General features: G+C 60.5%; 105 protein-coding genes, 1 tRNA gene, 3 pseudogenes and 1 riboswitch (1 of these 110 running past the window's edge). Of the genes and pseudogenes, 55 read left to right on the top strand and 54 right to left on the bottom strand.

Features of this window, described 5'->3' with window-relative positions:
* Positions 1–412, top strand: the 3' portion of a protein-coding gene (locus ACCD02_RS00545) for an MlaD family protein (RefSeq protein WP_413298309.1). The gene continues 527 nt to the left of window position 1, outside the view; only the last 412 of its 939 coding nucleotides appear in the window; the start codon falls outside the window, past its left edge; its stop codon occupies positions 410–412.
* Complete coding sequence (locus ACCD02_RS00540; protein WP_413297991.1) at positions 409–1,053, top strand: ABC-type transport auxiliary lipoprotein family protein; 645 nt, start codon at positions 409–411, stop codon at positions 1,051–1,053. The genes ACCD02_RS00545 and ACCD02_RS00540 overlap by 4 nt, the downstream gene beginning before the upstream one ends.
* A gap of 113 nt (positions 1,054–1,166) precedes the next feature.
* Here the strand turns inward: ACCD02_RS00540 and ACCD02_RS00535 are convergent, their stop codons facing one another.
* From ACCD02_RS00535 to ACCD02_RS00510, 6 genes are all read right to left on the bottom strand, one after another.
* Positions 1,167–2,405, bottom strand: a complete 1,239-nt coding sequence (locus ACCD02_RS00535; protein ID WP_413297989.1) for a nucleoside recognition domain-containing protein — start codon at positions 2,403–2,405, stop codon at positions 1,167–1,169.
* A 222-nt stretch (positions 2,406–2,627) separates the two neighbouring features.
* Positions 2,628–3,959, bottom strand: coding sequence for a glutamate/aspartate:proton symporter GltP (gene gltP, locus ACCD02_RS00530; protein ID WP_413297988.1), 1,332 nt, complete (start codon positions 3,957–3,959; stop codon positions 2,628–2,630).
* A 668-nt stretch (positions 3,960–4,627) separates the two neighbouring features.
* Positions 4,628–5,095, bottom strand: coding sequence for an inhibitor of vertebrate lysozyme family protein (locus ACCD02_RS00525; RefSeq protein WP_413297986.1), 468 nt, complete (start codon positions 5,093–5,095; stop codon positions 4,628–4,630).
* A gap of 2 nt (positions 5,096–5,097) precedes the next feature.
* Positions 5,098–5,262 carry a DUF1328 domain-containing protein gene (locus tag ACCD02_RS00520; RefSeq protein ID WP_025257796.1) on the bottom strand — a complete coding sequence of 55 codons (165 nt, stop codon included), beginning with the start codon at positions 5,260–5,262 and terminating at the stop codon, positions 5,098–5,100.
* Positions 5,263–5,309: 47 nt separating this feature from the next.
* A complete protein-coding gene (locus ACCD02_RS00515) occupies positions 5,310–5,603 on the bottom strand; it encodes a hypothetical protein (RefSeq protein WP_413297985.1) in 294 nt (97 codons plus the stop codon).
* A 220-nt stretch (positions 5,604–5,823) separates the two neighbouring features.
* Positions 5,824–6,672 (bottom strand): BON domain-containing protein, encoded by an 849-nt coding sequence (locus ACCD02_RS00510; RefSeq protein ID WP_413297984.1) that lies wholly within the window; start codon positions 6,670–6,672, stop codon positions 5,824–5,826.
* A 243-nt stretch (positions 6,673–6,915) separates the two neighbouring features.
* Here ACCD02_RS00510 and algB point away from each other — a divergent pair, with 243 nt between their 5' ends.
* The 3 genes and pseudogenes from algB to ACCD02_RS00495 all read left to right on the top strand — a co-directional run.
* On the top strand, positions 6,916–8,262 hold the full coding sequence (algB, locus tag ACCD02_RS00505; protein ID WP_413297982.1) for a sigma-54-dependent response regulator transcription factor AlgB: 1,347 nt from the start codon (positions 6,916–6,918) through the stop codon (positions 8,260–8,262).
* 7 nt (positions 8,263–8,269) lie between these two features.
* Positions 8,270–8,689: pseudogene (locus tag ACCD02_RS00500) on the top strand (KinB sensor domain-containing domain); the annotation flags it as partial.
* A pseudogene (locus tag ACCD02_RS00495) lies at positions 8,663–10,057 on the top strand (sensor histidine kinase); the annotation flags it as partial. The pseudogenes ACCD02_RS00500 and ACCD02_RS00495, both read left to right, overlap by 27 nt.
* Positions 10,058–10,122: 65 nt before the next feature.
* Here ACCD02_RS00495 and ACCD02_RS00490 read toward each other — a convergent pair.
* From ACCD02_RS00490 to ACCD02_RS00465, 6 genes are all read right to left on the bottom strand, one after another.
* Positions 10,123–11,742: an EAL domain-containing protein gene (locus ACCD02_RS00490; RefSeq protein ID WP_413297981.1), complete on the bottom strand. Its 1,620-nt coding sequence runs from the start codon at positions 11,740–11,742 to the stop codon at positions 10,123–10,125.
* 97 nt (positions 11,743–11,839) lie between these two features.
* A complete protein-coding gene (locus ACCD02_RS00485) occupies positions 11,840–12,619 on the bottom strand; it encodes an N-acetylmuramoyl-L-alanine amidase (protein WP_413297979.1) in 780 nt (259 codons plus the stop codon).
* 93 nt (positions 12,620–12,712) lie between these two features.
* On the bottom strand, positions 12,713–14,827 hold the full coding sequence (locus ACCD02_RS00480; RefSeq protein WP_413297978.1) for a GGDEF domain-containing protein: 2,115 nt from the start codon (positions 14,825–14,827) through the stop codon (positions 12,713–12,715).
* Positions 14,824–15,699, bottom strand: a complete 876-nt coding sequence (locus ACCD02_RS00475) for an endonuclease/exonuclease/phosphatase family protein (RefSeq protein WP_413297976.1) — start codon at positions 15,697–15,699, stop codon at positions 14,824–14,826. Before ACCD02_RS00475 ends, ACCD02_RS00480 begins: the two co-directional genes overlap by 4 nt.
* Positions 15,700–15,705: 6 nt before the next feature.
* The gene (locus ACCD02_RS00470; protein ID WP_413297975.1) at positions 15,706–16,350 is read right to left on the bottom strand and encodes a thiol:disulfide interchange protein DsbA/DsbL; all 645 of its coding nucleotides are present in this window, start codon (positions 16,348–16,350) and stop codon (positions 15,706–15,708) included.
* Between the two features lie 198 nt (positions 16,351–16,548).
* On the bottom strand, positions 16,549–17,163 hold the full coding sequence (locus ACCD02_RS00465) for a c-type cytochrome (RefSeq protein ID WP_413297973.1): 615 nt from the start codon (positions 17,161–17,163) through the stop codon (positions 16,549–16,551).
* 356 nt (positions 17,164–17,519) lie between these two features.
* Between ACCD02_RS00465 and yihA the strand changes: the two genes are divergently transcribed.
* On the top strand, positions 17,520–18,155 hold the full coding sequence (gene yihA / locus ACCD02_RS00460) for a ribosome biogenesis GTP-binding protein YihA/YsxC (protein ID WP_413297972.1): 636 nt from the start codon (positions 17,520–17,522) through the stop codon (positions 18,153–18,155).
* Between the two features lie 339 nt (positions 18,156–18,494).
* On the opposite strand, the gene polA is transcribed toward yihA, so the two are convergent.
* Complete coding sequence (gene polA / locus ACCD02_RS00455) at positions 18,495–21,257, bottom strand: DNA polymerase I (protein WP_413297971.1); 2,763 nt, start codon at positions 21,255–21,257, stop codon at positions 18,495–18,497.
* Between the two features lie 74 nt (positions 21,258–21,331).
* On the opposite strand from polA, the gene ACCD02_RS00450 reads away from it, so the two are divergent.
* The gene (locus ACCD02_RS00450) at positions 21,332–21,631 is read left to right on the top strand and encodes a DUF2782 domain-containing protein (protein ID WP_413297970.1); all 300 of its coding nucleotides are present in this window, start codon (positions 21,332–21,334) and stop codon (positions 21,629–21,631) included.
* 36 nt (positions 21,632–21,667) lie between these two features.
* Positions 21,668–22,618: a homoserine kinase gene (locus tag ACCD02_RS00445; RefSeq protein ID WP_413297969.1), complete on the top strand. Its 951-nt coding sequence runs from the start codon at positions 21,668–21,670 to the stop codon at positions 22,616–22,618.
* 101 nt (positions 22,619–22,719) lie between these two features.
* Here the strand turns inward: ACCD02_RS00445 and ACCD02_RS00440 are convergent, their stop codons facing one another.
* On the bottom strand, positions 22,720–23,646 hold the full coding sequence (locus ACCD02_RS00440) for a zinc ABC transporter substrate-binding protein (RefSeq protein WP_413297968.1): 927 nt from the start codon (positions 23,644–23,646) through the stop codon (positions 22,720–22,722).
* Positions 23,647–23,713: 67 nt separating this feature from the next.
* Here ACCD02_RS00440 and ACCD02_RS00435 point away from each other — a divergent pair, with 67 nt between their 5' ends.
* From ACCD02_RS00435 to ACCD02_RS00405, 7 genes are all read left to right on the top strand, one after another.
* Positions 23,714–24,196 carry a Fur family transcriptional regulator gene (locus tag ACCD02_RS00435; protein WP_259101508.1) on the top strand — a complete coding sequence of 161 codons (483 nt, stop codon included), beginning with the start codon at positions 23,714–23,716 and terminating at the stop codon, positions 24,194–24,196.
* Positions 24,196–24,993 carry a zinc ABC transporter ATP-binding protein ZnuC gene (znuC, locus tag ACCD02_RS00430; RefSeq protein ID WP_413297966.1) on the top strand — a complete coding sequence of 266 codons (798 nt, stop codon included), beginning with the start codon at positions 24,196–24,198 and terminating at the stop codon, positions 24,991–24,993. The genes ACCD02_RS00435 and znuC overlap by 1 nt, the downstream gene beginning before the upstream one ends.
* Positions 24,986–25,768, top strand: a complete 783-nt coding sequence (gene znuB / locus ACCD02_RS00425; RefSeq protein WP_413297965.1) for a zinc ABC transporter permease subunit ZnuB — start codon at positions 24,986–24,988, stop codon at positions 25,766–25,768. The genes znuC and znuB overlap by 8 nt, the downstream gene beginning before the upstream one ends.
* A gap of 156 nt (positions 25,769–25,924) precedes the next feature.
* Positions 25,925–26,641 (top strand): PA5502 family lipoprotein, encoded by a 717-nt coding sequence (locus ACCD02_RS00420; RefSeq protein ID WP_413297964.1) that lies wholly within the window; start codon positions 25,925–25,927, stop codon positions 26,639–26,641.
* A gap of 211 nt (positions 26,642–26,852) precedes the next feature.
* Positions 26,853–27,860, top strand: a complete 1,008-nt coding sequence (locus ACCD02_RS00415; protein ID WP_413297963.1) for a methionine ABC transporter ATP-binding protein — start codon at positions 26,853–26,855, stop codon at positions 27,858–27,860.
* Complete coding sequence (locus tag ACCD02_RS00410; protein WP_413297962.1) at positions 27,860–28,534, top strand: methionine ABC transporter permease; 675 nt, start codon at positions 27,860–27,862, stop codon at positions 28,532–28,534. Before ACCD02_RS00415 ends, ACCD02_RS00410 begins: the two co-directional genes overlap by 1 nt.
* A 15-nt stretch (positions 28,535–28,549) precedes the next feature.
* Positions 28,550–29,323 (top strand): MetQ/NlpA family ABC transporter substrate-binding protein, encoded by a 774-nt coding sequence (locus tag ACCD02_RS00405; RefSeq protein ID WP_413297961.1) that lies wholly within the window; start codon positions 28,550–28,552, stop codon positions 29,321–29,323.
* Positions 29,324–29,458: 135 nt separating this feature from the next.
* Here ACCD02_RS00405 and ACCD02_RS00400 read toward each other — a convergent pair whose 3' ends face one another.
* The 5 genes from ACCD02_RS00400 to ACCD02_RS00380 all read right to left on the bottom strand — a co-directional run bounded on the left by ACCD02_RS00400 (position 29,459) and on the right by ACCD02_RS00380 (position 33,771).
* Complete coding sequence (locus ACCD02_RS00400; RefSeq protein ID WP_413297960.1) at positions 29,459–29,974, bottom strand: Dps family protein; 516 nt, start codon at positions 29,972–29,974, stop codon at positions 29,459–29,461.
* Positions 29,975–30,370: 396 nt separating this feature from the next.
* On the bottom strand, positions 30,371–31,588 hold the full coding sequence (locus ACCD02_RS00395) for a methyltransferase (protein ID WP_413297959.1): 1,218 nt from the start codon (positions 31,586–31,588) through the stop codon (positions 30,371–30,373).
* A gap of 210 nt (positions 31,589–31,798) precedes the next feature.
* On the bottom strand, positions 31,799–32,563 hold the full coding sequence (locus tag ACCD02_RS00390; RefSeq protein WP_413297958.1) for a transporter substrate-binding domain-containing protein: 765 nt from the start codon (positions 32,561–32,563) through the stop codon (positions 31,799–31,801).
* 71 nt (positions 32,564–32,634) lie between these two features.
* The gene (locus ACCD02_RS00385; RefSeq protein WP_413297956.1) at positions 32,635–33,171 is read right to left on the bottom strand and encodes a cytochrome b; all 537 of its coding nucleotides are present in this window, start codon (positions 33,169–33,171) and stop codon (positions 32,635–32,637) included.
* Positions 33,172–33,282: 111 nt separating this feature from the next.
* Positions 33,283–33,771, bottom strand: a complete 489-nt coding sequence (locus ACCD02_RS00380; protein WP_413297955.1) for a hypothetical protein — start codon at positions 33,769–33,771, stop codon at positions 33,283–33,285.
* Between the two features lie 519 nt (positions 33,772–34,290).
* Here ACCD02_RS00380 and ACCD02_RS00375 point away from each other — a divergent pair.
* Positions 34,291–34,494 (top strand): DUF6124 family protein, encoded by a 204-nt coding sequence (locus ACCD02_RS00375; protein WP_413297954.1) that lies wholly within the window; start codon positions 34,291–34,293, stop codon positions 34,492–34,494.
* Positions 34,495–34,612: 118 nt separating this feature from the next.
* Positions 34,613–36,037: a diguanylate cyclase gene (locus ACCD02_RS00370; protein WP_413297952.1), complete on the top strand. Its 1,425-nt coding sequence runs from the start codon at positions 34,613–34,615 to the stop codon at positions 36,035–36,037.
* Positions 36,038–36,257: 220 nt separating this feature from the next.
* Here ACCD02_RS00370 and ACCD02_RS00365 read toward each other — a convergent pair whose 3' ends face one another.
* The 6 genes from ACCD02_RS00365 to ACCD02_RS00340 form a co-directional block, all read right to left on the bottom strand.
* Positions 36,258–36,437: a hypothetical protein gene (locus tag ACCD02_RS00365; RefSeq protein WP_413297951.1), complete on the bottom strand. Its 180-nt coding sequence runs from the start codon at positions 36,435–36,437 to the stop codon at positions 36,258–36,260.
* 195 nt (positions 36,438–36,632) lie between these two features.
* Positions 36,633–36,708, bottom strand: a tRNA-Phe gene (locus ACCD02_RS00360).
* Between the two features lie 101 nt (positions 36,709–36,809).
* Entirely contained in the window at positions 36,810–37,082 is a 273-nt protein-coding gene (locus tag ACCD02_RS00355) for an oxidative damage protection protein (protein WP_413297950.1), read from the bottom strand.
* A complete protein-coding gene (gene mutY / locus ACCD02_RS00350; RefSeq protein WP_413297949.1) occupies positions 37,079–38,146 on the bottom strand; it encodes an A/G-specific adenine glycosylase in 1,068 nt (355 codons plus the stop codon). The genes ACCD02_RS00355 and mutY overlap by 4 nt, the downstream gene beginning before the upstream one ends.
* Positions 38,147–38,173: 27 nt before the next feature.
* Complete coding sequence (locus tag ACCD02_RS00345) at positions 38,174–40,384, bottom strand: AsmA family protein (protein WP_413297948.1); 2,211 nt, start codon at positions 40,382–40,384, stop codon at positions 38,174–38,176.
* Between the two features lie 105 nt (positions 40,385–40,489).
* Entirely contained in the window at positions 40,490–40,888 is a 399-nt protein-coding gene (locus ACCD02_RS00340) for an acetyl-CoA sensor PanZ family protein (RefSeq protein ID WP_413297947.1), read from the bottom strand.
* A gap of 223 nt (positions 40,889–41,111) precedes the next feature.
* Here ACCD02_RS00340 and ACCD02_RS00335 point away from each other — a divergent pair, with 223 nt between their 5' ends.
* From ACCD02_RS00335 to ACCD02_RS00305, 7 genes are all read left to right on the top strand, one after another.
* Positions 41,112–42,773 (top strand): OFA family MFS transporter, encoded by a 1,662-nt coding sequence (locus tag ACCD02_RS00335; RefSeq protein WP_413297946.1) that lies wholly within the window; start codon positions 41,112–41,114, stop codon positions 42,771–42,773.
* 266 nt (positions 42,774–43,039) lie between these two features.
* Positions 43,040–43,633 (top strand): imidazoleglycerol-phosphate dehydratase HisB, encoded by a 594-nt coding sequence (gene hisB, locus ACCD02_RS00330; RefSeq protein ID WP_413297945.1) that lies wholly within the window; start codon positions 43,040–43,042, stop codon positions 43,631–43,633.
* Entirely contained in the window at positions 43,633–44,271 is a 639-nt protein-coding gene (hisH, locus tag ACCD02_RS00325) for an imidazole glycerol phosphate synthase subunit HisH (protein ID WP_413297944.1), read from the top strand. Before hisB ends, hisH begins: the two co-directional genes overlap by 1 nt.
* Positions 44,271–44,528, top strand: a complete 258-nt coding sequence (locus ACCD02_RS00320; protein WP_413297943.1) for a DUF2164 domain-containing protein — start codon at positions 44,271–44,273, stop codon at positions 44,526–44,528. The genes hisH and ACCD02_RS00320 overlap by 1 nt, the downstream gene beginning before the upstream one ends.
* 102 nt (positions 44,529–44,630) lie before the next feature.
* On the top strand, positions 44,631–45,368 hold the full coding sequence (gene hisA, locus ACCD02_RS00315; RefSeq protein WP_413297942.1) for a 1-(5-phosphoribosyl)-5-[(5-phosphoribosylamino)methylideneamino]imidazole-4-carboxamide isomerase: 738 nt from the start codon (positions 44,631–44,633) through the stop codon (positions 45,366–45,368).
* A 147-nt stretch (positions 45,369–45,515) separates the two neighbouring features.
* On the top strand, positions 45,516–46,286 hold the full coding sequence (gene hisF / locus ACCD02_RS00310) for an imidazole glycerol phosphate synthase subunit HisF (protein WP_413297941.1): 771 nt from the start codon (positions 45,516–45,518) through the stop codon (positions 46,284–46,286).
* A 75-nt stretch (positions 46,287–46,361) separates the two neighbouring features.
* The gene (locus tag ACCD02_RS00305; RefSeq protein WP_413297940.1) at positions 46,362–47,117 is read left to right on the top strand and encodes a substrate-binding periplasmic protein; all 756 of its coding nucleotides are present in this window, start codon (positions 46,362–46,364) and stop codon (positions 47,115–47,117) included.
* On the opposite strand, the gene ACCD02_RS00300 is transcribed toward ACCD02_RS00305, so the two are convergent.
* From ACCD02_RS00300 to gpmI, 5 genes and pseudogenes are all read right to left on the bottom strand, one after another.
* Positions 47,118–48,662: a trypsin-like serine peptidase gene (locus tag ACCD02_RS00300; RefSeq protein WP_413297939.1), complete on the bottom strand. Its 1,545-nt coding sequence runs from the start codon at positions 48,660–48,662 to the stop codon at positions 47,118–47,120. It abuts the gene before it with no gap.
* A gap of 324 nt (positions 48,663–48,986) precedes the next feature.
* Positions 48,987–49,778, bottom strand: a pseudogene (locus ACCD02_RS00295) (divergent polysaccharide deacetylase family protein); the annotation flags it as partial.
* A 9-nt stretch (positions 49,779–49,787) separates the two neighbouring features.
* Positions 49,788–51,122 (bottom strand): S41 family peptidase, encoded by a 1,335-nt coding sequence (locus ACCD02_RS00290; protein WP_413297938.1) that lies wholly within the window; start codon positions 51,120–51,122, stop codon positions 49,788–49,790.
* 30 nt (positions 51,123–51,152) lie between these two features.
* Complete coding sequence (locus ACCD02_RS00285; RefSeq protein ID WP_413297937.1) at positions 51,153–52,481, bottom strand: murein hydrolase activator EnvC family protein; 1,329 nt, start codon at positions 52,479–52,481, stop codon at positions 51,153–51,155.
* Positions 52,482–52,640: 159 nt separating this feature from the next.
* A complete protein-coding gene (gene gpmI / locus ACCD02_RS00280; RefSeq protein ID WP_413297935.1) occupies positions 52,641–54,176 on the bottom strand; it encodes a 2,3-bisphosphoglycerate-independent phosphoglycerate mutase in 1,536 nt (511 codons plus the stop codon).
* A 146-nt stretch (positions 54,177–54,322) separates the two neighbouring features.
* Between gpmI and ACCD02_RS00275 the strand changes: the two genes are divergently transcribed.
* From ACCD02_RS00275 to secB, 3 genes are read left to right on the top strand one after another with little or no spacing between them, the layout of a single operon-like run.
* Positions 54,323–54,736 carry a rhodanese-like domain-containing protein gene (locus tag ACCD02_RS00275; protein WP_413297934.1) on the top strand — a complete coding sequence of 138 codons (414 nt, stop codon included), beginning with the start codon at positions 54,323–54,325 and terminating at the stop codon, positions 54,734–54,736.
* A 1-nt stretch (position 54,737) separates the two neighbouring features.
* Entirely contained in the window at positions 54,738–54,992 is a 255-nt protein-coding gene (grxC, locus tag ACCD02_RS00270) for a glutaredoxin 3 (RefSeq protein WP_259101558.1), read from the top strand.
* A 43-nt stretch (positions 54,993–55,035) separates the two neighbouring features.
* The gene (secB, locus tag ACCD02_RS00265; protein WP_259101560.1) at positions 55,036–55,518 is read left to right on the top strand and encodes a protein-export chaperone SecB; all 483 of its coding nucleotides are present in this window, start codon (positions 55,036–55,038) and stop codon (positions 55,516–55,518) included.
* A gap of 162 nt (positions 55,519–55,680) precedes the next feature.
* Here secB and ACCD02_RS00260 read toward each other — a convergent pair whose 3' ends face one another.
* Positions 55,681–56,604, bottom strand: coding sequence for a LysR substrate-binding domain-containing protein (locus tag ACCD02_RS00260; RefSeq protein WP_413297933.1), 924 nt, complete (start codon positions 56,602–56,604; stop codon positions 55,681–55,683).
* Between the two features lie 120 nt (positions 56,605–56,724).
* On the opposite strand from ACCD02_RS00260, the gene trhA reads away from it, so the two are divergent.
* Complete coding sequence (trhA, locus tag ACCD02_RS00255; protein ID WP_413297932.1) at positions 56,725–57,339, top strand: PAQR family membrane homeostasis protein TrhA; 615 nt, start codon at positions 56,725–56,727, stop codon at positions 57,337–57,339.
* 120 nt (positions 57,340–57,459) lie between these two features.
* On the opposite strand, the gene ACCD02_RS00250 is transcribed toward trhA, so the two are convergent.
* Together ACCD02_RS00250 and ACCD02_RS00245 are read right to left on the bottom strand one after the other, a co-directional pair.
* Entirely contained in the window at positions 57,460–58,179 is a 720-nt protein-coding gene (locus tag ACCD02_RS00250; RefSeq protein WP_413297930.1) for a 16S rRNA (uracil(1498)-N(3))-methyltransferase, read from the bottom strand.
* A 200-nt stretch (positions 58,180–58,379) separates the two neighbouring features.
* On the bottom strand, positions 58,380–59,786 hold the full coding sequence (locus ACCD02_RS00245) for an adenosylmethionine--8-amino-7-oxononanoate transaminase (protein WP_413297928.1): 1,407 nt from the start codon (positions 59,784–59,786) through the stop codon (positions 58,380–58,382).
* Positions 59,787–60,000: 214 nt separating this feature from the next.
* On the opposite strand from ACCD02_RS00245, the gene ACCD02_RS00240 reads away from it, so the two are divergent.
* The 3 genes from ACCD02_RS00240 (at position 60,001) to ACCD02_RS00230 (ending at position 63,299) form a co-directional block, all read left to right on the top strand.
* Entirely contained in the window at positions 60,001–61,782 is a 1,782-nt protein-coding gene (locus ACCD02_RS00240) for an FAD-dependent oxidoreductase (RefSeq protein WP_413297927.1), read from the top strand.
* Between the two features lie 344 nt (positions 61,783–62,126).
* Entirely contained in the window at positions 62,127–62,675 is a 549-nt protein-coding gene (locus tag ACCD02_RS00235; protein WP_259101569.1) for a cytochrome b, read from the top strand.
* A 27-nt stretch (positions 62,676–62,702) separates the two neighbouring features.
* Entirely contained in the window at positions 62,703–63,299 is a 597-nt protein-coding gene (locus ACCD02_RS00230) for a YceI family protein (protein WP_413297926.1), read from the top strand.
* A 134-nt stretch (positions 63,300–63,433) separates the two neighbouring features.
* Here the strand turns inward: ACCD02_RS00230 and ACCD02_RS00225 are convergent, their stop codons facing one another.
* From ACCD02_RS00225 to ahcY, 4 genes are all read right to left on the bottom strand, one after another.
* Positions 63,434–65,344: a DEAD/DEAH box helicase gene (locus tag ACCD02_RS00225; RefSeq protein ID WP_413297925.1), complete on the bottom strand. Its 1,911-nt coding sequence runs from the start codon at positions 65,342–65,344 to the stop codon at positions 63,434–63,436.
* A 278-nt stretch (positions 65,345–65,622) separates the two neighbouring features.
* On the bottom strand, positions 65,623–66,711 hold the full coding sequence (locus tag ACCD02_RS00220) for a hypothetical protein (protein WP_413297924.1): 1,089 nt from the start codon (positions 66,709–66,711) through the stop codon (positions 65,623–65,625).
* 106 nt (positions 66,712–66,817) lie between these two features.
* Complete coding sequence (gene metF, locus ACCD02_RS00215; RefSeq protein WP_413297922.1) at positions 66,818–67,663, bottom strand: methylenetetrahydrofolate reductase [NAD(P)H]; 846 nt, start codon at positions 67,661–67,663, stop codon at positions 66,818–66,820.
* A gap of 150 nt (positions 67,664–67,813) precedes the next feature.
* The gene (gene ahcY / locus ACCD02_RS00210; protein ID WP_413297921.1) at positions 67,814–69,223 is read right to left on the bottom strand and encodes an adenosylhomocysteinase; all 1,410 of its coding nucleotides are present in this window, start codon (positions 69,221–69,223) and stop codon (positions 67,814–67,816) included.
* Between the two features lie 21 nt (positions 69,224–69,244).
* Positions 69,245–69,360, bottom strand: a riboswitch (S-adenosyl-L-homocysteine riboswitch).
* Between the two features lie 200 nt (positions 69,361–69,560).
* Between ahcY and ACCD02_RS00205 the strand changes: the two genes are divergently transcribed.
* Positions 69,561–69,953, top strand: coding sequence for an acyl-CoA thioesterase (locus ACCD02_RS00205; RefSeq protein WP_413297920.1), 393 nt, complete (start codon positions 69,561–69,563; stop codon positions 69,951–69,953).
* A gap of 55 nt (positions 69,954–70,008) precedes the next feature.
* Here the strand turns inward: ACCD02_RS00205 and ACCD02_RS00200 are convergent, their stop codons facing one another.
* The 8 genes from ACCD02_RS00200 to ACCD02_RS00165 form a co-directional block, all read right to left on the bottom strand.
* Entirely contained in the window at positions 70,009–71,076 is a 1,068-nt protein-coding gene (locus tag ACCD02_RS00200; protein WP_413297918.1) for an alpha/beta fold hydrolase, read from the bottom strand.
* Positions 71,077–71,127: 51 nt separating this feature from the next.
* Positions 71,128–71,916 carry a 2-oxo-tetronate isomerase gene (gene otnI / locus ACCD02_RS00195; RefSeq protein ID WP_413297917.1) on the bottom strand — a complete coding sequence of 263 codons (789 nt, stop codon included), beginning with the start codon at positions 71,914–71,916 and terminating at the stop codon, positions 71,128–71,130.
* Positions 71,917–71,936: 20 nt separating this feature from the next.
* Positions 71,937–73,394, bottom strand: a complete 1,458-nt coding sequence (locus tag ACCD02_RS00190; RefSeq protein ID WP_413297916.1) for an SLC13 family permease — start codon at positions 73,392–73,394, stop codon at positions 71,937–71,939.
* 173 nt (positions 73,395–73,567) lie between these two features.
* Positions 73,568–74,206 carry an aldolase gene (locus ACCD02_RS00185; RefSeq protein WP_413297915.1) on the bottom strand — a complete coding sequence of 213 codons (639 nt, stop codon included), beginning with the start codon at positions 74,204–74,206 and terminating at the stop codon, positions 73,568–73,570.
* A complete protein-coding gene (gene otnK, locus ACCD02_RS00180; RefSeq protein WP_413297913.1) occupies positions 74,203–75,498 on the bottom strand; it encodes a 3-oxo-tetronate kinase in 1,296 nt (431 codons plus the stop codon). Before otnK ends, ACCD02_RS00185 begins: the two co-directional genes overlap by 4 nt.
* A gap of 10 nt (positions 75,499–75,508) precedes the next feature.
* The gene (gene ltnD / locus ACCD02_RS00175) at positions 75,509–76,414 is read right to left on the bottom strand and encodes an L-threonate dehydrogenase (protein WP_413297912.1); all 906 of its coding nucleotides are present in this window, start codon (positions 76,412–76,414) and stop codon (positions 75,509–75,511) included.
* Positions 76,415–76,750: 336 nt separating this feature from the next.
* Positions 76,751–77,554, bottom strand: a complete 804-nt coding sequence (locus ACCD02_RS00170; protein WP_413297911.1) for a DeoR/GlpR family DNA-binding transcription regulator — start codon at positions 77,552–77,554, stop codon at positions 76,751–76,753.
* A 106-nt stretch (positions 77,555–77,660) separates the two neighbouring features.
* Positions 77,661–78,824, bottom strand: a complete 1,164-nt coding sequence (locus tag ACCD02_RS00165; protein ID WP_413297910.1) for an MFS transporter — start codon at positions 78,822–78,824, stop codon at positions 77,661–77,663.
* 276 nt (positions 78,825–79,100) lie between these two features.
* Here ACCD02_RS00165 and ACCD02_RS00160 point away from each other — a divergent pair, with 276 nt between their 5' ends.
* Together ACCD02_RS00160 and ACCD02_RS00155 are read left to right on the top strand one after the other, a co-directional pair.
* Complete coding sequence (locus ACCD02_RS00160) at positions 79,101–79,499, top strand: MAPEG family protein (RefSeq protein ID WP_413297909.1); 399 nt, start codon at positions 79,101–79,103, stop codon at positions 79,497–79,499.
* 81 nt (positions 79,500–79,580) lie between these two features.
* Positions 79,581–80,027 (top strand): c-type cytochrome, encoded by a 447-nt coding sequence (locus ACCD02_RS00155; protein WP_413297908.1) that lies wholly within the window; start codon positions 79,581–79,583, stop codon positions 80,025–80,027.
* Between the two features lie 68 nt (positions 80,028–80,095).
* On the opposite strand, the gene ACCD02_RS00150 is transcribed toward ACCD02_RS00155, so the two are convergent.
* Both ACCD02_RS00150 and ligB read right to left on the bottom strand, forming a co-directional pair.
* Positions 80,096–80,506 carry a DUF1090 domain-containing protein gene (locus ACCD02_RS00150; RefSeq protein ID WP_413297906.1) on the bottom strand — a complete coding sequence of 137 codons (411 nt, stop codon included), beginning with the start codon at positions 80,504–80,506 and terminating at the stop codon, positions 80,096–80,098.
* A gap of 73 nt (positions 80,507–80,579) precedes the next feature.
* Positions 80,580–82,265: an NAD-dependent DNA ligase LigB gene (ligB, locus tag ACCD02_RS00145; protein ID WP_413297905.1), complete on the bottom strand. Its 1,686-nt coding sequence runs from the start codon at positions 82,263–82,265 to the stop codon at positions 80,580–80,582.
* Between the two features lie 185 nt (positions 82,266–82,450).
* Between ligB and ACCD02_RS00140 the strand changes: the two genes are divergently transcribed.
* Entirely contained in the window at positions 82,451–83,071 is a 621-nt protein-coding gene (locus ACCD02_RS00140; protein ID WP_413297904.1) for a LysE family translocator, read from the top strand.
* 254 nt (positions 83,072–83,325) lie between these two features.
* On the opposite strand, the gene metK is transcribed toward ACCD02_RS00140, so the two are convergent.
* Together metK and ACCD02_RS00130 are read right to left on the bottom strand one after the other, a co-directional pair.
* Entirely contained in the window at positions 83,326–84,516 is a 1,191-nt protein-coding gene (metK, locus tag ACCD02_RS00135) for a methionine adenosyltransferase (RefSeq protein ID WP_259101616.1), read from the bottom strand.
* A 2-nt stretch (positions 84,517–84,518) separates the two neighbouring features.
* Positions 84,519–85,532, bottom strand: coding sequence for an ArsR/SmtB family transcription factor (locus ACCD02_RS00130; protein WP_413297903.1), 1,014 nt, complete (start codon positions 85,530–85,532; stop codon positions 84,519–84,521).
* 249 nt (positions 85,533–85,781) lie between these two features.
* Between ACCD02_RS00130 and tkt the strand changes: the two genes are divergently transcribed.
* The 7 genes from tkt (at position 85,782) to fba (ending at position 92,224) form a co-directional block, all read left to right on the top strand.
* Complete coding sequence (gene tkt / locus ACCD02_RS00125) at positions 85,782–87,779, top strand: transketolase (RefSeq protein ID WP_413297902.1); 1,998 nt, start codon at positions 85,782–85,784, stop codon at positions 87,777–87,779.
* Between the two features lie 122 nt (positions 87,780–87,901).
* Positions 87,902–88,951, top strand: coding sequence for an erythrose-4-phosphate dehydrogenase (gene epd / locus ACCD02_RS00120; RefSeq protein WP_413297900.1), 1,050 nt, complete (start codon positions 87,902–87,904; stop codon positions 88,949–88,951).
* 18 nt (positions 88,952–88,969) lie between these two features.
* On the top strand, positions 88,970–90,133 hold the full coding sequence (locus ACCD02_RS00115) for a phosphoglycerate kinase (RefSeq protein WP_413297899.1): 1,164 nt from the start codon (positions 88,970–88,972) through the stop codon (positions 90,131–90,133).
* A 28-nt stretch (positions 90,134–90,161) separates the two neighbouring features.
* On the top strand, positions 90,162–90,392 hold the full coding sequence (locus tag ACCD02_RS00110) for a hypothetical protein (protein ID WP_413297898.1): 231 nt from the start codon (positions 90,162–90,164) through the stop codon (positions 90,390–90,392).
* 89 nt (positions 90,393–90,481) lie between these two features.
* Positions 90,482–90,676 carry a hypothetical protein gene (locus ACCD02_RS00105; RefSeq protein WP_259101629.1) on the top strand — a complete coding sequence of 65 codons (195 nt, stop codon included), beginning with the start codon at positions 90,482–90,484 and terminating at the stop codon, positions 90,674–90,676.
* Between the two features lie 54 nt (positions 90,677–90,730).
* Entirely contained in the window at positions 90,731–91,060 is a 330-nt protein-coding gene (locus ACCD02_RS00100) for an MliC family protein (RefSeq protein WP_413297897.1), read from the top strand.
* 99 nt (positions 91,061–91,159) lie between these two features.
* The gene (gene fba, locus ACCD02_RS00095) at positions 91,160–92,224 is read left to right on the top strand and encodes a class II fructose-bisphosphate aldolase (RefSeq protein ID WP_413297895.1); all 1,065 of its coding nucleotides are present in this window, start codon (positions 91,160–91,162) and stop codon (positions 92,222–92,224) included.
* A gap of 110 nt (positions 92,225–92,334) precedes the next feature.
* Here fba and ACCD02_RS00090 read toward each other — a convergent pair whose 3' ends face one another.
* The 3 genes from ACCD02_RS00090 to ACCD02_RS00080 all read right to left on the bottom strand — a co-directional run bounded on the left by ACCD02_RS00090 (position 92,335) and on the right by ACCD02_RS00080 (position 94,984).
* Positions 92,335–92,814, bottom strand: a complete 480-nt coding sequence (locus ACCD02_RS00090) for a thioesterase family protein (RefSeq protein ID WP_413297894.1) — start codon at positions 92,812–92,814, stop codon at positions 92,335–92,337.
* Between the two features lie 111 nt (positions 92,815–92,925).
* Positions 92,926–93,891, bottom strand: a complete 966-nt coding sequence (locus ACCD02_RS00085; protein ID WP_413297893.1) for an L-carnitine dehydrogenase — start codon at positions 93,889–93,891, stop codon at positions 92,926–92,928.
* 205 nt (positions 93,892–94,096) lie between these two features.
* Entirely contained in the window at positions 94,097–94,984 is an 888-nt protein-coding gene (locus ACCD02_RS00080; protein WP_259101643.1) for a 3-keto-5-aminohexanoate cleavage protein, read from the bottom strand.
* Between the two features lie 195 nt (positions 94,985–95,179).
* Here ACCD02_RS00080 and ACCD02_RS00075 point away from each other — a divergent pair, with 195 nt between their 5' ends.
* The 5 genes from ACCD02_RS00075 (at position 95,180) to ACCD02_RS00055 (ending at position 101,738) form a co-directional block, all read left to right on the top strand.
* Positions 95,180–96,133, top strand: a complete 954-nt coding sequence (locus tag ACCD02_RS00075) for a GlxA family transcriptional regulator (RefSeq protein ID WP_413297891.1) — start codon at positions 95,180–95,182, stop codon at positions 96,131–96,133.
* 261 nt (positions 96,134–96,394) lie between these two features.
* Positions 96,395–97,042 (top strand): response regulator transcription factor, encoded by a 648-nt coding sequence (locus tag ACCD02_RS00070; RefSeq protein ID WP_413298308.1) that lies wholly within the window; start codon positions 96,395–96,397, stop codon positions 97,040–97,042.
* Positions 97,039–98,388 (top strand): histidine kinase sensor domain-containing protein, encoded by a 1,350-nt coding sequence (locus ACCD02_RS00065; RefSeq protein WP_413297889.1) that lies wholly within the window; start codon positions 97,039–97,041, stop codon positions 98,386–98,388. Before ACCD02_RS00070 ends, ACCD02_RS00065 begins: the two co-directional genes overlap by 4 nt.
* A 99-nt stretch (positions 98,389–98,487) precedes the next feature.
* Positions 98,488–100,728 carry a TonB-dependent siderophore receptor gene (locus ACCD02_RS00060; protein WP_413297888.1) on the top strand — a complete coding sequence of 747 codons (2,241 nt, stop codon included), beginning with the start codon at positions 98,488–98,490 and terminating at the stop codon, positions 100,726–100,728.
* 98 nt (positions 100,729–100,826) lie between these two features.
* Positions 100,827–101,738, top strand: coding sequence for an alpha/beta hydrolase (locus ACCD02_RS00055; RefSeq protein ID WP_413297887.1), 912 nt, complete (start codon positions 100,827–100,829; stop codon positions 101,736–101,738).
* A 164-nt stretch (positions 101,739–101,902) separates the two neighbouring features.
* Here the strand turns inward: ACCD02_RS00055 and ACCD02_RS00050 are convergent, their stop codons facing one another.
* Complete coding sequence (locus ACCD02_RS00050) at positions 101,903–102,319, bottom strand: DUF3010 family protein (RefSeq protein WP_413297886.1); 417 nt, start codon at positions 102,317–102,319, stop codon at positions 101,903–101,905.
* A gap of 58 nt (positions 102,320–102,377) precedes the next feature.
* Complete coding sequence (locus ACCD02_RS00045; RefSeq protein ID WP_413297885.1) at positions 102,378–102,779, bottom strand: lysozyme inhibitor LprI family protein; 402 nt, start codon at positions 102,777–102,779, stop codon at positions 102,378–102,380.
* Positions 102,780–103,008: 229 nt separating this feature from the next.
* Here ACCD02_RS00045 and ACCD02_RS00040 point away from each other — a divergent pair, with 229 nt between their 5' ends.
* From ACCD02_RS00040 to ACCD02_RS00005, 8 genes are all read left to right on the top strand, one after another.
* Positions 103,009–103,986 (top strand): dipeptidase, encoded by a 978-nt coding sequence (locus ACCD02_RS00040; protein ID WP_259101650.1) that lies wholly within the window; start codon positions 103,009–103,011, stop codon positions 103,984–103,986.
* A 78-nt stretch (positions 103,987–104,064) separates the two neighbouring features.
* Complete coding sequence (locus tag ACCD02_RS00035) at positions 104,065–104,595, top strand: DUF5943 domain-containing protein (protein WP_413297883.1); 531 nt, start codon at positions 104,065–104,067, stop codon at positions 104,593–104,595.
* A gap of 15 nt (positions 104,596–104,610) precedes the next feature.
* On the top strand, positions 104,611–106,671 hold the full coding sequence (gene dgcA, locus ACCD02_RS00030) for a dimethylglycine demethylation protein DgcA (protein WP_413297882.1): 2,061 nt from the start codon (positions 104,611–104,613) through the stop codon (positions 106,669–106,671).
* A 106-nt stretch (positions 106,672–106,777) separates the two neighbouring features.
* A complete protein-coding gene (gene dgcB, locus ACCD02_RS00025; RefSeq protein WP_413297881.1) occupies positions 106,778–108,724 on the top strand; it encodes a dimethylglycine demethylation protein DgcB in 1,947 nt (648 codons plus the stop codon).
* Positions 108,724–109,944: an electron transfer flavoprotein subunit alpha/FixB family protein gene (locus ACCD02_RS00020; RefSeq protein ID WP_413297880.1), complete on the top strand. Its 1,221-nt coding sequence runs from the start codon at positions 108,724–108,726 to the stop codon at positions 109,942–109,944. Before dgcB ends, ACCD02_RS00020 begins: the two co-directional genes overlap by 1 nt.
* On the top strand, positions 109,934–110,740 hold the full coding sequence (locus tag ACCD02_RS00015) for an electron transfer flavoprotein subunit beta (protein WP_413298307.1): 807 nt from the start codon (positions 109,934–109,936) through the stop codon (positions 110,738–110,740). The genes ACCD02_RS00020 and ACCD02_RS00015 overlap by 11 nt, the downstream gene beginning before the upstream one ends.
* 227 nt (positions 110,741–110,967) lie before the next feature.
* Complete coding sequence (locus ACCD02_RS00010) at positions 110,968–111,534, top strand: N-acetyltransferase family protein (protein ID WP_413297878.1); 567 nt, start codon at positions 110,968–110,970, stop codon at positions 111,532–111,534.
* Positions 111,535–111,615: 81 nt separating this feature from the next.
* The gene (locus ACCD02_RS00005; protein ID WP_413297876.1) at positions 111,616–112,524 is read left to right on the top strand and encodes an RHS repeat-associated core domain-containing protein; all 909 of its coding nucleotides are present in this window, start codon (positions 111,616–111,618) and stop codon (positions 112,522–112,524) included.
* Positions 112,525–113,252: the final 728 nt, after the last annotated feature.

Here is a 113,252-nt window from a genome sequence, read left to right as displayed (position 1 = left end):
CCTCGCCCATCTGGAGCAGGCCACCGGCGCCGTAGCCGAGCAGCGCGACGACATTCGTCAGACCCTCAAGCAGATGGGCCAGCTCAGCAAGCAGGCCAGCGCCACCCTGGAACAGACGGCCGGGCTGATGCGCAGTGCTGGCGGCCTGCTCAACAATGAGGGCAAGCAGGCGTTCAGCAGTGCCGAACAGGCGATGAATTCCCTGGCCCAGAGTACGGCGACCATCAACAGCCTGCTCAAGGACAACCGTCAGTCCCTGGACAGCGGCATGCAAGGCCTGAATGATCTGGGCCCGGCGATCAACGAATTGCGCGAGACCCTGGCCTCGCTGCGGGCGGTGTCCAAACGTCTGGAAGCCAACCCCAGCGGCTATTTGCTCGGGCGTGACAAGAACAAGGAGTTTGAACCATGACAGGCCTGAAAACAGTCGTAGGCCGCTGTTTGATTGCGGGTGCGATGGCGCTGTCCAGCGCCTGTTCGATACTGCCGCCTGCCGAGCCGATGGATGTCTATCAGTTGCGCGGTGGACCGTACTCGCGCTTGACCGGCAACAACGAACTGGTGCGCTGGTCGCTGCGTATCGACCGGCCCAAGGCCAGCGAGGCCCTGGACAGCCCGCGTATCGCCGTCGTGCCCCAGGACAACATGATCAGCAGCTACAAGGGCGCGCGCTGGAGCGATGCCGGGCCGCTGATGCTGCGTAACCAGATTCGCGACCTGTTCGTCACCGACCATCGGATACAGGCTGTCAGCACCGATGACAATAATCTGCAGGCGGATTTTGAGTTGAATGGCGACCTGCTGGCCTTCCAGAGCGAATACCGGGGCTCGGCGATTGAGGTGGTGATTCGCTACGACGCGCGATTGGTCGACGATCGGCAACGCATTGTCGCCAGCCGCCGCTTCGAAGTCCGTCAGCCGGCCAAGGGCAAGGAAGTGCCGGCTGTGGTTACGGCTTTCGACGCTGCGAGCAACGAACTGGCGTGGCAGGTATTGGATTGGACGTTGCAGGAGGGGCGCAAGCATTACGTTGCCCTGCCGAAAACCCCGTGAACGTTGTGGGACCGGCTTTAGCCGGGAAGACGTCGATCCGGCCAATACATTTCTATCGGCTGTCCTGGCCCCTTCCCGGCTAAAGCCGGTCCCACAATTGTGCGCGGCGGGATTTACGCGGTAGCCCCAAAGAACCAATAGCAGACAAAAATCGCCGCAATCACCCCGGCCAGCTCCGCCAGCAAGGCGCAGCCCACCGCATGCCGGGCGCGCTGGATACCGACGGCACCGAAGTAAACCGCCAAGACATAAAACGTGGTTTCGGTACTGCCCTGAATCGTCGCCGCGACCAGCGCCGGGAAGCTGTCCACACCCTGGGTTTTCATGGTTTCGATCAGCATCGCCCGAGCGGCGCTGCCGGAGAACGGTTTGACCAATGCGGTGGGCAGGGCATCGACGAAACGGGTGTCCAGACCCAGCCACTGCACCACGTGACGAATGCCTTCCAGGCCAAAGTCCAATGCTCCCGAGGCGCGTAACACGCCCACCGCGCAGAGCATCGCCACCAGATAGGGCAGCAGGCTCTTGGCGACGTCGAAGCCTTCCTTGGCGCCTTCGACGAACATCTCGTAAACCTTGACCTTGCGCAGCGCGCCGACGATCAGGAACAACAGGATCAGGCCGAACATCATCAGGTTGCCGAGGATCGATGACAGGCTCGCCAGGGCGGTGGCCGACAGGGTCGCCAGCAGCGCCATGAAGCCGCCCAGGACCAATGCGCCGGGTACCAGGTAGGCCAGCACCACCGGATCCCAAAGGCGCAGGCGCTGCATGAAAGCCACCGACAGCAGGCCAACCAGCGTCGAGGCACTGGTCGCCAGCAGGATCGGCAAGAACACCAGGGTCGGGTCCACGGCGCCTTGCTGGGCGCGGTAGATGAAGATCGTTACCGGCAGCAGGGTCAGCGACGAAGCATTGAGGACCAGGAATAGAATCTGCGCGTTACTGGCCGTGGTTTCGCTGGGGTTGAGCTCCTGCAACGAGCGCATGGCCTTGAGGCCGATCGGCGTGGCGGCGTTATCCAGGCCCAGGGCGTTGGCAGCGAAGTTCAGGGTGATCAGGCCAAGGGCAGGGTGCCCGGCTGGCACGCCCGGCATCAGGCGCAGGAACAGCGGCCCGAGGACCTTGGCCAACCAGTCGACGATCCCGGCCCGCTCGGCGATGCGCAGGAACCCCAGCCACAGCGTGAGGGTGCCGAACAGTACGACCATGACTTCGACCGACAGCTTGGCCATGGCAAAGATGCTTTCCACCATCGCGGCGAAGATTCCGGCATTACCGCCCACCAGCCATTGCGCCAGTGCCGACACCGCTGCGACGAGAAAAAAGCTGAGCCATAGGCCATTGAGCATCAGGCGGATCCTTCATTGTTTGGAATGAGGCCCTGTGGGAGCCGGCTTGCTTGCGATGGCGGTATTACAGGCAACATTTTCATTGACTGAGCTGATGCCATCGCCAGCAAGCCGGCTCCTACGGATCTGTGTTGTTGCGACTTGGCGGCGATGATAGCGGTGGCACGTCAGAAACAACAAACCCCGACGATGTCGGGGTTTGGGTGTGCAACGTTTTATGGGTTATTCCGCAGCGGCGCGGCCGGCAGGAACGGCTTCCTTGCTGCGCCAGTGCGGCAGGGAGTTCCAGTAGCGCTGGCCCTTGGCATCGTCGTACATGCCTTCCCAACGTGCGATGACCAGTACGGCCAGGGCGTTGCCGATCACGTTCAGCGCAGTACGTGCCATGTCCATGATGCGGTCCACGCCTGCGATAAAGGCCAGGCCCTCCAGCGGGATGCCGGCGCTACCCAGAGTGGCGAGGAGGACCACGAACGACACGCCCGGTACGCCGGCGATACCCTTGGAGGTCACCATCAGGGTCAACACCAACATGATCTGCGCGCCAACCGACAGGTCGATACCGTACAACTGGGCGATGAAGATGGCCGCGATGCTCTGGTACAGGGTCGAACCGTCGAGGTTGAACGAGTAGCCGGTGGGCACCACGAAGCTGCAGATGGCTTTCGGCGCGCCATAGGCTTCCATCTTCTCGATGACCCGAGGCAGCACGGTTTCAGAACTGGCGGTGGAGTAAGCCAGTACCAGCTCATCCTTGAAGATACGCATCAGCTTGATCACCGAGAAACCGAACAGGCGGGCGATCAGGCCGAGGATCACAAAGGCGAAGAAGGCAATGGCGACGTAAACCAGTATCACCAGCTTCGCCAGTGGCAGCAGCGAGGCGAAACCGAAGTTGGCGACGGTCACGGCGATCAGGGCAAATACGCCGATCGGGGCGTAGTTCATGATCATGTGAGTGACCTTGAACATGGTTTCCGAGACGCCTTGGAACACTTTCACCAGGGGTTCGCGTACTTCGTCCTGCAAGGCCGAGAGACCCATGCCGAACAGCACCGAGAAGAAAATGATCGGCAGCATGTCGCCACGAGCGATGGCGGCGAAGATGTTCGACGGGATCAGGTTGAGAATGGTCGCGATAAAGGCGTGATCATGCTGAACCTCGGCAGTGGTCTTCTGATATTGGGAGATATCCACAGTGCCCAGGGTGCTCATGTCGATGCCGCTGCCCGGATGGAACAGATTGGCCAGTACCAGGCCAACGAGGATGGCGACGGTGGTGACGATCTCGAAATAGATGATGGTTTTAAGGCCGATGCGGCCCAGCTTCTTGGCGTCCCCGACCCCGGCGATACCGACGATCAGCGAGGAAACCACGATCGGGATGACGATCATCTTGATCAGGCGAATGAAAATATCGCCTGCCGGTTGCAGAATATTGCTGATCCACCAGGCCTTGTCGGCGCTGAAGTGATTGAGCAGCGCGCCCAGTGCGACACCCAGTACCAGGCCTATGACGATCTGCCAGGCGAGGCTCAGTTTTGCCTTCTTCATATCGTTACCCTTGTTTTCAAGTGGTCAGGGTGTTCTGAAACCGACATTTCCCGTGCCGTTTTAAAGCATGGTTGTTTAATGCCGGACTGGATCCAGAATTACCCTGAAGATCACTGCAGATGAGCGTCCCAGCTCCGTAGCAGGCGAAAAAAGGCGCAACTATTCCGACGCGGGCGGGGTGCGTCTAATGCCGTAAATGACTACCCTATGCCGAATCGGCATAATGTTGTAGGGCGAGCAATGCTTGGGGCGGAGGCAGGGAGGGGGTGACGAAATGCCGCTATTCGGCTTCAGGCTGGCTAAAACGTCGCCTGTAGCGTGGCAAGGGAAAGGAACAAGAAATGTATTTCAAATAAAGAACGTCATCCCGCCGATGCCGCGCGAGGACAAAGTTTCTCGATAAGTGGCTGATTTTACTTGAGGTCAACCCGTGCAGTAGCTGCTTGATAAGGTCGAGCAGGACCGGCTTGACCGCAAAGAGGTCATTGACGTCCATACGGCTTAAACCGGTCCCACCGCCTCACCTGACCTGGCCCTCATCGGAGGCACTCCCTGTGCCCCTAGGTCACGCCGACCAACATCATCAGCGCATCCCGGCCCCCTGGTCATGCGCGCACCGTCCTCGGGTGGCGCAGCGTTCGGAGAGCACAATGTGCTCTCGTCGTGATTCAGTACCAGTTCGGGTCTTTACGCAGCTCTTCTTGCAACAGAGCCTGCATGCCCTCATTGGGTTTGCCCAGATAACGAATGGTGTCATGGCGAGTCGGCGACTTGTCCGCCGGCAGGCCGGCAGGCACCTCGACCAGCATCGCATAGGCACTCTGCTTGTCGAAACTGAAGGCCACGATCAGACGCTTGTTTCGGCAACTGTCCGCTGTTTCACACAGCGGGCCAACCAGGTATTTCTTGCCCTTTTCAGTTGTGGCCGACATCTGTTCGGTACTGGCACCGGAGAGATTGATCACCCAATCGGGTAGACGTTCCTCACGCCTGACCAGACTCGTCCAGGTGTCACGGTATTCGGGAGCTGCATGCAGCAGCTCATTGACCCGAAATTGCCCGTCATTGCCTGCCATGGCGCTGGCGCTGCCGCCCAGTAGCAGGGCGGCGACCAGTGACTGCCAACGAGTCAACATGTTCAGCCTCGACCGCGACGACCAAAGAAGAACGACACTACGAACATCACCAGGAACACGATGAACAGGATCTTCGCGATACCGGTTGCAGTGCCTGCTATACCACCGAAGCCCAGTACGGCAGCGACAATGGCGATGATCAGAAACGTGATAGCCCAACTCAACATGGTGAATCTCCTTCTTTGCGTTTTAAATCGGGTAAGCAACAGAGGGATCAGAAGATCCAGCTTTGACGTTGCGGCATTTCACCCACTTCTTTGGCTGCCGCCTGGTTTTCCACAGACGTGAAGCTCAGCGCCGCGTCCTTGGTAGCGGGTGCGGTCACTGCGGTGAACGGGGTGTGATGGATCATGGAAATTGGGTTGACCGGAGCGGTCTGGACGACGGATGTCCAATGGACGACCTGCTGAACCACGATCAAGGTGATCAACAGCGCAAGGCTCAGAAACAGGCCTTGTTGCAGGTGCGCTGGGGAAACCTTTGATTTGGCAAAATGCAGGCTGTTCATCAGAAGCTCCTTCCACCTGGGTGGCAATCAATCTTGTTTGGGCCGATACATCCCGGCCTTGCTTGAAGGAGTTATTGCAGCCTGCATGCCAGCTTTTTTTAAATAAAAATATCAATAAAATCAGTATGTTACGATTGTCGTGGGAATCTTCCTGCGAGCATCCTGCACGATTAAACATTTAGCGTCGTGCGTTTTGCATGATCCCTGTCTATGAGCCGTATCAGCCTGTGCTGCGTGCCATCACCTTGAGCGCATCGGCATTCACGCCCTTGACGCCCCGGATGTTGCGGGTGATTTCAACGGCCAGCTCTTTTTCGGCGAAGTTGGCGACCACGCCATTGAGGGTAACCAGGCCGTCCCTGGTCTCCACTTTGATGTTCATGCCGTCCAGATTACGGCTATAAATCAGGCTGGATTTCACCTTGCTGGTGATCCAGACATCGCTGAGCTGCTCGGCGGGGTTGCTGGTCTGGGGATCGGTGCGCGACGCGATGGAGTCGGCGGCACTGATGCTGATCAGGTTATTTACGCTGGTCACGCCATCGGTATTGCTCGCCAGGCTACCGGCCAGGTCCTTGCCCTCGGGGCTGTTCGCGCGGCCCTTGAGGGTAACCACGCCGGCCTCGCTGTCGACGTCGATGTTCAACGCCTCCGTCACGCTGTTCCACAGCAACTTGGATTTCACCGTTGCGGTGAGGGTCGCGTCCTCGAAGCGCTGAGCGATATTGGCCTTGGTGCCCGGCTCGGCGGCAACGTTGGCGTCGATTTCCAGCTGGTTGTCGACCTTCTGAATGCCTTGAATGTCCAGGGCAATGCGTTCGGCCAGTTCGCGGTCCACCTGATTCTCTACCTTGCCCTTGAGCAGCGCAGTACCTTGTTCGACATGCACGTCGATCTTGAAAGGGCTCAGGTGTCGATTGAGGGCGAAGGCAGTCCAGATTGAACCTTCCTGACGAGCTTCTGCCAATTGAGTGGGCAGGTCATTCTGGGCAGCATTGCCCATGAGTGGAGTCAAGCCCAAAGCGATGGTGGTGGCGGTGGCCAGGGCGAGCTTTTTCAGCGGGGGCATGGCACGTCTCCATTGGTGGCGATGCGAGAATTTGTGATGCGTCGTGTACTACGACAAGCCAAAGATACCCGCAAGCCATGTGCCAGCTCCGAAACAGGCTGAATACTGATTAAATTCATGTCGTTAAGAGGATTGTGGGCAGATAGATACCATGCAGCCCGCATAATCAATCAGAATTCGCCATGCAACTTGCACGATTATTCCGTGACTAACCAAGATCATTCACTTAGGAGCGTAGGAAAAATGGAAGAAGCCACTGAGATTCAGGGCCGTATTCTGCTTGTGGATGACGAATCCGCGATCCTGCGAACGTTCCGCTATTGCCTCGAAGACGAAGGCTATACAGTCGCCACCGCGAACAGCGCGGCCCAGGCTGATGCGCTGTTGCAGCGACAGGTGTTCGACCTGTGCTTCCTCGATCTGCGGCTTGGCGAAGACAATGGCCTTGAGGTACTGGCGCAAATGCGTATCCAGGCGCCGTGGATGCGCGTAGTCATCGTCACCGCGCATTCGGCGGTAGATACGGCGGTCGACGCTATCCAGGCCGGTGCTGCCGATTATCTGGTCAAGCCTTGCAGCCCGGACCAGTTGCGTCTGGCCACGGCCAAGCAGCTGGAAGTGCGGCAGCTGTCGGCGCGCCTGGAAGCGTTGGAAGGCGAGGTGCGCAAGCCCAAGGACGGTCTGGATTCCCATAGCCCGTCGATGATGGCTGTACTGGAGACCGCACGGCAGGTGGCCAATACCGACGCCAACATCCTCATCCTCGGCGAGTCCGGCACCGGTAAGGGCGAGCTGGCCCGGGCCATTCACGGCTGGAGCAAGCGGTCCAAGAAGTCCTGCGTGACCATCAACTGCCCGTCCTTGACAGCCGAGCTGATGGAAAGCGAATTATTCGGTCACAGCCGCGGCGCGTTTACCGGTGCCAGCGAGAGCACACTGGGCCGGGTCAATCAGGCCGATGGTGGTACGCTATTTCTCGATGAGATCGGCGATTTCCCCCTGACTCTGCAACCCAAGTTGCTGCGCTTTATTCAGGACAAGGAATACGAACGGGTCGGGGACCCGGTCACCCGCCGCGCCGACGTCCGCATTCTGGCGGCCACCAACCTCAATCTGGAGGACATGGTGCGTAACGGGCGCTTCCGTGAAGACCTGCTTTATCGTTTGAATGTCATCACCTTGCATCTGCCACCTTTGCGCGAGCGCAGCGAAGACATCCTGACCCTGGCCGACCGTTTCCTCGCCCGCTTCGTCAAAGATTACGTGCGCCCGGCCCGCGGTTTCAGTGAAGAGGCTCAAGCGGCGCTGCTCAACTACCGCTGGCCCGGCAATATTCGCGAGCTGCGCAACGTAATCGAGCGCGCCAGCATTATCTGCGGGCAGGAGCGGGTTGAAGTCAGCCATCTGGGGATGGGCGAGCAACCGACCAATAACGCCCCCCGCGTCGGCGCGGCCTTGAGTCTTGACGAGCTGGAAAAAGCCCACATCGGCGCCGTACTCGCCACCAGTGACACCCTGGATCAGGCGGCCAAGACCTTGGGTATCGACGCTTCCACTCTCTATCGCAAACGCAAGCAGTACAACCTGTGATCCGCGCATGAAACTGGCGATGAAGTTACGAACCCGACTATTTCTCAGCATTTCGGCGCTTATTACCGTGGCTTTGCTGGGGTTGCTGCTTGGGTTGGTCAGCGTCGTGCAAATGGCCAAAACCCAGGAAGCGCTGATTCAGCACAGTTTTGAAACCCTCGATATGGGGCTCAAGCTGCGGCAGAACCTGGGTGATCAACTGGTGATCATGCTCAAGGGCAGGCCGGAAGGCGATGCATTGAAGAGCGCCCAGGCGCAATTCAGCGAGTTATTGACCGCCGCGACTGAATACGAGCGCGAGAACCGCCTGCGCACGGGCTTCAGCGACGTTGCCCTGGCTTATAAAAGCTTCATCAATACCTATGATCAGTCTGACGGGGGCTCGCGCAGCCTGCATGACAACCTGGCGTTGAGTTCCAGCTTCAATGCGCTGCGCACTTCATTGCTGAATTCGCACAGACTTGCTTTGGAGAGCATCAGCGACGCCGAGAGTGATTCGCGCCAGCGTGCGCTATGGATAGCCGCGCTATTGGGGCTGGTCGGTATCGCCGTACTGGGTATCGGTTTCATCACGGCTCACGGCATTGCTCGCCGTTTCGGCGCGCCCATTGAGGCTCTGGCCAAGGCGGCAGACAACATTGGGCAGGGCAATTTCGAAGTGACACTGCCGCTCTCGTCGGCGGCCGAAATGAACCAGTTGACCCGCCGCTTCGGCATCATGGCCGAAGCCTTGCGCCAGCATCAGGCCACCAACGTCGACGAGCTGTTGGCTGGTCAGCAACGCTTGCAGGCCGTACTCGACAGTATCGATGACGGGCTGTTGATCATCGATCGCCAGGGGCGTCTGGAGCACCTTAACCCCGTGGCTCAGCGGCAACTGGGCTGGGACGAAAGTCGGCTCGGCCAGGGGCTTGGCGAGGCGCTGGAGCGCCCGGAAATGGACGAGCAACTGTACCTGACCCTGCGCGGCGGTATGCCGGACCAGGCGCCTGAAGACCTGAGTGTCGAAGTGGATGGCGAGTCGCGCCTGCTGACCTACAGCCTGACTCCGGTCAGCCATACCAAGGGCCATATCCTGGGTGCGGTGATGGTTCTGCACGATGTGACCGAACAGCGTGCATTCGAGCGGGTGCGCAGCGAATTTGTCCTGCGCGCCTCCCACGAGTTACGTACGCCAGTGACCGGTATGCACATGGCGTTCGGGCTGCTGCAGGAGCGTTTGCATTTCCCTGCCGAATCCCGGGAAACCGACCTGCTGACCACGGTCAACGAAGAAATGCAGCGCCTGATGCAGTTAATCAACGATTTGCTGAATTTCTCCCGTTACCAGAACGGGCTGCAAAAACTCAGCCTTACCGCTATTTCTGTCGACGATTTGCTCGAGCATGCTCGCGAGCGATATGAAGCCTTGGCCCTGGAACGCGGGATTGTGCTTATGGTGGAAACGCAGGGCACCCTGCCGCACTTGCATGCCGACCGCGCGCAACTGGATAGGGTGCTGGAAAACCTGCTCGACAACGCCCTGCGCCACACCCCGGACAACGGCTTGATCCGCCTGCAGGCCCGGCGTCACGCCGAGCGGCTGATCATCGGTGTTGAAGATAACGGTGAGGGCATTGCCTACGGGCAACAGGGAAGGATCTTCGAGCCATTCGTCCAGGTCGGTCGCAAGAAGGGCGGCGCGGGCCTTGGGCTGGCGCTGTGCAAGGAAATCGTCCAGTTGCATGGCGGACGCATGGGGGTTTATTCACGACCGGGGCAGGGTACGCAGTTTTATATGGCGTTGCCGGTTTAGGAGTACGTCTAAACCTTGTGGGAGCGAATGAATTCGCTCCCACAGAGCTCGCTTTTACCTTTGACTTACGCCACATCATCCGTGCGCCGCCCTCTCTGCCTGCGCCGTCCACCCGTCACCAACTCCCTGAACTGGCTCGCGCTCAGCGGCCGGGCGAACAGCCAGCCCTGGCCATAGCGCACCCCTTCACTCTGGAGCAGCATTGCCTGAGCTTCGAATTCGATGCCTTCGGCGATCACACGCAGTTGCAAGGCGTGGGCCATGCGAATGATATGGGGAGCGACGCCACTGCTGGCTGCGTCGTGGCCGAGGGCGTCGATGAATGCCTTGTCGATTTTCAAGCAATCCACCGGCAGAGTCTGTAGATAAGCGAGGCTGCAATAGCCGGTGCCAAAATCGTCGATCAGCACCTGATGGCCGCGATCACGCAGGGTTTGCAGATGATTGCGGGCTACGACTACGTCGATCAGCCCGCGCTCGGTCACTTCGAAGGCAATCTGCCGTGGCGCGACTTTATGCAGGGCTAACAGGCGCGCGGTGACCCGGCCTATACGCGGTGCCATGACGTCGCAGGCCGCCAGGTTGACCGAGATATATAGCTGCGGATTGGCGCGTAGCAACGGCCCCAGTTGTTCCAGCGTCTGTTGCAGGACAAAATCAGTGATCTGGCGAATCTGCCCGGTGTTTTCTGCTAAAGGGATGAACAGGTCGGGGCTGGTCAGGGTGCCATCCGGGCGCCGCCAGCGCACCAGGGCTTCGGCACCGACACACAGACGGCTGTCGAGGTCGAAGATCGGCTGATACAGCACCTGCAACTCGCCACGGCGCACAGCGCCATGCAGCTCGCCGCCGAGGGAGCGGCGTTGGCGGGCCAGTTGCAGTACCAGTGCGCCGATACACAGTGCGACCAGCAGGCTGACCGGCACCAGTAGCCACCAGGCGGTGGTGATGCTCTGCTGGAGGCTGCTGCGCGGGGTGATAACCACCAATTGGTATTCGGGGCTTTGTGTCGGCATGCGGTAAATCAGCCGCGTGCCGGTACTGATCAGTGTCTGCGGGCTGGTGTTGGACCAATCCCGTGTTGGCGGCCAGGGCTGATCGGCGCCGAGTACCGGTATCGCCTTCAGGCCGTTATTCAGTACCACCAGCAGACTCCCTTCGGCCGGAAGGTCGACTACGTCGGTCAGGTGGCCGCGGGAGGTAGAGACCCGGAAATCCCCGCGACCGAGCACCAGTGCGGCGAGATTGTCATCCGGCTGGGCCGAGGTATTGAGCCAGTAATCATAAGTAGGCCCGCGAATGTCCGGAGCCCTTGACTGCGCCAGCATGCTGGGTCGCGACCAGCTGGAACAGGCCTGGTCGCCGCCCACGTATGCCGCTTCGTAGATGAAGCGATAGCTGAAAATCACCTGGCGCAAGCGCTCGACCAGCGGCGGCGTGCACTGGCGCAGGGGTTGCGCCTCCAGTTGATCCAGCCCGGCACGCAACTGCGCAAACAGTTGTTCAAGGCGGATCAGGAAGCGCTGGCCCTGAGCGTTCATCTGTTCGCTCTCGTTTTGTCTGGCTTGATGCACCGCCAGCCCGGCGCTGCCGCACAATAGCAGTACGGCACTCAGCAGTGCTGCAGACAAGGCCAGTGGCAAGGGGCGGCAGAGCAGTATTCGCAAGCTTGCAGCGTTGTACATTGCGGGCATCTCTGTGGATACCCATCAGGTATAGCAAGCGTCAGAAAAAATGCTCGCCCATGCGGCGAACGGCACTGATCAAGATAAGTACGCGCCGTTATTCGCTTTTATTCAACACCTGCAGAATCGCCGCGCTTTGTACGTCGGCCTCGCCATCAAAGCGCTCGGGGCGGTAGTGCATCTGGAAGGCTGCCAGTACATGGCGGCTTGCAACGTCCCATTCTCCAGTCTGAGGCGTGGCGTAGCCCAGGCGCGCCAATTGCTGCTGGAACCAGGCCGGGCTGGGGATTTCGTCGATCATGATGGCCTGACGTCGGGCAACCTCGGCCTCATCGGGCCAGATGCCGATACCGGCCTGGGCCAGGCGCTTCCAGGGGAACATCGGGCCGGGATCGAGCTTGCGCAGAGGGGCGATATCACTGTGGCCAAGGACGTGGCGTGGGTCGATATGATTGCGCGCGATCACATCTTTTAGCAGCACGATCAACGCCTGTACCTGATCTTCGTTGTAGGGGTACCACACGCGCCCTGTCGGCGAGTCGGTATAGCCAGGGTTGACGATCTCGATGCCGATGGAGCTGGAGTTCAGCCAGGTGCGGCCTTCCCACTCGCTTTCCCCGGCATGCCAGGCGCGGTCGTTTTCATCGACCAGCTTGTAGACGGTCGCCGGAGAATCGCCGATCAGGTAGTGGCTGCTGACCTCGCCATGGGTCAGCAGCTGGAGGGAGCGTTCCAGCGAGGCGGAGGTGTAGTGGACGATAACGTATTGAATACGGCTGTCATGGTTGGTGGGCGTCAGGTGGCTGGTGTCATACCGGTTGTTGGTGACACAAGACGTCAGCAGAACGAAGAAAAACAGAGATAGCAGCAGTTTCATGACGCACCGGGCCTGGCTGGCAGGAAATGCAATAGCATAACGTAATGCTGCGCCCGGGTTGCATATTGACTGCAGCAGTAATGTGTCAGGCTGTTAACCCTGTTCGACGCGGTTGCGGCCGTTTTCCTTGGCGCGATACAGGGCCTGATCTGCGCGCTTGAGCGCCACATCGGTACGCTCGCCCTGGCGCAAGGCGGTTACGCCGATGGACACGGTGATGGTCACTGGCTCGCTCTTGAAGTGGAACGGGCAGGCTTCAACTGCGGCGCGCAGTTTTTCCAGGTGAGCGAGGCCGGTGCCCACGGTCGTGTTGGGCAGCAACATGACAAACTCCTCGCCGCCGAAGCGGGCGATGAAGTCCTCGGAGCGCAAGCGCTGCTTGAGCTGGGTTGCGATAATCTTCAGTACCTTGTCGCCAGCCAGATGACCATAGCCATCGTTGATGCGCTTGAAATTGTCCAGATCGAATATGCAGATCAGCAGGCTGCTTTTGTTCTTCTGCCAACGGTCGGTTTCCTGCTCCAGGCGTTCACCCCAGGCGGCGCGGTTGGGCAGGTTGGTCAGCGGGTCGATCAGCGCTTTCTGCCGCTGTTCTTCAAGGTGGCTGCGGAAGCCCAGGGCCTCCTGTTCCATGGTCGCCACGCGCGCAGACAGGCCTTGCAGTTTGGCCGCCACTTCCTGCTCGCGGGCATCGCGTTGCCGCTGATGGTGATCCATGGTGCCGATGAGGGTTTCCAGGCGGCTTTCCAGGATGTGTTTAAGGGTCGGCAGGTCAGCCGCCCCTTGAACGCTGCTCTGCAAGCCGCCGACCTGCTCGCGCAGCTGGCTGTCGTACTGGCGTGACGTGGCGTGATGATCAGCGTGGTCGTCACTGGCCGCTTGAAGATTGTTCTGGAAAGACTCCAGGCGCTCGTTGAGTTGCTTTAGGTAGACTTCAAACTCATGCTGACCACCGTCGGTTATTGCCAGCATCAACACCGCTAGATCGTCGAGGATCGGCAGCAGTTCATACCAGTTGAGCCCGTGTTCAAGGCGCACGCGCATGGCTTCGGCCTGGGGGCGGTGATGCTCAGGCAGGACCAGGTCGTTGAGCAGGCCCAGCAGGGTTTCTTCGATATGGGCGGCGACCGAGCTGTAGCTGGGCTCGGGAGAGGTTGGCAGGGCAAATTCACCTTCGCCTTCGCCCTCGACATCTTCGCCTTCTTCGCCGCTTTCTTCATTTGCGCCCTCCACCGCTGCTGCCAGCCGATAGTCGAATTCCACCACTGGCGTGGGTGCCAGCATGAACTCCAATGCCGGATCGACAGCAACTGCCACCGGCTGGGGCGCGGATTGAGTGGTGAGCAGTGTAGCTGCGGGTACCGGTGCCGCAGAGGCGGCTACGGGCTCATCCTGAGCTTTGACCGGCACAGGTTCGGTCGCGGCGAGCGGCTCTGGCGTTATGGCTGGAGTCGGTGCGGTGACCACTGGTGGGGCAGACGCCACTGCTTCTGCAATGGTTGCGGCGGGTGTGGCGGGTTTTGCTGTCGCTATCGGCGCTGCGGCCAAAGGAGCGGGCGGTGAGATGATGGCGTCATCTTCGTCGTCATCCTCATCCTCATCCTCACCTTGCTGCGCGGTCTGCGGCGCACTGGTGGCTCCAGGGGCTGGCGCCGCCTGCGTCTCGTCATGAGTGGGTTGCGCGCCTTCCTTGCTGCCAAACAGGCGTTGCAGCAGGCCGGGGCGTTCAGTTTCGTCTTTTTCCAGATAGGTCAGCGCCCGACCTTGCAGGCCACTCAGTTCGCTGAGCAATAGCGGCAGCTCGCGAGCCTGGCCGGCGCGCTCTTCAAGATCCTTGGCAAAGCGCTTGAGCGGTTTGCTGACATCCCGCGGCAGCGGCAGGGTTTGCAGTTGCGTGACCAGTGCGGCCAGGGCGCTGCTGATTTGCCCTACACGAACTTCGCGGCGCTGCTCGGAGTCGAGCACGGCTTTTTCAAGGCGCGGGATAAGGCCCGCAAGGCCGGCGTCCATGTCGTCCTTGCGCACGATTTCGCGCATTTCCTTCATGCACAGGTCGACCGCCTTGTCGGTGCCTTCCGCCGCCAGGCTGCTGCGCACCAGGCCACGACGCAACAGGTCGAGGCGGGCGTTCCAGCGCCGCTCGAGCTTGTCCTGTTGTTCGATGCCCTTGAGGTATTTCTCTTTCCAGCGCTCTGCTTCTTCGCTCATGCAACGGGTCCGACGGGGTTACCTGGCACAGGCAGCGAGTCCTTGCGCAGCGAATCGGGGAGGCGGATCTCCACGGCTACGGGCAGGTGATCGGAGATGGGTTGGGCCAGCACTGCAACCCTTTCGAGGGTCAGTGTAGGGCTGAGCAAAATATGGTCAAGGCAGCGTTGCGGCCGCCAGCTGGGAAACGTCGCTTCGACTTGCGGGGCGAGTAATCCGAGGTCGCGCAATGGCGAGTGTTCCAGAAGATCGACGGCGTGGGTGTTCATGTCGCCCATCAGAACCTGGTGCTTATAATCGCCGATCATGTCGCGAATGTAGGCTAGTTGCATGGTCCGGGTGCGCGCGCCCAGAGCCAGGTGCATCATCACCACGACCAGGGCGTCGGCGCCTTCGCCGAAACGTACGAGAATCGCCCCGCGCCCGGCAGGGCCTGGCAGTGGGTGATCTTCCAGTGCGGTAGGGCACAAGCGGCTGAGTACGCCGTTGCTGTGTTGGGCAAAACGCCCGAGATTGCGGTTGAGCTGCTGATACCAGTAAGGGAATGCGCCGAGGTGAGCCAGGTGCTCGACCTGATTGACGTAGCCCGAGCGCATGCTGCCGCCGTCGACTTCCTGCAGGGCAACCAGATCAAAATCGTTGAGCAGGTTGCCGATCTTCTGCAGGTTGTTGGCGCGCCCGGTGTGCGGCAGCAGGTGCTGCCAGCTGCGCGTCAGGTAATGCTGGTAGCGCTCGGTACTGATACCGACCTGGATATTGAAGCTGAGCAAGCGCAGTCGGCCATCGGCCGGGAGTGCGCTCGCTTGCAGGTGGTGTTCGTTGACCTTGGGGTCAGGTCGACCGACGACACGCTCGCTACGCCAGCGACGCATGGCGGCTTACTGCTTCACAACTGCCGCGCGTTCTTTGGCGATAAGGTCGTCAGCCAGTTTCAAGGTTGCTTCCGGGCCGCCGGCAGAGGAGATGTCGAAGCGGTACTTGCCATTGACGATCATGGTCGGTACGCCAGTAATCTCATACTTCTTGGCCAGTTCCTTGTACTGCGCGATCTTGCCCTTGACGGCGAACGAGTTGAAGGTTTCCAGGAACTTGGCCTTGTCGACGCCTTGGGTGGCCACGAATTCTGCCATGTCATTTGGATCGGTCAGGCGCTTGCCGCCTTTCTGGATCGCGTCGAACACGGCTGCGTGAACCTTTTTCTCTACGCCCATGGTGTCCAGCGTGATGAACAGTTGGCCGTGGGCATCCCATGGGCCGCCGAACATGGCTGGAATGCGGACGAAGTGAACGTCAGCCGGCAGCTTCTCGATCCATGGATTGATAGTCGGCTCGAAGGCATAGCAGTGCGGGCAGCCGTACCAGAACATTTCCACAACTTCGATCTTGCCTGGCTCAGAGACAGGCACAGCGCTCTTCAGCTCCACGTAGGGTTGTTGACCGGCACTGGCTGGCTCAGCCGCCTGTGCGGACATACCGAATGCACTGGCAACCACCAGTGCGGCGCTGAGAATCAGATTACGCATGCTTAACTCCTGAGGCAGTGTGAGTCGTCTTCCAATGACCGTAATAGACCGATCGCGAAGACATCAGTTCGCTAGTGTACCGCTGGCAGACACAAAAAAGGGCAGCCAGGGCCGCCCTTTTTAACACCGTGTAGCTACTCAAATCATGTGAAAAGATTTCTATTTATTTGAGCCGATTTCTTAACGATCCCTTAATAATCAATGCAGGCCCTGGATGTACTGCGACAGGGCTTCGATATCCTTGTTGCTCAGCTTGGCGGCGATGGAGCGCATGACGGTGGTGTCGCCGTCATTGGTACGCTCTCCTTCGCGGAAGGCTGTCAGTTGCTTGGCGATATAAGCCGCGTGCTGGCCACCCAGGTGCGGGAAGCCGGCCGGGGAGTTGCCTGCGCCGTCGGGCGAGTGGCAGCCGATGCACGATGGCATGCCCTGGTCCAGCTTGCCGCCGCGGAACAGCGCTTCACCCTTGGCGACCAGATTCGGATCTGCGGCCCCCACCGAGCCTTTCTGGCTGGAGAAGTACGCGGCGATATCAGCCATGTCCTGATCGCTGAGGTTGGTCAGCAGGCCGGTCATCTCCAATACGGTACGCTTGCCTTCCTTGATGTCATGCAGTTGCTTGAGCAGGTAGCGATCGCCCTGGCCGGCCAGCTTCGGAAAGTTGGGAGCCATGCTGTTACCATCCGGACCGTGACAGGCCCCGCACACGGCGGCCTTGGTTTGTCCGGCTGCAGCGTTGCCGATCAGATCGGCGGCCTGGGTCGCACCGCAGATGCCCAGGCTCAGGAGCAGACTCACGAGTATTTTGTTCATCAGGTAATCCAAATCGGCTTTAAGGTGAAAAGTTAGTAGAGGGATCGGGCTTGCTCACTTTTTTTTGGTGATGGTTCACAAGCCCGCACTACTGCTGTCCCTGCACTGTCCACGCATTGGCATCGCTTTGAATCCCCTGTCGCGAACGGCGCCAAAGTCTTCATGGCTAGCGAAACCCTTATCAGGTTGAAAGCGGATTGCGTTCTAATGCGCAATATTGGTTCTCGCTATAGCGGTTTTACCCGCGAACGGGACAAAACACACACAAAATCTGCGGCATTATATACTTGCGTCGCTTAAACGGAAATGACACCTCTTGCCGCACCCCTGCTGGCGCTGGCCTCACCGGAAATCACATGCAACTCAAGAATCCAATCCTCGGTCTGTGCCAACAGGCAACCTTCATGCTCAGCGCCGCCAAAGTCGATCAGTGTCCTGACGACGAAGGCTTCGAAGTGGCGTTTGCCGGTCGCTCCAACGCTGGTAAGTCTAGTGCACTGAACACCCTGACCCACGCCAGTCTTGCGAGAACTTCCAAGACCCCGGGCCGCACCCAGCTGCTCAACTTCTTCCAGCTCGATGACGAGCGCCGCCTGGTCGACCTGCCGGGTTACGGCTACGCCAAGGTGCCGATTCCGCTCAAGCAGCACTGGCAGCGTCACCTGGAGGCTTATCTGGGGAGTCGTGAGAGCCTCAAGGGGCTGATTCTGATGATGGACATCCGCCATCCGATGACCGACTTCGATCTGTTGATGCTCGACTGGGCCATTGCCAGTCAGATGCCGATGCACATTCTGTTGACCAAGGCCGACAAGCTGACCTACGGCGCAGCCAAGAACACCTTGCTAAAAGTGCAGTCGGAAATTCGCAAGGGTTGGGGCGAAGCGGTGACCATCCAGCTGTTCTCGGCGCCCAAGCGCATGGGGCTGGAAGAGGCTTACGGCGTGCTGGCGAACTGGATGGAACTGGAAGACAAGGCGCCCGCCGAGTAAATCGCGGGCAAAAAAAACCCCGGACTTCATATGGGGAGGGGAAGTTCGGGGTTTAAGTCCGGAACCTTAGGGTGGGTTCCAGATATCTGCCAACACTTAACACAACTAGGAGCATTGAAAGGCTTTTCGGCCAATCGCAGGATCAGACCGGGCTTTTGTCTGCAAAGTTCCGTAGCGTCCGAAATCTCTTTTTGCCCGACCGGTACCTGTTGCTGAATGTGGAACCGGCTTTAGCCGGGAAAACAATGCGGCACAGGATACAAATGTATCGATCATGCCTGCGCCTTCCCGGCTGAAGCCGGTCCCACCTGTCTTGTGTTCTCTAAGCGATGAGGCCGATCAATGCGCCTCATCCCAGTTATCGCCCACACCCACTTCAACCAGCAGCGGCACGTCCAGTTGCGCCGCGCCGCTCATGTGCGGGCGAATCTGTTCGCTGACCTGTTCGATCAGGTCCTCGCGCACTTCCAGTACCAGTTCATCGTGGACCTGCAGGATCACGCGGGCGTCCAGGCCTGAGGTTTCTAGCCAGCCATTCACCGCCACCATGGCCTTCTTGATGATGTCCGCCGCAGTGCCCTGCATCGGCGCGTTGATTGCCGTACGTTCGGCGCCAGCGCGTTGCATCGGCTTGTCGGAGTTGATTTCCGGCAGGTACAGGCGACGACCGAACAGGGTTTCTACATAGCCCTGATTCGCCGCCTTCTCGCGGGTCTGGTCCATGTATTCACGAACGCCCGGGTAGCGGGCGAAATAGCGGTCGATATAGGCCTTGGCCTGTTTGCCATCGACGCCGATCTGCCGCGCCAGGCCCTGGGCGCCCATGCCATAGATCAGGCCGAAGTTGATCGCCTTGGCGCTGCGGCGCTGGTCGTTGGTCACCTGATCCAGCTCCACCGCAAAAACCTCGGCTGCCGTAGCCCTGTGCACATCGAGGCCTTGGCGGAACGCGCTGAGCAGCCCTTCGTCCTTGGCCAGGTGGGCCATGATCCGCAGCTCGATCTGCGAATAGTCGGCCGCCAACAGCTTGTAGCCTGGCTGGGCAATGAATGCCTGACGGATTCGGCGACCTTCAGCGGTGCGCACGGGGATGTTCTGCAGGTTCGGCTCGCTGGACGAGAAACGGCCGGTGGCTGCACCCGCCTGGTTGTAGGACGTATGCACGCGCCCCGTACGAGAGTTGATCTGCCCCGGCAGGGTGTCGGTGTAGGTGCTTTTCAGTTTGCTGATGGTGCGGTACTGCAACAGCACCTTGGGCAGCTCGTGGTCCGCTTCGGCCAGTTTGACCAGTACTTCTTCCGCAGTGGACGGCTTGCCCCCCGGCGTCTTGCCGAGGATCGGCAGGTTCAGTTTTTCGTAGAGAATTTTGCCCAATTGCGTAGGCGAGCCCAGGTTGAACTCTTCACCGGCGATGGCGAAGGCTTCACGCTCCAGCTCAACCATCCTGGTGCCCAGCTCGACACTCTGCAGACCCAGTAACTTGGCGTCGACCATGGCGCCTTCACGCTCGATCTTCGCCAATACCGGCACCAATGGCATTTCAATGTCAGTGAGCACGCTGAGCAGGCGGGGTTCTTTTTCCAGTTTCTCGAACAGAACCTGGTGCAAGCGCAGGGTGATGTCGGCATCTTCGGCGGCGTAGGGGCCGGCCTGCTCCAGGGCTATCTGATCGAAGGTCAGCTGTTTCTTACCTTTGCCGGCGATGTCGGTGAAGCTGGTAGTCTGGTGTCCCAGGTACCTCATCGCCAGGCTGTCCATGTCGTGCTGGGTCGCGACGGAATTCAGCACGTAGGACTCGAGCATGGTGTCGAAGGCCACGCCCTGAACAGCGATGCCGCATTCCGGATCGCCGCCGATAGCGCAGTTGGCAAGGATATTCATGTCGAACTTGGCGTTCTGACCGACCTTGGCCTTGCTCGGGTCTTCCAGCAGTGGCTTGAGTGCGCGCAGCACGTCGTCGCGATTCAACTGCTCGGGCACTCCCATGTAGGAGTGGGTCAGCGGAATGTAGGCCGCTTCGCCTGCCTTGACGGCAAAGGACAGACCCACCAGTTGCGCCTGCTGGGCGTCGAGGCCCGTGGTTTCGGTGTCGAAGGCAATCAGGCTGGCGCCGCGCAGCTTCTCCAGCCATGCGTCGAAGCGGGCCTGATCGAGGATGGTTTCGTAGCTCGACTCGGCAGGGGGTACTACCTCTACCGGCGTAACCTCCAGCCCCGCGCGCTTGGCATCGCGCTCGATCTCGGCGATCCAGCTCTTGAACTCCAGCTCGGTGTAGAGTGCCAGCAGGGCAGCGTGATCCGGCGTTGCGCAATGCAGCGCGTCGACTCCCACGGCCAGAGGCACGTCAGTCTTGATCGTCGCCAGGGCGTAGGACATGAACGCGGCGTCGCGATGCAGCTCCAGCTTGGGTGCCAGGGTTTTTGCGCCGCGAAATGGCAGGCCGGCGATGGCGTCGAGGTTGTCGTACACCTCTTTCAGGCCGCCGCCGATGCCGACGAGCAGACCGACGGCGGTCTTTTCTCCGACACCCGGCACGCCGGGAATGTTGTCCGACGAATCGCCCATCAGCGCGAGCAAGTCGATAATGTGCTCAGGACCGACGCCAAATTTCTCCTTTACGCCAGCAATGTCGCGCACGCTACCGGTCATGGTGTCGACCACGGTAATGTGACCATCGACCAACTGCGCCATGTCCTTGTCGCCCGTGGAGATGATCACCGGTCGCGACGCCGCCGCGCTGCTGCGGGCCAGGGTGCCGATCACATCGTCGGCTTCCACGCCCTCGACGCACAACAGCGGATAGCCCAGGCCCCTGATGCAGGCATGCAGCAAGTCGACCTGCACGCGCAGGTCATCCGGCATGCTTGGGCGGTTGGCCTTGTACTCAGGGTACATGTCGTCGCGGAAGGTCTTGCCCTTGGCATCGAAGACCACGGCGAACGGGCTGTCGGGATATTGCTTGCGCAGGCTCTTGAGCATGTTCAGCACGCCCTTGACTGCACCGGTCGGCAAGCCCTTGGACGTATGGAGGTCTGGCAGCGCGTTATAGGCGCGGTACAGGTAGGACGAACCGTCCACCAGGACGAGGGGAGCTTGGCTCATGGGCAGAATCAACCTTTTCGGCGGGCGCGGCGCTAGAATGCGCGGACCATTGACGACAAAGCGACAAGGTTATCATGCGCAAAGAAAATCGCCTGTTGCTGGCAATCCTGTTGTTGTCCTCCTCGTTGCTGGGCTGCGCAGGGAGCGGCGCACAGAAAGACCCGCTGGCAGCAGAGCCGGGCGTCACGGCGCATTACGATCCCGAGACGCGCATCACCGAGTACCGCAAGAATGGCGCCGTGTATGCGGTCAAGGTCACGCCGGAGCACGGCAAGCCTTATTTTCTGGTGCCGCCTGACGGTTCCAGTGCCGGTTTCACCCGCCCGGATTCGCGGGAAATGCTGATTCCCCAATGGGAAATTTTCAGTTGGTAACGCCCTATATTCACTTTTTTGACTGGCAGTGCTGATATGTCCGTGTTCACTCCCCTGACTCGCCCCGAGCTGGAATCTTTTCTGGCGCCCTACGGCCTGGGCCGCCTGCGTGACTTTCAAGGCATTGCCGCCGGTAGTGAAAACACCAATTACTTCATCAGCCTGGAACAGGGCGAGTACGTGCTGACCCTGGTCGAGCGCGGTCCTGTGCAGGAGATGCCGTTCTTCATCGAGCTGCTCGACGTGCTGCACGCCGCCGACCTGCCGGTGCCTTATGCCCTGCGCACCACCGACGGCGCCGCCCTGCGTGAACTGGCCGGTAAACCGGCGTTGCTGCAGCCACGCCTGCCGGGCAAGCACATCAAGGATGCCAACGCCCAGCATTGTGTGCAGGTGGGTGAGTTGCTGGGGCATCTGCACCTGGCGACCCGTGACAAGCCCCTGGAGCGCAAGACCGATCGCGGTCTGGACTGGATGCTGCGTGAGGGCGGCAACTTCCTCTCACACCTGCAACCGGACCAGGCCGCGCTGTTGCGCAGCGCGCTGGAGGAGATCGAACCACGCAAGGAGCGGATCCTCGGCCTGCCCAAGGCCAATCTGCATGCCGACCTGTTTCGTGACAACGCCATGTTCGAAGGCACGCACCTCACCGGCCTGATCGACTTCTACAACGCCTGTTCGGGGCCGATGCTCTACGACGTGGCGATTGCCTTGAATGACTGGTGCTCCGACGCCGAAGGTCAGCTCGACGGTGCCCGGGCCCGGGCGATGCTGGGGGCCTATGCGGCGCTGCGGCCGTTTACCGCCGCCGAAGCAGAACTATGGCCGACCATGCTGCGGGTCGCCTGCGTGCGTTTCTGGCTGTCACGCCTGATCGCCGCAGAGAGTTTTGCCGGGCAGGACGTGCTGATTCACGACCCTGCGGAATTTCAGACGCGCCTGGAGCATCGCCAGGGCGTGTTGATCGCGTTGCCGTTTGCGCTCTGAAGAGCGCTGACATTCTGTGGGACCGGCTTCAGTCGGGAAGGCGCCTTCCCGGCTGAAGCCGGTCCCACAGGGTTTCATTTCAATTTGGTGCTAACGCGCGGTTACAGACTCTCCAGGCACCCCGCCAGATCATCCCCCAACTTTTGCAACACCAGCTCATAGCCATTGGCCGTTGCGGGTGTATAGCCGCCCAAGCCATCGAGTTCCGCCAGTTTGACCGGCAAGCCGGTGGTCAGGGTTTCGGCCAGGCGCGGGCGTAGCGGTGGCTCGCTGAATACACAGGTCTTGCCCGCTTCGGTCAGGCGCGCGCGCATCGCGGCGACGTGCTGGGCGCCGGGCTGGACTTCGGCGGCGACGGTGAATACCCCGGCGTGTTTGAGGCCATAAGCCTCCTCGAAGTAGTCGAAGGCTTCGTGGAAGACAAAGAATGGCTTGTCAGCGACCTTGGCTACCCGCGCCTTGATCTTGCCATCCAATGCATCCAGACGACTGATAAAAGCCTTGGCGTTGCTCTGGTAGCGCTCGGCATGGGTGGCGTCGGCGGCACTGAGGTCGTCGGCCATCTTCTGCGCAATGACCCGGGCGTTGACCGTGGACAACCATAGATGAGCATCCAGGCTGCCGGGGCGGTGATCATGGTCGTGTTCGTCAGCATCATCCTCATGGCCATGGGATGCGCCATCAGCGGCGAAGTGGCGCAGATGCATGCCTGGCAATGATTCCACGGCAACGCTCGGCAGGGTCCGGCCCGTCAGTACACGAGGCAGGAAGCTCTCCATGTCCGGGCCTATCCAGTAGAACAGGTCGACGTCATGCACGCGCCGTACGTCGGATGGCCGCAGGGCATAGTTATGTGGCGATGCGCCAGGCGGCAGCAACACTTCGGGAATCGCTACGCCGTCCTGCACGGCGGTGGCGATCAACTGCAAGGGTTTGATGCTGGTCAGGACCCGAACATCGGCCTGGGAAGGGGCAGCGGCCAACAAACTGGCCGAGAAAACGACAAAAAGGCTAAGAAGACGGCGCACGTAGAGCACTCATGGAGGACCGGAACGGGTAACATAATAACGTCTCTCACAAAACGCGTCGCTGCTCATGCCCAAAACTCCCCTGGCCAGTCGCCCACACGATCACTCCCACTGCGTGCATTCCGCACTCGCCGAAGCGGATGCCCTGTGCGCCCGTAAAGGCCTGCGCCTCACCGCACTGCGCCGCCGCGTGCTGGAACTGGTCTGGCAAAGCCACAAGCCCCTGGGCGCCTACGACATTCTCGCCGTGCTCAGCGAAGAAGACGGCCGCCGCGCTGCGCCGCCGACGGTGTACCGCGCGCTGGATTTCCTCCTGGAAAACGGCCTGGTGCACCGCATCGCCTCGCTCAACGCCTTTACCGGCTGCAACCACCCGACCCACGCGCATCAGGGTCAGTTCCTGATCTGCCGGGAGTGCCATGCCGCCATCGAATTGCAACATCCTGTTATCAGTGAAGCGGTAATTGCCGCCGCCGCCGAAGTCGGTTTTCAGGTCGAAGGGCAAACCGTGGAAGTCATCGGGGTCTGTGCCGGGTGCAAGGCGGCCTGATGAGCGATGCGCTGATCCGTCTTGAACAGGTTGCGGTGACCCTGACCGGGCAGAGCGTGCTGGACAATATCCAGTTGAGCGTCAGCCCCGGCGAAATCGTCACCCTGATCGGCCCCAATGGCGCGGGCAAGACTACGCTGGTGCGTGCGGTGCTTGGTTTGCTCAAGCCCACTTCCGGCAGCGTCTGGCGCAAGCCGAAGCTGCGCATCGGTTACATGCCGCAAAAATTGCACGTGGATCCGACCCTGCCACTATCGGTACTGCGCTTTCTGCGCCTGGTGCCCGGTGTTGACCGCGCCGCCGCTTTGGCTGCATTGGTCGAGGTCGGCGCCGAGAAGGTCATCGACAGCCCGGTGCAAGGGATTTCCGGCGGCGAGATGCAGCGCGTACTGCTGGCGCGGGCACTGTTGCGCGAGCCTGAGCTGTTAGTCCTTGATGAGCCGGTGCAGGGCGTCGATGTTGCCGGGCAGGCTGAGCTGTACAGTCTGATCACCCGTCTGCGTGATCGTCACCGTTGCGGGGTGCTGATGGTCTCCCATGACCTGCATCTGGTCATGAGCACCACCGATCAGGTGGTCTGCCTCAATCGCCACGTTTGCTGTTCCGGTCATCCGGAGCAGGTCAGCCATGATCCGGCGTTTGTCGAGCTGTTCGGCAATCACGCGCCGAGCCTGGCCATCTACCACCACCATCATGACCATGCCCACGACCTGCACGGCAGCGTGGTCGAAGACGTCGCGTCCGCCACGGCGCATGTTCATACCCATGTTCACGGAGACGGCTGCAAGCATGGCTGATTTTCTACTCTATGCCTTGCTCGCGGGCCTGGCCCTGGCTGTGGTGGCAGGCCCTCTGGGGTCGTTCGTGGTCTGGCGGCGCATGGCCTATTTTGGCGACACCTTGTCCCATGCGGCACTGCTGGGCGTGGCACTGGGCTTTCTGCTGGACGTCAGCCCGACCCTGGCGGTAACCGTCGGCTGTCTGTTGCTGGCGATCCTGCTGGTGACCCTGCAACAGCGCCAACCCTTGGCGTCGGATACGTTGCTGGGGATCCTGGCACCGAGCACGCTGTCCCTCGGGCTGGTGGTGCTGAGCTTCATGCATGAAGTGCGTATCGATCTGATGGGCTATCTGTTCGGCGATCTGCTGGCCATCGGCACCACCGATCTGGCCTGGATCCTCGGCGGTAGCGCCGCCGTGCTGGTGTTGATCATCGCGCTGTGGCGACCGTTGCTGGCCATTACCGTGCATGAAGAGCTGGCGAAGGTCGAAGGCTTGCCGGTCGCGACCCTGCGCATGACCCTGATGTTGCTGATTGCCATTGTCATCGCAGTAGCCATGAAAATCGTCGGTGTACTGCTGATTACCTCTCTGCTGATCATCCCGGCGGCTGCGGCACAACGTCACGCCCGTTCGCCCGAGCAAATGGCCTTGGGTGCCAGTGTGATCGGGATACTGGCTGTTTGCCTTGGCCTGGCCATGTCCTGGTTCAAGGACACCCCTGCAGGCCCGTCTATAGTGGTATCTGCGGCCGCGTTGTTCTTGTTGAGTTTCGTTTTACCCAAGCGATAGAACCTTGTGCCGGATTGCGAGTCATACTGCGCAGGTAAATAGCGGCAATATGCAATGACGGCTCTGTCAAGCCCGTGCAGATTGAACAGTTATTTTCGGGGCAGGGTCATTATGTGTAGACTTGCTCGTTTTTTGCGCAATTAGAGAATCGCAGGAATGAAGCCGTTCGCATCCCGTTATCTGCTGCTTGCCGCATTTTCCATACTGTTGGGCGCCTGCCAGAACACACCTCAAGTCGAGGCTCCGGCTGCGGTCGAAGCGCCCGACCCGTATGCCCAGCTTGAGCAGAGCATCAACAGCAAGGAACTGGCGACTGCCGAAGACCAACTGGCAGCATTGCAAGCCAAAACCCCCGATGACAGCCGACTGGAGCAATACCAGCGCCAGCTGGCCGAAGCCTATTTGAGCCGCAGCCAGATCGTGCTGCAAAAAGGCGACGTCAATGCCGCTGCCACGGCCCTGAGCCGTGCCCGTGCGCTGATGCCGAAGGCCCCGGCCCTGACCAGTGGCGTCAATGGCGCCATTGCCCATGCGCGCAAGGCCGAGCTGGACAAGGCCGAAGCCGAATTGAAGGTCGCCGAAGCCAAGCGCAGCGCCAAGATCATTGATCCCACCGCCGAAACCAGCGTGGTAGAGCTGAAAATCGGTCAGATGCCGCAATTACGCAAGCAACTGGACGCAATTGCCGCCGATATCGTTGCTTTCAACTGCGAAGTGACACTACAGGTGCCTCGCGTCGATGACTATCCTTGGCTGTCGACCCTGCTGGCCAAGCGTATCGTCAAGCTCAACCCGAACTTCGAGCTGCATCTGCAACGCCAGATCGAACGTAGCGCGCCGGCCCAACTCGTGATCAAGCCCGCCCGGCTGTAAGCCCTGCCATGGCCTTCGCGCTCCCGGCGCGAGGGCCCGCGCCGCTGATCGCGTTATGCCATAAACAATGGTTTGTCGCGAAATAAATGCTAAGAACCTCCCGGCGGACAGGCTAAAATGCGCGCCCGGTTTATCCAGCCGATGCGAAACAGCCCGCGCGCGCCCAGCCCGTCGCGCTGAATTTATTACCGCGCCCCACAAGGTTCGCTCAGTGATCGAGTTTCATAACGTCCATAAAACCTATCGGGTTGCAGGCAAGGAAATCCCTGCGCTGCACGCCACCAGCCTGCGCGTCGAAGACGGCCAGGTGTTCGGCCTGATCGGCCACTCCGGTGCCGGTAAAAGCACCCTGTTGCGCCTGATCAACCGCCTGGAAACCCCCAGCGGCGGCCAGATAGTCGTTGACGGCGAAGACGTCACGGCCTTCGACGCCAATGGTCTGCGGCGTTTCCGCCAGCAGGTCGGCATGATCTTCCAGCACTTCAACCTGCTGGCCTCGCGCACTGTCGCTGATAACGTGGCCATGCCGCTGACGCTCAGTGGTGACATGCCCCGAGCCGAGATCGACCAGCGTGTCGCCGAGTTGCTGGCGCGGGTCGGGCTGTCCGAACATGCGAAGAAATATCCTTCGCAGTTGTCCGGCGGGCAGAAGCAGCGCGTAGGCATTGCCCGTGCCCTGGCGACGAAACCGAAAATTCTGCTATGCGACGAAGCCACCAGTGCCCTTGACCCCCAGACCACGGCGTCGGTCCTGCAACTGCTGGCCGAGATTAACCGCGAGCTGAAGCTGACCATCGTGCTGATCACCCACGAGATGGACGTAATCCGTCGGGTTTGTGATCAGGTTGCTGTGATGGACGCCGGGCGTATCGTCGAGCAGGGCGCAGTGGCCGATGTGTTCCTGCATCCGCAGCACCCGACCACCAAGCGTTTCGTTCAGGAAGATGAGCAGGTCGACGAGAACGAGCAGCGCAACGACTTTGCCCATGTTCAGGGTCGTATCGTGCGTCTGACCTTCCAGGGTGAAGCGACCTACGCGCCGCTGTTAGGTACCGTCGCCCGCGAAACCGGCGTGGATTACAGCATCCTGGCCGGCCGTATCGATCGTATCAAGGACACCCCCTACGGGCAGTTGACGCTGGCCATTACCGGTGGCGACATGGAAGCGGCGTTTGCTCGCTTCACCGCTGCTGACGTTCACATGGAGGTGCTGCGCTGATGCAAGCCCTGATCGCACTGTTTTCCAATGTCGACTGGTATGAGATCTGGATCGCGACCGGCGATACCCTGACCATGCTCGGCATTTCCCTGGGGTTCACCGTGCTGCTGGGCCTGCCCCTGGGCGTGCTGATGTTCCTCACCTCGCCGCACCAGTTGCTGGAAAACAAGCCGCTCTACACGGCGGTCGGCCTGGTGGTGAATATTCTGCGGGCGCTGCCGTTCATCATCCTGCTGATCGTCATGATGCCGTTGACTGAAATCATCACCGGCACTTCCCTGGGTATCCTCGGCACTTTGCCGCCACTGATTGCCGGGGCGACGCCGTTCTTCGCCCGCCTGGTGGAAACCGCCTTGCGTGAAGTGGATCGCGGCATCATCGAAGCCACCCAGGCCATGGGTGCCACGACCCGCCAGATCATCATCAAGGCCCTGTTGCCCGAGGCACGCCCCGGCATCCTCGCGGCCATTACCGTGACCGCCATTGCTTTGGTGTCCTTCACCGCCATGGCCGGTGCCGTGGGTGCCGGGGGGCTGGGCGACCTGGCCATTCGCTACGGTTACCAGCGCTTCCAGAACGATGTGATGTTCGTGACGGTCGTATTGTTGCTGGTGCTGGTGCAGATTCTGCAAACCGTCGGCGACAAACTGGTCGCGCATTTTACATACCGTTAAAAAAGGATTTGTCTCATGAAGAAGTTGCTGGCCATCGCGGCCGCCCTGGTTGCACTGTCCGCCCACGCCGACGAAACCCTGACCGTCGCTGCCAGTGCAGTACCTCACGCCGAGATCCTCGAGTTCGTCAAACCGACCCTGGCCAAGGAAGGTGTGGATCTCAAGATCAAGGTATTCAACGACTATGTACAGCCGAACGTGCAGGTCGATCAGAAACGTATGGACGCCAACTTCTTCCAGCACCAGCCCTATCTGGATGAGTTCAACAAAGGCAAGGGTACCGACCTGGTCGCGGTCGCCAAGGTGCATGTCGAACCTTTCGGGGCTTATTCTGACAAGATCAAGAACATCGCTGACCTGCCTGACGGTGCTGTGGTGGCGCTGCCCAACGACGCCACCAATGAAGGCCGCGCCTTCCTGCTGCTGGCCAAGGCCGGGCTGATCACCCTCAAGGACCCGACCAGCATCCTGGCCAAGCCAAGTGATGTTGCGCAGAACCCTAAAAACCTGAAATTTCGTGAACTGGAAGCCGCGACCCTGCCGCGCGTGCTGACCCAGGTGGATCTGGCGCTGATCAACACCAACTATGCCCTGACCGCCAAGCTGGACCCGATGAAAGATGCGCTGATCATCGAAGGTGCTGAATCGCCCTACGCAAACATTCTTGTTACCCGTCAGGACAACAAGGACAGCGATGCGGTGAAGAAGTTGGTGGCGGCGTTGAACAGCCCGGAAACCAAGGCCTTTATTCTTGAAAAGTACAAGGGCGCGGTGGTTCCGGCGTTCTGATCAGGCTGGGATAGATACGATAAAGCGGGAGCGGATTCATCCGCGAAGAGGCCATGCAATCGATACATATCTATGGCCGGGTTACCGCCTTCGCGAATGAATTCGCTCCCACATGTTTATGTCGCTTGCAAGCCGTTAAACCCGACTGGTTTCAAACAGGAACCAGGTACGGCGTTCAGCCTCGTCGATCCAGTTTTCCAGCAGGCTGGCGGTGGCGACGTCATTGTGCTCGTCGCACAGGGCGTGAGTGCCGCGCATGTAGGCGGTCAGTTGCATGTTGTCTTCGCGCAGCTCGGCCAGCATGTCAGCCGGGGTAACGAAGTCGGCGTCGTTATCCAGCAGGCGTTGCAGCTTCTTGATATGGCCGGTGGAGCGCAGGGTGGTGCCACCCAGTTTGCGTACGCGCTCTGCTACGGCGTCGGTGATGGCGAAGATCTGATCGGCCTGCTCATCGAGCAGCAGGTGATAGTCGCGGAAGTTCGGGCCCGACATGTGCCAGTGGAAGTTCTTGGTCTTGATGTACAGGGCGAACGTGTCAGCCAACAGGGCATTCAACTCTGCCGACAGATCGCGGCGGGCCTCTTCGCCCAGTTGATTGGGCGTATGCAGGTCGGCTTTTCTGATTGCTTGAGCGGCTTCAAGATTTTTCATCGAGCGTGTCCTCTATAAGCGAATGGGTGGTCGGGCTCCAGAAGCGGGGGCCGTCTTTCCGACAGTTGAGACAAGATTGCCAATGCTACACCTGCCATGACTAATGCAAATTGGCTATGGTCAGTCTTTAGCACATGCATGATAAAAATGCGTGGCCATAATTCTGCGGTGGCAGCACTCCGGACAGCGTTATTCACAAGCGCGATTAACCACTACCGCTTCATTGCGTTTTTTGTGGAGCGCTTCTCAGCATTCTGTAAGGCCTTGTATTTACGGGGCTTGCAGGACGGATTGAAAAAAGACCGTTGGTCGATTTATCCGGCAGGCCAGTTTTTCGACACAGGTAATCCCACTTCCATCAACAGAGTTATCCACAGGCTTAATGCTTGATCTGGATCAACGGCGCTCGGCCAACAACAACAGGTTGCGCGGAGTCAGTTGACTGTCGCAGAAGGTCCCGATCTGCACGCTATAGTTGCGCTCCTGCAGAAATAGCGCGCGGTCCAGCACCAGCCAGAGTTCCAGCGGGCGCCGGAACAGATTACGCAGCAGCTCAAGATTGCGTACCTGCGCCAGGCGTTGCCAGCCGGCGGCTTCGAGGGCGGCCCAGTCGGGGTTGCCCAAGGGGGGCAGGCCCTTGAGTTCGGCCAGCTCTCGGCAATAGTCGGCGAACGACTTGTCGAGCCAGGCGGGCGGCAGCGAAGGTGTGGATAAGTACTGATCGACGCCGCTGATTTCTCGTTGCAGCAGATCGAAGCCCAGGCGCCTGGCCATGGAGGTATCGCGCTGCCGACGCACGCGGGCCCCCGCAGTGACGGTTTCGCTCAGCGGCAGACCCAGATCATCCAGAGAGAGGTGCAAGGCTGATGCCTGGCCCTCGCTGGAGAGCGCCTGATAGCTGGGTGTGCTGATGCGGTTGTAACAGCAGGGTGCGATGGCCAGCTGCGGACAACCGACCTGGCTGGCCAGATGCATCAGTTGTACATGTAGATCACCGCAGGCATGCAGCGCGACGGCCGTATGGTGGTTGTTCAGCCGGCGCCAGGTATCGTCGGCCATGACGTCCTGGCACACGTGTTCGGCGTGGACATGCAGCCGTGCACTGAGCAGGCGTCCGGCCTCGATCAGGGCGGGATCGTATTCCAGACACGTCAGCGCCTGCCCGTTGTGGGTCAGGCGTCGGCCCAGATGACCCTTGCCTGCACACCAGTCCAGCCAGTGCTCGGGCTGTTTGTCAAAGTTCAAGCGGCTGGCAAATGCCTCGATCTGCTGCCACTTGCGGCCTGGCACATCGACACTCATGCGTGCCGCAACCGGTTCAAGCGCTGTGACAGGCAGCGCCATGACCTGGCTCAACGCCGTGGCCTCGGCGGCCAGGGCGTTGAAGGGGAAGGGCGCGTCGAGCTGTTCGGGATGGTTATGCGCGGCCTCTGCTTCGCTCAACGAGCGTTGGCGCAACCATTGGGCCAGTTCCGGATACTGGCTTTCCCAAGGCAGTTGCAGTTGAGTGAAGGGGCGTGGGCGCCACAGCTCCTGATACGCGAACAGGAAGCTGTCCAGCGCGCGGAAGCGACTGTGGATAGGTTCGTCCTGCCAGGTGGGATCAAGGGTCATGTGTTGCGCCTGTTTTTTTCAAACAACACATAACTGTCGGGATGTGTTGAATTTACAGTGGGGGCAAATTCTGCGCGCGAATGTGGGAGCGAATTCATTCGCGAAAGCGGTGTTTCAGACGACAAAGATACGTCGACTATACCGGCCTCTTCGCGAATGAATTCGCTCCCACAGAACCTCCCACGCCTCGCTCCCACATTGGGGTTGCAGTCAAAGAATACTGAACGGGAAGTACTTGTCGTTGATCTTCTTGTAGCTGCCGTCTTCGATAATTGACTTGAGTGCGGTGTTGAGGCGATCACACAGTGGATCGCCCTTGCGTACGGCAATACCGACCTGATCGCGATCGACAACCGGCTCGCCCTTGAATTCGAAGTTCTGTCCGGCTTCGCTTTTGAGCCATTCATAGCCGGCGTATTTATCGGCCAGTAATGCGTAGACACCGCCACCGGCGAGGTCGGCATAGGCTTTCTCCGGGGCGCCGTAGAGTTTGATGGTGATCTCTCTGCCGATCTTGGTTTGCAGCCAGTCACTGGCCTGGGTCTGCTGCAGGGCGCCGATGGTCTCGCCCTTCAGCGTCTGTTGCAGAGTGTTCAGGTCGCTTGGGAAGTCCGTGGACTTGGGCGCAATGAACTGCAGCTTGTTGACGTAATAGGGCGCAGTGAAGTCCACCTGCTGCTTGCGCGCGTCGGTGATGGACATCGAGGAGATGATGAAATCAGTCTGATGCTCGTTCAGCGCCGGGATCAGCCCGTCGAAGTCGGAGGTCACCACTTCGCACTCGACCTTCATCCGGGCGCACAGGGCGTTACCGATCTCCAGGTCAAAACCGGCCACCTGACCACTGGTGTCCATGCTGTTGAAAGGCGGGTTGGCGCCCTGGATACCGATCTTCATCTTTTCCACGGCAAATGCCTGGGGCGTCAGGGCCAGGACGGCGATCGTCGCCAGCAGCATTGTTCTACAAGCGTGCATGCATGTTGCTCCATGTGGGACATGCAGCGTTTATACGCGAGCTGGCGAGGGCCGGATAGCGGGGGCGTGCTTCACTTCATCCGGTACAGCACCGAATGCCCGGCCAATTTATGCTGCAGGACCGCCAGGACATGCCCGGCCACCAGTACGCCCAGGGCTGCGCAGAGGATGTGGTGCACCGTATGCAGCTCGGCCAGGGCATCGACCGAGTAGACCAGTTGCGGCAAAGGCAGCAGCGAAAACAGGGTCACAGGGTGGCTCATCATCAATACGCCGGTCAGCAATACGCCGAAAATCAGCAGGTACAGGACGAGATGCGCCAGGCGGGCGATTTTCTGGCGAATGCTTTGCGCTTCTTCCGGCCCGGCCTTGAGGTAAAGCCACAGGCGCCAGAGGAAAAATGGAATGAATACGGTGGTGAGTTGCGGATTGAGGTTTTCGACCCAGGCGCGCACGGAGTCGTCTTTGGGCAGCAAGGCCACACCGAAACCGCTGAAGGTAGCCCAGATGATCACCACGGCGGATATCCAGTGCAGCAGCACACGGTTGCGCGGATAAGGTCTGGCTTCGCCGAAAGGTTGATGGCGAAACAGCGGGCGGGACTTCATGGCGGACACGACGGGCACTCGAACTGGCGATAGGACACTATTTAGAGGTGTACGCTACGCTTTTGTCCGTCGTGTTGTAAATGCCAATCTTTCTCAGTTGCTTGATTCAGGTCAGCGCACAGTCTTTTCGTTGCGCTTGAGCAGCAGACGCGATGCCTCGTCGTAATCCGCCTGGAATGCCGCGCTGGAGATCCAGGCAATGGCGGCTTCTTCGTCTTCATCGTGGAACAGGCCACGGTAGGTAATCAGCAGGCCCATCATGAAGTCGGTGGCGTTTTCCGGCTCTTCTTCGGCAACTACCAGCTCCAGGACCGGGTACTGCAGGAACACCAGGCACAGGGCCAGTTGGCTGATGGCAGCGGCGGCCTTCATGGCTTCAAACAGTTCATCGAAATGCGCAGGCTCGAAGCCGTTTTCGAGGATGTCCTGAAAGTCGAAGGTGCTCAGGTCCAGTTCGAGATCATCGAATGGCTGGCTGACCAGGGGGGAGGCGAATACGGGGTGCAGGTTGTTCTGTACCGGTTTTTGGCCGGAGCGGTTCTGTTTGGCTTTGACTTTGGCCCGTTTGGCGCGTTTTTGCTGTTTGTCTGGCGAGGCCATGAACGTCGGTCCTGTGGCGGTTGTAGGAGCGAACGTGTTCGCAAGAGATGGCTATTGAAGCGCAGGTCTGCACAAATCGCACCCTTTAAAACGCCAGGCCGGTTTTTGTAGGAGCTGCCGAAGGCTGCAAAAGCGCAGGGTCAGGCAAATTTGTTCGCAGCCTTCGGCAGCTCCTACAGGGGGCATTTCATTCCAATTCAGTGATTGGGTAATGCATATATATGCCGCGATGGCAGGACGCCTCCGTTTCCCGTGAGTGAAATTTCCGATTTAATTGCGACCCCTTGCGCCTCCAAATACAGCGCTCTAGCCTCCTGCCGTCGCTGCATATTCAGCGATCAGGTTTGGTAGATCTGGATTTTGGATGCGCGTTACGACTGCATTATGGCGGTCGTGCGCACGGCGTCTTCTGACGGCCCGGTTTGCTCATTCACCGGATCTACCAACCTGCGTACGGCCGCCTCCCATTGCGTGGTAGTGATGGTGGTGACGGCTTCAGTAAACTGAATGAGACGTCCTATGACCAAACCTATCCCCTTCTTCATCGTCAACGAATCCCTCACCAAAGAACAATCCCTGATCCACGCCTGCGACCTGCTGCGTTATATGAAGGCCATCGGCAATGAATTTGGCGAAGGCCTCACCGGCGAAGATCGTGACAAGGCCTTCGCTCTGGTACACCTGGCCGAGTCGACTTACAGCCTCGTGGAAAGATCGCTGTAATAAATCCGCCACATGCGTCGAACAGGTGCATTTCTCCCGCGAAAAGCCTAAGGTTGCAGGCTTCATTTATGGCGCTATGCCGCTACTGCACACTTGAGCGCTTGAGTTGAGGGCAACAATGTTCGTTACACCGGCAGCTACCTGGCGAGATGACGTAAAAGCTGGATGTTGGGTCGCAGTCGTTGTCTTTCTTGCAGCGCTGTTGGGCATTTTCACCCGCCCGACCGATTACCTCGCCTCTCTGTGGCCGGCCAACGCCCTGCTCGTCGGGCTGATGGTGCGCAACCCGCGTCTGGCAACGCCCTTGGGCTGGATCGGTGCGGTCATTGGCTACGTTGCCGCAGACACCATTACCGGTGGTGCACTGTTCAAGACGGTGATGCTGACAGGTGCCAACCTGATGGGTGTCTCCACCGGCTACCTGCTGTATATGCGCGTGCCTGAGGAGCATCGACGGCTGCGGGTGCCGCGCTCGGTGCTGTATCTGATGCTGGTCGGCGTTGGCAGTGCGGCAGCGTCCGGTGTCGGCGGGGCGATTGTCGATCCGATTTTCTTTCACGAAGGCGCGTTCGCCGCCTGGACCTTCTGGTTCATGGCCGAGCTGGTCAGTTACGTGATTATTCTGCCGGTGGCCTTGAGTGCGCCGAGCTGGCGCCAATGGCGGAATTTTCTACGCTATCTGCGCAGCATGTCCCGGCCTGAACAGTTCGTACAGCAATGTGCGCCTGTGGCGGCCTTTATCCTGTGCTGCATCGCGGGCGTACTGATCGGCGGGCCGGGCGCGGTGATGTTTCCAGTGGCGGCCCTGCTGTGGTGTGCTCTGAGCTACAGCCTGTTCACCACGACACTGATGACCCTGATCTTTAGCAGCTGGACCCTGGTCGCCATCTCCGCGCGTTACCTGGCGTTGTCCAGCGGCAACCTCAACCTGCAACCGGACATGCAGTCGATGCGTATCGGCGTGCTGCTGCTGGCCCTGAGCCCGCTGATCGTGGCGATCATATCCTCGGCGCGTAACGAGTTGTTGCGCAGCGTCCAGTACCTGGCCTCCCACGATCAGCTCAGCGGCTTGCTTAACCGCCGGGCGTTCAACGAGCTGGCAGTAGAAAGACTCAAGCCGCTTGTACAGGGGCGGGACTCTTTCGCCGTCCTGATGCTCGATATTGACCACTTCAAGAAAATCAACGACGCCTGGGGTCATGCCGGCGGCGATCAGGTACTCGTTGCCTTCGCCGGCATCGCCAACGAATGCCTGCGCGACGGCGATGTCTTCGGTCGCATCGGTGGCGAAGAATTCGCGATGGTCTTGCCCAATTGTTCCCTCAACGAAGCCCGGTCCATTGCCGAGCGAATTCGCCAGACCTACGCGAGCACCCCGATCGATATCGGCGAAGGCCGCATCGTCTCATCCACGGTCAGCATCGGCGGCGCCGTGGCCCTGCCGCCCGAAGATCTGGAATCCCTGCTGCTGGTCGCGGACCGCTCCTTGTACAAGGCCAAGCATCTGGGGCGGGATCGGGTGCAGTTGGAGGAGGCTCTGTAGGCTGGCTCGAGCATGTCGAGGCTATTGCTGGGGCGCGCGCTGCCTGGCGCTCGGCCGGTGCAGTTTAATTGAGATCATGAAAAAACCGCCCTCCGGGGTGGTTTTGTATTGGTCAGGAGTGCCGATCGCAAGCTCATCTGGCGCTTTCATGGTGGGCCGCCATTTCCCCGAAAGCCTTTTCCACGAAGCGACTCATGATGATTGCGGTTTTCAGCAAAGGTCAGGATCCATAACCACTGATCCGTACGATGACGTAAATGAGTAACCCGACGACAACCACTCGATAAAGAATGAGCGCGTACCTTCGACGATACTCGACGGGCATTCCATCGCGCTTGTCGGCGGCATCAATCAATAGCAACCACAGAGCCAGCCTGATCAGCACATCAATGACGCCCATCGCGAAGGTCTCTGTTTGTCCGCCGATCGCGGCCCGCTGATTAGCATAGGCAGCTGTTTGGCGAGAACGGTATCACTTCGCCACACCCGAAATCGAGTGATCTAGGAAGGGTAAAAAACTCCAGACAACAAAAAACCCGCACCAGGCGGGTTTCTTGTTTTTCAGATGGCTTTGACACCACCTGAATCTAATTAGTGGTGCCCAGAGACGGAATCGAACCGCCGACACGGGGATTTTCAATCCCCTGCTCTACCGACTGAGCTATCTGGGCAACGGGGCGCATTAGACGTGTTTTTCAGGGGGTCGTCAAGCAGGTTTTTAAAAAAATTTGAATTATTACCGTCGCTTACGACCCACACCGGTGGAAACGCTTTATTTCTCGGGGGCAACGTAGCCTTCAGCCTGGGCGTATTCCTCACCTGAAAGGTACTTGTCCATCTCGGCCTGGAGGAATTTTCGGTCTTCGGCGTTCATCATGTTCAGGCGACGTTCGTTGATCAGCAGGGTCTGGTGTTTCTGCCAGTCGGCCCAGGCTTTCTGCGAGACGTGGTTGTAGATGTCTTCACCCTTGGCGCCCGGATACGGAGGGCGGTCCAGGCCGGGTAGTTCTTCGTGGTACTTGCGGCACATCACGGTGCGGGTCATGACGACTCTCCTGCATTCAATACGTCTGCTGCGCGTTTGAGCAGCTTCTTCACCGGGGCGGCGAGGCCCAGGCGTGGCGGGGTGGCGAGGTTATACCAGAGCCAGTCGGCCTCGGCCACGTGGTGGGTTGCCGCCTCGACTTCGACCAGCCAGGGTTCGATGCTCAACTGGAAGTGGCTAAAGGTGTGGACCAGGCCGGGCAGTTCCCGGTGCTTGCCCAGTTCCAGCGAGTGTTGCACGGCCAGGTGTTGCAGGTCGGCGAAGTCATCCAGTTCCGGCAGGCTCCACAGACCGCCCCACAGTCCTGTGGACGGGCGCCGGTAAAGCAGGATGGCGCCGTCGCGATTGGCCAGCATGGGCATCAGGGTGCGCTTCTGCGGGATGGTCTTGCGCGGCTTGGGGATCGGGTAGCGGGTCTCCAGGCCGAGCATATGGGCTTGGCAGCCGCGCTCCAGCGGGCACAACAGGCAACTGGGCTTGCTACGGGTGCACAGGGTCGCGCCCAGGTCCATCATCGCCTGAGTGTAGTGGTTGACGCGCGCATGGGGCGTAAAGCGCTCTGCGGCGGCCCATAGCTGTTTGGCGACCTTGGGTTCGCCGGGGTAGCCCTCCTGGGCGGTGAAGCGCGCCAGCACCCGTTTGACGTTGCCATCGAGGATCGGCGCGCGCAGGCCCATGCTCAGGCTGGCGATGGCGCCAGCGGTGGACAGGCCGATGCCGGGCAGCTCGGTGAGCTGTTCCACGTCACGGGGGAATTCGCCGCCGTGTCTGGCGACGACGATCTGTGCGGTCTTTTGCAGGTTGCGGGCGCGGGTGTAGTAGCCCAGGCCCGTCCACAGGTGCAGCACTTCGTCTTCCGGTGCTTCGGCCAGGGCCTGCACGGTGGGCAGGGCGCTCATGAAGCGGTCGAAATAACCCAGCACGGTGCTGACCTGGGTCTGTTGCAGCATGATTTCCGAGACCCACACCCGGTAAGGCGTGATGCCCTGTTGCCAGGGCAGGTCGTGGCGGCCATGGCGGTCGTACCAGTCAAGGACCGCGGTGGAGAACTGCTCGGGTTGCATGGGTTTCGCTCAGTAAGTGAAATTATCCTAGCGTTTGAACAAGCCCTTGAGGGCATCCTTGAGTTCCGGGCTGACCTTGTCGCCCAGTTTCTCTTCGAGTTTTTCGCCGAGTTTGTCGGTGGCCAGTTTGGCAGCGATGCGGCCGATGCCTTCCTTGTCCAGCCGGCAGGCCTTGGCACCCAGTTCGAGCGGACCACGGCACTGGATCGGCCATTCGATGCCGACATAGCGCGGATTGACCTTGCAGGCCGGGTCGGGCATGTCGCTCTTGTCGCCTTCGATGATGACGCCCAGGCGGTAATTCATGCCCAGTACGCGCAGGTCGATATCGCCATTGCCGTTAACGCTCAGGCCGGGGATCTGCACCTTGAGGTCGGGATTGCTGGCCACACCGTTGCGTACGGTCAGGCTGCCGTTGAGTTGCTGGAAGGGCGTGTCGTGGCCGCGCGGGTTACCGCTCAGTGTTTCACGGTTGAGCACGGCGATGCCCTGGCACAGTTGCTGTTCGATATTGGCGTTGACCAGCACGCCGTCGTTGATAGCAAAGCTGGTGGTGCCATTGAGGCTGTCGACCAGGGTCTTCTCGCTGTTGCCCTTGGCGCTCAGGTTGTTGTTCAGGGTCAGCAGGCCCTTGACCGGCGGCGTCTGGCCCATGGCCTGAAGGACCCGGTCGACGGGCACCCTGGCGACGCGAGTCTGCACGCTGGCCAGTGGCACGTCAGGGCGCACATCGAGATTGCCCTTGACCTCGAAATTGCCGTTATACAGGTCGCCACGCAGGCTGCTGACGGTGATCACGCCGTCCTGCGCCTGGGTTTGCAGCGCCGCGTTCTGGATCGGCAGCTTCTTGATGATCAGCTTGTCGAAGCCCAGTTCGGCATTCACATCCAGCTTGCGCATGCGCTCCAGCGGGAACAGCTTTTCAGTGCTCCAGGCCTGTTTGGTCGGTTGCTCCGGCAGCGTCGTGGTGCCGCCGGCTGCGGCGTCTTCACCGGTGGCCACTTCAGCCTTGCGCGCAGCGCTGGCGCTTTTCGATTCCGCGGATTCGGCCGGGCGATAGCGATCGGCGTCGAAGGTGTCGCCCTTGAGTTGCAGGCGCAGCGACTGCTTGGCGAAGTCTTCGATGGCGACGCGGCCGGTGAAGCTGCTGTCGTCGAGTTTGAAGTTCAGGCCGTCCAGGGTCAGGCTGGTCGGGTTGGCACTGAGACGGGTAACCAGTTCCAGTTTCTTCAGGCTGCCCTCGGCCATGGCCGGCGCAGGCATGGCGATATTGTCGAGGAAGTTGCGCAGGTCGAACTGGGCGATGGAAAGAGCGCCGCTGACTTGCGGTGTCTTGTCCAGGTCACGCACATGCAGTTCGCCCAAGGCCCGCAGCTGATTGGCCGACAGTTTGAGGCTGGTCCAGTCGGCGACGTTGGCCATCAGGTCGGTGAGCAACTGCCCCTGAGCGCTGAAGGTCACGGTCTTGCCTTGCAGCGGGTCGCCGGACAGTTCGCCCGTCACGCGCATATCACCCAACTGGTAGCGCTTGAGGGCGCGATTGAGGCGCAACTGGCCCGTGAGTTCGGTCTTGGCCCGCAGTACCGGCTGGTTGGTGCCGAGGAAAGCGGTCAGCTTGATCGGAATGTCGGTGTTTTCATGCACCGCACCGGTACTCAACTGGATGCTTTCGGCGCTGAATGTCTGATTCTTGCGGGCATCGGTGTATTCGACGCGGGCGTTATTGACGGTCAGGCTGTCGATATCCAGTTTGATCGGTTGTGACGGCTTTTCAGTCTTGTCGCCCTTGTCGGGCTCGGGAGTCGCCTGGCTCTGGGCTGTGCTGTCAGACGGGGCACGACGGCCGATGTCTTCCCAGTTGCCATGGCCGGTTTCGTCGCGGCTGAGCATCAGGTCCAGGCCTTCCACGCGCACATCGCTCATCTGGATTTCGCGGCGCAGCAGCGGCAGGACTCGCACGGACAGGCCGAGCATCTGCAGGTTGGCAAACGGCTTGGTCGGCGTGACCAGCGTGGCGACGCTGGCATCGTGCAGCTCAAGACCGAGCCAGGGGAACAGGCTCCAGCCGATATCGCCATTGAGGGTCAGTTCGATATGTGCCTTGTCACGGGCAATTTTGCGAATCTCGTCTTTGTAGTCGTTGGGATCAAACAGATGGGTCAGCGCGAAGCCGAGAGCCACGATGATCAGCAACAGCCCGAGAATAAACAGTCCCAGGATTTTGCCGAACGCTTTCATGGGCGAGTCCTTGTATTCGAACGATCAAAAATAGCCCGCGAGTATAGCCTCCTCACGCGGGTTTCCGGGTCATCTCTGACCACACGCAGCTGTTCAATGTTGCAATCAACCTGTCAACAACGGCACGTGGAGTTTGGCCGCCAGGGCCTGGACTGCGGGGGACTCGGCGGTTCCCAGCAAGCGTAGTTGGCTGCCTGCATCCCTGGCGGACTTTTCTGTCAGGGTCACCAGGCGTTCCGCTACGCCACGTCGACGAGTCGGTAGACGCACGCATAAATGAGACAGCAGCCACTGATCCGCCTGGCGTTGCAGGCGTGCCGCACCCAGTAAACGGTCGTTGAAACGGGCGCCGAGTAACTGGCCTTCTGCCCCGGCCTTTTCGAGCAGTTCTGCGGCGTCGGCAAAGGGGGCGAAAAAACCTTCAGGTGCATCACGATAAATTTTCTGCAGGTCTTCCTGGTCTTGATAACTAAGGGTATCTAACGATTCAACTAAGACAGGCATGAGCTTTCCTTCGATAAAGCGTAAGGCGGGTGCAGAAGGCATATAAAAGAGCGGATCAGAATGCTGGCAAATGCTAATCTCCGGTTATTCGCACCTCCTGTAGTGGCTTTTCGCCGCTATTCCGGAATTTCGCAGTCCATATGCAGCTTGCCCAGTGCAAGCAAAGCTATGGCCGCATTAGAGCGAATGTCTTGCGAGTAATACACATCTAGGGGAAATAATAATGAGTACTAGCTCAGCCCTGAGCGGTTCAGTCGCTCAACCTGCGTTCCTGTCAAAGGAACGCATTATTGCAAAATCCGGTTTCAACCGTTGGCTCGTTCCACCAGCTGCTCTGGCAATTCACCTGTGCATCGGCATGGCTTATGGCTTTTCCGTGTTCTGGTTGCCGCTGTCCAAGGCTGTCGGCATTTCCGCGCCGACTGCCTGCGCGCCCGATATGGGCTTCTTTGCCCAGGTATTTTCGTCGACCTGTGATTGGCCGATCTCGATGCTGGGCTGGATCTATACACTGTTCTTCATCTTTCTGGGCTGCTCGGCAGCAATCTGGGGCGGTTGGCTTGAGCACGCCGGTCCACGCAAGGCGGGTGTCGTTTCGGCATTGTGCTGGTGCGGTGGCCTGCTGATTTCGGCGCTGGGCGTCTACAGCCATCAGATCTGGCTCATGTGGCTCGGCTCCGGAGTTATCGGCGGGATCGGCCTGGGTCTGGGGTATATCTCCCCGGTTTCGACCCTGATCAAGTGGTTCCCGGACAAGCGCGGCATGGCGACCGGTATGGCGATCATGGGCTTCGGCGGCGGTGCGATGGTGGGTGCACCCCTGGCGACGGCGCTGATGAGCCATTTCGCGACGCCCGACAGCGTTGGTGTCTGGCAGAGCTTCGTGGCCATGGCGGTGATCTATTTCATCTTCATGATTGGCGGCGCCCTGGCTTATCGCGTTCCGCCGACCGGCTGGAAGCCTGAGGGCTGGACGGCACCGGCCAAGAAGGTCAATAACTCGATGATCACTCATCGGCATGTACACGTCAGTGTGGCGTGGAAAACCCCGCAGTTCCGTCTGGTCTGGCTGGTGCTGTGCCTGAACGTGTCGGCGGGTATCGGCATCCTCGGCATGGCTTCGCCCCTGCTGCAGGAAGTCTTTGCTGGCCAGTTGCTGGGTAACAGCCTGACCTTCAGTCAGCTCAGTGCTGCGCAGTTGGGCCAGATCGCGGCCATTGCTGCCGGCTTCACCGGTCTGTTGAGCCTGTTCAACATTGGTGGGCGGTTTTTCTGGGCTTCGTTCTCCGACTACATTGGCCGCAAAGCCACCTACTTCGTGTTCTTTGCCCTGGGCTTTTTGCTGTACGCCTCGGTACCGACCCTTGGCCACCTGGGCAGTGTCGCGCTGTTCGTGGCGGCGTTCTGCGTGGTGCTGTCGATGTATGGCGGCGGCTTCGCTACAGTTCCGGCCTACCTGGCGGACCTGTTCGGTACGCAGATGGTCGGTGCGATCCACGGTCGTCTGCTGACCGCCTGGGCGGCGGCTGGCGTGCTGGGGCCGGTATTGGTCAACTACCTGCGCGAGTACCAGTTGAGCCATGGCGTGGCCCGTGCCGATGCCTATGACATCACCTTGTACATCCTTGCCGGCCTGCTGGTGCTGGGCTTTATCTGCAACATGCTGGTACGTCCGGTGGCCGACAAGTACTTCATGACCGACGCCGAACTGGCGGCCGAACAGGCTATCGGCCATGACAAGGGGGCTGACCAGAACACCTCGCTGGAATGGAAAGCCTCGTCGGGCAGCAAGCCGCTGACCATCGCGGCGTGGCTGGCCGTGGGCATTCCGTTGGCGTGGGGTGTGTGGATTACCCTGCAGAAAACGGCGGTGCTGTTCCACTAAGGCCTTTGGCGGGCAGTCTCGCGGCCAACATCGTTGGAGCGAGGCTTGCCCGCGAATGCGTCGTGTCAGCCACGCATGTGTTAATTGGAACATCCATTCGCGGGTAAGCCTCGCTCCTGCGATGGTATTGGCGTGTGTTTGCCTGTGATGCGGCCTGTCTGAAAACCGCGCAGATAGTTCCCCGCGAATGCATTCGCTCCTACACCCGACACCGTTCTCGGCCTATAATGTCGCCCTTTTCGCCCAATGATTTTGCGGAGCTGGTGATGGCCGAACGTAAGGCATCCGTCGAGCGCGACACTCTGGAGACCCAGATCAAAGCCTCGATCAACCTGGATGGCACTGGAAAGGCCCGATTCGATATCGGTGTCCCGTTCCTTGAGCACATGCTCGATCAGATCGCCCGGCACGGGTTGATCGACCTCGATATCGAATGCAAAGGCGACCTGGAGATCGACGACCACCATACCGTGGAAGACGTCGGCATCACCCTGGGCCAGGCATTCAGCAAGGCCATCGGCGACAAGAAGGGCATTCGTCGCTACGGTCACGCCTATGTCCCCCTCGACGAAGCATTGTCGCGGGTGGTCATTGACTTCTCCGGGCGTCCGGGCCTGCAAATGCACGTGCCCTACACCCGCGCCACGGTCGGCGGCTTTGATGTGGACCTGTTCCAGGAGTTCTTCCAGGGCTTCGTCAACCACGCCAACGTGACCCTGCACATCGACAACCTGCGCGGCACCAACACGCACCACCAGATCGAGACCGTGTTCAAGGCCTTCGGTCGTGCCCTGCGCATGGCTGTCGAACTGGATGAGCGCATGGCCGGGCAGATGCCTTCGACCAAGGGTGTGCTCTGATGCAGACAGTCGCGGTTATCGATTACGGCATGGGCAACCTGCACTCGGTCGCCAAGGCCCTGGAGCATGTGGGCGCCGGTCGGGTGCAGATCACCAGCGACGCCAATGTGATTCGTGAAGCCGACCGCGTGGTGTTCCCAGGCGTTGGCGCCATTCGCGATTGCATGGCTGAAATTCGTCGCCTGGGCTTTGATTCGCTGGTGCGTGAAGTCAGCCAGGACCGCCCTTTCCTGGGTATCTGCGTGGGCATGCAGGCCCTGCTCGATCACAGTGAAGAAAACGGCGGCGTCGACTGCATCGGCATGTTTCCCGGCCAGGTGAAGTTTTTTGGCAAGGACCTGCACGAAGACGGCGAGCACCTGAAAGTGCCGCACATGGGCTGGAACGAAGTGACCCAGGCGGTGGATCACCCGCTGTGGCACAACATTCCGGACCTGGCGCGCTTCTATTTCGTACATAGCTTTTACATTGCTGCCGCCAACCAGCGGCAGGTGGTCGGCAGCGGTCACTATGGCGTCGATTTCGCGGCAGCCATGGCCGATGGTTCGCGCTTTGCCGTGCAGTTCCACCCGGAGAAGAGCCATACCCATGGCCTGCAACTGTTGCAGAACTTCGCCGCCTGGGACGGTCGCTGGTAATGAGCCGCAAGAACAAACCGCCGATCCTTACTCTCACTCCCGAGCAGGAAAGTGAGGCGAACCACAAGATCCAGCGGCTGATGGCCGATCGGTTCGATCTTGATCTGGGTTCGTTCGAGGCGGCGGAGATTCTTGAGCTGTTTGCCCGTGAAATCGCGCCGCATTACTACAATCGGGCGATTTTCGATGTCCAGGCCCAACTCAAGGAGCGCTTCGAGAGCATCGAAGTGGATCTTTGGGCGCTGGAAAAGAATTAGACGCAGCGGCAAGCCCCGGGCTCCAAGCTGCAAGAATGGCTCGATCGCCTGCTTGCAGCTTGAAGCTTGAAGCTTGCGGCTCTAAAAGACGAAGGATCAAGCATGCTGATTATCCCCGCTATCGACCTTAAAGACGGTGCCTGCGTACGCCTGCGCCAGGGTCGCATGGAAGACTCCACAGTGTTCTCCGATGACCCGGTAGCCATGGCGGCCAAATGGGTGGAAGGCGGCTGCCGTCGTTTGCACCTGGTCGATCTGAATGGCGCCTTCGAAGGCCAGCCGGTCAACGGTGATGTGGTCACGGCCATCGCCAGGCGCTACCCGAACCTGCCGATCCAGATCGGTGGCGGCATTCGCTCCCTGGAAACCATCGAGCACTACGTCAAGGCTGGCGTCAGCTACGTGATCATCGGCACCAAGGCGGTCAAGGAGCCTGAGTTCGTGGCCGAAGCCTGTCGCGCTTTTCCGGGTAAAGTGATCGTTGGTCTCGACGCCAAGGATGGCTTCGTCGCCACCGACGGCTGGGCCGAAGTCAGCTCGGTGCAGGTCATCGACCTGGCCAAGCGTTTCGAAGCGGACGGTGTGTCGGCCATTGTCTACACCGACATCGCCAAGGACGGCATGATGCAGGGCTGCAACGTGCCCTTCACCGCCGCATTGGCCGCTGCGACGAAGATTCCGGTGATCGCTTCGGGCGGCATTCATAACCTGGGCGACATCAAGGCCCTGCTGGACGCCCGCGCGCCCGGCATTATCGGCGCCATTACCGGCCGCGCGATTTATGAAGGCACGCTGGATGTGGCTGAGGCTCAGGCTCTGTGTGACCTGGAGCAACGCTGAGGCCACGTTGGTTTGTGGGAGCGAGGCTTGCCCGCGAAGAACGATAACAGGGTAAGTCTGGCTTGGCGCAGCGACCGATCGCGGGCAAGCCTCGCTCCCACAGGCACAGAGAATCTGCCTTCTGTGGTTTTTGAACGGAGATAACCCATGGCCCTGGCCAAACGCATCATCCCTTGCCTGGACGTCGATAACGGTCGCGTGGTCAAGGGCGTCAAGTTCGAGAACATCCGTGACGCCGGTGACCCTGTGGAAATTGCCCGTCGCTACGATGAGCAGGGCGCCGACGAGATCACTTTCCTGGACATCACCGCCAGCGTCGATGGTCGCGATACCACCCTGCACACCGTCGAGCGCATGGCCAGCCAGGTGTTTATCCCGCTGACCGTCGGCGGTGGTGTGCGTACGATCCAGGACATCCGCAACCTGCTCAATGCCGGTGCCGACAAGGTGTCGATCAACACCGCCGCAGTATTCAACCCCGAGTTCGTCGGCGAAGCCGCGGCGCACTTCGGTGCGCAGTGCATTGTCGTCGCCATCGACGCCAAGAAAGTCTCCCTGCCGGGCGAGGCGCCGCGCTGGGAAATCTTCACCCATGGCGGGCGCAAGCCGACCGGTCTGGATGCGGTGATGTGGGCGAAAAAGATGGAAGACCTCGGTGCCGGGGAGATTCTGCTGACCAGCATGGATCAGGACGGCATGAAGAACGGCTTCGACCTGGGCGTGACCCGGGCCATCAGCGATGCCCTGGGCATTCCGGTGATTGCCTCCGGCGGTGTTGGCAACCTCGAACACCTGGCGGCCGGGGTCCTGCAGGGCGGCGCCAGTGCGGTGCTGGCGGCGAGTATTTTCCACTTTGGCGAATACACAGTCCCCGAGGCCAAGGCCTACATGGCCAGGCAAGGTATCGTGGTGCGCTGATCACCGCTCGCCGTGCTAGACAACGCAAAGTAATCCCTGCAACCTCTTTGCGTTGTCAGACTCGGGGCCCGCGAAATGCTCAAAGGTTTTTGTCTTGCGCTGATTAGCGTCATCGGGGTGCTGGCAGGTCCGTCCCGGGCCGCTGAAGTGGCCGCCGATACCATGGTCCTGCTGACGGAAAATCTGCCGCCATTCAATATGGCGGTGGATGGCAAGAACTTCGCCCAGGAAGGCAATATCGAGGGCATGGCCGCCGAGGTCGTGCGCGAGACCTTCAAGCGCGCCGGCATCCGTTACAGCATGACCCTGCGCTTTCCCTGGGAGCGTATCTATAACCTGGCTCGGGAACAGCCCGGTTATGGCGTGTTTTCCACGGCGCGCCTGCCCGAACGGGAAAAACTCTTCAAATGGGTCGGTCCTGTAGGCCACTACGAGTGGACCCTGCTTGCCCGTGCCGACAGCCCCATCACCCTGACCAGCCTCGAACAGGCCAAGAGCTATCGAATTGGCGCCTACAAAGGTGACGCCATCGGCGAGCGGTTGTTGGCACAAGGTCTGAATCCCATCCTTGCCCTGCGCGATCAGGACAACGTCAAGAAGCTGCAGGGCGGCCAGATCGACCTGTGGGCCACCAGCGATCCGGCCGGACCCTATCTGGCCCGGCTCGAGGGCGTCGGGGGGCTGAAGACCGTCCTGCGCTTCAATTCCGCCCAGCTCTATCTGGCGCTGAACAAGGCCACGCCCGACGCCGTGGTTACCCGCTTGCAGCAGGCGCTCGACCAGTTGCGGGCCGAGGGTTTCGTCGACAAGGCAGCTGCGCGTTACCGCTGATCAGTCCCGTGGCTCGTCGCCCAGGCCAATATAGGAAAAACGGGTGTTGCCAGGCGGGCGCTCCTCTCCTGCCGGTCGCTGCTCCAGCAGGTCCTCGCGCACTGCCGACGGCTGACCATTGAGGTCGTAGGCCAGGGTGCACAGCTTCAGCGGTAACTTGTTCGATGCAAAATGCACCTGTCGGGGAGCCGTTTTGCGTTGCCCTGTGGAATCACTGCAGTCAGTGCTGCGGGGTGGGCCAAATTTTACCCCGTAGTGGCTGAACAGGCGGGAATCGTAGGCAAAGATGACGCTATAGCCGCTGCCCGCTGGCTTGATAAGCAGTTCCGGCGCTGCGGTGGGCCCGGCGGGCATCAACTCAGCCGCCAGTGTCAGGGCGTTGCGCATCATGCCCAGGCTTGGGCGCTCATCTGTCGCTTTCGCGCCGACTATGCATAGCAGATGCAGACCGGGGCGTTGGCCTATGGGGTCATCGATGCGGGTATTTTCAGCCGGGAGGGCGGCGCTGTAGTGGTGTGGGCTTTCACACTGGCTGGCGCGGTCGACCTGTTTGTAGCGATAAAACGGCGTATCGAGGCTGAAACGCAGGTCCCAGGCCGGATAAACAGGCTGACCGTCAGCATTCTGTCCGATCTTGGCGTAACGCTTGGCGGGTGAGTCGAATGTAATCGAGTAGGCCGGAAACAGCGGACATTCCTGGGGATCCTGAACCAGCAGGCCTTGGGCGAAGCAACTGCGCAGAAAAGTCACGGCGCTGCCGTAGTTGCTATCAGGTGAAGGCACCGGGAAGTTTTCGGGCAGTTCCAATGGCTTGCCGCTGCCTGGGTTGCCTTGTGTCGAGGTATTCAGGACCGCAAACACTTCGTTGCTGGTACGGGACAGGATCGGGCTGCCCGAGCTGCCTTTGCTGAGGTCGCGACACTGGTTTTTCACCGAGTTGCGCCACAACCAGGGTTGCTCCAGCACATCCGCTGACTCTTGCTGGGTACAGGCCGCCAGGCGCAGGTGGCCTGTACCAGGCTTCAAGGGGGCCCCGACCAGCAGGATATCGCTGCCGATCGGCGGCAGATCCCTCGCCAGGGCGATCGGCTCGATGCCGGCGGCAATCAATGCGCTGAGCGGTTGCTGCAATTCGACGACGGCCAGATCGACACCCTGCGTGCTGCTCCAGTTGATTTGTTTCAGGGCAAAGGACTGAGGCTGGGTATCGGTGAAGTAGTTGAACAGCGCTTCGCCCTCGACTGCGCGATCAGTGACGATCAAGCCGTTTTTCTTTTCCAGGCAATGCCCGTTGGTCAGCAGGTAGGCCGGGGCATCGGCCGGGCTGTCGGGGCTGCGGGTGTCGAGCAGGGTTGCGGTGCAGTGCAGGCCGTCCCTGGCCACGATCCGTCCGATACCGTTCCAGTGGTTGTAGCGGCCATCCTGGTTTTCCAGAGCTATCGAAGCAGAAAGGCTAACTAATCCTTCGCCAAAATCCCTGGCCTGGCCCGACAGAGGTAATAAACCGATACCGAGGCACAGCCCGGCAAGAAATCCTTTGTTCATGAATCATCCTTGATTGTTTGGAGATCTGGACACGTCGGACGACGTGCCTGGCCTCTTTAAACAAGGAGCAACTCGGGGAACAAGGGGGGGAGAAAAAAGCAGATTTTTCCCCGGGTAATAAATGGCGCGGGCCTACAACTCGGCGGGCGGCTCTTGCTCTGTTGCCGGAGGGGGCGCAGGTGCTGCCGATGCATCAGGTGCATCAGGTGCTGCGGAAGGTGCGGCAGGTATTGCAGGCTCTGCCGGCGTTGCAGGTACGGAAGGCGTCACAGGGGCCGCTGGGGGTTCTGATGGCTTGGCGGGGTGGGGAGCCGCAGTCTTGTGATAAACCCCGTTCTTGCCATGGGCAGCCATGGCGCCGTTACCGCGCACGCTGATCATTCGCCGCACATCGATCCAGTTGATGCCTTGTGCCTTGAGTCCCGGCAGCTCCCGCTCCAGCAAATCCAGGGTCACAGGATAAGGGTGGCCGATCATGATCACCGAGCCTTGCTTGTGGGCCAGGCGGATCGCGGTCTTGAGCTGGGTAGCGACGGCTTCCGGAGTTCGCACGTCATCGAGGAATACGTCGCGGGAAGCGCTGGCCAGGCCGATCAGCTGCGCCTGGGCGGCGGCCACGGTCTTGGCACTGGTGCGGCTGTCGATCAGGAACAGGTGACGGCGTTGCAACTCGGCCACCAGCCAACCCATGGCTTCGGGCTGGGCGGTCATGCGGCTGCCTTCGTGGTTGTTCAGGCCGGCCGCATAGGGGACTTTCAGCAGCGCGGCGTTCAGGCGCCTTGCCAGCTCGTCCATGGGCAGGTCGGGGCGCCAGGCATAGGGGCCGGTTGCCGGGTCCATGGGCATATGCAGGATGACCGTCTTGCCAGCCTTGTGGGCTTCCCGGGCGAAGTCGGTGGCGTGGGGCGTGTCAGGCATGATAGCCAGGGTCACCGGCCCAGGCAGCGCCAGGGCACGGCGGTCGCGTTCCGGATTCTGCCCGAGATCGTCGATAATCAACGTCAGATAGGCGGATTTACCCGCACTGTCCTTGTCGTTCTCCAGTTCCGTCGATGCGCCATGGGCAATACCGGCGAGGCTGAGAAGCCCCGCCAGCAGGCAGCGTGAAAACCACATAACCATCAATTAATTTCCGCGGGTGACGCTCAAGCCCTTGAGCAGGCTCAGGGCCTGGTTCAACTGGTAGTCGTCGTCCTGCGGACGGGCCTTGGCGGCCGAGCCCTTGACCGTCGGTTTATCCGCGCCGCCGTTGCCGTTGCCCAGGTGGCCGAGCAGATCGGCTTCCTTGTAGTTCTCGGCATCGGCTTCATTGGTGACCTTGGCCCGACGGACCACGATATCCGGATTGATGCCCTGGGCCTGGATCGAGCGGCCGTTAGGCGTGAAGTACAGCGCCGTAGTGATCTTGATCGCGCGATCATTATTGAGCGGCAACACGGTCTGCACCGAGCCCTTGCCGAAGCTGTCGGTGCCCATGAGCACGCCGCGTTTCTGGTCCTGCAAGGCACCGGCGACGATTTCCGAAGCCGAGGCGCTGCCGCCGTTGATCAGCACCACCAATGGTGCGCCTTCGCTGGCGTCCGCCGGGTCGGCATTGAAGCGCAGCTCTGAGTTGGCGATGCGGCCCTTGGTGTAGACGATCAGGCCCTTGGTCAGGAAGTGGTCGGCCACTTCCACGGCCGCCTGCAGCACGCCGCCAGGGTTGTTGCGCAGGTCCAGGACCAGGCCGTTCATTTTCTTGCCGTTGTCTTTGCGCAGCTTGGCCAGGGCCTTGCCGACTTCTTCGCCGGTCTTGACCTGGAACTGGGTGATACGGATGTAACCGTAGCCAGGCTCCAGCATCTGCGATTTCACGCTCTTGACCTGAATGGTCGCCCGCGCCAGGGTCACGTCGAACGGCGTACCGCCATCGCGGACCAGGGTCAGGGTGATTTTTTCGCCGATCTTGCCGCGCATCTTGTCGACCGCTTCCTGCATGGTCTGACCCTGGGTCGGCGCGCCGTTGATCTTGACGATCAGGTCACCAGCCTCGATGCCGGCCTTGGAGGCAGGGGTGTCATCGATAGGCGAGACCACCTTGATAAAGCCGTCTTCGACGCCGACTTCGATGCCCAGGCCACCAAACTCGCCGCTGGTGCTTTCCTGCAGCTCCTGGAAGTCCTCCGGGCCAAGGTAGGCGGAATGCGGATCAAGGTTGCTGAGCATGCCCTTGATGGCGTTCTCAAGCAGGGTCTTGTCGTCTACCGGTTCGACGTAGGCGGACTTGATCCGGTCCATGACCTCGGCAAAGGTGCGCAGCTCATCCAGCGGCAATGGCGCCTTGGCATTGGCGTTGGCGGTGCTGCTCGCCGCTGCTGCGGCAGGCGCAATTGTGGCTTTCTCGGCAGCATGGGCCAGCGGAGCACCGATAACGACGGCGATAGTCAGGGCCAGCGAGGTGAGGCGGGACAAATGCAGCATGTCTAACGAACTCCTAAATGCGGTGCCTACTTATCCTTGAGTACGACACCATTGGGCCGGATCAGTGGGGCGACCCTGCTGACGAATAGCGAAATACAACGCCGGAGTATCCTGACCGCCACTGGTACCGACAGTGGAAATCGCTTCCCCGGCTTTAACAATGTCCCCAGCGTCCTTGAGCAGACTCTGGTTATGACCATACAGACTCAGGTAACCATTACCGTGGTCGAGAATGACCAGAAGCCCGGCGCCGCGCAACCAGTCGGCAAACACCACGCGACCGCCATGCACGGCATGGACCTGGGTTCCCGCCGAAGCGCTGATCATGACCCCGTCCCAGGTGGCACGGGCGTCATCGCCGCGGCTTTCGCCAAAGCGTGCTACCAATCGACCATCAACTGGCCATGGAAGTTTTCCCTTGGCATCAGCAAATGGTCCGCCATAGGACGCACCGCTGCTGGAAACCAGCGCACCAGGGGTCTTGGACGGGCGGCGCGGCGGCGGTACTTCGTCATCTGGCGGGCTGTTGTCCCGGTTGTTCCTGGCCAGGGCGCGGGCGGCTTCTTCACGCTGGCGCTTCTCCTCGGCTTCACGCTCGGCGATCAGCGCTTTCTGCCGCGCTTCTTCTGCCTCCCGGGCCTGACGGGCCAGGGTTTCTTCGATGGTCTTGAGTACTTTGCTCAGGTCTGCCTGATCCTGCTGGCGGGCCTGGAGCTTCTGGTCTCGAACCTTGTAATCCTGATTGAGCTTGGCCAGGGCTTCCTGGCGATCCTTGCGGACCTTCTCCAGGTCTGCGCGGCGGCTGTCCAGGTTGCCTTGCTGCACCAGCAGCTGGGCCTGTTGCAGATCGATGTCCTTGCTGACATTGCTCAGCTGGCGCAGGGTTTCATTGAAATTGCGCAATTGAGTCAGGCGCGCCTGGCTCAGGTAATCGTAATAGGTCAGGGTGCGGGCGAATTTTTCCGGGTGCTGCTGATTGAGCAGCAGCTTGAGGTATTCCTGGCGGCCACTCTGGTAGGCGGCGCGGGCCTGGATAGCGATCAGGCGTTGTTGTTCAACCCGGGCGCTCTGCAGCTTTTTCTTTTCCTGATCGAGCCGCTGCAGCTCGCTTTCAGTCTTTTTTAGTTCCTTTTGCAGGACCTCGACCTGCTTTTCCAACTTGCCCATTTCAGTTTCGGTGCCCTTGAGGTCTTTCTGCACACCGGCCTTTTCTTCCTGCAATTTGCCCAGGACTTTCTGCAGGTCAGCGATCTCCTGACGAGCGGTGTCCAGCTGTTTTTGGGTCTGCGCGCGCTCATCGTCGGCGAAGGCCGGATTGAGCAGGCAAATCAGGGCAAGAGCGATCAAGGCGCGGAGCATTGGGCGGGCGATACCGAGGAGAGAGAGAAGAAAGACGGGGACTAGTATGCCCGCCACGCGCTGCAAAAAAAACGTCCGGCAACCATTGCTTTAGCATCAGTTGTAGGAAAATTCGACGTTTCGACCAACGAAACGCCGAATTGTTACCAATTGTTCAGCTTACTCGGCGACGAGAATGGAATGACCGGTCATTTCTTGCGGTTTTTCCAGGCCCATCAGTTCCAGCATGGTCGGCGCCACATCGGCCAGTACGCCGCCTTCGCGGACCTTGAGCTTGCGCTTGCCGACATAGACAAACGGTACCGGCTCGGAAGTGTGCGCAGTGTGCGCCTGACCGGTGTGGTCATCGGTCATTTGCTCGACGTTGCCGTGGTCCGCGGTGATCAGGGCTTCGCCGCCGACCTTCTCCAGGGCTTCGGCGATACGGCCGACGCAGACGTCCAGGCATTCCACGGCCTTGATTGCCGCTTCCATAATGCCGCTGTGGCCAACCATGTCGCCGTTGGCGTAGTTGACGATGATCACGTCATAACGCTGGTTTTCGATGGCATCGACGATACGGTCGGTGACTTCCGGCGCACTCATTTCCGGTTGCAGGTCGTAGGTGGCGACTTTCGGCGACGGAATCAGGATGCGTTCTTCGCCCGGGAACGGCTCTTCGCGGCCACCGGAGAAGAAGAAAGTAACGTGGGCGTATTTCTCGGTCTCGGCGATACGCAGCTGGGTCTTGCCCTTTTCTGCCAGGTATTCGCCCAGGACGTTCTTCAGGCTGCCGGCAGCAAAGGCCGATGGCGCAGGGATGCTGGCGGCATATTGGGTGAGCATGACGAAACCGGCCAGTTTTGGCTGGCGGGCGCGCTCGAAGTCCTTGAAACCGTCTTCGACGAAGACCCGGGTCAGCTCACGGGCGCGGTCGGCGCGGAAGTTCATGAAGACCACGGCGTCGCCGTCTTCGACCTTGACCGGCTCGCCGATGCTGGTGGCTTTGACGAATTCGTCGTTCTCGCCACGGCCATACGCTGCGTCAAGGCCCGCCTGGGCGCTGTTGGCCTGGAATTCGGACTGGCCGTCGACGATCAGGTTGTAAGCAGAGGCAACGCGGTCCCAGCGGTTGTCGCGGTCCATGGCGAAGTAACGACCGATGATGCTGGCGGTACGACCCTTGCCCAGACGCTTGTAGGCGTCTTCCATGGTTTGCAGGTATTTCTCGGCGCTACGTGGCGGCGTGTCGCGGCCATCGAGGAAGGCGTGCAGGTAAATCTTCTCGGCGCCACGCTTGGCGGCCAGTTCGACCATGGCCACCAGGTGGTCTTCATGGCTGTGTACGCCGCCGTCGGACAGCAGGCCCAGTACATGCACGGCCTTGCCCGCGCCGACAGCCTTGTCGACGGCGGTGCAGATGGCCGGGTTCTCGAAGAACTCGCCGTCACGAATGGCCTTGGTTACCCGCGTGAAGTCCTGATACACCACGCGCCCGGCACCCAGGTTCATGTGGCCGACTTCGGAGTTGCCCATCTGCCCGTCCGGCAGGCCGACGTCCATCCCGGAGCCTGAAATCAGGCCGTTGGGCATGGTTTTGTAGAGGCGATCCATGACCGGCATCCTGGCTTCGTAGATCGCGTTGCCATGGTGACTGTCGCTGTGGCCGAAGCCGTCGAGGATGATCAGAACCAAAGGTTTAGGCGTGGTAGTCATGGAACCCACTCGTGGCAGAAAAGGGAGGTTGAAAAAAAGATCGCCATATTAGTGACAAGTTCATGTTGCGTCACTGCCGTACGGGCTTTGGCCGACCTAGGCTGCTGTGTATACTGGCCGACATTTTAACGCCCTGGAACCTTCTGATGGTTGATCATCTGCTTGCCTTCGCCACGAATCACTATCTGATCACTGGCGCTTTCGTCATTCTCGCTGCGCTGCTGGCTGCCTATGAAATGAGCAAGGGTGGTCGTAGCCTGACCACGCGCGAGCTGACCGCACTGGTCAACAACGACCAGGGGGTGGTCATCGACATTCGCGCTTCCAAGGATTACTCCAGCGGCCATATCGTTGGCGCCCTGAATTTCCCGCAGGACAAGGTGCTGTCGCGCACCTCGGAACTTGAAAAATACAAGGGCAAGACCCTGATCATAGTCGATGCCATGGGCCAGCAGGCCGGCGGTATCGCCCGTGAACTGCTCAAGTCCGGCTTCACCGCAGCCAAGCTCGGCGGCGGTGTGTCGACCTGGCGTGCAGACAACCTGCCACTGGTGAAGTGAAATGGCTGAAGTCATCGTTTATTCCAGTGATTATTGCCCTTACTGCTCGCGCGCCAAGCAGTTGCTCAAGAGCAAGGACATTGAATTCGACGAGATCGTCGTCGATGGCAAGCCGCAACTGCGCGCAGAAATGACCAAGAAGGCCGGGCGTACTTCGGTGCCGCAGATCTGGATCGGCTCGACCCATGTGGGCGGCTGCGATGACCTGTTTGCCCTGGAGCGCGCCGGCAAGCTCGACGCCCTGCTGGAAGCCTGATAACCCGTTCCCCGAAAGACCTTAAGAATAGAAAGGATCTGAGATGACTGATCAACAGACTAACGCGGCTGCAGAAGACGAAGCTCCGCAATTCTCGCTGCAACGCATTTATGTTCGCGACCTGTCGTTCGAAGCGCCGAAAAGCCCGGCGATCTTCCGTCAGGAGTGGACCCCGGCTGTCAGCCTGGACCTGAACACCCGCCAGAAACAACTGGAAAACGATTTCTACGAAGTCGTGCTGACCCTGTCGGTCACCGTCAACACAGGTGACGAAGTCGCTTTCATCGTTGAAGTGCAACAGGCCGGTATCTTCCTGATCAAGGGCCTGGACGCTGCTTCCCTGAGCCACACCCTGGGCGCGTTCTGCCCGAACCTGCTGTTCCCTTACGCGCGCGAAGCCATCGACAACCTGGTGGTCCGTGGTTCGTTCCCGGCGCTGATGCTGGCTCCGGTCAACTTCGACGCCCTGTACGCACAAGAGCTGCAACGCATGCAGGACGCTGGCGAAACGCCAACTGTTCAGTAAGCCCTCGCTGCAACGAAAAACGCCCCCGGTCGCAAGGCCGGGGGCGTTTTTTTGTATTGTGGGAGCTGATTCTGTGGGAGCGAATTCATTCGCGAAGGCGGTATTTCAAACGGCAAAAATTCGTTGAATGATGGGCCTCTTCGCGAATGAATTCGCACACATTTAAGACGGGCTGCTCAACCGATTGGCATACATCCGGCATTCCGCCACCAACGCCAGCAGATTCGGATCGCGCTCCCGGCTCTTGAGGAAGACGATGCCGATGTGCTGTTGCATGTGATAACGCTGCTGCAACGGGATCAGGCGCACGCGGTTTTCATAGACGGCGGCGATACGCCCTGGCAGCAGGGCATAGCCGACGCCGGAGCTGACCATGCTCAGCAGGGTGAAGATATCGTTGACCTGCATGGCCACCTTCGGCTCGAAGCCGGCCTGTTGAAAGACCCGGATGCCGTCGCGATGGGTGGCGAAGCCTTGGGTCAGGGTGATGAAGGTGGCTTCGCGCAGGTCGCTGAGGTCGATCTCACTGCGTTGGGAGAAAGGCGAGTCGGCGGGAACGGCGAGGAAGATATCGTCGCTGAACAACGGCAGATGCTCGCAATCCGGGTCGTTGACGCTCTCGTCCAGCGAGACCAGGATCGCATCCGCCTCCATGTTCTTGAGCTTGTAGAACAGGTCGATATTGGAGCCCAGGATCAGGTCGATGTTCAGCTCGCTGCGCCGCAGCTTAAGGCCCATGATCAGCTGCGGTACGGTTTTGACGGTCAACGAGTAGAGCGCGCCGAGGCGGAAACGCGCGGCGGAGAAGCCTGCGGCCTGGCGGGTCAGCTCGACGGTGGCGAGCACGTCCTGAATCAGCTTCTGGGCGCGTTCCTCAAGCACATAGGCGCTTTCCAGCGGCGTCAAGTTGCGGCCTTCGTGCTTGAACAGCGGGCAGCGCAGGGCGCTTTCCAGGGAGTGGATGGCCCGATGCACGCTGACATGGCTGGTCTGCAGCTCCGCCGCCGCCCGGGCCAGATTGCCGGTGCGCATGAAGGCGAGAAAGATCTCCAGCTTCTTCAGGGTCAATTCGTCGTCGATCTGCATGGGCGTGTCTTCTTGTTCGAATGCTGCCGATTGTGCCCAAGTCTCTGAGTGATGGCTGTACTTTTGCGGTCATAACCCGGAGCCTTGAGGTCCGTCGATTGAAATGGAGGGTGTGCGCGGATGTATTACGGCGAGAAGTTCAACGCCTGGACCCATCTGGTAGGCGCCATTTTGGCCACTATCGGGGCAGTCTGGTTGTTGGTGATGGCAAGTTTGCATGGGGATGTCTGGAAGGTTGTCAGCATGGCGATCTATGGCGTCACCCTGGTCACCCTGTACAGCGCGTCCACCGTGTATCACAGCGTACGCGGGCGGGCGAAGGTGATCATGCAGAAGGTTGATCACTTTTCGATCTATCTGCTGATTGCGGGCAGTTACACGCCATTCTGCCTGGTCACCCTGCGCGGTCCCTGGGGCTGGACGCTGTTCGGCATTGTCTGGGGGCTGGCGGTGATTGGCATCCTGCAGGAGATCAAGCCACGCTCCGAGGCGCGGATCATGTCCCTGGTGATCTACGCGGTGATGGGCTGGATCGTGTTAGTGGCAGTCAAGCCGCTGCTGGCGGCGCTGGGCACTGCGGGTTTTGCCTGGCTGGCGGCGGGCGGAGTGTTGTACACCGTGGGGATTATCTTCTTTGCCCGCGATCATATTCGCCATTGGCATGGGATCTGGCACCTGTTCGTGGTTGCCGGGAGCCTGCTGCACTTTGTGGCGATCTGTTTTTATGTGTTGTGAATACGCGTTGGGGTGAACTCTGCGGGAGCGAGGCTTGCCCGCGAAGATAGCGGCGCGGTGTACCTGATGTACCACGTGATATTTGTTCGCGGGCAAGCCTCGCTCCAACGGGAAAAAGCTTTAGAAATCCCCCCAAAGCTGCTGCGCCACGCTGAGCGCCACCACCGGTGCGGTTTCCGTACGCAGCACGCGCGGGCCAAGGCGCGCGGCATGGAAGCCGGCGTCCTGGGCCTGGTCGACTTCCGCATCGTTGAGGCCGCCTTCGGGGCCGATCAGGAATGCGAGGGTTGCAGGTTTTTCATGGCTGACCAGCGGCTCGGCCACCGGATGCAGCACCAGTTTGAGATCGGCGCTGGTGTGCTTGAGCCATTCGGCCAGGGTTACGGGTGAGTGAATCACCGGCACGACTGAACGACCGCATTGTTCGCACGCGCTGATCGCGATCTGCTGCCAGTGGTCCTGGCGCTTCTGCGCACGCTCATCCTTGAGCCGCACTTCACAGCGTTCGCTGACAATCGGGGTGATTTCGCTGACGCCCAGTTCCGTGGCTTTCTGAATCGCCCAGTCCATGCGCTCGCCACGGGACAGGCCCTGGCCGAGGTGAATGCGTAGCGGCGATTCGATTTGCCCGGCAAAGCGCTCGTCGAGCTGGACCTGCACCCGTTTCTTGCCCACTTCCAGCAGTTTGCCGCGAAACTCAAAGCCTGAGCCGTCGAACAATTGCAGGGCGTCACCTTCGGTCATGCGCAGGACCCGCCCGATATAGTGGGCCTGGGCCTCCGGCAGCTCGTGCTCGCCAAGGCTCAGGGGGGCGTCGATAAAGAAGCGGGACAGTCTCATGGTGCGTCTCTGAAATATTGGGTTTGTAGGCCGCTGTGCTTATGACATCACACTATCGCGCAGCAAACACGAATGTGTAGGAGCTGCCGAAGGCTGCGAAAACGCTGTATCAGGTAGATCCAATCGCAGCCTTCGGCAGCTCCTACAGAGATTGCGTCAGGTCAGTCGGCAAAGATGTCGCAGTTACACCGCCAATGCCCTCAGCCCGGATCACGGAAATCGGGATGGAAATCCTTGCGCACCGCCACGCTGATGCCGCTGCGGGTGGCGATATCGATGCCTTCGCTGGCGACTTCGGCGAGAAAGTCGATCTGTTCCGGGGTGATCACGTAAGGCGGCAGGAAGTACACCACGCTGCCCAGCGGTCGCAGCAGGGCGCCGCGTTCCAGGGCGTGCTGGAACACTTGCAGGCCGCGGCGCTCCTGCCAGGGGTAGGCGGTCTTGCTGGCCTTGTCCTGAACCATCTCGATAGCCAGCGCCATGCCGGTCTGGCGCACTTCGGCGACATGGGGATGGTCAACCAGGTGTGCCGTAGCCGTGGCCATGCGCTGGGCCAAAGCCTTGTTGTTTTCGATGACGTTGTCCTGCTCGAAGATATCCAGAGTCGCCAGTGCTGCCGCACATGCCAGCGGGTTGCCGGTGTAGCTGTGGGAATGCAGGAAGGCGCGCAGGGTCGGGTAGTCGTCGTAGAAGGCGTCGTATACCTCGTCGGTGGTCAGGCACGCCGCCAGGGGCAGGTAGCCACCGGTCAGGGCCTTGGACAGGCAGAGGAAGTCCGGGCGGATACCGGCCTGTTCGCAGGCGAACATGGTGCCGGTGCGGCCGAAGCCCACGGCGATCTCGTCGTGAATCAGATGTACGCCATAGCGATCGCAGGCCTCGCGCAGCAGCTTGAGGTAGATCGGGTCGTACATGCGCATGCCGCCCGCGCCCTGGATCAGTGGCTCGACGATCACTGCCGCGACGCTGGCGTGATTTTCTGCCAGGGTCTGCTCCATGAGGGCGAACATCGTGCGCGAGTGATCTTCCCAGCTCACGCCTTCGGGGCGGTAATAACAGTCCGGACTCGGCACCTTGATGGTGTCCATCAGCAGCGTCTTGTAGGTCTCGGTGAACAGCGGTACATCGCCCACCGACATCGCCGCGATGGTTTCGCCGTGATAACTGTTGCTCAGGGTAACGAAGCGTTTTTTCTCCGGCTTGCCGCGATTGAGCCAGTAGTGAAAGCTCATTTTCAGCGCGACTTCGATGCACGACGAACCATTATCGGCGTAGAAACACCGGGTCAGGCCTTCCGGCGTGAGCTTGACCAGGCGCTCGGACAGTTCGATCACCGGCTGGTGGCTGAAACCGGCGAGGATCACGTGCTCCAGTTGGTCGACCTGATCCTTGATGCGTTGGTTGATGCGCGGGTTGGCGTGGCCGAACACGTTGACCCACCAGGAACTGACGGCGTCCAGATAACGCTTGCCTTCGAAGTCCTCCAGCCAGACCCCCTCGCCACGCTTGATCGGGATCAGCGGCAGGTTTTCGTGGTCTTTCATCTGGGTGCAGGGGTGCCACAGGACCGCAAGGTCGCGTTGCATCCACTGGTTATTCAGGCCCATCGGTAATCTCCTGGTGGCGACTCGCATGACGCGAGGGCGAACAATCGCGCAAGCCTATGCAATGCCTGCCTGCGGGACAACCTCTTGTACCAATTGAGTGACAATCGACGCCCGACGGACATTGCTGGTAGCGCCCGCGGCGCTGACGTATCCTTCGCGCCGATCCTGGACCCTGTCGTCCGAAGTTTCTTACGTTTATCCCGGAGTTTGCCGAATGCTTTCTGGTTGGCTGCGCGCCTGTGCGCTGTTGATGGTAGGGCTGGTCAGTGCGTCTGCACTGGCAGCTGAAAAACAACACACCGCCATTGTGGTAGGCGCTGGCATGGCCGGCCTGACGACGGCTTACGAGCTCCAGGCCAAGGGCTGGCAAGTCACCCTGCTGGAGGCCCGTCCGACGCTGGGCGGCCGTTCGGCACTGGCGAGCAGCGAGTGGATCGGTAATGCCAAGGTTCAACCGGTGCTGAATCAATATCTGGATCGCTTCAAGGTACAGAGCGTGCCTGCGCCGGAATTCGTCCGCACCCCTGGCTACCTGATCGATGGCAGCTACTTCACCGCCGCCGATCTGGCGGTCAAGCAACCGGAAACCGCTGCGGCCCTCAAGCGTTACGAAGAAACCCTGGATAACCTGGCGCGCTCCATTGATGACCCGCAGAATCCGGCCTCGAATAACACCCTGTTCGCTCTGGACCAGGTCAACGTCGCCAACTGGTTGGACCGCCTGACCTTGCCCGCCACTGCCCGGCAACTGATCAATCAGGAAATCCGCAGCCGTTACGACGAGCCTTCGCGCCTGTCGCTGCTGTATTTTGCCCAGCAGTCGAAGGTCTACCGCGGCGTCGATGACCGTGACCTGCGCGCTGCCCGCCTGCCGGGTGGCAGTGGTGTATTGGCCGAGGCCTTTGCCAGGCAGATCAAGACCATCAAGACCAACTCCCCGGTATCGGCGATTTCCCAGGACAAGGACGGCGTCACCGTCAAGGTCGGTGCGGTCGGCTATCAGGCGGAATATCTGGTGCTGGCGGTGCCCTTGCGCGCACTGGGCAACATCCAGATGACTCCGGCCCTTGACGCTCAGCATCAGGGTGCACTGAAGAGCACCAACTACGGTTGGCGCGACCAGATCATGCTCAAGTTCAAGACCCCGGTCTGGGACAGCAAGGCGCGCATGTCCGGTGAAACCTTCAGCAACACCGGTCTGGGCATGCTGTGGATCGAGCCTGCCCTCAAGGGCGGCGCCAACGTGATCATCAACCTGTCCGGCGACAACGCGCGCCTGATGCAGGCCTTTGGTGACAAGCAGTTGGTGGATCAGGTGCTGATTCGCTTCCATAACTTCTTCCCGCAGGCACGTGGCGCGTTCACCGGTTATGAAATTCGCCGCTACAGCACCGATCCTTCGATCACCGGTTCCTATCTGGCCTTCGGTCCGGGCCAGATCAGCAAATACTGGCGTCTGTGGGAAAAGCCGATCCAGCGTGTAGCCTTTGCCGGTGAGCACACCGATCCCCTGTACCCAGGCACCCTGGAAGGCGCCCTGCGCAGCGGTCAGCGTGCGGCCAATCAGTTGCAGGACCTCGCCGCAGGCAAGACGCTGGAAGCGATCAAGGTCGGCCCGCAGGCCCCGGCTCCGGCCAAGCCTGTGGAAACCAAAAAGGCTGACGACGAGCCGGGCTTCTTCTCCCGTCTGTTCGGTGGCAAGGCGCCCGAGAAGGCGCCTGAGCCGGTTCCGGCGCCTGTCCCTGCGCCCGCTCCGGCTCCGGAGCCTGTGGCAGCCCCGGTAGCGCCGGTGGTGGCTCCGGTCGTTGCGCCAGCCAAGGCGGCAGAGCCGGCGAAGAAGGCGCCTGCGCACAAGCCGGCTGCGAAGAAAGAACCCGCCAAGAAAGAGCCAGCGAAAAAAGACGCGGCGAAGAAAGAGCCAGCTCCGGCTCACAAGGCTCCAGTGAAAAAGGCCGAACCGACCAAGGCGCCAGCGGCAACCGACGTGAAAAACTGATCGGCTGCAAACAGGCTGAAGCACTGAAAAGCGCGACCTCTTACAGGTCGCGCTTTTTTTTGTATGAAAAATCGCCCATCGGTGTAGGCCGCTTATAGCCGTTCATCCGCATCCTGAAACCGGCGGTCACGGTGTTGTGTTGCTAGTGCCGGATAATCGGGATGCTCTGTGGGCAAATTCGATTTGTGCCTGGGGAAATGGGGTTGCATACGTCAGAGCGGCGACAATGGACAGTACGCGAGCTCTGTAATAATCGAATTTTTCGATCTTTCAGAGCAAGAATTTGCGCTTTCATTCGATAGATAAAAAGCTAGTCTGTGTCCAACTTATACAAGGTATCGGCGATGCAACTGAAGAACTCCTCCTCTCGATACGGTCTGGTCAGCATGTTGCTGCACTGGGGCGTGGCCATTGCGGTATTTGGTCTGTTTGCGTTGGGTTTATGGATGGTCGGCCTGGGTTACTACGATACATGGCGCAAGGCCGGCCCTGATTTGCACAAGAGCATTGGTCTGACCCTGTTCGCGGTGATGCTGATTCGCGTGGTCTGGCGCCTGCTCAGTCCGCCGCCACCACCCCTGGCCAGTTATGGCAAGTGGACCCGCATCGGCGCGGCGTTTGGCCATCTGTTTCTGTATGTCGGTCTGTTTGCCGTGATGTTCGCCGGGTACCTCATTTCCACCGCCGACGGTGTGGGGATCTCGGTGTTTGGCCTGTTCGATGTGCCGGCGCTGATCAGCGGCCTGCCGGATCAGGCGGACAACGCGGGTGTCGTACACCTTTATCTGGCCTGGGTTCTTGTGATTTTCGCAGGGCTCCACGGTCTTGCAGCACTGAAACACCACTTTATCGATCGTGATGTGACCCTCAAGCGCATGCTGGGTCGCAGCTAGTTGTTCAACCCTGATAGGAAGAAAAGCATGTTGAAGAAGTCTCTCGCCGCTCTGGCACTGGGTACCGCACTGTTCACCGCTGGCCAGGCCATGGCTGCTGACTACACCATCGATAAAGAAGGCCAGCACGCCTTCATCGATTTCACCATCAGCCACCTGGGCTACAGCTTCATCCACGGTACTTTCAAAGACTGGACCGGTACGTTCAGCTTCGACGCTGCCAAGCCTGAAGACAGCAAAATCAGCATCGACGTGAAAACCGCCAGCGTTTTCACCAACCATGCCGAACGCGACAAGCACATCAGCAGCAAGGACTTCCTGGACGTCGCTACCTATCCGGACGCCAAGTTCGTCTCTACTAAAGTCACCCCTACGGGTAAAAATGCTGACGGCAAAGTCACTGCCGACGTAACCGGCGACCTGACCCTGCACGGCGTGACCAAACCAGTTGTGGTCAAGGCTACCTTCAACGGCGAAGGCAAGGATCCATGGGGCGGCTACCGTGCAGGCTTCAACGGCACCACTTCGATCAAGCGTTCTGATTTCGGCAAGATGATGGACCTGGGTCCACAGTCTGACACCATGGAACTGAACATCTCGTTCGAAGGCGTCAAGGCCAAGTAATTGCGCTTGGTCTGAAAAAAAACGCCGACCTCATGGGTCGGCGTTTTTTTATGTCTGGAACTGTGTATTCGGTGGGACCGGCTTTAGCCGGGAAAGCGTATTCCCGGCTGAAGCCTGCTCCACAGTACCACTGCTCAGCTATCGCGATTGCGCGTCAGCAGCGCCGGCTTTTCACCGCGTGGGCGGCTTGGCAGCTGTTCAAGTTGTTCGGGCGACGGGAAGCGATCACTTTTCGATTCCTTGTGCACGATCTTCGGTTGCGGCTGACCGTCACGGGGGCCGCGAACTGCGGGTTCCGAACGTGGCTGGTCATCGCGGGCCGGACGGCGGTTGCGTGGCTGGTCTTCGCGACGAGCCTGGCCATCACGACCTGCGCCGCCACCTGAACCACTGCGTGGGCCACTGCGCTTGCCTGCTGGCGCACCGGCGCCGGTGCTGGCACCGCCGCCGGTATTGCTGCGCGGGCCACGACCTGGCGCAGCACCACCACGTGGCGCGCCTGCACCTGCGCCAACAGCGGCACCCGGAGCTGCCGGAGCGCCGGGACGGCGGCCGCGACTCTGGTTCTTGTTCTGGTACGGGCTGACGTAGTCAGCGCGGTTGCCGAAGTTATCCACTTCGTCATCCAGAAACTCGTCAGGCGCCCGATCCGGCGCCGGGCGTGGAACAGCTGCGCGTTGTTCGCGAGGCGTACCCTCGCGCGGCTTCTGCTCACGTGGCTGACGCGCCGGGCGTTCGCCCGCCGCCGCGGCCGGCTTTTCCTTGCCTTTATCCTTGCCCTTGTCCTTGCGACCACCGCTGTTGCTGGCGGCACCTTCGCCACGTGGCGCGCGAGCGGCACGAGGGTTGCGTACATCCGGACGTTCACGCACTTCGGGTTTCTCGGCTTCAACGGCCGTGATATCGAAGCCCATCAGGTCGCCATCGGCGATTTTCTGCTTGGTCATGCGTTCGATGCTTTTCAGCAGTTTTTCTTCATCCGGCGCGACCAGCGAGATCGCCTCGCCGTTACGACCGGCACGGCCAGTGCGGCCGATGCGGTGTACGTAGTCTTCGTCGACGTTAGGCAGCTCGAAGTTGACCACGTGGGGCAGTTGGTCGATATCCAGGCCGCGGGCGGCGATATCGGTGGCGACCATGATCCGCACTTCACCGGCCTTGAAGTCGGCCAGGGCTTTGGTACGGGCGTTCTGGCTCTTGTTGCCGTGGATCGCCACGGCGCTCAGGCCGTGCTTGTCCAGATACTCGGCCAGGCGGTTGGCGCCGTGCTTGGTACGGGTAAACACCAGCACCTGTTCCCAGGCACCCTTGGTGATCAGGTGGGCCAGCAGCGAACGCTTGTGGTTGGCTGGCAGACGGAACACCCGTTGCTCGATACGCTCGACCGTGGTGTTGGGCGGCGTGACTTCGATTCGTTCCGGGTTGTGCAGCAGCTTGCCGGCCAGGGCGGTGATGTCGCTGGAGAACGTTGCCGAGAACAGCAGGTTCTGGCGCTTGGCCGGCAGGCGCGCGAGGACTTTCTTCACGTCGTGGACGAAGCCCATGTCGAGCATGCGGTCGGCTTCGTCGAGAACAAGGATCTCGACGTGGGACAGATCGACGCTGCCCTGGCCGGCCAGATCGAGCAGGCGACCCGGGCAGGCGACCAGTACGTCGACGCCCCGGGCCATGGCCTGGACCTGCGGGTTCATGCCGACACCGCCGAAAATGCAGGCGCTGACGAACTTCAGATCGCGGGCGTACAGCTTGAAGCTGTCATGCACCTGGGCGGCGAGTTCGCGAGTCGGGGTCAGGACCAGTACACGCGGTTGGCGCGGGCCGTGACGCTGGGATTTGTCCGGATGACCGTTGGGGAACAGCCGCTCCAGGATCGGGAGGGCGAAACCGCCGGTTTTACCAGTACCTGTCTGAGCCGCGACCATCAGGTCGCGACCTTGCAACACGGCGGGAATTGCCCGCTGTTGCACCGGAGTAGGCTGGGTATAGCCCGCTGCCTCGATGGCGCGGACTAAAGCCTCGGAGAGACCGAGGGAAGCAAAGGACATGAGTAATCCTGTTCTAAGTGAGGGCTTGGCCCAATGGGAGATCTTGCCCGGCGCGAATGGCGACGAAGTCGCGATCCCGTCCGGTCCTGCGGGGCCTCAAGGTCATCTCGGGACATTAGCGCGCAAAAAAGAAGATGCGCTTTTGGCGTGTCGAGATGCCTGTTGCAAGACCGAGCGTCCGGGCGTAAGCCTGGCGGGAAGCCGGAGTATAACAGAGCAATCGCTCTGCGCCGCGTTCCTGCTGCTCAACGGTTTTGTAGCGTCAGTGCAGCGGCACCTCAGGCACCGCTTTTGTTCTGTGAAAGGTGCTGGTAAATCGCCTCGCGGCGGCAGCCCAGCAGTTGCTTGACCATCCAGTGGTCCAGCCATGAGGCCAGTTGTTGCTGCTGCAGTGGCTGCTTGAGACGCTGCTCGGCATTTTCCCGAGCCTTGTCCCACCAGACTTCGCAGCAGGCGCGGTCGAACTCGTTGCTGTGCTGATAGCAGCCATAGAGAATTTCGCGAATGAACTGGCGTTGTTGCAACGGCACGCTCAGGGTCATGCTGCGATAGAACAGGCGCTGCCAGCGCGGTGGGCGCGGCAGGCGAGTGGTCACGCGCCGGGTGTCGTCCAGGGCTGCAGTGCTCAGTGGTGCATTGCTGTGCTTGTGCAGCCAGGCGCGAATCTTGGCGCGGAACAGCTGCTTGCGGCTCCAGTAATGGTGGATCAGGTCGGTGCACTCGGCGACTTCCATATTCCGGTAAGCCGCGACGCCGAGGCAGAACTCTTCCAGCGTGTAAGCGCCAGGGGCCAAAGGATAGAACTCATCCATCAGGGCAATGGAGCGATCCAGCAGTTCGCGGTCTTCGTGCATCAGGCCGATCACGCCGGAATTGAGCAGCGGCATTTCGTCATCGGCCAGGCCGCGTTCGGCGAGGATATGGGCCAGAGCCTTGTGCAGATCGGAGCAGCTATATGCCCCGTAACGCTGGTTGAAAGCGTTGCACAGCACTGTGCCGGGTTTGATCCGCTCGAACAGCTTCAGCGGCGAGCAATGGAAAAATGTGTCGGTGTCGATCAACAGGGCCTGCTGCGACTCTTCCAGGACGGCGCGCAGGGCGACATGCTTGGTCCGGAAATGATAACCATGGGGTTCGCTCCAGGCCTTGCGTGTCGCCTCGTCCAGCGGGCGCACCTGGACCGGCAGCAAGCGGTACGGCTCTGGATTGTCGCTGAATACCTGGATATCCAGAGCCTGATCAGGTGTGTCGCGCAGGCAGGCCAGAGCGCTGGCGATGCTGAACACGGCTTCCTGATGGTAGGTCTCGGCACCGAAAACCAGATAGATCAGCTGCGGGCGAGGTTGGATCTTATTGGGTGGAGTCAACTGCTTAGTCCGTTATCCAAGGCGTGGCGACCCTGTGCTTGCGACAGGGTCACCGAATAAACATGACCTGAATGTGCCAGACATGCCGCAACAAATAAATCAGTGTTTAGCGCGGCAACTGCAGATTGTTCCAGATCGTCAGGCTAGGTTCAGCCTGATTCAGCGTATAGAAGTGCAGGCCCGGGGCGCCGCCTTGCAACAGTTGTTCACACATTTGTGTAATCACCTGCTCACCAAAAGCCTGGATGCTCTTCACGTCATCACCGTAGGACTCCAGCTGCTTGCGGATCCAGCGAGGGATTTCCGCGCCACAGGCATCGGAAAAACGTGCCAGTTTGCTGTAGTTGGTGATAGGCATGATACCCGGCACGATCGGCACATCAACGCCCATTTTCCGCACGCGATCGACGAAGTAGAAGTAACTGTCGGCGTTGAAGAAATACTGGGTAATGGCGCTGTCGGCACCGGCTTTGGCTTTGCGCACGAAGTTGGCGATATCGTCTTCGAAATTGCGCGCCTGTGGGTGCATCTCCGGATAAGCAGCCACTTCGATATGGAAGTGATCAGCGGTTTCCTCGCGGATGAACGACACCAGGTCACTGGCATAGCGCAGCTCGCCACCGCTCATGCCCATGCCCGAAGGCAGGTCACCGCGCAGGGCGACGATGCGGCTGATGCCCGCATCCTTGTATTGCTTGAGCAGGCCACGCAGATCGGCCTTGCTGTCACCAACGCAGGACAGATGCGGGGCGGAGGGAATGCTGACTTCTTTTTCCAGCTGCAACACGGTGTTGATCGTGCGATCGCGGGTGGAGCCACCGGCACCATAGGTGCAGGAGAAGAAATCGGGTTTCAGGCTGGCCAGCTGACGAGCGACTGTCAGCAGTTTTTCATGGCCGGCATCGGTCTTCGTCGGGAAGAACTCGAAGCTGTAGCGACGGTCTTGGGACATGATGAAATCCTTGGAAGCGCAAGCGACTGACACCAATCTCCTGTGGGAGCGGATTTATCCGCGAATGCGATATTACATCCGACTGTTTTATGTCGATTGTACCAACGCCTTCGCGAATGAATTCGCTCCCACAGGAGCGGTGTCAAACCATCAGTAGCGGTATGCGTGCGGCTTGAACGGACCTTCGACGGTCACGCCGATGTAGTCGGCCTGGGTCTTGGTCAGTTTGGTCACTACGCCGCCGAAGCCGCGCACCATCTCCAGAGCCACTTCTTCGTCGAGCTTCTTCGGCAGAACTTCAACGGTCAGGCGCTCGGCTTGTTGAGCAGCAGGCAGGTCGGCGTACTTCTGGCCGAACAGGAAGATCTGCGCCAGAACCTGGTTGGCGAACGAACCGTCCATGATGCGGCTTGGGTGACCGGTAGCGTTGCCCAGGTTCACCAGACGGCCTTCAGCCAGCAGGATCAGGTAGTCATCGTTGTGCGGATCGAAGGTGCCAGCACCGGTACGATGGATCTTGTGCACCTGTGGCTTCACTTCTTCCCATGCCCAGTTCTTGCGCATGAAAGCGGTGTCGATTTCGTTGTCGAAGTGACCGATGTTGCAGACCACTGCGCGCTTTTTCAGGGCCTTGAGCATGTTCGCGTCGCAGACGTTAACGTTGCCGGTGGTGGTCACGATCAGGTCGATCTTGCCCAGCAGGGCCTTGTCGATGCTTGCTTCGGTGCCATCGTTTTCACCGTTGATGAACGGCGAAACCAGTTCGAAACCGTCCATGCAGGCTTGCATGGCGCAGATCGGGTCGACTTCGGTGACCTTGACGATCATGCCTTCCTGACGCAGGGACTGGGCCGAGCCCTTGCCCACGTCACCGTAGCCGATGACCAGCGCTTGCTTGCCGGACAGCAGGTGGTCGGTGCCGCGCTTGATCGCGTCGTTCAGGCTGTGACGGCAGCCGTACTTGTTGTCGTTCTTGCTCTTGGTGACCGAGTCGTTGACGTTGATCGCCGGGATCTTCAGCTCGCCCTTGGCCAGCATGTCCAGCAGGCGGTGTACGCCAGTGGTGGTCTCTTCGGTGACGCCGTGGATCTTGGCCAGCATCTGCGGGTATTTCTTGTGGATGATCTCGGTCAGGTCGCCGCCGTCGTCGAGGATCATGTTGGCGTCCCATGGCTGGCCATCCTTGAGGATGGTCTGCTCGATGCACCACTCGTACTCTTCTTCAGTCTCGCCTTTCCAGGCGAACACGGCGATACCGGCAGCAGCGATAGCGGCAGCGGCCTGATCCTGAGTGGAGAAGATGTTGCACGACGACCAGCGAACTTCGGCGCCCAGGGCAACCAGGGTCTCGATCAGTACGGCGGTCTGGATGGTCATGTGGATGCAGCCGAGGATCTTCGCGCCCTTGAGCGGTTGCTCGCCGGCATATTTGCGACGCAGGCCCATCAGGGCAGGCATTTCGGATTCGGCGATGATGGTTTCGCGACGACCCCAGGCAGCCAGGGAAATGTCGGCGACTTTAAAGTCGGTGAAACCGGCGGGCGTGTTTACAGCGCTCATAAAGAGTCTCCATTCGTAGTGTGCGAATGGGCGCCGTTGTGCGTTTAAGGCTCGAGCAGGCGACCTTGATGGTCGGCTCGAACAACGCCCCATCCGAGCCTGACAGGTGAAAACCTGCTGCAGCGCCCCTCGGACAGGTGGCGGGAAAACGGTATCAGGGAACAATGACCGTTTTTTGAAGCGGGGGCGATTATAACGGTGTCGATGGATTAGCCCAAGGGCTTGATGCGTTTAAATGACCGGTGACTAATCGCGGCCATAGTAGATGTTCGATGGAGGTAAATGGTTCGGGCTGGCACTATGCTGCATATCTATTGGCAGACGCTCAGGAGTGATCATGAATTTCCATACCCGCAAATGGGTCAAGCCCGAAGACCTCAACCCCAACGGCACCCTGTTCGGGGGCAGTCTGTTGCGCTGGATCGATGAGGAAGCGGCGATCTACGCCATTGTGCAGTTGGGTAATCAGCGCGTGGTGACCAAGTACATTTCGGAGATCAACTTCGTCAGCGCCTCGCGCCAGGGCGACATCATCGAGCTGGGTATCACCGCCACCGAGTTCGGCCGCACTTCTATCACCCTGAGCTGCCACGTGCGCAACAAGATCACCCGCAAGAGCATCCTGACCATCGACAAGCTGGTGTTCGTCAATCTCGGCGAAGACGGGACACCTGCGCCCCACGGTCGTACGGAAATTCGCTACATCAAGGATCAGTTCGAGGCGAATTAGTCGGTTAATCGGCACGATGCGGCGGTGTCCCGTCGCATTGTGCCGGATCGCTCGATCAAGGCCGGGCGGTGGCCTTCATGAACTCGCCAAGCGGCTCGGCATAGAAGCGCGCAGAGCCTGTGGTGCCGTGTCCCCGCGTCTCGGAGCTGGCAGGTATCAGCACCAGCCGCGCATTTTTCAACTGCTTCAAGGCCGATTGCATCGTCCCGGTCTCGGGTGGGTTTCGCTCGTCGTCGGCACTGTTGATCGCCAGTACCGGCGCCTTGATGGCTGACAGTTGCGGCGCCGGGTCGTAGTCTGCCGAGGATTGCCACTGGTAGATGAAGTCGTTGGCGTCGCCCGGCAGAGGCGCGGCCAGACGCTCATCGACCAGCTTGTCCGCCTGCGCCCGCGTCGGTGCCAGTGCCTGGTAGGCAAGGGTGCCACCGCTGGTGCCAATGCCGAACATGACGTTGGCCGTGCGCAGTGACGGCGGCGGGCTGGTGTAGTTGCCGTCCTGCCAGGCAGGGTCCTGCTTGATGGATTCGATCAGCATGCGCCGCATCATCCAGTTACGGGCCGACATGGGCGTTGGCTGGGAGGCCATGGGCACCAGGCCGTCCATCATGTCCGGCCAGCGTTCGCCCCACATCCAGGTCTGCATCCCGCCCATGGAGTTGCCGATCACCAGGCGCAGGTGCTTGATACCCAATCCTTCGCTGATCAGACGGTGTTGTGCCTCTATCAGGTCGGTGTAGTTGTATTGCGGAAATTTGCTTCGCAAGCCGTCAGAGGGCTTACTGGATTTACCGACGCCGATCCCGTCTGGCGCGATGATGTAGTAGCGGCTGGCATCCAGCGGTTGTCCGGGACCGAACAGCTCGCCCGCGAAGTCCTTGCTCAGCATGTCGCTGGCCGGGCGATTGGTACCGTGCAAATAAAGGATTGCCGGGTTTTTCGGGTCGCCGACGGTGACGTAGCTCAACCTTAGATTGTCGAGCTTTTCACCGGTATGGAAGGTGAAGGACGGTGCGGTCCATTCACCTTCCGTTGCAACCGGTAGGCTTGCGGCGCTGGCTGGAGCCAGGCCGGACCCGGCCAGAACAAGCAAACCGGCACACAGGCCGTTTTTCAAATGGTGCATTTCTACTTCCTTTTTTATTGTTGTCAGGAGGAGAAACCGAAGTGTCGCGCTTCAGGCCTGGCTTTGACGCCACTCCCGCAGCCACTGCAACCCTTCACTGGTATCGCCTTTGGGGCGGTATTCGCAGCCGATCCAGCCTTGATAACCCAACTGGTCGATCATGTCGAACAGGTAGGGGTAGTTCAGTTCGCCCAGGCTTGGCTCATGCCGATCCGGCACGCCGGCGATCTGAATATGGCCGATTCCGGCGAAGTCACGACGCAGCTTCATGGTCACGTCGCCTTCGACGATCTGGCAGTGATACAGATCGAACTGCACCTTCAGGTTGGCGGCACCGACTTCCTTGCAGACGGCCTGGGCCTGATCCTGGCGGTTGAGGAAAAAGCCGGGAATATCGCGGGTGTTGATCGGTTCGATCAGCACGGTGATACCGGCCTTGGCGGCCTGTTCGGCGGCAAAGGCGAGGTTTTCCAGATAGACCGCGTGATGGCGCTCACGCAGGTCTTCGCTTGGCAGCAGCCCTGCCATGACGTGAATCCGGTCATTACCCAATACGGCGGCGTATTCCAGTGCCTGCCCGATGCCTTCGCGGAACTCGCTCTGGCGGCCCGGCAGCGATGCCGTGCCGCGTTCACCCGTGGCCCAGGCTCCCGGCGGCGCGTTGAACAGCGCCTGGACCAGTCCGTTGTCGTCCAGGCGTTGCTTGAGTTGCGCGATGCTGAAGTCATAAGGGAACAGAAACTCGACCGCCTCGAAACCATCGGCAGCGGCCGCGTCAAAGCGCGCGAGGAAGTCGTGTTGCGGGTAGAGCATGCTCAGGTTGGCAGCGAAGCGAGGCATGGGAACTCCAGTCTTTCAGGTCAGACGAATGGCCAAAGCAGCAGGGTAGTCAAAAAGCCCAGCGTGCCCAATACCGTTACCAGTACGGTCCAGGTGCGCAGGCCATCGCCGACGTTGAGACCGGCCAGTTTGGTGAACATCCAGTAACCGGCATCGTTGATATGGGACATCGCCAGACCGCCACCACCCATGGCCAGGCACAGCAGGGCCAGGTGGTTGGCGCTCAGGTTGAGGGTCGCGATCAGCGGGCTGAGGATACCGGCGGTGGTGACCAGGGCCACAGTCGTCGAACCCTGCACCGCACGCAGCAGCAGGGTCAGCAGGAAGCCCAGGGCCAGCACCGGCAGGCCGGTATTGCGCAGGGCTTCCGAGACTACGGCACCGATGCCGGTATCGACTAGGACTTTACCGAATACGCCACCGGCACCGGCAATCAGGATCACCATGGCCACGCCCGGCAGTGCCGAACCAACCACATCGGAGACTTGGCTACGGCTCCAGCCGCGGCGCGAGCCCAGCAGCCAGGCGCACAGCAGGGTGTCGATCAGCAGCGCTACCAGCGGTGCGCCGAGTACGGTGAGGATGCTGCGCAGGGTCGAATCGCCCGGCAGCATGGTGGTTGCCAGGGTGCCCAGCAGAATCAGGATGATCGGCAGCAGGATCAGGCCGATGATCATGCCGAAGCCCGGTGCCGGAGCGGCAGGCAGACGAGCGGCGAGGCTGCTGGCGCTTTCTTCCAGGCCCAGGGTCTTGGCGTGGGCGGCTTCGCTGGTCTTGGAGTAGTCGTCGTTGGCCCAGGCCACGAGGTCTTCGTTGGTGATATGCGGGCCATAGACTTCAGCGCGGATATCGTCGGTCATCGGGTAGACCTTGCGAGTCATGCGCCCGGCAATGAAATAGCCGATCAGACACAGTACGCCGACAATCGGCAGGCCGAACATCAGCACACGACCCAGGTCAGCGCCCAATTGTGCTGCCGCAGCGACGGCGCCCGGGTGCGGCGGCAGGAAGGCGTGCACGGACAGCAGCGCGGCACACATCGGCAGGGCGAACACCAGCAGAGGTTTGCGCGCGGCACGGGCGACGCCGTATGCCAGAGGCATGAGGATAATTACGCCGACCTCGAAGAACACCGGGATACCGACCATGAAACCGGCCACGGTCAGCGCCAGTGGCGTGCGCTTGTTGCCGAAGCGCTTGATCAGCGTCTTGGCCAGCGCCTCGGCGCCGCCTGACAGCTCGATGATGCGGCCGATCATGGCACCCAGGGCGATGATGATCGCGATGTGGCCAAGGGTCTTGCCCATGCCGCCTTCAATGGTGGCAACCAGATCGCCGGGCTTAACCCCGGCAACCAGGGCGACGATGATGCTGACCAGCATCAGGGCCACGAACGGCTGGAATTTGTATTTGAGGACCAGGAACAGCAGCAGGGCGATACCGGCACCGGCAACGCACATCAGCACTAATGGTGTCATGCCCGGTCACTCCCACACAGAGTGGATAGGGCGTTACGCGAATCGAACGTCAGGGTGGCGCGATACGTGTGAGTCATGCTCGAAGTTCCTGTTGTTATTGTTGTCCGGCGATGCCGGGGTGTTGGCTTTTCGTTATCTGCTGGTGCGGCAAACACAGATCCCGTAGGGGGGGCTTACCAGCGCGCCCCGAAAACCTGGCGCAACTCCTCCAGCGACGCTTCGTCCAGCGCTGCCGGGCGCGGCTGGGTCATCAGCCACAGGCGGGCGGTTTCTTCCAGCTCTTCCAGGGCGTAGCTGGCCTTGGAAACCGAGCTTTCCCAGATCACCGGGCCGAGGCGTTCGAGCATTACGCCGCGCACGCTGTTGGCCAGTTGCGCAACACGCTCGGCAACCTTGTCGGAGCCGGGGCGTTCGTAGTTGATCAGGGGGATCGGGCCGACCTTCATCACCTGGTACGGAGTCAGGGGCGGGAGGATGTTGTCCTGCTGCCAGACGCCCGCCAGGGTCAGGGCGACCAGGTGCGTGGAATGGGTATGCACCACGCCGCCGACACTTGGATTGCGGTCGTAGACCTGGCGATGCAGGGCCAGGGTTTTGGACGGCTTGTGCCCGGAGACCCATTCCCCGGCCAGATTGACCTTGGCGATGGTGGCCGGATCGAGGCGGCCGAGGCAGGCGTCAGTCGGGGTGATCAGCCAGCCATCGTCGAGGCGGGCGCTGATATTGCCCGCGCTGCCGACGGTGTAGCTGCGGTCATAGAGCTGGCGGCCAACGTCGCAGATTTCTTCGCGCAGGGCGTTTTCGTTGCTCATTGAACGTCCCCCGCCAGATGGCGCAGGGCCTTGGCAAAGAAGTCGCGACCGCCGAAGTTGCCGGATTTCAGGGCCAGGGCCACAGGCTGTTCGCCGCTGCTGACAGTGGCTGGAACGCCGGGATCGATCTGCCCGCCAATCTGCAACAGTTGCACGCCCAGGGCCTGGACCACAGACCCGGAGGTTTCCCCGCCGGCAACGACAAACCGGCGGACACCGGCGTCGAACAGGCCTTTGCCGATTTGCCCCAGAGCCTCTTCGACCATGGCACCGGCGCGCTCGACGCCCAGTTGCGCCTGTACGGCTTTGACTTCATCCGGGCTGCTGGTGGCGTAGATCAATACGGTTGTTGCGCTGTCACGGGCAAAGGCCAATGCCTGCTCGACCACCGGCTGACCGGCGGCCAGGGCCAGCGGATCAATGCGCAGAGCCGGGCGCCCGGCTTCCAGCCAGGCCGCGACCTGGCCGTTGGTTGCCAGGGATGCGCTACCGGCCAGCACCACTTCCTTGCCTGAGATGTTCTGCAGGCTGGCGGCGTCTTCGCTATGGCGCAGCTTGCCAGCCTTGCGGAAATTCTCCGGCAGGCCCAGGGCCAGGCCCGAACCGCCGGTGAGCAATGGCAGATCGGCGCAGGCGGCGCCCAATACATAGAGGTCGGCATCCGACAGTGCATCGGCCACCGCCATGCCGATTCCGGCGGCACGCAGTTCGGCGATTTTGTTACGCACGCCTTCCACGCCCTTGGCCACGCTGTCGTAGCGCAGCAGGCCGACATTGAGGCGGGTCTGGGATTGCAGCACGCGGACCAGATTGGCGTCGGTCATCGGCGTCAGCGGGTGGTTTTGCATGCCCGACTCGTTGAGCAGTTGGTCCTGCACGAACAGATGGCCGCGGAAAATCGTCCGACCATTTTCCGGGAACGCCGGGCAGGCCAGAGTGAAATCGCTGCCCAGCCTGGCCAGCAAAGCTTCGCTGACCTGGCCGATATTGCCCGCAGCAGTGGAGTCAAAGGTCGAGCAGTACTTGAAGAAAATCTGCTCGCAGCCGCGCTCACGCAGCCATTGCAGGGCTGCCAGGGACTCGACGACGGCATCTTCGACCGGCGTGGTACGGGACTTGAGGGCGATGACGATGGCATCGGCATCCAGGCCTTCAGCCATTTCCGCGCTGGGAATACCGATGCTCTGCACCGTACGCATGCCGCCGCGCACGAGCATGTTGGCCAGGTCCGTGGCGCCGGTGAAGTCGTCGGCGATGCAACCCAGCAACGGACGTTGGGAGGAAAGACTCATGCTGCGCTCCTCAGGCCTGATCAGGTTTGGCAACTGGCAGCTCGATGCCAGGGAAAATCTTGATCACCGCAGAGTCGTCTTCACGGCCAAAACCGGCGCTGGATGCCTGCATGAACATCTGGTGAGCGGTGGCCGACAGCGGCAGCGGGAATTTGCTGGCGCGGGCGGTATCCAGCACCAGGCCCAGGTCCTTGACGAAGATGTCCACGGCCGACAACGGCGTGTAATCGGCCTTGAGAATGTGCGGCACGCGGTTTTCGAACATCCACGAGTTACCGGCGCTGTTGGTGATCACTTCGTACAAAGCGTCGGCATCGACACCTTCACGCAGGCCCAGGGCCATGGCTTCGGCGCTGGCAGCAATATGCACACCGGCCAGCAGCTGATTGATGATTTTGACTTTCGAGCCCAGGCCGTGGACGTCGCCGAGGCGATAGACCTTGCCTGCCATACCGCTGAGCACCGCGTCGGCCTTGGCGTAAGCATCGGCCGGGCCGCTGGTCATCATGGTCATCTGGCCGGCAGCAGCCTTGGCGGCGCCGCCGGAGATAGGCGCGTCGAGGTACAGCAGGTTCAGATCGGCCAGACGCTGGCCCAGTTCGATGGCGAAGGTCGGCGCGACGGTGGCGCAACCGATGACCAGGCTGCCGGGACGCAGTGCGGCAATGGCACCGTTCTCACCGAACAGCACGGTTTCGGTCTGTTCGGCATTGACCACTACGGTAATGATCACATCACAGGCTTGAGCCATGGCGGCCGCAGTTGCACAGGCGACGCCGCCTTCGCTGGCGAACTGCTCGGTGACAGCGGCGCGCACATCACAGGCATGCACATTGAAGCCGCTACGCAACAATGAACGGGCAATCCCCAAGCCCATGGCGCCCAGGCCGATAACACCAACGTTCTGCTTACTCATGCGTGCAATCCTCGGATGTCTGCCGATGCCCGTTCAGCCGGCATGCGGTCGATATTGTTAGAAACTGTGAAATGGATAGTGAATCAATGAGCAAATAATGTGAAGTATTTTTATAGTTCACATGGATTCACATTGGTGGGCGTTACGATGCGGCCGCGTTTGTCAGAGCGGATCTTGGGTGAAGATGGAAAGAGCGAATATTTTTGTAGGAAGCGCGCGACTGTGGGACCGGCGTTAGCCGGGAAAGCGCGTTGGTGATCAAGGAGTCGTGGGTGCGTCGGCGTCTTCCCGGCTAAAGCCGGTCCCACCAAAGGCGTTCCTTCAGTTGGCTGTGTTTTACGTCAACAACAGCTCCACCCGCTGCTTGCGGATACCGTCCGCAGCCGCCTGGGCCAGATCGGCATCGCTGATGATGGTGTCGAATTGTTCCAGTCCGGCGACTTTGTACATGCCGAAGGTGCCGTACTTGGAGCTGGTTGCCACCAGTACGGTCTGTGAGGCGGCCTGCATCGCGGCCTGTTTGACTTCGACCTTGAGCGCCGATGGCGTAGTGATACCGCGTTGCAGGTCCCAGGAGCTGGTGGACATGAACGCAATGTCGGTCGCCAATTGGCGCAGGGTGGCCGCAGCCAGGCCGCCGACACAGGACATGTTCGGGTGGTCGAGCAGGCCGCCGGTATGGATCACGTCGACATGGCCGGCCTCGGCCAAGGCGTTGACGATGCCGAAGTCGTTGGTGACCACGGTCATGCCCGACAGGGCGACGATATGCGGGACGATTTCCAGGGTGCTGGTGCCGGCATCCAGATAGACCGTCATGTCGTTATGCAACAGGCTTGCGGCCAGACGGGCCATGCGCTGCTTCTGTGGCAGTTCGATCACGGCCTTGGACTGGTGGCTCGGCTCGCTGTGGACCTGGCTGGCGATGCGCACGCCGCCGGTCACCGAATAGGCGCGGCCTTCCTGTTCCAGCAGGGCGATATCGCGACGGATGGTCATGTGCGAGCAATCGAACATCTCCACCAGCTGATGCACGCTGAGTACCTGATGCTTGCGCAGTTGCCGCAACATCAGCTCCCGACGCTGATCGGGGATCATCGGTGCACCGCCAATGATGGCGATCTCCTCTTCGCTGGACATGCATTCTCCTATGGCCTGTGGGACCGGCGTTAACCGGGAAGGCGTCCTCCCGGCTAACGCCGGTCCCACCTGGGATTACCTGGCGGCCATGTTAGCCAATCACGCCTCAGGCGCCTACGGTCTGCGCATGGCGGCGTTGCAGGTAGATATAGAACAGCGCCGTCAGCAGTGTCAGCATCGCCAGGGCGGCGCCGGTCCAGGGCAGTTCGGTCAGCTGCACGCCGCTGCCGACCACAAGGCCGCCGATCCAGGCGCCGGTGGCATTGCCCAGGTTGAAGGCGCTCTGATTGAGGGTCGAGCCCATGTTCGGCGCTTCGTGAGCCTGGTCGATGATCATCAGTTGCAGGATCGGGCACAGGGCGAATGCAGTGATGCCCCAGACGAACAGCGTGATGGCTGCCGGGATCAGCGAGCGGCTGGTCTGGCTGAAGGCGGCCACGATCAGCACCGTGGCCAGGGCCATGCCGACCAGTGACGCGAGCAGGCGGCTGTCGGCCAGTTTGCCACCGAGAATGCTGCCCACGGTCAGGCCGACGCCGAAAATCAGCAGCATAATGGTCACGCCATGGGGGCTGACACCGGTGATGTCTTGCAGAATCGGCGCGATATAGGTGAAGACGCTGAACAGACTGGCTGAGGCCATCACACTCATGGCCATGGCCAGCAGCACATTGGTCTTACCCAGCACACGCAGCTCGGCGGCCAGGTTGGTTCGTTGCAGCGGGATTTCCTTGGGCAGCCAGGCCATTTGCGCGACCACCGCGATCAGGCCGATAACGGTCACCGCCCAGAAGGTCGAGCGCCAACCGGCGAATTGTCCCAGTGCCGTGCCCAGCGGCACGCCGAGGACATTGGCCAGGGTCAGGCCGGTGAACATCAGGGCAATGGCCTGAGCGCGTTTGTTCGGTGCGACCAGGCCGGCGGCGACCACCGAGCCGATACCGAAGAACGCGCCATGGCACAGCGCGGTAATCACCCGGGCGCTCATCAGCGCGGCGTAATTGGGCGCCAGCGCACACAGGGCGTTGCCCAATACGAACGTCAGGGTCATGCCCAGTAATGTAGCCCTGCGCGGCATGTTGGCCGTCGCGATGGCGAGGACCGGCGCGCCGAATACCACGCCCAGGGCATAGCCGGTGATCAGCAACCCGGCACTGGGGATGCTGACGTGCAGGTCATTGGCGACATCGGGCAGCAGGCCCATGATGACGAATTCCGTGGTACCGATGCCGAAAGCGGCGACGGCGAGTGCAAACAAGGCGAGTGGCATGGGTGAATCCCAGTCTTTGTGTGAATTGACCGGATAGGGCACGTGCGACTGTTCGAATGCAGAAGGGCATTCAAGTCAATCGATGGGATTATTGGTATTAGAAGTGCGCAGCCGGGTGCGGCAGTAACGCGCTCAAGTATGATGGACGAGTTGAAATATCGCGAATTAAAAAAGCCCGGCGGTGCACTGCGGTTTACTGCAAGAACCTTTTGCGAGCCGACGGTTCATAGGCTGAGGGCCATGCGCCAATGAATTCAAACTCCAGGGAATAAACACATGACAGTTGCCTTTTGGTGCGTATTGGTCGCGATCTTCCTGCCTTACGTGTGTACCTACGTGGCCAAGTTCAGCAGCGGCAAATTCAGCCCAAGGCAGAATCATGACCCACGCGCCTTTCTCGAAAAACTCGAAGGCCTGCCCCGGCGTGCCCATGCGGCGCAGTTGAACAGCTTCGAAAGCCTGCCGGGCTTTGCCGCCGCCGTGATCATCGCCGAAATGGCGGGCAATGCGCAGGGCGGCACCATCGATGCGTTGGCAGTGCTGTATATCACTTCGCGCGTGGTGTACATCATCTGCTACCTGGCGGACTGGGCCGCCCTGCGCTCGCTGGTGTGGTTCATCGGCCTGGCGCTGATCGTGGCGCTGTTCGGTGTCTCGGCATTCCCGGCCAGCTGAGGTCTGCGGCAATGCACCACTTTGGTGTTTGCCCGACGTGCACGGATACTGCACGCCGTTTTCCCCCGCCCTGGATCGATCATGAACGTGCAAAAGCTGTGTGTCTTAATGCTGGCTGTATTGACGCTGAGTGCCTGCGGCGGGGTTGATCCCAATTCGCCATTGGGTCAGCGCAAGGCGATCTTCAAAGAGATGCTCAAGACCAGCGAGGACATGAACGGCATGCTCAACGGGCGTGTGGCGTTCGACGGCCAGCGTTTCAGCGATGCGGCGGTCAAGCTTGACGTCCTGGCCAGGGAGCCGTGGAAGCATTTCCCCCAGGTCAAGGAAGCCGATCACACCAGTGCCAAAGACGATGTCTGGCAGAAGCAGGAACGCTTTCAGGTATTGGTCAGCTCGCTTGAAACAGCCACGGATGAGTTGAAAGGGGTGGCTGCGACCAAGCCTTCTGCCGCTGTCCTTGCTCCCTCGCTGAGCAAGGTCCAGGCGGCGTGTGAAGCCTGTCATAAAGAGTTTCGGGCTTACTGACAGATCGTTGGTCGTCCGGTGAAGACAGGACTCGCTCCAACGGGCCGCCGTTGTTTGATGAGCGGGGCTCAGTCCTCTTGCTGAAGCTTCTCCAGCTCGGTCTGGGCTTCCTGCAATTCCTTGCGTGAATCGGCCAGCTTCTCTTTGCGCTTGTTGATCTTCTCGGCGTCACCTTTTTCCATGGCTTTGGTCAGGTCGTTCTGGCGGCGGGTGACTTCGCGCTTGGCATCCAGCACTTTCTGTTCGCGTTGCTTGAGCAGCGAGGTTTCGCTGCAGTTGGCATTGGCCTCGCTCAGGGCTTTCTCCAGACCCGCCTGCTGATCCTTGTCGCCGTCGGTCTTGGCCTGCTGGATCTTGCTGCGGATTTCCTGGCTCTTGACGGCGCAACCAGCCGACGGCGGCGGAGCGTCATCTGCCAATACCGGAACGCTGAACATGGCGAGACTGCTCAACAGAATCAAGGGGGACCACACTTTCATAAACACTCCTGAAACAACAATGGCACCCGGCATACATGAGAAAAAAACCGGGTGCCCGAAAAATGACGAACTACTAGAAACCTTGAATGCCCAAGCTTTGCAATTGCTGGCTTAACGCCTGTATTTGCGGATCCTGAAAAAAGCCAACCAGCTGCTTCGCCCTGATCGGTCCGATACCCGGCAGCGCCTGCCATTGCTCATGGCTGCGTGTGGCCAGTTCTTGCCAGTTATCACCCAAATGCGCCTCGGCAACGGCGGGCAGGCCGATGGCTTTGAGCCAGACGCGGAAGGGGCGTTCACGGGCACTTTGCAGGCTTGTGAGCAACCTGGCGCTACGCCGTTCACCAAAGCCGGGCATGGTAGCAAGTCGCGCGCCGTCCATGGACATCCAGTCGAGCAGGTCGTTGACCAGACCCGCCTCGATCAGACTGTCCCAGGTACCCGGCCCGATACCGGTCAGGCCCAGGCCGTTCTTGCCGCTGAGCCAGGCCAGACGTGCGCGAAACTGGCTTTCACAACCTGGCGCACTCTGCAGGCAACTCAAGAAATGGTAGTCCTCAGCCTTCGGAGCCTGTAGTTCGATGCGATCAACGCTGCGTGAAACGACGCTATCCAGGCGTGGAATAGTCAGGCCCGCCAGGCTTATCGCGACGTGATCGCCGGGGCGTATATCCAGTTGCTGCCAGCGTTGCAGTGAACCGACACTGACGCGGCTGACCTGCCGGTCATCCAGGCGTATCGGCTTAAGCTCCAGTACTGGCGTGATCCGCCCGCTGCGGCCAATGGTGAACTCGATTTTGCGCACCTCGGCCAAGGCTTGGGCGTAGGGGTATTTCCACGCGGCGATCCAGTAAGGCGCCTTGGGTTGCCAGCGTTCTACCGGCGGGCGCTGGCCTTCGCGCAGGATCACGCCATCGCTGGCAAAGGGTAACGGATTGCGGTACCAGTGCTCGCGCCATCGCTCTGCCTGGCTGAAGGTTTTCAAGGGTTGGCTGTAATGGGAGCTGTCGCCGAAGCCCAGGGCACTGAGTGCGGCCATCCGTCCGGGCATGTCGGCGGGGCCGGCGGGCCAGTCCCAGACAAACAGGCCGATATTCGCGGCGTCCTCAGCGCTCATCTCCTGTCGAGCCATTAGTCCGGCCACCTTGCTGCGAGCGTTCAGGCTGCCGGATTCGGCCTGCACATGCCCGTCCAGGCGCCAGTACAACTCGCCTTGCAGGACCAGGTTTTCCTCCCAGGGCAGGCGGTAGGGAATGGCTTCGATAGCCGCAGCATGACGAGTCCATGAATGACCGTGCCTGCCGTCGCCGCGACTGATCAGGTGGGTGAGTCGACCGAGCTGATACACCAGTGTCACCGCGACGCCATCGACCTTGGGCTGAATCCACACGTCTTCGCGGCTGTTGACCCAGTCCTGCACGGCTTTGGTGTCTGCCAGTTTTGTCACGCCGGTATGGACGATGGGGTGGGCAATCGGGCCTTTAGCCGTGCGCAGAGGGTCTGCGGTTTCGGCCGGTACGCTGGCAAAGCATTGGCGTAGCACGCTCAGGCGTTCGCGCGATTGGTCATACAGCTCGTCGGGGATCAGCGATATTCCCTTGCGGTGATAGTTGTCGTCCCACAGTTCAATCTGCTTTTGCAGGTGCAGGATTTCATTGCGAGCCTGGGTGGGTGTCCAGTCGGGGCAGGATTCAGCTTGGGCGGTGAGCGCGCCCAGGGTCAGGGCGGTGCAGATCAGGAGGCGCAGATAGGTCAGCATCGAAGCGTCCATGCTTGAGGGGGAGCCGACAGGCTAGTGATATCCCGGTGACTTTTGCGCCCGAGGTGGTTACCGGATTTTGCCGGCGGTACAGATCCCCCTCGTTTGCGCCTATAGCTGTAACTTGAGTCGGGCGCTGGCCCATGCAGAATGAAAGCCCGACTTCGCTCACGCCTGGGTGCCTTATGAATCTTGCAACGCTGCTTGTCTTCGTTCCGGCCTGCTTCGCCCTGAACATGGCGCCCGGCCCGAACAATCTGCTGTCCATCAGTAATGCCAGTCGCTATGGCCTGCTCATGGCCTGTCTCGGCGGCCTGGGGCGTCTCCTGGCATTCGCGATCATGATTGCCCTGGCGGCGGTTGGCCTGACCGCTGTTTTGCATACGTCGGAATGGTTGTTCCATGGGATCAAAATCGTTGGCGCGGCCTATCTGTTCTATATCGCCGTGCAGTTGTGGCGGGCGAAACCGACGATGGAGGATGAGACGAAGGTTGCAATGATCGGCATGGGCAGTCTGGCCCGGCAGGAGTTTCTGGTAGCGATCGGCAATCCCAAGGCGATCCTGCTGTTTACCGCGTTCCTGCCGCAGTTTATCGATCAGGGCGGTGAGGTGATCAGGCAGTTCGCCGTACTGGGTGGTTTGTTCCTGGCCCTGGAATGTATCGCCATCGCACTCTATGGCTGCATGGGCGTGCATGCCCGCAAGCTGTTCGCGCGGCCTGGCGGCAAGCGCTTGTTCAACAGGATTTGCGCGACGTTATTGGCGGGGGCGGCGTCAGTGTTGTTGGTGGCGCGGCGCGCTTGAGGTTTGATTGTTCGGTTTTCGTGAGAGCGAACTGTGGAGCGAGTTTGGGGTGAGCTGTGGGAGCGAATTCATTCGCGAAGAGGCCGGCACATCCGACGCATTTATCGAGGCTGAAACGCCGCCTTCGCGAATGAATTCGCTCCCACAAACAGCGCCCACAGCGAGCGCCCGCCGATCTAGCTCACCTAAATGCAAAAAGCCCCCGCAGACCTGGTCTGCGGGGGCCTTTTCAATGCACTACAGCCAGGGCCGTATTACAGGCCGGCCGCTTTGCGCAGGGCTTCTGCGCGGTCGGTTTTTTCCCAGGTGAACGTGGTGAAGGTGTCGTCGCCCACGGTCTTGGTTTGCGGCGTGCGGCCGAAGTGGCCATAGGCTGCGGTTTCCTGGTACATCGGGTGCAGCAGGTCGAGCATCTTGGTGATTGCGTATGGGCGCAGGTCGAAGATGTCGCGGACCAGCTTGATGATCTTGTCATCGCTGATCTTGCCGGTGCCGAAGGTGTTCAGCGAGATCGAAGTCGGTTGAGCGACGCCGATGGCGTAGGACACCTGGATCTCGCAACGCTCGGCCAGGCCGGCGGCAACGATGTTCTTGGCAACGTAGCGGCCAGCGTAGGCGGCCGAACGGTCGACCTTGGATGGATCCTTGCCGGAGAACGCGCCACCGCCGTGACGGGCCATGCCGCCATAGCTGTCGACGATGATCTTGCGACCGGTCAGGCCGCAGTCGCCAACCGGGCCGCCGATGATGAACTGGCCGGTCGGGTTGATATGGAACTGGGTGTCCTTATGCAGCAGCTCGGCAGGCAGTACGTGCTTGACGATCAGTTCCATCACGCCTTCGCGCAGGTCGTTATACGACACTTCCGGGTTGTGCTGGGTCGACAGAACAACGGCGTCGATACCGACCACCTTGCCGTTTTCGTAGCTGCAGGTCACCTGGGATTTTGCATCCGGACGCAGCCAAGGCAGCAGGCCCGACTTGCGTGCTTCAGCCTGGCGCTTGACCAGCTGGTGCGAGAATGCGATTGGCGCAGGCATCAGCTCGGCGGTTTCGTTGCTGGCGTAACCGAACATCAGGCCCTGGTCGCCGGCGCCCTGATCTTCAGGCTTGGCACGGTCGACGCCCTGGTTGATGTCAGGGGACTGCTTGCCGATGATGTTCATCACGCCGCAGGTGGCGCCGTCGAAACCGACGTCGGAGCTGGTGTAGCCGATGTCGCTGATCACGTCACGAACGATCTGCTCCAGGTCGACCCAGGCGCTGGTGGTCACTTCACCGGCAACGATGGCAACACCGGTCTTGACCAGGGTTTCCACAGCCACGCGAGCGTGTTTGTCCTGGGCAATGATGGCGTCCAGTACTGCGTCGGAGATCTGGTCGGCGATCTTGTCTGGGTGTCCTTCAGACACGGATTCGGAGGTGAAAAGGGAGTATTCGCTCATCTCTACGGGTTTCCTGAAATGTACCGATGGTGAGTGTTGCCAGCCGGTCGCTGAAAGTGGCGAACCTGGATCTGGAAACCATTACGTAAGCCTATATAAAGACTTTCCCCGGGAACTAGCCCCGCAGCGACGGCCCAACGGGCCAGATCGTCCTGTTCAAAACCCAACCAGAGATCGCCACAGGCCTCCTTGGCCCAACTCTGGTCGTGGCTACACAACTCTGTCACCAACAGGCTACCGCCCGGTTGCACCAGGTCAGCCAGTTGGCCAAGTGCTTCAGCCGGTGCGGCGAAGTGGTGAAGCACCATATTCAATACCACGCAGTCGGCACGCAGTTGGATGTCACCCAATGCATCGGCCAGACGCAGCTCAACGTTAGCCAATGCCTGGCGCGTGCACAGCTGGCATGCCAGTTCGAGCATGGCCGCACTGTTGTCCAGCGCCGTGACATGGCGAAAGCGCCGTGCCAGTTCTGGCAGGAAGCCACCGTCACCGGGACCTACTTCCAGCGCCGTTGCATCTGCAGCGAAGCTTAGCTTGTCGAGCAGCGACAGCAGGCTTTCGCGGTACTGGGCCAGGCCGGCAATCAGGTCCTGCTGGGCACGGAACTTGTCCGCGACCCGGGCGAAAAAATCCTGACTGGCGGTGGCTCGTTGCCGATGTACCAGACCGATCCGCGCCTGCACGTCGTCCGGCAGATGCAGGGTATCGACTTCATCGAGCAACGCTGCATGCAGCCTGCCGCCCGGTTGACCGGTATGGGGCAGGGCGCGGCGATAAAAAATCGCATTGCCTTCGCGGCGGGTCGCGACCAGCTCGGCCTGGGCCAGCACTTTCAAGTGGTGGCTCATGCCCGACTGACCGATGGCGAAAATCTGCGCCAGCTCCAGCACGCCGAACGAGTCGTTGGCCAGGGCGCGCAGGACATTCAGCCGCAACGGATCGCCGCCGGCCTTGCACAGGGCTGACAGGTCGTCGCAGGTATCGTGGCGAATTGCAGGCACGCGAAGGTTCATAGGGCTGGCAGTCTAGAGAGCGACCGACGCCTGCGCAAGTTCAGTATCAAAAAGTTTTGATATTGGTTGATGAATGGCATTTATCAGACGCCGTGATTCCGGCGTCAGCCCCTGATAGCGGGCAAATCGTCGCGACAAGGCAGGAAAAACACGCCTTGGGCGTGATCTGTCATTGCCCCGCAGCAATGCCTGAGGGAAAATGCACCCCTTTTTCCGATCCCATTCTTTACTGCCCCCAGGAGATCAGCGATGCCCAGCCGTCGTGAGCGAGCCAACGCCATTCGTGCCCTCAGCATGGATGCCGTGCAGAAAGCCAACAGCGGCCATCCCGGTGCCCCAATGGGCATGGCGGATATCGCGGAAGTTCTTTGGCGTGACTACCTGAAGCACAACCCGGGCAACCCGTCGTTCGCCGACCGTGACCGCTTCATCATGTCCAATGGCCATGGTTCGATGCTGGTTTACTCGCTGCTGCACCTGACCGGCTACGACCTGTCCATCGACGATCTGAAAAACTTCCGCCAGTTGCACAGCCGCACTCCGGGTCACCCGGAATATGGCTACACGCCTGGCGTTGAGACCACCACCGGCCCGCTTGGCCAGGGTTTCGCCAACTCGGTCGGCTTCGCTGCCGCAGAAAAGATCCTGGCGGCCCAGTTCAACCGCCCTGGCCACAACATCGTCGACCACCACACCTACGTGTTCATGGGTGATGGCTGCATGATGGAAGGCATTTCCCACGAAGCCGCCTCCCTGGCCGGTACTCTGGGCCTGAACAAGCTGATCGCCTTCTACGATGACAACGGCATCTCCATCGACGGCGAAGTCGAAGGCTGGTTCACCGACGACACGCCGAAGCGTTTCGAGTCGTACAACTGGCTGGTCATCCGCAATGTCGACGGTCACGATCCGGAAGAGATCAAGACCGCCATCGACACTGCGCGCAAGAGCGACAAGCCGACCCTGATCTGCTGCAAGACTACCATCGGCTTCGGTTCGCCGAACAAGCAGGGCAAGGAGGAGTGCCACGGCGCTCCACTGGGCGCCGAAGAGATCGCGCTGACCCGCGCCGCGCTGAAATGGACCCACGGTCCTTTTGAAATCCCGGCCAATATCTACTCCGAATGGAACGCCAAGGAAAAAGGCCTGGCTGTAGAAGCCGAGTGGGACCAGCGTTTCGCTGCCTACTCCGCCGCTTTCCCTGAGCTGGCCAACGAGCTGATCCGTCGCATGAGCGGCGAACTGCCTGCCGACTTCGCAGAAAAATCGGCGGCTTACGTGGCTGAAGTCAACGCCAAGGGCGAAACCATCGCCAGCCGCAAGGCCAGCCAGAACGCCCTGACCGCCTTCGGTCCGTTGCTGCCGGAACTGCTCGGCGGTTCGGCTGACCTGGCCGGTTCCAACCTGACCATCTGGAAAGGCTGCAAGAGCATCACCGGCGAAGACGCCGACGGTAACTACCTGCACTACGGCGTGCGCGAGTTCGGCATGGGCGCCATGATGAACGGTATCGCCCTGCACGGCGGCTTCGTGCCATACGGCGCAACCTTCCTGATCTTCATGGAATACGCTCGTAACGCGGTGCGCATGTCTTCCCTGATGAAGAAACGCGTGCTCTATGTGTTCACCCACGACTCCATCGGTCTGGGCGAAGACGGCCCGACCCACCAGCCGATCGAACAGCTGACCAGCCTGCGCACCACACCGAACCTGGACACCTGGCGCCCGGCGGATGCGGTCGAATCGGCTGTGGCCTGGAAATACTCCCTGGAGCGCAACGACGGCCCGTCGGCGTTGATCTTCTCCCGTCAGAACCTGGCACACCAGAGCCGCGATGCCGAGCAGCTGGCGAACATCGCCCGTGGTGGCTACGTGCTGCGTGACTGCGCTGGCGAGCCGGAGCTGATCCTGATTTCCACCGGTTCCGAAGTCGGCCTGGCTGTTCAGGCCTACGACAAACTGACCGCTGCCGGCCGCAAGGTTCGCGTGGTGTCGATGCCGTGCACCAGCGTCTTCGAAGCCCAGGACGCTGGCTACAAGCAAGCGGTCCTGCCGTTGCAGGTCAGCGCCCGTATCGCTATCGAAGCAGCCCACGCCGACTACTGGTACAAGTATGTTGGCCTGGAAGGTCGTGTTATCGGCATGACCACCTTCGGCGAATCGGCGCCTGCGCCTGCTCTGTTCGAAGAGTTTGGCTTCACCCTGGAGAATGTGATCAGCACAGCGGAAGAATTGCTGGAAGACTGATGCAACTCGTTGGAGCGAGGCTTGCCCGTGAATGAAGCAACAAGGTCTGTCTGACAGACAGTGTTGTTTGGTTCGCGGGCAAGCCCTGCTCCAACTGGCTCTAGCCTCCAACGAGAATCCCCATGCCCCAACCCCGCATGTATAAAGTTGCTCTGAACGGCTACGGCCGGATCGGTCGTTGCGTCCTGCGTGCGCTCTGTGAGCGAGGGGCGAAGGCCGGGTTTGAAGTGGTTGCGATCAACGATCTGGCCGATATGGCCAGTCTCGAATACCTCACGCGCTTTGACTCCACCCATGGCCGGTTTCCCGGCGAAGTGCGGGTCGAAGGCGATTACCTGCATATCAACGATCACGTCATCAAGGTTTTCCGCAGCGCGACGCCCGAAGGCATCGACTGGAACGCCCTGAACGTCGATCTGGTGCTGGAATGCTCCGGTGTCTACAACACCCGGACCGATGGCGAGCGCTTTCTCGCCGCCCGTGCGCCCCGAGTGCTGTTCTCCCAGCCCATGGCCAGCGAAGCCGATGTCGATGCCACCATCGTCTACGGCATCAACCAGCACACTCTGACCGGTGCCGAACGCCTGGTTTCCGCTGCATCTTGCACCACCAACTGCAGCGTACCGTTGCTGGACCTGCTCAACCGCCAGTTGGGCCTGGAATACATCACTATCACCACGATTCACTCGGCGATGAACGACCAGCCGGTGATCGACGCCTATCATCATGAAGATCTGCGTCGCACACGCTCGGCCTTCCAGTCGATCATTCCAGTGTCCACTGGTCTGGCGCGCGGGATTGAGCGCCTGCTTCCGGAACTTGCCGGGCGAATTCAGGCCAAAGCAGTTCGTGTGCCGACGGTGAACGTGTCCTGCCTCGATATCACCATGCAGGTCAAGCGTGATACCGACGCCGTGGAGATCAACCGGATTTTGCGCGAGGCGGCCACCAGCGGCCCGCTCAAGGGCCTGCTGGCGTATACCGAGCTGCCCCACGCCAGCTGTGACTTTAATCATGACCCCCATTCGGCGATCGTCGATGCGAGTCAGACCCGCGTATCCGGCCCACGGCTGGTCAACGTGCTGGCCTGGTTCGACAATGAATGGGGCTTTGCCAATCGAATGCTGGACACCGCGAATCACTATTTGCGTGCCGCCAACTCACAACAGTAAAAACAGGGACCGCCTCACATGACCGTGTTGAAGATGACCGACCTCGACCTGCAAGGTAAGCGTGTACTGATTCGCGAAGACCTCAATGTCCCGGTCAAGGACGGAGCTGTCACCAGCGACGCACGTATTCTTGCCGCGCTGCCGACCCTCAAGCTGGCGCTGGAAAAAGGCGCGGCGGTAATGGTCTGCTCGCACCTGGGCCGCCCGACCGAAGGTGAGTTCTCCGCCGAAAACAGCCTCAAGCCGGTTGCCGACTACTTGAGCAAGGCCCTGGGTCGTGAAGTGCCGCTGGTGGCCGACTACCTGGGCGGCGTTGATGTGAAGGCTGGCGACATCGTGCTGTTCGAGAACGTTCGCTTCAACAAGGGCGAGAAAAAGAATGCCGACGAGCTGGCGCAGCAATACGCCGCCCTGTGCGACATCTTCGTGATGGACGCCTTCGGCACAGCCCACCGCGCCGAGGGCTCGACCCATGGCGTGGCCAAGTTTGCCAAGGTCGCTGCTGCTGGCCCGCTGCTGGCTGCTGAGCTGGACGCGCTGGGCAAGGCTCTGGGTGCTCCGGCCAAGCCGATGGCAGCCATCGTCGCCGGCTCCAAGGTCTCGACCAAACTCGATGTACTCAACAGCCTGAGCGCAATCTGCGACCAGTTGATCGTCGGCGGCGGCATCGCCAACACCTTCCTGGCCGCGGCCGGGCACAAGGTCGGCAAGTCCCTGTACGAGCCGGACCTGCTGGACACCGCCCGCGCCATCGCCGCCAAAGTCAGTGTGCCTTTGCCGACCGACGTGGTCGTGGCCAAGCAATTCGCCGAAACCGCCGAAGCCACGGTCAAGCTCATCGCCGACGTAGCCGATGATGACATGATCCTGGATATCGGCCCGCAGACCGCCGCGCATTTCGCCGAACTGCTGAAATCTTCCAAGACTATTCTGTGGAACGGCCCGGTGGGTGTGTTCGAGTTCGATCAGTTCGGCAATGGCACCAAGACGCTGGCCCAGGCCATCGCACAAAGCCCGGCGTTCTCCATTGCCGGTGGTGGCGATACTCTGGCAGCCATCGATAAATATGGCGTTGCCGAGCAAATTTCCTACATTTCCACCGGCGGCGGCGCATTCCTGGAATTCGTCGAAGGCAAGGTCCTGCCTGCGGTCGAAATGCTGGAACAACGTGCCAAGGCCTGATCAACGGGCTTTGGAAAAGGGGATTCACATGGTCAAGCCGTTACCGCTGCTCATATTCGCCGGTCTGTTGACCGGTTGTGCCAGCGCACCTGAAGCTGATGAAGTCGATCGCGGCGCCGTACCCCAGGTACTCGCCGTGGGCTGCTATCAATCGGGCTGGCAGGCGGAAACCGTGCCGGTCCTCTACAAGCGCGGTGGGCCGCAGGCATGGGATCGCTACGATTTCATGCCGGCGGTCGGCCCGGTGGCCTGCCGTTGAGTCGGCATGGCTGAGTAGCGGAGCAACATCTGCGGGGCGCAGTGGTCACTACTGGGTAGGTATCTTTTTCGCAAGGAAGGAGCTTCACCATGAAAGTAGCTGCCCTGGCCCTGTTCAGTTGTCTGGTGTTGGCGGGTTGTACCGGTTCCGGTGCCCACACCAAAGCGTGTGAAGTGTTGAGTCCGGCGTCCGTGGACGTGCCGACGACCCAGAACGATCAACGGGTCGAAGCGCATGTCACGGGTGAGCCGTCCGGTAAGCCAAACGAACAGAATTGCCCCTGAAGTATCGAGGCAACCGGCACAGGCCGGGCATCGCGGGGCAAGCCAGGAGATTCAATGAAAGGCTTGATTGCCCTCGTGGTATTTGCGGTGCTCGGCGGTTGCGCCAACCTGCAAGGGACACAACCAGCCACTGCGGCCTGGACCCATTGGGTTTGTGACAGCAAGGCCGAAGTCTACTGGCGCTACACTAATCCGGGGAAAACCGGAGTTGAAGCGCGTTTGAACCAGAGCGAGCAGGTCTTCCCGCTCAAGGTTGTGCCCGGTTCTTCCGGCTCGTTGTTCAGTAACGGCGTGCTGGCGTTTCACGTAAATGGTGATGAAGGCCTGGTTTACTGGGAAGCCACCAATGATTTGATCGGTCGCGGTTGCAAGGCAGCCGGCTGATCGACCTGCGCGACTACGGTCGATGCAGATAACTTGAATAGCAGCCGCCGCTCCGGCAGGCTTGCACGATTAACGACCCTACCGGGAGAGATACAGACAATGGCACTTATCAGCATGCGCCAGATGTTGGACCACGCAGCCGAGTTCGGTTACGGCGTCCCCGCTTTCAACGTGAACAACCTGGAACAGATGCGCGCCATTATGGAAGCGGCTGACAAGACCGATTCCCCGGTGATCGTTCAGGCTTCGGCCGGTGCGCGCAAATACGCTGGCGCGCCGTTCCTGCGTCACCTGATCCTGGCCGCAATCGAAGAATTCCCGCATATCCCGGTGGTCATGCACCAGGACCACGGCACCAGCCCGGATATCTGCCAGCGCTCGATCCAGCTGGGCTTCAGCTCGGTGATGATGGACGGCTCCCTGGGGGTTGATGGCAAGACTCCAACCACCTACGAGTACAACATCGACGTCACCAGCCGCGTAGTGGCGTTCGCCCACGCCTGTGGTGTGTCGGTTGAAGGTGAGCTGGGTGTTCTGGGTTCCCTGGAAACCGGTATGGCCGGTGAAGAAGATGGCGTTGGCGCCGAAGGCGTGCTGGACCACAGCCAGATGCTGACCGATCCGGAAGAAGCCGCTGACTTCGTCAAGCGCACCCAGGTCGACGCCCTGGCCATCGCCATCGGCACCAGCCACGGCGCCTACAAGTTCACCAAGCCGCCTACCGGCGACATCCTGGCGATCGAGCGCATCAAAGAAATCCACAAACGCATCCCCAACACCCACCTGGTGATGCACGGCTCGTCTTCGGTCCCGCAAGAGTGGCTGAAAATCATCAACGAGTACGGCGGCGACATCAAGGAAACCTACGGTGTGCCGGTCGAGGAAATCGTTGAAGGCATCAAGCACGGCGTGCGCAAGGTCAATATCGACACCGACCTGCGTCTGGCGTCCACCGGTGCCATCCGCGAATTCATGGCCAAGAACCCGAGTGAGTTCGACCCGCGCAAATATCTGGCCAAGACCGTCTCGGCCATGCGCGACGTCTGCATCGCCCGCTATGAAGCTTTCGGCACCGCCGGCAATGCCTCGAAGATCAAGCCGATCTCCCTGGACCACATGTTCGAGCGTTACGCCAAAGGCGAACTGGATGCCAAGATCAACTGAGTGATGGTTGATTTAGCTATGAAAAAACCCGCAGAAATGCGGGTTTTTTATGTGCTTTGTTTTGTGGGAGATTCTATGTGCTCCCACCAACAAATCAGAACGCGGGCATTTCAAGCTTTCTTCGGCAACCCAATCACCCGCCCGACATACTGCGGCACCGGCAAATCCTTCTGGCTCTCGACAATTCCCTCCAGCGCGCTCCACGAAGCATCACTGAACGGCGCCGAGCGCGGGCCGGTTGCCAGGTCGACGTGCAGCAACATCTGTTCGCTGGCCGACAGAGGGTCGTCAACGCCGACTTTGTGCAGGCTGTGATAGAGATGCACGCGCTTGCGGTCCAGGGCGATGATCTGGGTGCGCACTTCCACCTGCTCGCCCAGCTTCACTTCCTCCAGATAGTTGATATGTGCTTCCAGAGTGAATAGCGAGTGACCACTGGCGTCACGGTTGTTGCTGTCCAGACCGATGCGGTCCATGAAAGCGTCGGTAGCGTAGCTGAAGATCAGCATATAGAAGGCATCGCGCAGATGGCCGTTGTAATCGACCCAGTCGGCGAGGATAGGGGTGGTGTAGGTGGTGAGGGTGGGCATGTTCATACTCCGGGTGGGAGCGAAGCTTGCCCGCGCCGAGATGACGCGGTGTATCTGAACCACCGAGTTGTCCGGTTCGCGGGCAAGCCTCGCTCCAACAGGTTTTGCGAATTAGTCGCTGAAGGCCATACCGTGCTTGGCCTTGGTGGTCTTGACCGCTTCCAGCACGGCCAGCAGGCAGTCGTCACGATACCGCTCAAGGGCGGCGATGCTGTGGCTGCCAAGCTGGTCGCTGGTGCCGTCGACCACGTCGTCGATCAGCTTGTCGGTCAGCTCCGGCGCTGGCAGATAGGTCCAGGGCAGTTGCAGGGCCGGGCCGAACTGGGCCATGAAGTGGCGCATGCCGGCATCGCCACCGGCGAGGGTGTAGGTCAGGAACGTGCCCATGAACGACCAGCGCAGACCGGCGCCGAAGCGGATCGCGTCGTCGATCTCGCCAGTAGTGGCCACGCCGTCGTTGACCAGGTGCAATGCCTCGCGCCACAGCGCTTCGAGCAGGCGGTCGGCGATAAAGCCGGGGACTTCCTTGCGCACGTGCAGCGGGCGCATGCCCAGGGATTCATAGACTTTGATCGCCGCTTGCACCGCCTCTGGCGCGGTTTTCGTGCCGCCGACCACTTCTACCAGGGGCAACAGGTACACCGGGTTGAACGGGTGACCGACGACGCAACGCTCCGGATGGGTAGCGCCTTCGTAGAACTCGCTGGGCAGCAGGCCCGACGTACTGGAGCCGATCAGGGCGTTGGGCTTGGCGGCGGCGCTGATTTTACTGTGCAGGTCGAGTTTCAGATCCAGACGCTCCGGGGCGCTTTCCTGAATGAAGTCGGCGTCACGCACACATTCTTCGATGGTCGCGACAAAACGCAGGCGATCCTGCGAGGCGCCAGTGGCCAGGCCTTTTTGCTCAAGGGCCGGCCAGGCATTGGCAACGCGTTTGCGCAGGGCGGCTTCGGCGCCTGGCGCCGGGTCCCAGGCCACGACGTCGAGGCCGTGAGCCAGGGCGCGGGCAACCCAGCCGCTGCCGATCACGCCGCTACCCAGAGCGGCGAAGGTTTTGATGTCGGTGATGAAAGTCATGGTGTGTTCCTGAAATTTATTCGGTGGGAGATCCCGCTGTGCCCCTGACACAGCGTTGTCGCGCAGCAAACACAGGAATAATGTGGGACCGGCTTTAGCCGGGAGGACGTCTTTGAAGCTGGCGCCGCCTTCCCGGCTAAAGCCGGTCCCACAAAATATCCTTCCAGTTCAGCTGGCTATGTGTGTTTGACGAGAGCGTTCGTGATCACCCGCGCTTGGTCAGGCCCATCTTCACGCGGCCTTCGGCCGGGGTCATGACCCGGGCGCCCATGCGGCTGAGGATTTCGCTGGCGCGTTCGACCAAGGCGCCATTGCTGGCAAGCACGCCTTTATCCAGCCAGATGTTGTCTTCCAGGCCGACCCGCACGTTGCCGCCCAGCAGCACCGCTTGCGCTGCCATCGGCATCTGCATGCGCCCGATGCCGAAACCGGCCCAGACCACGTCGGCCGGCAGGTTGTCGACCATGGCCTTCATGGTAGTGGTATCCGCCGGAGCGCCCCACGGGATGCCCAGGCATAGCTGGAACAGCGGGTTGTCGAGCAGGCCTTCTTTCATCATTTGCTTGGCGAACCACAGGTGACCGGTGTCGAAAATCTCCAGCTCCGCTTTCACGCCCAGTTCCTGGATGCGCTTGGCGCCCGCCCGCAGTTGCGCCGGGGTCGATACATAAATGGTGTCGCCGTCACCGAAGTTGAGGGTGCCGCAGTCCAGGGTACAGATTTCCGGCAGCAGGGCCTCGACGTGGGCCAGACGCGCCAACGGGCCAACCAGATCAGTGTTGGGTCCGAAGTCGGTAGGGCGCTCGCCCGGGCCGATCTCCAGGTCGCCACCCATGCCGGCGGTCAGGTTGACGATCATGTCTACGCCGGAATCGCGGATGCGGTCCATGACTTCGCGGTACAGCTCGACATCGCGGCTGAACTTGCCGGTTTCCGGGTCACGCACGTGGCAATGCACCACGGTGGCGCCGGCGTTGGCGGCTTCTACGGCGGCAGCGGCGATTTGTTTGGGGGTGATCGGGACCAGATGGCTCTTCCCGGTCGTGTCGCCAGCACCGGTCAGTGCGCAGGTGATGATGACGTCATGGTTCATGGGTTCGGTTCCTTGCAGGCTAGGCGTGACTTGTTTTGATGGTGCAAAACTACGCAGCCCCAGGCCTTGGAAAACGCACAGCGGCGACCAGCTCTTGCACAGCAGCGACCTGCTCTCTTGCCGGGATCGAGGAACCAGCGTATCTGTCTGTTTACGCTGCCCCTGCGGCCACTTTTAACCCAGCCGAGAATGCACATGTCCCAGGATTTCTACTTTCTGCTCATGCCCGGTTTCTCGGTGATGGGGTTCGTTTCGGCGGTCGAGCCGCTGCGGGTGGCCAATCGTTTTGGCGGTGAGCTGTATCGCTGGCATGTGCTCAGCGCCGATGGCGGCGCGGTGATTGCCAGCAACGGCATGTCGGTCAACGCCGATGCGGCACTGGAGCCGCTTAAAAAGGGCGCATCCCTTTGGGTGGTGGCCGGTTTCGAGCCGCTGAAGTTCTACACGCCGGCCCTGGAACACTGGCTGCGTCGCCTCGACAACGAAGGTGTGACCTTGGGCGCCATCGACTCCGGCAGCTTCGTCCTGGCCCAGGCGGGCTTGCTGGATAACTACCGGCTGACCATGCATTGGGAAGCCATCGACGCCTTCAAGGAAACCTGGCCACGGCTGCAAGTGACCCAGGAGCTTTTCGAAATCGACCGCCGCCGCATCACCTCGGCAGGCGGTACAGCGTCCATCGACATGATGCTCGACCTGATCGGTCAGACCCACGGCCCGGAACTGGCGATCAAAGTCTCCGAACAGTTTGTGCTTGGCCGCATCCGCCCACGCAAGGACCACCAGCGCATGCAGGTCGCGACGCGCTATGGCATCAGCAACAAGAAGCTGGTGCAGGTGATCGGCGAAATGGAACAACATACCGAGCCGCCGCTGAGCACCCTGGAACTGGCCGAAGGCATCCAGGTGACCCGCCGTCAGCTGGAGCGCCTGTTTCGTCTGCATCTGAACGACACACCGAGCAACTTCTACCTCGGCCTGCGCCTGGAAAAGGCCCGGCAGTTATTGCGCCAGAGCGATATGAGTGTGCTGGAAGTGAGCATTGCCTGCGGGTTTGAGTCGCCGTCGTATTTCACCCGCAGCTACAAGGCACGGTTTGCCCAGTGTCCGCGGGAGGATCGGCGCTCCGCCGGGGCGCTGTCGCGCTAATCCAGCCAGGATTTGCAGGTGTGGGAGCGGATTTATCCGCGAAGGGGGCGGCCCATCCGGGCATTTTCATCGGCTGACACACCGCCTTGGCGGATGAATTCGCTCCCACATGAAATGTCTTTCTGCCACTACTTGATTGCCAGCAAATACGGGCAATGAGATACTCATGCAACTGTGAATGTATCTCAATTAAGCTCCGCCCAAGCCACCTCCGCCCATTTCCTGCTGATCGAGGACGATGCGCAGCTGCGTGTGCCGTTGATGAACCATCTGCAACGCAGGGGCTTTCAGGTCACCGCTTGCGAGCGCGGCGATACTGGCCTGGCCCTGGCTGAATCACAGCGCTTCGACCTGGTCCTGCTCGACATCATGCTGCCTGGCCTGGATGGCCTTGGGTTACTGGCCAGGCTGCGGGAGCAGCAGGGCATACCGGTCATCCTGATGTCGGCCCTTGGTGCCGAGCAAGACCGTATCACCGGGTTCACTCAAGGCGCTGATGATTATTTGCCCAAGCCCTTCAGCCTTGCCGAACTGGATGCGCGCATTGGTGCGTTGCTGCGTCGGGTGGCGCTGGATCGGCGTAATACCCCCATTGCGGTACCGGTCACCAGTGGCCCACTGAGTTTTGACCAGGTGCAGCAGGACGTTTTCAGTGCCGCGGGCAAGGCCGGGCTGACGCCCTCGGAATACCGGCTGCTGGAAACCTTTCAGGAACATGCCGGCCAGCCTTTGAGCAAGGTCTTCCTTTATCAGCATGTGCTGCACCGCAATTACACCCGCCTTGACCGTGGCCTGGATGTGCACGTGTGCAACGTACGACGCAAGCTGGCGGCGATCGACGTGCATGAACTGCAGATCCAGGCCGTGCGCAATCAGGGCTACGTGCTGGTGTGGGCGTCGCGGGGATGATTCGTCGGCGACATTCGTTGCTATGGAAGCTGGCGCTATTGCAGGTGTGCTTCTGTCTGGTGCTGGTCTGGACCGTGTGGATCTGGGGTCAGAAGGTCGAGCGCAGCACCTACTTTCTGGAAATGCCAGACCGGGCCATGCTCGAGGGCTATGCGGCCCAGGCCGAGGACATCGCGCAACAGGGCGATCCCCGGGCGGTCGATCGTTGGCGCGAGCAGATGATACAGCGGGAACAGACCTGGTTTGTTGTCCTGGATGCGCGTCTGCAAAGTCTGGGTACTGAGCGACTGACCGCCGAGGAAGCCAGCCACCTGACCTACATGCGCAAGCTTGACTGGCCCATGAGCCGCCGTCTGCAGGACCAGTTGCCTTATGTCAGCATCGAATTCCCGCGCCATCCGGACAGCGGGCGTCTGGTGCTGCAACTGCCCGAGCGTTTGCTGCCCAGCGGCCTGACGCCCTGGACCCATGTGCTGTCCCATGGCGTAGTGCCGGCCTTGCTGGCGTTGATGCTGGGGCTGGTGCTGTATCGGCATCTGGTGGTGCCTTTGGCCGACCTGCGTGAGCGCGCCAATGCCCTGCGCGCCGACGATCTGGAAAGCGGCTTGGGCAGCCACGTTGCGCTGCGTCATGACGAACTGGGCGAGCTGGCCCAGGCCTTCGATCACATGGCGTCGCGTCTGCGCCAGAGCCTGGATCAACAACGGCAGATGCTTCGCGCCTTGTCCCACGAGATGCGCACGCCGTTGGCGCGCCTGCGCATTGCCAGTGAAAGCAATCTGCCCACCGAGCAATTGCAGCAGCGCCTGGAGCGGGAAATCGATGATATGCAGCGCCTGGCCGACGATAGCCTGGACCTGGCCTGGCTCGACACCGAGCGCCCGCAGTTGCCCGGCGAGGACGTACTGGTGCTATCGGTCTGGGAAGCGCTCTGTGCCGATGCCTGCTTTGAAAGCGGCTGGGCGCCATCGCGGCTGATCTGCGAATTGGGCACCGAATGCGTGGTGCATATGCACCTGGACAGCCTCGCTCAGGCCCTGGAAAACCTGCTGCGCAATGCGATCCGCCATTCTCCGCAAGGCGGGGTGATTCGTTTGCGTGGTGAGCGTCAGGGTGATCACTGGCTGATCAGCCTGCAAGACCAGGGGCCGGGCGTGGCTGAGGTGGATCTGCTACCGATGTTCGAACCCTTCAGACGGCTGGACGGTGCCTGTGGCAAAGGCTTCGGGCTGGGCCTGAGCATCGCGCGCAAGGCTATCGAGTTGCAGGGCGGGCGTTTGTGGGCGAGTCGGCTTGAGCGGGGCCTGAGCATGAACCTTCGTTTGCCGGCGGCGGCAAATGTTTAGAAAGTTAATGCGCTTTACTCTCAATTAGCAGTCATTATCATTCGTGATCTTCTTTGCCTGCTGCGCTCCGCCGCAGTCCGATGTTCCTGGAGATCACTGATGTCTGTGCGCCTGTCACCCCTGCCGTTGTCCACTCTGCTGTTGTCAGGATGCTGTCTGTTGCCCTTCGCTGTGCGGGCGCAGGACTTGCCGGCTCCTGCGGCCATGGAACTGCCCACCCAGACCGTGCTGGCAACAGCCGAAGAGGAGGTCAAGCAGGCTCCCGGCGTATCGATCATCACCGCCGAGGACATCAAGAAGCACCCGCCGGCCAATGACCTGTCGCAGATCATCCGCACCATGCCGGGCGTCAACCTGACCGGCAACTCCAGCAGCGGCCAGCGCGGCAACGGTCGGCAGATCGATATTCGTGGCATGGGCCCGGAAAACACCCTGATCCTGGTCGACGGCAAGCCGGTGGGCAGCCGCAATTCGGTGCGCTACGGCTGGCGCGGTGAGCGGGACAGCCGCGGCGACAGCAACTGGGTGCCGGCCGATCAGGTCGAGCGCATCGAAGTGCTGCGCGGCCCGGCGGCGGCCCGCTATGGCAACGGCGCGGCGGGTGGCGTGGTGAACATCATCACCAAGCAGCCGGGCAAGGAAACCCACGGTTCGGCGACGGTCTATAGCTCGTTCGCCCAGCATGGCGAGGAGGGCACGACCCAGCGTATGAACTTCGGTCTCAATGGCCCGCTGACCGATAACCTGAGCTATCGCGTCTACGGCAATGTCGCCAAGACCGACTCCGACGATGCCGATATCAACCAGGGCCACGAATCCCTGCGTACTGGCAATCAGGTCGGCACCCTGCCAGCCGGTCGCGAAGGCGTGCGCAACAAGGATCTCAACGGCCTGCTGAGCTGGAAACTGTCGCCCGAGCAGACCCTAGACCTGGAAGCCGGCTACAGCCGCCAGGGCAATATCTATACCGGTGACACCCAGAACACCAATACCAACGCCACGGTCAATAACCTGCTGGGCCATGAAACCAACCGTCTGTATCGCCAGACCTTCTCCGTGACCCACCGTGGCGACTGGGATTTCGGCACCAGCCTGGCGTACCTGCAATACGAGAAAACCCGCAATACCCGGATCAACGAAGGCCTGGCCGGTGGCACCGAGGGCATTTTCTCCAACAGCGATTTCTACACCACGACCCTGGATGACCTGACCGCCCATGGCGAGGTGAGTCTGCCGCTGCATCTGGGCGTCGATCAGATGCTGACACTGGGCACTGAGTGGGTCGAACAGAAGCTTGACGACCCCAGTTCCAACACCCAGACCACCACGGCAGGCGGCACGGTGGCCGGGCTGACCAGCGCCAATCGCAGCACCAACGCCTCGTCGCGGATTGCCTCGCTGTTCGTCGAAGACAATATCGAACTGCTGCCGGGCACCAAGCTGACACCCGGCCTGCGTTTCGATCATCACGACATCGTCGGCGATAACTGGAGCCCATCGCTCAATCTGTCGCAAGTGCTGACCGATACCCTCACCCTCAAGGCCGGGATCGCCAAGGCTTACAAAGCGCCGAATCTGTATCAGCTCAACCCCAACTATCTGCTCTACAGCAACGGCCAGGGCTGCTACGGCCAGACCACCAGTTGCTACCTGCAAGGCAATGCCGATCTCAAGGCCGAGAACAGCATCAACAAGGAACTGGGCATCGAGTACAAGGAGAACGGCTGGCTAGCCGGGCTGACTTACTTCCGCAACGACTACAAGAACAAGATCGAGTCGGGCCTGACCCCGGTCGGCACCGCAGTGGGCGGCACCGGCAGTACGGCCCGGGCGAGTATCTTTCAGTGGGAAAACGTGCCCAAGGCCCTGGTCGAAGGGCTTGAAGGTACGCTTAAGGTGCCCCTGGCCGACGGCCTGGAGCTGAACAATAACTTCACCTACATGTTGCAATCGAAAAACAAGGAAACCGGCGACGTGCTCTCGGTGACGCCTAAATACACCTTGAACTCGATGCTCGACTGGCAGACCACCGATGCCCTGTCCCTGCGTCTAAGCGTGGCCTGGCACGGCAAGCAGACGCCGAAGAAGTACGACTACCACGGCGCCCGCGTCACCGGCACGGCCAACAACCAGCTGTCGCCTTATGCGCTGACCGGCATCAGCGGCACCTACGCCATCAACAAGAACCTGAGCCTGGCTGCCGGTATCGACAACCTGTTCGACAAACGCCTGTACCGAGAAGGCAACGCCCAGGGCGTGACCAATATCGAAGGGGCTGGCGCGGCCACCTATAACGAGTCAGGGCGGACCTTGTACACCAGCCTGACCGCGTCCTTCTAAGACCATCGCCTTCCCGTAGGAGCGGCTTTAGCCCCGAGGGTGCTCTCCCGGCTGAAGCCGGTCCTACGGAGGCTGCGGATCAAATACCGAGACCCTGTATGAAGACCTCTCTGCGCTACGCCGTGTTGTTCGGCCTGGCTCTCTGCGCCGCTGTTGCGACGACACAGGCCAAGCCTCCCGCCGATGAAAAAATGAACGGGCAGATTCTGCAGCGCCAGGACCTGCCCTATCGCTTCGAGCAACAGGCCCTGGGCTCAGCCGACGGCCAGCGTCATTACCGACTCTGGATCGCTGTGCCAAGGCGCCTGGCTCCGGCGGGCGGCTATCCGGTCGCTTATCTGCTCGATGGCAATGCAGCCATTGGTGCCCTCGATGCCGACCTGCTGCAACAGCTGGACAAGGGCAATCCGCCGTTGTTGGTGGCGATCGGCACTGACACACCGCTGCGCATCGACCGTAGCGCCCGTACCCTTGATTACACCCCCAGGCGTGAGGTGCCGGTCCAGCAGGATCCGTTGACCGATGAGCCCAGCGGTGGCGCCGATGCTTTCCTCGACCTGTTGCAGCAGCGCATCAAACCGTTGATCGAGGCTCACTACGCCATCAACCGCCAGCAACAGACGCTATGGGGGCATTCCTACGGCGGCCTGCTGGTCTTGCATGCGTTGTTGAGCCGTCCGGGAGATTTCCACAACTACGCCGCCGCCAGCCCGTCGTTCTGGTGGGGCGACGGGGCGATACTGGATGAGCAAAAGGGCTTCGAGGAACGCCTCAAGGGCCAGGCGCTGAATCTGTTACTGATGCGCGGTGATCAGGAGCCAGTGGTGCCGCCACCGGCCAGCGTGAATCGCGTGAGCCAGAACACCGCGGCGCAATTCAGCGAAGCACTGGCGCGCAACGCCAGCCTCAAGGTCCGCTACCAACTGTTCCCCGGCCTGAGCCACGGGCCGATGTTGCCGCAATCGTTGAGCTACACCTTGCAATGGGTGGCGGCACAACCTGTGCGCTAACTATGCACGGACCGTTTTTACTTAGCCTATACACAACTCACTGTGGGAGCGAATTCATTCGCGAAAGCAGCCGCCCCTGCGACAGAGATGTATCGATTGTCCGGGCCTTTTCGCGGATGAATCCGCTCCCACGAAACCTGTATTTGGCCCCAATCTGCAGAGTGTTATTTCTTCATCAACCCCGCACACGCCGCCTTGAACGCTTCATGCTGATATTTGTTCAGCGAAGCGGGCAGGGCGAAGTCGTGTTTCTTGTTTTGCGCGTTGATGGTCTGGGGCGACAGCAGGGTCACGTCACAATCCGTCAGCAGTTGAAAAACGGTCTCGATCTTGAACGTGGTCGGGCCGCCGGCGAACTCGCCTTTCTTGCTGCGTTTCTTGATGACGATATGGCTGATGCCGTTTTCCCTTACGAAACTGGCGATCTGCTGGGCGAAGGCCTTGACGTTGGCGGATTCGTCATCGTCCTCCAGGCCGATTTTCTTGATCGCCAGGGGCAGGTGGCCGACGCCGTCCTGTTGACGGGTGGCCAGGGCGAAGATGGCTTCACTGCCTTTGATTTCTATACCGCAAATGATCATGGGAGAGCCTTGGACGCTATCTGAATGCATAAGCGTCTCAGGGTAGCTCATTGTGCGATCATTCCTGTAACACCGACTCCAGATACTCCGAGCGCTCATCGCTGGTATGGGCGATGCAGTCGTTCATGGCGATGTTGTAGGCCAGGCTACCTGCGGCTGAAGGGAACACCTCGACCGCGCAATCGGCATCACGCTGCTTTTCCCAGGCCTGCTGGCCAGTCTTGAGCTTGCTGATCAGGTCGTTGGCCTGGCTCTTGTTGGCGCCGAACTGGGTATTCACGCGCTCCTGCAGGTTCTTGAAATTTTCCTTGAGCAGTTCCTCGGCGGTATACCGACTGTATTTCGAACATTCCAGGGTCTGCTTGTCCTCTTCGACGCCGTCGCAAGGGTTGCGGTCCGGGTCCTGCGCCGCATGGGCAGCAGTCGTGAAAAGAGCCAAGGCCAGGAAAATCGTTTTCATTAGGTCGCTCCGATCCATTAGATGCGTCGAATTCTGGCTCAAGCGCGGGCCAAAGAACAGTTTTGCAAGATGTAACGTAACCGCGTCCTGTCGCCCATTGTCGTTTCTTGACGCTTTCGGCAAACCCCCTGTCGTTTTTGCACCCGGCTCGCCTGACCCTCGGGCTTATGCTGGCCCCAATAGCGCCGACAGCCGATTCGGCGCATAGCACCTATAAGGGGACAGCCTGATGAGCCCAGCCGAATTGCACGCCGACAGCATCGTTATCGACGGTCTGATCATTGCCAAGTGGAACCGTGAGCTGTTCGAGGACATGCGCAAGGGCGGCTTGACCATGGCCAACTGCACCGTCTCCGTCTGGGAAGGTTTCCAGGCCACGGTCAACAGTATTGCCTCCAGCCAGAAGCTGATTCGCGAGAACAGCGACCTGGTCATGCAGGTGCGTACCACCGCCGACATCCGCAAGGCCAAGGAGCTGGGCAAGACTGGCATCCTGTTCGGTTTCCAGAATGCCCACGCTTATGAAGACCAGATCGGCTACGTTGAAGTCTTCAAGCAACTGGGCGTGGGCATCGTGCAGATGTGCTACAACACCCAGAACCTGGTCGGCACAGGTTGCTACGAGCGTGATGGCGGCCTGTCGGGCTTCGGTCGCGAAATTGTCGCCGAAATGAACCGTGTCGGCGTGATGTGCGATCTGTCCCACGTCGGCTCCAAGACCTCCGAGGAAGTCATCCTCGAATCGAAGAAGCCGGTGACCTACTCTCACTGCCTGCCTTCGGGTCTGAAAGAACACCCCCGCAACAAATCCGATGCCGAACTCAAGTTCATCGCTGACCACGGTGGCTTCGTCGGCGTGACCATGTTCGCGCCGTTCCTGGCCAAGGGCATTGACTCCACCATCGACGACTACGCCGAAGCGATCGAGTACGTGATGAACATCGTTGGTGAAGACGCCATCGGTATCGGCACCGACTTCACCCAGGGCCATGGCCAGGACTTCTTTGAGTACCTGACCCACGACAAGGGCTATGCCCGTCGTTTGACCAGCTTCGGCAAGATCATCAACCCGCTGGGTATCCGTACCGTCGGCGAGTTCCCGAACCTGACCGAAACCCTGCTCAAACGCGGCCACCCGGAACGCGTGGTGCGCAAGATCATGGGCGAAAACTGGGTACGCATCCTGGCCGACGTCTGGGGCGAATAAGCCTCGTCGATTATTGAATTTCTCCCTCTCCCGTTTGCGGAGAGGGCATCAAACCGAATTTTCTGGAGTTAAGTTTCCATGGCCAAGATCGCCCCGCAATTGCCAATCGAAGTCGACAGCGAAACCGGTGTCTGGACTTCCGACGCCCTGCCGATGCTGTATGTGCCACGCCATTTCTTCGTCAACAACCACATGGGTATCGAAGAAGTCCTGGGCGCTGACGCGTACGCCGAAATCCTCTACAAGGCCGGCTACAAGTCCGCCTGGCACTGGTGCGAGAAAGAAGCCGAATGCCACGGCCTGGAAGGCGTTGCGGTGTTCGAGCACTACATGAAGCGTCTGTCGCAGCGCGGCTGGGGTCTGTTCAAGATCCAGGACATCGACCTGGACAAGGGCACCTGCAGCGTCAAGCTGGAACACTCGGCGTTTGTCTACGTGTACGGCAAGGTCGGTCGCAAGGTCGACTACATGTTCACCGGCTGGTTCGCCGGTGCCATGGATCAGATCCTCGCCGCTCGCGGCAGCTCGATCCGTACCGTTGCCGAACAAGTCTACGGTGGCTCTGAAGAAGGCCACGACGACGGCCTGTTCACCGTCAAGCCGTTGTAAGTCGAGGTTTCCGTCATGGCTTTCGAAGCAATGTTCCAGCCGATCCAGATCGGCAAGCTCACTATCCGCAACCGCGTCCTCAGTACCGCGCACGCCGAGGTCTATGCCACTGATGGCGGCATGACCACCGACCGTTATGTGAAGTACTACGAGGAGAAAGCCAAGGGCGGCATCGGTCTGGCCATTTGTGGCGGTTCTTCCAGCGTGGCGATCGACAGCCCGCAAGGCTGGTGGAAGTCCGTCAACCTGGCGACCGACAAGATCATTCCGCACTTCCAGAATCTGGCCGACGCCATGCACAAGCATGGCGCCAAGATCATGATTCAGATTACCCACATGGGCCGTCGCTCGCGTTGGGACGGTGATCACTGGCCGACCCTGATGTCGCCCTCGGGCATCCGTGAGCCGGTACACCGTGCGACCTGCAAGACCATCGAGCCGGAAGAAATCTGGCGCGTGATCGGCAACTACGCCAGCGCTGCGGCACGGGCCAAGGCCGGTGGCCTGGACGGCGTCGAGCTGTCGGCTGTACACCAGCACATGATCGACCAGTTCTGGAGCCCGCGGGTCAACAAGCGTACCGACGAATGGGGCGGCAGCTTCGAGAACCGCATGCGTTTCGGTCTGGAAGTGATCAAGGCTGTGCGCAAGGAGGTCGGTCCTGACTTCTGCGTTGGCCTGCGTATCTGTGGTGACGAGTTCCACCCGGATGGTCTCAGCCATGACGACATGAAAGAGATCGCCAAGTATTACGACCAGACCGGCATGATCGACTTCATCGGTGTGGTCGGCTCGGGTTGCGACACCCACAACACCCTGGCCAACGTTATCCCGAACATGAGCTACCCGCCGGAGCCGTTCCTGCACCTTGCGGCCGGCATCAAGGAAGTGGTCAAGGCTCCGGTCCTGCACGCGCAGAACATCAAGGACCCGAACCAGGCGACCCGTATTCTGGAAGGCGGCTATGTGGACATGGTCGGCATGACCCGCGCCCACATCGCCGATCCGCACCTGATCGCCAAGATCAAGATGGGCCAGGTCGACCAGATCAAGCAGTGCGTCGGCGCCAACTATTGCATCGACCGTCAGTATCAGGGCCTGGATGTGCTGTGCATCCAGAACGCCGCGACCTCCCGCGAATACATGGGCGTGCCGCACATCATCGAGAAATCCACCGGGCCCAAACGCAAGGTGGTGGTAGTCGGTGCCGGTCCTGCCGGGATGGAAGCCGCGCGGGTATCCGCCGAGCGCGGTCACGACGTGACCCTGTTCGAGAAGAAAGAATTCATCGGTGGCCAGATCACCACGGCGTCGAAAGCGCCGCAGCGTGACCAGATCGCCGGTATTACCCGTTGGTTCCAGCTGGAACTGGCGCGCCTGAAGGTCGATCTGCGTCTGGGTGTGGCTGCCGATGCGGCAACCATCCTCGACCTGCGTCCGGATATCGTCGTCCTGGCGGTGGGCGGTCATCCGTTCATCGAGCAGAACGAGCACTGGGGCGCGGCCGAAGGTTTGGTGGTCAGCAGCTGGGACATCCTCGACGGCAAGGTGGTACCGGGCAAGAACGTGCTGGTGTACGACACCATCTGTGAATTCACCGGTATGTCTGCCGCCGACTTCATCGCCGACAAGGGCAGCCAGGTCGAGATCGTCACCGACGATATCAAGCCGGGTGTGGCCATGGGCGGTACGTCGTTCCCGACTTACTACCGCAGCATGTACCCGAAAGAAATCATCATGACCGGCGACATGATGCTGGAGAAGGTCTATCGCGAAGGCGAGAAGCTGGTCGCGGTGCTGGAGAACGAATACACCGGTGCCAAGGAAGAGCGTGTGGTCGATCAGATCGTCATCGAGAACGGTGTGCGCCCTGACGAAGAAATCTACTACGCCCTGAAGGAAGGCTCGCGCAACAAAGGCCAGATCGACATCGACGCCCTGTTCGCCATCCAGCCGCAACCTTCGCTGAGCCAACCGGGTGACGGCTACCTGCTGTTCCGTATCGGTGACTGCGTGGCACAGCGCAATACCCATGCGGCGATCTATGACGGCCTTCGTCTCTGCAAGGATTTCTGACGGCAGCTGCAAGCCGCAAGCTTCAAGCCGCAAGTAAAAGCATCGCGATCGGCGCTGCCCTTTCTTGCAGCTTGAGGCTTGTAGCTTGCATCTTGAGGACACCTCGATGCTAAACACCCTTCTTCCCATCCTGTTGTTCGCTGCCTTGGGCCTGGGTGTCCTCGGCGCGCTGCGACGGGTCGCCATGTGGCGCCGGGGTCGTGCCTCCAAGGTCGATCTGCTCGGTGGCCTGCTGGCCATGCCCAAACGCTACATGGTCGATCTGCACCATGTGGTCGCCCGGGACAAATACATTGCCAATACCCACGTCGCAACAGCGGGCGGGGCGGTGGCGTCGATCATTCTGGCGTTGCTGGTCCACGGTTTCGGCCTGCATAACCGCATCCTCGGTTACGCCCTGCTGTTGATGACGGCGGTGATGTTCGTCGGCGCGATCTTTGTTTATCGCCGCCGCCTGAACCCGCCAAGCCGTCTCTCCAAAGGGCCATGGATGCGCCTGCCGAAAAGCCTGATGGCGTTTTCGCTGAGCTTCTTCCTGATCACCCTGCCGGTGGCGGGCATCCTGCCGGAAGACTTCGGCGGCTGGGTGCTGGCGGCGATTCTGGCGGTCGGTGTGCTGTGGGGCGTGTCCGAATTGTTCTTCGGCATGACCTGGGGCGGGCCGATGAAACACGCCTTCGCCGGTGCCCTGCACCTGGCCTGGCACCGTCGCGCCGAACGCTTTGGCGGCGGTCGCTCCACTGGCCTCAAGCCTCTGGACCTGACTGACCCGCAAGCGCCCCTGGGCGTGGAAAAACCCAAGGATTTCACCTGGAACCAACTGCTGGGCTTCGACGCCTGCGTGCAGTGCGGTAAATGCGAGGCCGCGTGCCCGGCATTTGCGGCTGGCCAGCCGTTGAATCCGAAAAAACTCATTCAGGACATGGTCGTCGGCCTGGCCGGTGGTACTGACGCCAAGTTCGCCGGCAGCCCCTACCCTGGCAAAGCCATTGGAGAACACGGCGGCAACCCGCATCAGCCGATCGTCAACGGTCTGGTCGATGCCGAGACCCTGTGGTCCTGCACCACTTGCCGTGCCTGCGTGGAAGAGTGCCCGATGATGATCGAGCACGTTGACGCCATCGTCGACATGCGCCGCCACCTCACCCTGGAAAAGGGCGCGACGCCGAACAAGGGCGCCGAAGTCCTCGACAACCTGATCGCCACCGACAACCCTGGCGGTTTTGCACCGGGCGGGCGGATGAACTGGGCGGCGGACCTCAACCTGAGCCTGCTCAGCGAGAAGAAGACCGTCGACGTACTGTTCTGGGTCGGCGACGGCGCCTTCGACATGCGCAACCAGCGTACCCTGCGTGCCTTCGTCAAAGTGCTGAAAGCGGCCAACGTCGACTTCGCCGTACTGGGCCTGGAAGAGCGCGACAGCGGCGACGTTGCCCGTCGTCTCGGCGATGAGGCGACCTTCCAGGTTCTGGCCAAGCGCAATATCCAGACCCTGAACAAATACAGCTTCAAGCGCATCGTCACCTGCGATCCGCACAGCTTCCATGTGCTGAAAAACGAATACGGCGCCTTTGGCGGCAACTATCTGGTTCAGCACCACAGCACCTACATGAACGAGCTGATCGGCGGTGGCGCACTGAACCTGGGCCAGCACAAAGGCTCCAGCGTGACCTATCACGATCCATGCTACCTGGGCCGCTACAACGGTGAGTATGAAGCGCCGCGTGAAGTGCTGCGTGCCCTGGGTATCGAGGTCAAGGAAATGCAACGCTCCGGTTTCCGTTCCCGCTGCTGCGGTGGCGGTGGCGGCGCGCCGATTACCGATATTCCCGGCAAGCAGCGGATTCCCGACATGCGTATGGACGACATCCGCGAGACTGGTGCTGAACTGGTGGCCGTAGGTTGTCCACAGTGCACGGCGATGCTTGAAGGCGTGGTCGAACCACGGCCGATGATCAAGGATATCGCCGAGCTGGTGGCCGACGCGCTGCTCGAAGACGCTCCGGCGGCCAAGTCGACGCCAGCCAAGCGTGAACCTGCGGAGGTGCACTGATGAGCGACATTATTCGCCGCGATCCTCGCGCTGAGTGGATCGCCCGCAACCGCCTGCACCCGCTGCATGCGGCCATGCAACCGACCCAGGCCAGCTGGATGGGCCCTAACGGCCTGATGCGCAAGAACGTCCATGGCGTCGGCTTTATCGGCCCTAACGGCATCAAGCGCATCGACCGCAGCGGCGCGCAGCAGGGCGGCACAGTCAAACGTACCGCGTCTGCCGAAGTGCAATTGCCGCTGCATCAGGTCGCTGAGCCTGCTTTCTATATCAGTGTCGTACCGGACATGGTCGGCGGCCGCCTGAGCAGCCACGACCGCGACCTCCTCGGTCTGGCCCACAGCCTGGCAGGCAAGGACGGCGCAGTACTGGCCGTGGTCTTTGGCGAGCACAAGGAAAACGCCTTCGCTACAGCGGGCGTGGACCGCCTGCTGGTGATGGAAGGCAGCGAGTTTGCCGGTTATTCACCGGAGCAGCGCGTGCAAGGGCTGCGGGCTGTGGATAACCAGTTCAACCCGCGCCACTGGTTGCTGCCGGACAGCCGCAGCGGGGGTGGCGAGTTGGGTCGCCGTTTCGCCGCCAGCCTGGGCGAGCGCCCGGCTACACGGGTCTGGCAGGTCAAGGATGAGCAATGCATCGGTCGGGCCGGCGCGGGTCGTGAAGACCTGGCGCGGCCATTGGCACGCCTGATCCTGGCTGCCGCCGAGTGCGCCGAGCCGGTCAGCGAAACCCGTCACCAAGCCTTGCCCGTAGAGTTATCCACAAGCGTGGCGCGCAGCCTGCCGCGTATCGAAGACCTCGGTGCCGTGGCCGTGGACCCGGGCGCCATTCCCATGGCCGAAGCCGAGTTCATTTTCTCTGGCGGCAACGGCGTCAAGGATTGGGACCTGTTTCACCGTACTGCAGCGGCCCTCGGCGCGACCGAAGGAGCCTCGCGGGTGGCTGTGGACGATGGCTTCATGACCCGTGATCGTCAGGTCGGCGCGTCCGGCACCTGGGTCACCGCACGGGTTTATGTGGCTGTGGGTATCTCCGGCGCGATCCAGCATTTGCAGGGCATCGGCGCCTGCGACAAGGTCGTGGCGATCAACCTGGATGCCGGTTGCGACATGATCAAACGGGCAGACCTGTCGGTGATCGGCGAAAGCGCCGAAATCCTCAAGGCCCTGATCGTCGCCGTCGAGGCGTACCGCAATGAGGCAAAACGTGATGCGGCCTGATCAAGCGAGTTCACCTGTGGATAACAATGCAGTGCATATCATCAGCCTGGTCTCCATCGGCGCCCACCCGACCTCGGGGCGGCCACGCCGTGCCGAGCAGGACGCCCGTGGCGTTGAACTGGGCCTGCAACTGGCAGGGAAAAACCTGCATGTGCTGCATGCCGGCAACGTCGCAGAGCCGGCCCTGCGCGCCTATCTGGGCATGGGGCTGGACGAGTTGCATGTGCTGGAGCAGCCAGAAGGCGCCGATGCGCTGCCAGCCCTGGCGGACTACATTCGCGACTCCAATGTGCAGATGGTCCTCAGCGGTAGCCAGGCGGAAACCGGCGAAGGCTCGGGCATGCTGCCGTTCCTGCTGGCCGAGAAGCTCGGCTGGCCGCTGGTGGTGGGCCTGGCCGAAGTCGAATCCCTGGACAATGGCGTGGCCCTGGTCCTGCAAGCCTTGCCACGGGGCCAGCGACGTCGCCTGAAAGTGCGGCTGCCCTTCATGGCCACTGTGGATAACGCTGCACCCAAAGCGCGGCAAAGCGCCTACGGCCCGGCCCAGCGCGGTGTGCTGGGGGCCGAGGAAGTTGAAGTGGTGATCGACGAGTTACTCACAGGCAACGCCCTGCAACCGGCCAAACCACGGCCCAAGCGCCTGAAAGTGATCAAGGCCAAGAGCGGCGCCGACCGGATGAAGGCCGCGACCGCCAAGGCCAGCGGCGGCGGTGGCCAGGTGCTCAAGGGTGTCAGCCCGGAAGAGGGCGCTGCGGCGATTCTCAAGCTGTTGGTGGAAGAGGGTGTGGTGCGCTGATACAACGTTGCAAAGACTGTGAATTGGAAGGGATTGTGGGAGCGAATTCATTCGCGAAGACGCCAGTACATTCGACGCCCTTGCTGCGACGGATATAAAGTCTTCGCGAATGAATTCGCTCCCACAGAGTTCGGCCCCCATAAATTCGTTCAAATCCTTTCAGCATAGCGTGGCGCCCTGATTTTCATGCGATCAGAGGCGCCGCCATTTTTTCTGGAGCCCCATAAATGCCCGTCGTTTTCCGCCCTGCCATAGCCAATGACGCCCGTGAAATCGCCCGTCTGTTCCAGGTCACCTCCGAAGGCGCTTCCGATTACATCTGGAGCCAACTGGCCGAGCCGGGCCAGGACCTGCTGGACGTAGGCGCGATTCGCTACGCCCGTGAAGGCGTGGACTTCTCCTACCAGAACTGCCTGATAGCCGAAGCCGAAGGCCAGGTGATCGGCATGATGCACAGCTATGCGATGCGCCATGATCCGGCGGCCACGCCGAGTTCCGACCCGGTGCTGGCGCCTTACAACGACATGGAAGTGCCTGACACTCTCTACATCTCCAGCCTGGCCCTGCACGAGGGTTGGCGCAGCAAGGGCCTGGGCGTGCAATTCCTCGACCGCGCACAGCAGCGTGCCGACGCGCTGAAGCTCAATGGCCTGAGCCTGATCGACTACGCCGAAAACACCGGCGCACGGCGCTTCTATGAGCGACACGGCTTCAAAATCGTCAAGACCTGCCAGATCTATCCCCATCCGATGATTCGGGTGACGGGTGAGGCTTATCTTATGTATAAGGCTTGACCTAGCAATTCTGCTAGTTATGCAGATTGGCCCGATTGAGTAGAGTTATGCACAGGCCTCCTCGTTTCCTGGGTGAAGAGCATGTGCGCAACTACAACACTGTTGGCTACGGATAGTCGCAATACGCCATTGGCAGCCGTTGACCCTGTGGGGAGCAACCTACTGGCCTATACGCCCTATGGTGCACAAAGCGCCGTCAAACCTGTACATAACCAACTGGGTTTCAATGGCCAGCTGCGTGAACGGCCTACCGGCTGGTATCACCTGGGCAATGGGCATCGGGTCTATAACCCTGTGCTGATGCGCTTTCACACGCCCGATACGCTCAGTCCGTTCGGCAAGGGCGGTTTGAATGCCTATGCCTATTGCGTGGGGGATCCGGTCAATCTTGTGGACCCTACGGGGCAGATGCCTGAGTGGCTACAGTCTGTCTTGACGATTACCCTCCACACACTTGTGATTGCGGCTACCGGACTCGCTGCGATGAAGTCTCCTCCGACAGGTATTGCCTTGTACGCCGCTCGTATGTCGATGATTGGCTCACCAATGGCTATAACAGGCGCTGCAATGCAGCTTGCAGGTGTCAAGGAAGGTCGTTACCTGAGTGCATTAGGGACTGGTATTTCCGCCGTTGGTGGGGCGATGAGGGCGTACCAGGGAGGGTGGGAGTTCGCAACCGACCCAGAGTTGCGCGGCAAAGCGATGGCGAATCTACGCCAGTTTTTTGGTATATCCGCCAAGCCGATGCGCGTCCCGGGGCCGCCGCCGCACACCGGGGTTCCTCTCAGAGCTTCTATTACAAGCAGGACCCGTGAAGCAAACATCCAGGGCTATCTGGCTGCCGTTGCAAACTCAACGAAAAAAAACCAACAGAATCAGGCATGGTTAGCGGCTCACTCAAAAATCCAACGAACGAAGGATTCGATTCACGCTTACGGTCTGGATGGTGAATCGATCCTCATTCCTCTGGGCATGGCTATTAGGAGGTAATGAATCTGCTTGTAATTGAAATACCGTCAGTCTTCTTATGCACATTCTCTGTTGGCGCTGCTGTGGATAACATGTTCGCTGAGCCCTGGAGGCCATGTATTCTCTACCTCGCAGGCGCTTGATTAAATATTGATCAGCCTATCCCACGGTTTTTGAGGGCTTTTTCTCCACAGCCGAACCTGCTGCTCCGCCATTATTGCCCACAATCTCTGTGCGCGGTCATGTGGATAACTTGTTCACTATCCTCTGTAAGGGCCGTATTACGTGGTCTGTATGGGGTTGGTTGAATAGTGATCAGTTTGCTCGTTTCTAATCAAATTCTCCTCCTTTCAGGTGTTCCTGAAAGGGTTATTCACTTTCCCACAGCAAAATTCACCAATTGCCAGGGTTGTGCACATTCTCTGTTGGCGCTTCTGTGGATAAGGTGTTTGCCATCCCCTAAAGGCCTTATAGAACGTGGCTTGTGTGGATGTGATCAATAAATGATCAGCGTTGCCGGGATTATGACTATCTGAATAAGTCACGGTTTTTCTTGGTTTTTTACACAGGCGCAGACCGACTTCCCCACATTTACTGTGGGCCTGTCTGTGGATAAGTTGTTCGTGAAGTGCGCAGAGGGGCGGCGGGGTTGGTGTGGCGGCGTGTTGGTTGTTTTTTGATCAGTGTATGAATCCTGTGGGACCGGGGTTAAACCGGGGGGACCCCAAACCCCGGGAAGCCCGGGCCCC

Origin of the sequence: Pseudomonas sp. Pseusp88 (genome assembly GCF_047303955.1) — a bacterium.
In the GTDB taxonomy this organism is placed as follows: domain Bacteria; phylum Pseudomonadota; class Gammaproteobacteria; order Pseudomonadales; family Pseudomonadaceae; genus Aquipseudomonas.
The sequence above is the reverse complement of the archived record's forward strand: the minus strand, read 5'-3'. Positions and strand labels throughout refer to the sequence as shown.

Coding starts and splice junctions, on each gene's coding strand:
- ACCD02_RS00540 (WP_413297991.1), top strand. CDS start 409: ATGACAGGCCTGAAAACAGTCGTAGGCCGCTGTTTGATTGCGGGTGCG.
- ACCD02_RS00535 (WP_413297989.1), bottom strand. CDS start 2,405: ATGCTCAATGGCCTATGGCTCAGCTTTTTTCTCGTCGCAGCGGTGTCG.
- gltP (WP_413297988.1), bottom strand. CDS start 3,959: ATGAAGAAGGCAAAACTGAGCCTCGCCTGGCAGATCGTCATAGGCCTG.
- ACCD02_RS00525 (WP_413297986.1), bottom strand. CDS start 5,095: ATGTTGACTCGTTGGCAGTCACTGGTCGCCGCCCTGCTACTGGGCGGC.
- ACCD02_RS00520 (WP_025257796.1), bottom strand. CDS start 5,262: ATGTTGAGTTGGGCTATCACGTTTCTGATCATCGCCATTGTCGCTGCC.
- ACCD02_RS00515 (WP_413297985.1), bottom strand. CDS start 5,603: ATGAACAGCCTGCATTTTGCCAAATCAAAGGTTTCCCCAGCGCACCTG.
- ACCD02_RS00510 (WP_413297984.1), bottom strand. CDS start 6,672: ATGCCCCCGCTGAAAAAGCTCGCCCTGGCCACCGCCACCACCATCGCT.
- algB (WP_413297982.1), top strand. CDS start 6,916: ATGGAAGAAGCCACTGAGATTCAGGGCCGTATTCTGCTTGTGGATGAC.
- ACCD02_RS00490 (WP_413297981.1), bottom strand. CDS start 11,742: ATGTACAACGCTGCAAGCTTGCGAATACTGCTCTGCCGCCCCTTGCCA.
- ACCD02_RS00485 (WP_413297979.1), bottom strand. CDS start 12,619: ATGAAACTGCTGCTATCTCTGTTTTTCTTCGTTCTGCTGACGTCTTGT.
- ACCD02_RS00480 (WP_413297978.1), bottom strand. CDS start 14,827: ATGAGCGAAGAAGCAGAGCGCTGGAAAGAGAAATACCTCAAGGGCATC.
- ACCD02_RS00475 (WP_413297976.1), bottom strand. CDS start 15,699: ATGCGTCGCTGGCGTAGCGAGCGTGTCGTCGGTCGACCTGACCCCAAG.
- ACCD02_RS00470 (WP_413297975.1), bottom strand. CDS start 16,350: ATGCGTAATCTGATTCTCAGCGCCGCACTGGTGGTTGCCAGTGCATTC.
- ACCD02_RS00465 (WP_413297973.1), bottom strand. CDS start 17,163: ATGAACAAAATACTCGTGAGTCTGCTCCTGAGCCTGGGCATCTGCGGT.
- yihA (WP_413297972.1), top strand. CDS start 17,520: ATGCAACTCAAGAATCCAATCCTCGGTCTGTGCCAACAGGCAACCTTC.
- polA (WP_413297971.1), bottom strand. CDS start 21,257: ATGAGCCAAGCTCCCCTCGTCCTGGTGGACGGTTCGTCCTACCTGTAC.
- ACCD02_RS00450 (WP_413297970.1), top strand. CDS start 21,332: ATGCGCAAAGAAAATCGCCTGTTGCTGGCAATCCTGTTGTTGTCCTCC.
- ACCD02_RS00445 (WP_413297969.1), top strand. CDS start 21,668: ATGTCCGTGTTCACTCCCCTGACTCGCCCCGAGCTGGAATCTTTTCTG.
- ACCD02_RS00435 (WP_259101508.1), top strand. CDS start 23,714: ATGCCCAAAACTCCCCTGGCCAGTCGCCCACACGATCACTCCCACTGC.
- znuC (WP_413297966.1), top strand. CDS start 24,196: ATGAGCGATGCGCTGATCCGTCTTGAACAGGTTGCGGTGACCCTGACC.
- znuB (WP_413297965.1), top strand. CDS start 24,986: ATGGCTGATTTTCTACTCTATGCCTTGCTCGCGGGCCTGGCCCTGGCT.
- ACCD02_RS00420 (WP_413297964.1), top strand. CDS start 25,925: ATGAAGCCGTTCGCATCCCGTTATCTGCTGCTTGCCGCATTTTCCATA.
- ACCD02_RS00410 (WP_413297962.1), top strand. CDS start 27,860: ATGCAAGCCCTGATCGCACTGTTTTCCAATGTCGACTGGTATGAGATC.
- ACCD02_RS00405 (WP_413297961.1), top strand. CDS start 28,550: ATGAAGAAGTTGCTGGCCATCGCGGCCGCCCTGGTTGCACTGTCCGCC.
- ACCD02_RS00400 (WP_413297960.1), bottom strand. CDS start 29,974: ATGAAAAATCTTGAAGCCGCTCAAGCAATCAGAAAAGCCGACCTGCAT.
- ACCD02_RS00395 (WP_413297959.1), bottom strand. CDS start 31,588: ATGACCCTTGATCCCACCTGGCAGGACGAACCTATCCACAGTCGCTTC.
- ACCD02_RS00390 (WP_413297958.1), bottom strand. CDS start 32,563: ATGCACGCTTGTAGAACAATGCTGCTGGCGACGATCGCCGTCCTGGCC.
- ACCD02_RS00385 (WP_413297956.1), bottom strand. CDS start 33,171: ATGAAGTCCCGCCCGCTGTTTCGCCATCAACCTTTCGGCGAAGCCAGA.
- ACCD02_RS00380 (WP_413297955.1), bottom strand. CDS start 33,771: ATGGCCTCGCCAGACAAACAGCAAAAACGCGCCAAACGGGCCAAAGTC.
- ACCD02_RS00375 (WP_413297954.1), top strand. CDS start 34,291: ATGACCAAACCTATCCCCTTCTTCATCGTCAACGAATCCCTCACCAAA.
- ACCD02_RS00370 (WP_413297952.1), top strand. CDS start 34,613: ATGTTCGTTACACCGGCAGCTACCTGGCGAGATGACGTAAAAGCTGGA.
- ACCD02_RS00365 (WP_413297951.1), bottom strand. CDS start 36,437: ATGGGCGTCATTGATGTGCTGATCAGGCTGGCTCTGTGGTTGCTATTG.
- ACCD02_RS00355 (WP_413297950.1), bottom strand. CDS start 37,082: ATGACCCGCACCGTGATGTGCCGCAAGTACCACGAAGAACTACCCGGC.
- mutY (WP_413297949.1), bottom strand. CDS start 38,146: ATGCAACCCGAGCAGTTCTCCACCGCGGTCCTTGACTGGTACGACCGC.
- ACCD02_RS00345 (WP_413297948.1), bottom strand. CDS start 40,384: ATGAAAGCGTTCGGCAAAATCCTGGGACTGTTTATTCTCGGGCTGTTG.
- ACCD02_RS00340 (WP_413297947.1), bottom strand. CDS start 40,888: ATGCCTGTCTTAGTTGAATCGTTAGATACCCTTAGTTATCAAGACCAG.
- ACCD02_RS00335 (WP_413297946.1), top strand. CDS start 41,112: ATGAGTACTAGCTCAGCCCTGAGCGGTTCAGTCGCTCAACCTGCGTTC.
- hisB (WP_413297945.1), top strand. CDS start 43,040: ATGGCCGAACGTAAGGCATCCGTCGAGCGCGACACTCTGGAGACCCAG.
- hisH (WP_413297944.1), top strand. CDS start 43,633: ATGCAGACAGTCGCGGTTATCGATTACGGCATGGGCAACCTGCACTCG.
- ACCD02_RS00320 (WP_413297943.1), top strand. CDS start 44,271: ATGAGCCGCAAGAACAAACCGCCGATCCTTACTCTCACTCCCGAGCAG.
- hisA (WP_413297942.1), top strand. CDS start 44,631: ATGCTGATTATCCCCGCTATCGACCTTAAAGACGGTGCCTGCGTACGC.
- hisF (WP_413297941.1), top strand. CDS start 45,516: ATGGCCCTGGCCAAACGCATCATCCCTTGCCTGGACGTCGATAACGGT.
- ACCD02_RS00305 (WP_413297940.1), top strand. CDS start 46,362: ATGCTCAAAGGTTTTTGTCTTGCGCTGATTAGCGTCATCGGGGTGCTG.
- ACCD02_RS00300 (WP_413297939.1), bottom strand. CDS start 48,662: ATGAACAAAGGATTTCTTGCCGGGCTGTGCCTCGGTATCGGTTTATTA.
- ACCD02_RS00290 (WP_413297938.1), bottom strand. CDS start 51,122: ATGCTGCATTTGTCCCGCCTCACCTCGCTGGCCCTGACTATCGCCGTC.
- ACCD02_RS00285 (WP_413297937.1), bottom strand. CDS start 52,481: ATGCTCCGCGCCTTGATCGCTCTTGCCCTGATTTGCCTGCTCAATCCG.
- gpmI (WP_413297935.1), bottom strand. CDS start 54,176: ATGACTACCACGCCTAAACCTTTGGTTCTGATCATCCTCGACGGCTTC.
- ACCD02_RS00275 (WP_413297934.1), top strand. CDS start 54,323: ATGGTTGATCATCTGCTTGCCTTCGCCACGAATCACTATCTGATCACT.
- grxC (WP_259101558.1), top strand. CDS start 54,738: ATGGCTGAAGTCATCGTTTATTCCAGTGATTATTGCCCTTACTGCTCG.
- secB (WP_259101560.1), top strand. CDS start 55,036: ATGACTGATCAACAGACTAACGCGGCTGCAGAAGACGAAGCTCCGCAA.
- ACCD02_RS00260 (WP_413297933.1), bottom strand. CDS start 56,604: ATGCAGATCGACGACGAATTGACCCTGAAGAAGCTGGAGATCTTTCTC.
- trhA (WP_413297932.1), top strand. CDS start 56,725: ATGTATTACGGCGAGAAGTTCAACGCCTGGACCCATCTGGTAGGCGCC.
- ACCD02_RS00250 (WP_413297930.1), bottom strand. CDS start 58,179: ATGAGACTGTCCCGCTTCTTTATCGACGCCCCCCTGAGCCTTGGCGAG.
- ACCD02_RS00245 (WP_413297928.1), bottom strand. CDS start 59,786: ATGGGCCTGAATAACCAGTGGATGCAACGCGACCTTGCGGTCCTGTGG.
- ACCD02_RS00240 (WP_413297927.1), top strand. CDS start 60,001: ATGCTTTCTGGTTGGCTGCGCGCCTGTGCGCTGTTGATGGTAGGGCTG.
- ACCD02_RS00235 (WP_259101569.1), top strand. CDS start 62,127: ATGCAACTGAAGAACTCCTCCTCTCGATACGGTCTGGTCAGCATGTTG.
- ACCD02_RS00230 (WP_413297926.1), top strand. CDS start 62,703: ATGTTGAAGAAGTCTCTCGCCGCTCTGGCACTGGGTACCGCACTGTTC.
- ACCD02_RS00225 (WP_413297925.1), bottom strand. CDS start 65,344: ATGTCCTTTGCTTCCCTCGGTCTCTCCGAGGCTTTAGTCCGCGCCATC.
- metF (WP_413297922.1), bottom strand. CDS start 67,663: ATGTCCCAAGACCGTCGCTACAGCTTCGAGTTCTTCCCGACGAAGACC.
- ahcY (WP_413297921.1), bottom strand. CDS start 69,223: ATGAGCGCTGTAAACACGCCCGCCGGTTTCACCGACTTTAAAGTCGCC.
- ACCD02_RS00205 (WP_413297920.1), top strand. CDS start 69,561: ATGAATTTCCATACCCGCAAATGGGTCAAGCCCGAAGACCTCAACCCC.
- ACCD02_RS00200 (WP_413297918.1), bottom strand. CDS start 71,076: ATGCACCATTTGAAAAACGGCCTGTGTGCCGGTTTGCTTGTTCTGGCC.
- otnI (WP_413297917.1), bottom strand. CDS start 71,916: ATGCCTCGCTTCGCTGCCAACCTGAGCATGCTCTACCCGCAACACGAC.
- ACCD02_RS00190 (WP_413297916.1), bottom strand. CDS start 73,394: ATGACACCATTAGTGCTGATGTGCGTTGCCGGTGCCGGTATCGCCCTG.
- ACCD02_RS00185 (WP_413297915.1), bottom strand. CDS start 74,206: ATGAGCAACGAAAACGCCCTGCGCGAAGAAATCTGCGACGTTGGCCGC.
- otnK (WP_413297913.1), bottom strand. CDS start 75,498: ATGAGTCTTTCCTCCCAACGTCCGTTGCTGGGTTGCATCGCCGACGAC.
- ltnD (WP_413297912.1), bottom strand. CDS start 76,414: ATGAGTAAGCAGAACGTTGGTGTTATCGGCCTGGGCGCCATGGGCTTG.
- ACCD02_RS00170 (WP_413297911.1), bottom strand. CDS start 77,554: ATGTCCAGCGAAGAGGAGATCGCCATCATTGGCGGTGCACCGATGATC.
- ACCD02_RS00165 (WP_413297910.1), bottom strand. CDS start 78,824: ATGCCACTCGCCTTGTTTGCACTCGCCGTCGCCGCTTTCGGCATCGGT.
- ACCD02_RS00160 (WP_413297909.1), top strand. CDS start 79,101: ATGACAGTTGCCTTTTGGTGCGTATTGGTCGCGATCTTCCTGCCTTAC.
- ACCD02_RS00155 (WP_413297908.1), top strand. CDS start 79,581: ATGAACGTGCAAAAGCTGTGTGTCTTAATGCTGGCTGTATTGACGCTG.
- ACCD02_RS00150 (WP_413297906.1), bottom strand. CDS start 80,506: ATGAAAGTGTGGTCCCCCTTGATTCTGTTGAGCAGTCTCGCCATGTTC.
- ligB (WP_413297905.1), bottom strand. CDS start 82,265: ATGCTGACCTATCTGCGCCTCCTGATCTGCACCGCCCTGACCCTGGGC.
- ACCD02_RS00140 (WP_413297904.1), top strand. CDS start 82,451: ATGAATCTTGCAACGCTGCTTGTCTTCGTTCCGGCCTGCTTCGCCCTG.
- metK (WP_259101616.1), bottom strand. CDS start 84,516: ATGAGCGAATACTCCCTTTTCACCTCCGAATCCGTGTCTGAAGGACAC.
- ACCD02_RS00130 (WP_413297903.1), bottom strand. CDS start 85,532: ATGAACCTTCGCGTGCCTGCAATTCGCCACGATACCTGCGACGACCTG.
- tkt (WP_413297902.1), top strand. CDS start 85,782: ATGCCCAGCCGTCGTGAGCGAGCCAACGCCATTCGTGCCCTCAGCATG.
- epd (WP_413297900.1), top strand. CDS start 87,902: ATGCCCCAACCCCGCATGTATAAAGTTGCTCTGAACGGCTACGGCCGG.
- ACCD02_RS00115 (WP_413297899.1), top strand. CDS start 88,970: ATGACCGTGTTGAAGATGACCGACCTCGACCTGCAAGGTAAGCGTGTA.
- ACCD02_RS00110 (WP_413297898.1), top strand. CDS start 90,162: ATGGTCAAGCCGTTACCGCTGCTCATATTCGCCGGTCTGTTGACCGGT.
- ACCD02_RS00105 (WP_259101629.1), top strand. CDS start 90,482: ATGAAAGTAGCTGCCCTGGCCCTGTTCAGTTGTCTGGTGTTGGCGGGT.
- ACCD02_RS00100 (WP_413297897.1), top strand. CDS start 90,731: ATGAAAGGCTTGATTGCCCTCGTGGTATTTGCGGTGCTCGGCGGTTGC.
- fba (WP_413297895.1), top strand. CDS start 91,160: ATGGCACTTATCAGCATGCGCCAGATGTTGGACCACGCAGCCGAGTTC.
- ACCD02_RS00090 (WP_413297894.1), bottom strand. CDS start 92,814: ATGCCCACCCTCACCACCTACACCACCCCTATCCTCGCCGACTGGGTC.
- ACCD02_RS00085 (WP_413297893.1), bottom strand. CDS start 93,891: ATGACTTTCATCACCGACATCAAAACCTTCGCCGCTCTGGGTAGCGGC.
- ACCD02_RS00080 (WP_259101643.1), bottom strand. CDS start 94,984: ATGAACCATGACGTCATCATCACCTGCGCACTGACCGGTGCTGGCGAC.
- ACCD02_RS00075 (WP_413297891.1), top strand. CDS start 95,180: ATGTCCCAGGATTTCTACTTTCTGCTCATGCCCGGTTTCTCGGTGATG.
- ACCD02_RS00070 (WP_413298308.1), top strand. CDS start 96,395: ATGAACCATCTGCAACGCAGGGGCTTTCAGGTCACCGCTTGCGAGCGC.
- ACCD02_RS00065 (WP_413297889.1), top strand. CDS start 97,039: ATGATTCGTCGGCGACATTCGTTGCTATGGAAGCTGGCGCTATTGCAG.
- ACCD02_RS00060 (WP_413297888.1), top strand. CDS start 98,488: ATGTCTGTGCGCCTGTCACCCCTGCCGTTGTCCACTCTGCTGTTGTCA.
- ACCD02_RS00055 (WP_413297887.1), top strand. CDS start 100,827: ATGAAGACCTCTCTGCGCTACGCCGTGTTGTTCGGCCTGGCTCTCTGC.
- ACCD02_RS00050 (WP_413297886.1), bottom strand. CDS start 102,319: ATGATCATTTGCGGTATAGAAATCAAAGGCAGTGAAGCCATCTTCGCC.
- ACCD02_RS00045 (WP_413297885.1), bottom strand. CDS start 102,779: ATGAAAACGATTTTCCTGGCCTTGGCTCTTTTCACGACTGCTGCCCAT.
- ACCD02_RS00040 (WP_259101650.1), top strand. CDS start 103,009: ATGAGCCCAGCCGAATTGCACGCCGACAGCATCGTTATCGACGGTCTG.
- ACCD02_RS00035 (WP_413297883.1), top strand. CDS start 104,065: ATGGCCAAGATCGCCCCGCAATTGCCAATCGAAGTCGACAGCGAAACC.
- dgcA (WP_413297882.1), top strand. CDS start 104,611: ATGGCTTTCGAAGCAATGTTCCAGCCGATCCAGATCGGCAAGCTCACT.
- dgcB (WP_413297881.1), top strand. CDS start 106,778: ATGCTAAACACCCTTCTTCCCATCCTGTTGTTCGCTGCCTTGGGCCTG.
- ACCD02_RS00020 (WP_413297880.1), top strand. CDS start 108,724: ATGAGCGACATTATTCGCCGCGATCCTCGCGCTGAGTGGATCGCCCGC.
- ACCD02_RS00015 (WP_413298307.1), top strand. CDS start 109,934: ATGCGGCCTGATCAAGCGAGTTCACCTGTGGATAACAATGCAGTGCAT.
- ACCD02_RS00010 (WP_413297878.1), top strand. CDS start 110,968: ATGCCCGTCGTTTTCCGCCCTGCCATAGCCAATGACGCCCGTGAAATC.
- ACCD02_RS00005 (WP_413297876.1), top strand. CDS start 111,616: ATGTGCGCAACTACAACACTGTTGGCTACGGATAGTCGCAATACGCCA.